This is a genomic window from Cellulomonas pakistanensis (assembly GCF_016862755.1).
GTDB classification, from domain to species: Bacteria; Actinomycetota; Actinomycetes; order Actinomycetales; family Cellulomonadaceae; genus Cellulomonas; species Cellulomonas pakistanensis.
In genome coordinates, this window is sequence record NZ_BONO01000005.1 from 1 (window position 1) to 113742 (window position 113742).

Here is a 113742-nt window from a genome sequence, read left to right on the forward strand (position 1 = left end):
GCTAGACCACCGGCGCGCCGGTCTCAGCCGAACAGCGTATCGGCCGCGGTCGGGGCCGACAGCCCCAGGTGGGTCCACGCCTCCGCGGTCGCGACCCGGCCGCGCGGGGTCCGGCCGATCAGCCCCTCCCGCACCAGGAACGGCTCGGCGACCGTCTCCACGGTCTCCGGCTCCTCGCCGACGGCGACCGCCAGCGTCGTCAGCCCGACGGGCCCGCCGCCGAACCGGGTGCACAGCGCCGTCAGCACCGAGCGGTCCAGCCGGTCCAGGCCGCGGCGGTCGACCTCGTACACCTCGAGCGCCGCGCGGGCCGCCTCGAGCGACAGCGTGCCGTCGCCCCGCACCTGCGCCCAGTCGCGCACCCGGCGCAGCAGCCGGTTGGCGATGCGCGGGGTGCCGCGGGACCGGGACGCGATCTCGGCCGCGGCCTCGTGGGCGAGCGGCACGCCCAGCAGGCCGGCGGACCGGAGCAGCACGCGCTCCAGCTCGTCGTCGGCGTAGAAGTCGAGGTGGCCGGTGAACCCGAACCGGTCGCGCAGCGGCGCCGGCAGCAGGCCCGCGCGGGTGGTGGCGCCGACGACCGTGAACGGCGGCAGGGCGAGCGGGATCGCGCTCGCGCCCGCGCCCTTGCCGACGACCACGTCGACCCGGAAGTCCTCCATCGCGACGTACAGCAGCTCCTCGGCGGGCCGGGCCAGCCGGTGGATCTCGTCGATGAACAGCACCTCGTTCTCCTCCAGGGAGGAGAGGATCGCCGCCAGGTCGCCGGCGTGCTGGATCGCGGGGCCGCTGGTGACGCGCAGCGAGGTGCCGAGCTCCGCGGCGATGATCATGGCCAGCGTCGTCTTGCCCAGCCCGGGCGGGCCGGACAGCAGCACGTGGTCCGGGGCGCGGCCGCGGCCGATCGCGGCCTGCAGCACAAGGGACAGCTGCTCGCGCACGACCTTCTGGCCGACGAACTCGTCGAGGTGCCGCGGGCGCAGCGCCGCCTCGGCCGCCCGCTCCAGGTCGTCGGCGCCGGGTCGGACGACGGAGTCCGCCGGGTCGAGCTCCACGCCCAGGTCGGCCTCGTCAGCCACGGCCGCCGCCCAGCGTCCGTAGCGCCGCGCGCAGCACGCCCGCGACCTCCGCCTCCCCCACCGGCTCGTCGCTGCCGTCGAGCACGGTGGCGACCGCGTCGGTCGCCGCCTTCTGGTTCCAGCCCAGGCCCACGAGGGCGTCGACGACCTGGTCGCGGCGGTCGGCCGGTCCCGCCGGGGCCGCGGTGCCACCGGCGAGCGCGACCGGCGCCGGGGCGCCCAGGCGGTCGGCGAGCTCCAGCACGATCCGCTGCGCGCCCTTCTGCCCGATGCCCGGCACCCGCTTGAGGGCCGCCAGGTCCTCGGTGGCGACCGCGCGGCGCAGGCCGTCCGGGGTGTGCACGGCCAGCATCGCGAGCGCGAGCCGCGGCCCGACCCCGCTGACCTGCTGGAGGACCTCGAACACCTCGCGCTCGTCGTCGTCGGCGAAGCCGAACAGCGTGAGCGACTCCTCGCGCACGACCAGCGACGTGTGCAGCGTGGCGGTCTGGCCGACCCGCAGGCCCGCCAGCGTCGCCGGGGTCGCCTGCACCAGCATGCCGACGCCACCGACCTCCACGACGGCGGCGTCCAGCCGCACGGCCTGCACGGTCCCGTGCACCGAGGCGATCACTCCGGCTCCTCCCAGTCCGCGGCGCGCACGCGGCCGGGCGGCCGGGCGTCCGCCGTGCAGTCTGCCACGCGTGCGAACACGTGTACGAACGACACGCGGCCGGGTGCGGTCAGCGGGACGGGACGCGGCGGGCGGCCTGCTCGGCAGCGGCCCACGCGCGCTGCGCCGCGGTCATCGACCCCGGGGCGCGCTGCGGGGCGCCGACCGCCCCCGCCGGGCGCCACAGGTGGCAGATCGCCAGGGCGAGCGCGTCGGCGGCGTCGGCGGGCCGGGGCAGCTCGTCCAGGGAGAGCAGGCGCTGCACCATCGACTGCACCTGCGGCTTGTCCGCGCGGCCGCTGCCGGTGACGGCGGCCTTCACCTCGGACGGCGTGTGCATCGCGACCGGGATCCGCCGGCGCGCGGCCGCGAGCATCGCGATGCCCGCGACCTGGGCGGTGCCCATCACGGTGCTGACGTTGTGCTGGGCGAACACCCGCTCGACCGCCAGGGCGTCGGGCGCGTGCTCCTCGAGCCACTCGTCGATCGTCGCGGCGATCACCAGCAGGCGCTGGTCGATGTCGGCGGCGGGCGGGCTCTGCGCGACCCCGACAGCCACCATCCGCACCCTGCGGCCGGGCAGCCCGTCGACCACGCCCAACCCGCAGCGGGTCAGGCCGGGGTCCACACCGAGTACGCGCACGCCCCCATCCTCCCAGCCCCCACGAGTGGAAGATCCGGCCCGACACGCCGGGGTGTGTCGGGCCGGATCGTCCACTCGTCGCGCCTCCGGGGGCCGGACGCGACGACGCCCCGCGCCGGAGGACCGGGCGGGGCGTCGTCGGGTGCGGAGGGGTCAGTCGTCCTCGAGCTCCGCCATGACCTCGTCGGAGGCGTCGAAGTTCGCGTAGACGTTCTGCACGTCGTCCGAGTCCTCGAGCGCGTCGACCAGGCGCAGGACCTTGCGCGCGCCCTCGGCGTCCACCTCGATCTGCGTGGCCGGGTAGAACACCACGTCGGCGGAGTCGTACTCGATGCCGGCGTCCTGCAGCGCGGTGCGCACGGCGACCAGGTCGGTCGCCTCGGACAGCACCTCGAACTGGTCCCCGGCGTCGTTGACCTCCTCGGCGCCCGCCTCGAGCACGGTCAGCATGACGTCGTCCTCGGTGGTGCCCTCCTTCGGGACCATCACGACGCCCTTGCGCGAGAACAGGTACGCGACCGAGCCCGGGTCGGCCATCTGGCCGCCGCTGCGGGTGAACGCGACGCGCACGTCGGCCGCCGCGCGGTTCCGGTTGTCGGTGAGGCACTCGACCAGGAACGCGACGCCGCCGGGGCCGTAGCCCTCGTAGAGGATCGTCTGGTAGTCCGCGCCGCCGGCCTCGGCACCGGAGCCGCGCTTGACGGCGCGGTCGATGTTGTCGTTCGGGACCGAGGTCTTCTTGGCCTTCTGGATGGCGTCGAACAGCGTCGGGTTGCCCGCGGGGTCACCACCGCCGGTGCGCGCGGCGACCTCGATGTTCTTGATCAGCTTCGCGAAGAGCTTGCCGCGCTTCGCGTCGATCACGGCCTTCTTGTGCTTGGTGGTGGCCCACTTGGAGTGACCCGACATCGCTTCCCTCTCGTTTCCCGCGCCGCCCCGGCGCTGCCCGGGCCGGCGGTGCGGCGCGCCCCGGCAGCGGAGCGCGCCCCCGCTCTCACAGGGCGTCGCGGACGATCTCGACGAACAGCCGGTGCACCCGCGTGTCGCCCGTCACCTCCGGGTGGAAGGACGTGGCGAGCAACGAGCCCTGGCGCACCGCGACGATCCTACCGGCGGCGGGCCCGGACTCCACGCGGGCGAGCGCCGTGGCCGCGGGGCCGACCTCGTCCACCCACGGCGCGCGGATGAACACGGCGTGCACCGGGTCGTCCGCGCTGTCCGGGACGCCGTCGATGGTGAGGTCGGTCTCGAACGAGTCGACCTGCCGCCCGAATGCGTTCCGGCGCACCGTGACGTCGAGGCCGCCGAGCGTGCGCTGCCCGTCGATGCCCCCCTCGATCCGGTCGGCGAGCAGGATCATCCCGGCGCAGGACCCGTAGGCGGGCATCCCGGCCCGGAGCCGGTCGCGCACGGGGCCGTCCAGCTCGAACGCGCGCAGGAGCTTGTCGATCGTCGTCGACTCACCGCCCGGCAGGACGAGGCCGTCGACGGCGTCGAGCTCGGACGCGCGGCGCACCGGGACGGCCTCCGCGCCGGCCGCGCGCAGGGCGGCCAGGTGCTCGCGGACGTCGCCCTGCAGGGCCAGGACACCGATGGTGGGGGAAGCGGTCACCCGCTCATCCTACGAATCGGCGACCGCCGCGAGCACGCCGCCGCCCGACGCCCCCGCCCGCGCACCCGCGCCGCCCCACGCGTGCACCAGGTCCGCCAGCCGCGCCAGCCCCTCGAGCAGCCGGCCGCGCTCGCCCGCCAGCGACACCCGCACCATGCCCTCGCCGCCCGGCCCGAAGGCGCTGCCCGGCGACACCGCGACGTGCCGGTCCGCGAGCAGCCGCAGCGCGAACGCCTCCGAGTCCGTCGTCGCCGCCGACACGTCCACCATGAGGTAGAACGCGCCCTGCGGCCGGACCGACGGGATGCCGCGCCCGTCGAGCAGCGCGACGGCCGCGTCCCGCCGCTCCCGGTACGAGTCCACGGCCGCGGCCACGTCGTCCTGCGGGCCGGTCAGCGCGGCGAGCGCGGCCCGCTGGCTGACCGACGACGGGCAGGCGACCGTCGCCTCGGCGACCTGCCCGAGCAGGTCGACCACGCCCGGGTCGCGGGACACGACGTAGCCGAGCCGCCAGCCGGTCATCGCGTACGTCTTGGAGAAGCTGAAGAACGTGAGCACGCGGCCGTCGGTGTCGAACGCGGCGGGGCTCGCGTGCGGGCGGTCGAAGGTGATCGCCTCGTAGCACTCGTCGGAGAACACCCACAGGTCGCGCTCCCGGGCCAGCTCGACGACGCCCGCGAGCAGCTCGGGCGGGTACATCGCGCCCGTGGGGTTGTTGGGCGAGCACACCACGAGGACCCGCGTCGCGGGCGTGATCGCCGCCGCGATGTCCTCCAGGGTCGGGACGAAGCCGTGCGCCGCGTGCGCGGGGTAGGTCGCGACGTCCGCGCCCGCCGCGACGGCGGCCATCCGCCAGTTCGGGAACTCGGGGTCCGGCAGCAGCACCTCCTCCCCCGGGCCGACCAGCGCGCTGATCGCCATCGCGAGGCCGTGCATCGCGCCGTGGGTCACCACGACGTCGGCGGCGGTGACGTCCAGGCCGTTGACCCGGCGCACCTTCTCGGCCAGCGCGGCGCGCAGCTCGGGCGTGCCGGTGCTCGACGTGTACCCGGTGTGCCCCGCGGCGGCGTCCCGGCCGGCCGCGGCGACGACGTGCGCGGGGGTCGGCACGTCGGGCTCGCCGATCTCGAGGCGGATCGCCTCCGGGTCGCGCATGGCGAGCTCCATGAGGGTGCGGATGCCGCTGCGGTGCATGCGGGTCACGGGCGAGGTCGAGGTCGGCACCGGCCGACCGTACCCGAGAACCGGCCCCGGACGTTACTGCCCGGTAACGTCAGTCGTCGCGCTGCAGCCCGAGATGCCGCACCGTGCCGTCCCAGCCCGCCAGCAGCGGCCGCACCAGGTCGGCCAGCCCCTCCGGGAACACCTCGCGCGTCTCCGCGGCCAGGTCGTCCAGGTGCCACCAGCGCAGCTCGTCCAGCACGTCGAGCTCGACCTCGGTCCAGCCGTCCCGGGCGATCGCCGCGGCGTCCAGGGCGGTCTGGACCCGGGCGAGGAAGAACTCCTCGTCCTGCCGGCAGTGCTCGGCGTAGAAGTCGAACAGCGCCGACCGGGTCAGCACCGGCCCGACGAGCGCGGCGTCGTCCAGCACCAGCCCGGTCTCCTCGCGCAGCTCGCGCAGGGCGGCGTCGCGCGCGGACTCCCCCGGGTCGATCCCGCCGCCGACCGTGAACCACCAGGACCGCTCGGGCTGGTCGACGTCGTGCCCGCGGACCAGCAGCAGCCGGTCCTCGGCGTCGACCAGCAGCACCCGCGCCGCGCGGCGGTACCGCAGGCCGTCGTCGCCGAGGACCCAGTCGGTGCCCAGCACCGTGCTCGACGTGACCACCGGAGCGCCGTCCCCCGACGGCGACGGCCCGCCGGCCCCCGAGGGGGTCGACGGGCCGTCGGTCGGCGCGGGGCCGGTCACCAGCCGCGCTCGGCCAGGCGGTGCGGCACCGGGACGTCGTCCACGTTGATGCCGACCATCGCCTCGCCGAGGCCGCGGGAGACCTTCGCGATGACGTCCGGGTCGTCGTAGAAGGTGGTGGCCTTCACGATCGCCGCGGCGCGCTGCGCCGGGTTGCCCGACTTGAAGATGCCGGAGCCGACGAACACGCCCTCCGCGCCGAGCTGGCGCATCATCGCCGCGTCGGCCGGGGTCGCGATGCCGCCCGCGGTGAACAGCACGACCGGGAGCTTGCCGGCGCGGGCCACCTCGACCACCAGGTCGTACGGCGCCTGCAGCTCCTTGGCCGCGAGGAACAGCTCGTCCTCGGGCAGCGAGGACAGGCGGCGGATCTCGTCGCGGATGGTGCGCATGTGCGTGGTCGCGTTCGACACGTCGCCGGTGCCGGCCTCGCCCTTGGAGCGGATCATCGCCGCGCCCTCGGTGATGCGGCGCAGCGCCTCGCCCAGGTTGGTCGCGCCGCAGACGAACGGCACGGTGAACTGCCACTTGTCGATGTGGTGCGCGTAGTCCGCCGGGGTCAGCACCTCGGACTCGTCCACGTAGTCCACGCCGAGGCTCTGCAGCACCTGCGCCTCGACGAAGTGGCCGATGCGGGCCTTCGCCATGACCGGGATCGACACGGTGTTGACGATGCCGTCGATGAGGTCCGGGTCGCTCATCCGCGCGACGCCGCCCTGGGCGCGGATGTCCGCGGGCACCCGCTCGAGCGCCATGACGGCGACCGCGCCGGCGTCCTCGGCGATCTTGGCCTGCTCGGCCGTGACGACGTCCATGATCACGCCGCCCTTGAGCATCTCCGCCATGCCGCGCTTCACGCGGGCGGTGCCCACCGCGGGGACGTCGGAGCCGGTGGCGGGCTGGGTGGTGTCGGTGGTCACTGAGGTCCTCGCAGTTCGGACGGGAGGGGGTTTCCGGGGTCCATCGTAGTCGCGTGCGGCCGGCAGGACGGCGGGCGTCCACGGGGCGCACCCGGGGCGCGCGCGGGCGCGCGCCCCGGCCGTCAGGCGGTGGCCGGCGGCTGCCCGGGCCGGCCGAGCGCGGCGGGCCACGCGTCGTCCAGCTCGAGCGTCTGCGGCATGGGCGCGCGCCCGGCGAGCCGCAGCGTGCGGACGGCCCAGCCGCGGCGCATCCGCTGCGCCTGGGCGACCGCCTCGTTGTGGAACCGGCGGGCGAGCTGCACGCGGTACCAGGCGTCGCCGAGCGCGTCGAGCAGCTCGGCGGCGCCGGGCTCCTCCCGCAGGGCGGCGACCTCGTCGGGGTCGTCGAGCGCCTCGCGCAAGGTGGACGACAGCTCCGACTCGACCAGGCCGCGGTCCGCGGCGGCCGGGTCGACGCACTGCGGGCCGCGCAGCTCGTCCGGCAGCCGCGCCATGCCCTGCGTCTGCGGGCTGCCGGCCGCGATCGACGCCCAGGACGCCTCGCCGACGAGCACCGAGCTCACCGGGTCCAGCACCCCGGACGCCGCCAGGGTCGACGCCGCGGACGCCCGGCGGAGCAGCTGGGTGTCGACGACGGCGCGCGACGCCGCGACCTTGCGGTGCAGGCGGTCGATGCGGGACGCGGCGAGCCAGGACCACCACAGGACGACCAGCAGCACGCCGACGACGAGCACCGCGATCTCGGACCAGGTCACGAGTCGTCACCCCGCAGGCGGCGGAGCGCCGTCCGGGCGCCGCGCAGCGACGTCGGGTCCTCGCCCACCGGCGCCGCGCTGCCCTCGACGGCCATCTCGTACACCGTGAGCACCTGGTGCGTCACCGTCGACCAGTCGTACCGCGCGACGGCCGCCTCCCCCGCGGCCGCCACCCGCGCGCGCCCGCGGGCGTCGCCGAGCAGGCCGACCAGCACGCGTGCGAGGTCCGCGGGGTCGCCGGTGCGGAACAGGGCGCCGGCCTGCCCGTCGTCCAGCACCCGCCGGAACGCGCCGAGGTCGGACGCCAGCACCGCGGTGCCCGCGCTCATCGCCTCGACCAGCACGATGCCGAACGACTCGCCGCCGGTCTGCGGGGCGCAGTAGACGTCGGCCGACGCGAGCAGTTGCGCCTTCTCCTCGTCGCTGATCCCGCCGAGGAACTCGACCGCGTCCGCGTCGTCGCCGAGCAGCTCGCGGACCTCGGCCGGGCCGGTGTCCCCGCGCCCGGCGACCAGGACCCGCACGCCCGGGAACGCCCGGCGCACCTCCGGCACGGCCTCGAGCAGCACGGGCAGGCCCTTGCGCGGCTCGTCCAGCCGCCCGAGGAACACGACGGTGGGCGCCTCGGGGGTGCCGACCCAGCGCGGGTCCGGGCGGGCGCCGGCGAACGCGTCGACGTACACGCCGTTCGGGATGACGACCGCGTCGCCGCCGAGGTGCTCGACCAGCGTGCGCCGGGCGTCCTCGGACACCGCGATGCGGGCGCCGATCTTCTCCAGCGACTGCCGGACCAGCGGGTACGCGAGCTGCAGCGAGCGGGAGCGCACGAGCGACGAGTGGAACGTCGCCACGACGGGCCCGTCGGCGATCCACAGCGCCAGCATGCTGAGCGACGGCGTCGCGGGCTCGTGCAGGTGCAGCACGTCGAACTGCCCGGCCTCGAGCCAGCGGCGCACACGAGCGGCGGTCATCGGCCCGAACGCCAGGCGCGCGACCGACCCGTTGTACCGGACGGGCACGGCGCGGCCGACCGACGTCATGTACTCCGGGATCGGGGTGTCCTCGTCGGCCGGCGCCAGCACGGACACGCTGTGCCCGCGGTCGATCAGCGCCTCGGCGAGGTCCCGGACGTGGAACTGCACGCCGCCCGGCACGTCGAACGAGTACGGGCAGACGATGCCGACCCGCAGCGGCCGCGACCCGGCGGGGGCGAGGCCGGCGATCACGAGGTCGCCGCCGGCGCGCCCTCGGCCTCCGCGACCGTCCGGGCGTACCGCTCGGGGTCGAGGTCGGCGACGAACACCTTCTGCAGCATGTGCCAGTCCTGCGGCGCGCGGGCGATCCCGCGGCCCAGGTCGTCGACCCAGGCCTGCGTGAGCACCGCGACCCGGTCGGCGCGCGGCACGTCGTCGGGCACGGTCAGCAGCCGGCCGAACTCGATGACGATGCCCCACGCCGTCCCGGCGGCGCGGCGGCGCGCGCCGGTCAGCCGCTCGTAGGTGATCGACGTGGCGCACAGCGGCGCGCCCGTGGAGACGGCCAGCGCGGCCGGGCCGGCGGCGACGCGCGCGCGCTCGCCGAACAGGTCGACCTCGACGCCGCGGGCCGTGAGGTCCCGGTCGGCGAGCAGCGGGATGAGGCCGGGGGTCGGCTGCCGCGCCGCGCGCACGAGCTCGCGGAACACGCCGCCGCCCGCGCCACCGCCCGACAGCGGGATGATCTCCAGCCCGATGCCCTCGCGGAACGCCAGGAACTCCTGGAACAGCGCCTCGGGCTTGAGCCGCTCGGCGACCGTGACGGTCCGGCCGAGGTTGCGGGTGGCCCAGGCGCCGGCGAGGTCCCAGTTGCCCAGGTGGCCCAGCGCCATGACGACCATCCGGCCCTCGTTCATCGTCGCGACGACCTCGCCCGGGTCGACGAGCCGCACCCGCGCGTCGATCTGCTCCGGCCGCGCGCCGACCAGCGCGAACGACTCGCCGTAGTAGCGCATGTACGACCGCATGCCGAGCAGGCTCAGCCGGCGGATCTCCTCCGGGCGGGCCTGCGGGCGCACCCGGCGGAGGTTCGCCTCGAGCTGGCGGACCCCGGCCCCGCGCAGCAGCCAGATCACGTCTGCCACCAGCCGGAACGCCCCGCGCACCACCGGGTCGGGGACCTTGCCGACGACCCGCCACGCGAGCGCGAACAGCGCCGCGACGTCCACCTGCGGGCGCCTCACCGGGCCGCCAGCGCCTGGCGGCGGACCGTGAGCATCCGCTGCACGACCGTGACGAACGACGCGACCGCGAGCAGGCCGAGCACGACGACGAGCACCGGCTCCGGCACGCCGACCCCGACCAGGGCCGTCGCGACCAGCACCGCGGCCAGCCGGTCGGCGCGCTCCGCGATCCCGACCGCCGCCGTCATGCCGAGCCCCTCGGCGCGGGCCCGGGCGTACGGCACGATCGAGCCGAGCACCAGGCAGGCCAGCGCGAGGCCGGCGCCCCAGTCCGCCCAGGACGAGCCGCTGCCGTGCACGAACCACAGCACGATCCCCGAGAAGATCGCCGCGTCGCCGAACCGGTCGAGGGTCGAGTCGAGGAACGCGCCCCACGGCCCGGACCGGCCGGCGCGCCGCGCCATGACCCCGTCCAGGCTGTCGGTGAGCGCGAAGAACGCGATGACCAGGCTCGCGGCCAGGAAATGGCCCGCCGGGAACAGCCACAGGGCCGCCACGACGACGGCCACGGTGCCGGTGATGGTCACGGCGTCCGGGGAGACGCCGCGCTTGAGCAGCGCGTCCGCCACCGGCGTGAAGAGCCGCGTCATGGCCCCTCGCAGTCCGTTCAGCACGTCCCGGTCATCCCTTCTGGTCGCCGGCGGCGGGGTCGCCGTCCGCCGGCCAGGCCGCCGCGAGGCGCGCCCGGGTGTCGTGCAGCAGCTCGGGCAGCGCCCGGGTCCGCCCGACGATCGGCAGGAAGTTGCTGTCGCCCGACCAGCGGGGCACGACGTGCTGGTGCAGGTGCGCGGCGATGCCCGCGCCGGCGACGGCGCCCTGGTTCATGCCCAGGTTGAAGCCGTGCGGGCCGCTGACCTCGCGCAGCACGCGCATCGCGGTGCGGGTCAGCTCCGCGACCTCCGCCACCTCGGCGCCCGTCAGGTCGGTGTAGTCGGCGACGTGCCGGTACGGGACCACCAGGACGTGCCCGCCGTTGTACGGGTACAGGTTGAGCACCACGTAGGCCACGGCGCCGCGCGCGACGACCAGGCCGTCCTCGTCGGGCAGGCCGGGGATGCGGCAGAACGGGCACCCGTCACCCTCCGCGCCGTCGGCCGGCTTGTTCTCGCCGCCGATGTACGCCATCCGGTGCGGGGTCCACAGGCGGCCGAAGCCGTCGGGCACGCCCGGGAGGCCGGCGGCGTCCTCCACCGCCGGCCCGCCCGGGCCGGTGCCCTCGTGCTCGGTCACCGCGTCAGACCTGCGCGTGCTCGCGGACCGCGGTCACGACCCGCTGCACGGCCTCCGCGACCGGCACGCCGTTCTCCTGGCGGCCGTCCCGGTACCGGAACGACACCGCGCCGGCCTCGGCGTCCTCGCCGCCCGCGATCAGCACGAACGGGATCTTCTGCGTGCTGGCGTTGCGGATCTTCTTGCCGAACCGGTCGCTGGACCGGTCGAGCTCGGCGCGGATGCCCTGGGCGCGCAGCTGGGCCACGACGTCCTCGAGGTACGGCTCGAACGGCTCGGCCACCGGCACCGCGAGCACCTGCACCGGCGCGAGCCAGGCCGGGAACGCCCCCGCGTAGTGCTCGGTCAGCACCGCGAAGAACCGCTCGATCGACCCGAACAGCGCGCGGTGGATCATCACCGGGCGCTGGCGGGTGCCGTCCGCGGCGGTGTACTCGAGGTCGAACCGCTCCGGCAGGTTGAAGTCGAGCTGGATCGTCGACATCTGCCAGGTGCGGCCGATCGCGTCCTTGGCCTGGACGGAGATCTTCGGGCCGTAGAACGCGGCGCCGCCCGGGTCCGGGACCAGCTCGAGGCCGGACTCGGTGGCGACCTGGCGCAGCGTCTCGGTCGCCTCCTCCCAGGCCGCGTCCTCGCCGACCGACTTCTCCGGGTTCCGGGTGGACAGCTCCAGGTAGAAGTCGTCCAGGCCGTAGTCCTTGAGCAGGTCGAGGACGAACGTGAGCAGGCTGGTGAGCTCGCCCTTCATCTGCTCGCGGGTGCAGTAGATGTGCGCGTCGTCCTGCGTGAAGCCGCGGGCGCGGGTCAGGCCGTGCACCACGCCGGACTTCTCGTACCGGTACACCGTGCCGAACTCGAACAGCCGCAGCGGCAGCTCGCGGTACGAGCGGCCCCGGGAGTCGAAGATCAGGTTGTGCATCGGGCAGTTCATCGGCTTGAGGTAGTAGTTCTGCCCCGCGCGCTTGATGTTGCCCTCGGCGTCCCGCTCCTCGTCCAGCTGCATCGGGGGGTACATCCCGTCCGCGTACCAGTCGAGGTGGCCCGAGATCTCGAACAGCTGCTGCTTGGTGATGTGCGGCGAGTTGACGAACGAGTAGCCGGCCTCGACGTGCTTGCGCCGGCTGTACTCCTCCATCTCCATGCGGATGATGCCGCCCTTGGGGTGGAACACCGCCAGGCCCGAGCCGATCTCGTCCGGGAACGAGAACAGGTCGAGCTCGGTGCCGAGCCGGCGGTGGTCGCGGCGCTCGGCCTCGGCGACCCGCTCCAGGTACGCCTTGAGCTCGTCCTTGGTCGGCCATGCCGTGCCGTACACGCGCTGCAGCTGCGGGTTCTTCTCGCTCCCCCGCCAGTAGGCCGCGGCCGAGCGGGTCAGCTGGAAGCCGTTGCCGAGCACCTTGGTGCTGGGCACGTGCGGGCCGCGGCACAGGTCCTGCCAGACGACCGTCTCGGTCTCCCGGCCCGCGCCGCGCACGTTCTGGTAGTACGTCAGGCCGCCGGCGCCGACCTCGACGGAGGCGCCCTCGCCCGCTGTGTCCGCGGTGGACTTCAGGCCGATCAGCTCGAGCTTGTAGGGCTCGTCCGCGGCCAGCGCGCGCGCCTCGTCGTCCGTCACCTCGACCCGGCGGAACGTCTGGCCCTCGCGCACGATCCGCGACATCGCCTTCTCGAGGGCCTTGAGGTCCTCGGGCGTGAACGGGTCCTCGACGTCGAAGTCGTAATAGAAGCCGTCGGTCACCGGCGGGCCGATGCCGAGCTTCGCCTTCGGGTTGACCTCCTGCACCGCCTGCGCGAGCACGTGCGCGGCCGAGTGCCGCAGCACGGCGAGCCCGTCCGGCGAGTCGATCGTGACGGCCTCGACGGTGGCGCCGTCCGCCAGCGGGCGGGACAGGTCCTGGAGGTCCCCGTCGACGCGCATGACGACCACGTCGCGGCGAGCGGAGAACAGGTCCGTGCCCGTCGTCCCCGCCTCGGCCGTGGTGCTGGTGCCGTCGACGGTGAGGGTGATGAGCTCGGACACGACAGGGGTCTCCTCGGGTCGGCCCGCACCTCGCGCGCGGGGTCCGGGTCGATGCTACCGACCGGTCACCCGGTCGAGGGCCCGCGGCGCTCCGCCGGGGCCCGGGTCGCCGCACGGCGGCCGTCGCACGACGAAGGCCCCGGTCCGCTGCGGGACCGGGGCCTTCGAGCCGGTGGGCGATACTGGGTTCGAACCAGTGACCTCTTCGGTGTGAACGAAGCGCGCTACCACTGCGCCAATCGCCCGGCAGACGAGAACATTACCCGACCCGGGGCGCGGAACCGAAATCGGCGCCGCCGTCCCGGTCGTGGAGCGGGCCGGCGGCCGCGGGGTCGCGCGCCGTCGGCCGGCGCGGGGTGCCGGTGAGGCGTCCGGGTGGGTGAAGTTCCGCCCTGGACTGACGCACCTGGCGCCCCGTGCGTCATGATGGTCGTCTCGCGAGACGTGTGTGAAGGAGGTTGCGGTGGCCCAGCGCTCGTACGACGTCGTCGAGACCGTCGCCATGCAGCTCATCAGCTCCGATGCCAGCGTCCTGCCGGTCACCGCCGAGCTGTCCTACCGCGTGAGCGACCCGTACACGGTGCGCGCCGTGTTCACGTCGCCCCAATCCACCTCGGTCTGGCTGCTCGGCCGGGAGCTCCTGCTCCAGGGCATGCTCGCCGACGCCGAGGACCCCGCCGGCTGCGGCGACGTCCAGGTGTGGCGCGACGAGGACCCGATGTTCACCCTCGTCTCGCTCACGGGCATCGAGGGCAGCGCGCTCCTCGCGTCCCCGTCCGAGCCCCTGGAGCGGTTCCTCACCGCGACCGAGCAGCTCGTCGCGCTCGGCACGGAGAGCGACCGCATGGAGGGCGAGATCGCCGCCCTCATCGCCGCGCTGCTCACCGCCTGACGGGTCGGCCGCGCGGGTCCGGGCCTACGGGTCCAGGTCGTCGTCCGAGCGCGCCCGGAACAGCCGCGCGACCTCGGCGGTGAGCGGGCCGACCCGCGTCGGCTCACCCTCGACGGCCTCGACGCCCACGACGCCGCGCAGCGACCCGGTGAGCGCGAGCCCCGCGGAGCCCTCGCGCGCGTCCTCGACGACGGACCACGGCAGCTCCTCGGCGCCGGCCTCGCGGACCGGCAGCCCGGCGTCGGCCGCCCAGTCGAGCACCAGCGCGCGCGTCACTCCCGGCAGGCACCCCGACGACAGCGCCGGCGTCAGCAGCGCGCCGCCGCGCTCGACCAGCACGTTGGAGGTCGTGCCCTCGCACAGCGCACCGCGGGTGTTCGCCAGCAGGGCCTCGTTCCCGCCGGCGCGGGTCGCCGCCGCCAGCGCGAGGACGTCCGCGGCGTAGGAGGTCGACTTGTGGCCGGCGAGCGGCGAGCGCTCGTTGCGCACCCACGGGGACCGGACGACGTGGGCCGGGCCGCGCACCGGGGCGGGGGCGGCGGAGACGACCAGGACGGGGCGGGCGTCGGCCCCGGGCGCGCCGGGGGTCACCGTGATCCGCAGCCGGCCCACCTCGGGGCCGCTCGCCCCGAGCACCTCGGCGACGGCCGCGCGGACCTCCGCGCCGTCGACCGCGGGCAGGCCCAGCGCGTCCAGCGACGCGGCGAGCCGGGCCAGGTGCCGGGTGAGCGCGAACGCCCGGCCCCGCACGACCGCGCACGTCTCGAACAGGCCGAGCCCGGTCGCGACGCCGGGGTCGGTGCCGGCGACGACGGGCTCGCGCGGGTCGCGCAGCCGGCCGCCGGCCCACAGGACGCTCGCCACGGCGGTCAGTCTGCCACCGGGGCCGCCGGGGCCTCCGGGGCCGCCGGGGGCGCCGGGGCCGCCGGGGGCGCCGGAGCCTCCGGGGGCTTCGGGGCCTCCGGGGGCGCCGAGGCCAACCCGACGAGCCGGCGGGCTTTCAGCTCCGTCTCGGCCCACTCCGCGTCGGGGTCGCTCCCCCACGTGATGCCGGCGCCGGTGCCGAACCGCAGCACCCCGTCGCGCCAGACGAACGTGCGGATCCCGACGGCCAGCTCCGCGCGGACGGCTCCCCGGTCGTCGACCTCGACCCAGCCGACCGCGCCGCAGTACGGCCCGCGCGGGACGGGCTCGAGCCGCCGGATCAGGTCGAGTGCCGACGACTTCGGCGCCCCGGACACCGACCCCGGCGGGAACGTCGCGCCGAGCAGCCGCGCCCACGCGTCCGCGCCGTCCCGCACGTCGGCGCGCAGCCGCCCGCGGACCGTCGACACCAGGTGCACGAGCCCGGGGTGCTCCTCGACGCCGAGCAGCGTCGTCACCTCGACCGTCCCCGGCTCGCACACCCGCTGCAGGTCGTTGCGCACCAGGTCGGTGATCATCACGTTCTCGGCGCGGTCCTTCGCGGTGAGACCGGCCGCCGTCGGCGCGGTGCCCTTGATCGGCGCCGAGGTGACCCAGCCGTCCTCCACCCGCAGGTACAGCTCCGGCGAGGCCGTGACCACCCACACCGGCGGCACCGCTCCCCCGGCCGGCACGTGCACGCCGCCGGCGTACGGCGCGGGGTTGCCCGCGGCGAGGCGGGCGCCGAGGGCGCGGGCGTCGGGCTCGCGGCCGCCGTCGGCCGGCAGCGGGGCGGAGAGCACGCGGCAGAGGTTGGCCTGGTAGACGTCCCCCTCGCGCACGGCGTCCCGGACGGCCGCGACGGCGGCGACGTAGGCGGGCTCGTCGAGGGACGAGGTCCACGCCCCGGGGTCGGGGCCGCGCCAGCGGCGGCCCTGGCCGGGATCGGGCGCGGCGCCGGTGCCGGTGCCCAGGTCCGGCGCGGCGCCGGGCTCCGCGGTGCGGAACCGCCAGGCCGCCACCGGGCCCTCGAAGTCGCCGACCAGCACCCAGTGGCCCGGCGCCCGCAGCCGCCCCGGCTCCCGAGCGACGTCCGGGACGTGCTCGACCGGGTCGCGCAGCACCCGGCCGCCGAACCAGGCGACGCCGTCGGCGGCGGTCGGGTGCGCCGCGGGGGCGGCGGGCTGAGTCGGCACGGGGCCACGCTAGCCAGCCCGGGCACGGGCGCGTGACCTGCGGGTGTGGCGCAGGTCGCACCACCCGTCGCAGGCCCGCGGGCGCCTCCGGAGCGCCTCCCGGGGCCCGGATCCGCGTCATCACGCGGGACTCCGGGCCCCTGGTCAGCCAATTGGACTCCCACCTCGGAAGTCGGCTAATGTTCTCGACGCACCAGGAACGCCGGTGAGAACCGGCAGGACAGGCGCGCGGACGTGGCTCAGTGGTAGAGCATCACCTTGCCAAGGTGAGGGTCGCGGGTTCGAATCCCGTCGTCCGCTCGGAGGCAGACACTCCCGGCCGACCTTTCGGTCGCTGAGGACTGAGGTCTCAGGGTGGAGTGGCCGAGAGGCGAGGCAGCGGCCTGCAAAGCCGTATACGTGGGTTCGAATCCCATCTCCACCTCGTAGTAGCACCCGGGCGATTGGCGCAGCGGTAGCGCGCTTCCCTGACACGGAAGAGGTCACTGGTTCGATCCCAGTATCGCCCACCAGCACGAAGGCCCCAGGTCACCGACCCGGGGCCTTCGTCGTTCCCCGGGGACGGCGGAGGCCACCGAGGCCGACGCCCGTGCCGACGCGTCCTTCGCCGACGCCCTGCGGAACAACCAGCGCGGTGACGGCTCCACGCTCCTGACCGTCCTGTTCGCGCTGGTGCTGCTCTTCACGGCCATGTCGGACCGCGCGCGGCGCCCGGTGGCGGGCTACGCCCTGCTCAGCCTCGCGGGGGTGCTGTTCGTGCTGGGCGTCGTCCTGCTGGCGACGTCCCCGACGATCGTCCGACCGGTTCCGGGTCGCGCCGGGGCGGGAGCATCGCTCAGGGCCAGTCGGCGCCGGATCGCGCCGCGAGCATCACCTCGTCGTTCCCCGGCAGCCCGTCGGCGGCGCCCGCCGCGGCCTCGCCGTCGCCGGTGACCTCGATCCCCCGGAACGCCATCGGCAGCCCCTGCGCCTCCCACAGCGATGCGCGGTCCATGAGCTGCGCGTGCACGTGCGGCTCGCTGCTGTTGCCCGAGTTGCCGCACTCCGCGATCTGCTGCCCGGCGACGACGGCGTCGCCCGGTGCGACGCGCAGCGAGCCGCGGCGCAGGTGCGCCACCAGCGCGTGCGCGCCCTCCGGGGTCCGGACGACGACGTGGTTGCCGACGACGAACCGCGGCCCGCCGAGCTCCCGCACCGCGCCCTCGACCACCAGGTAGGCGAACCCGAGCCACGACGACCGCGCGCGGTGGTCGCGCTGCCGGTCCGAGGCGGCGACCACCACGCCGGCCACCATCGCGAGAACCGGCTCGCCGAACGCCGGGTAGTCGCCGGCGGGGCGGAACCCGGCCCCGAACGCCGGCCGCGCCCCCTCGTCCGGCTCGTGCACCAGGTCGATGGCGTACGCCTGGCCGTAGGCGCGGGTGCCGTGGCTCGGCACGCGCGTCGCCGGGCTGTTCAGCGCGCGCCACCTCCCTCGCACCGGCGACGCGACCGCCCGAGCGCCGCCCGGGTCGACCGGGCGGCCCCTGCGCGACACGACGAGCGCGACGCCCATCAGCACGACCCCGAGCAGCGGGCCCAGCCCCAGCGCCGAGCGGAGCCCGCCGTCGGGCAGCACCAGCCGGAGCACCGTCGAGAGCAGGATCAGCAGGACGCCCGCGGCCATGATGCGCAGCCGCGCGCGGTACAGCAGGCGCGCCACGGCGGTCACCGCTCCACCGCCGCGAGGCACGCCAGCAGCGGGACGACGCGCGCGGCGGGCACCTCGTAGGCACCCCGCCCGCTCTGCCGGAGCCAGCCCGCGGCGAGCAGCTGCCGGAGGTGGTGGTGCAGCTGCCCGGTGGTGCCCAGCTGCTCCAGCGCCGCCAGCTCCGCGGTGCTCCGGGTGCCCGCCAGCACGTGCCGCAGGAGCTCGATCCGCACGGGGCTGCCCAGCGCGGCGAAGGCCGGCGCCCGGTCCGACCAGTCGATCTCGAGCAGCCCGGCGGTGCCGGCGCCCTGCTGCCAGGACACCGGCTCGCCCGTCGGGAGGCGGAGGGAGCCGACGAGCACCACCGCGCCGTCGCTCGTGGACTCGTGGTCGGCCAGCCGGGCGCGCAGCGCGGACAGCGCCCAGAAGTCGTCCCCGTCACGCGGGCCGGCAGCCGGCGCCGGTGGCGCGCCCAGTCGGCGCTCCAGGGCGGCGACCCGGTCGCGGAGGTCGTCGAGGTCGGCCCGCGCGTCGGTCGGCTCGGTCATAGATCGATAGTACGCACATCCGTACCACCGTCAGAGCGTGACGACGAGCCGCCGCCCGACCTCGCGCACGCGGTGGCGGAACGGTCAGCGGCGGGCCACCGCCTCGCGAAACGCGGCCAGGGACGCCTGCGAGCTCGCGATGCGCCAGTCCGTCTCCTTGTTCTCGTCGAACCAGATCAACCCCCTGACGTCGCGCTGCGCCGCCATCCACCGGAACAGCTCCGCGATCCAGCGCGCCTTGTCGCCGCCCCGCTCGGTCGAGGCCGTCTCGGCCAGCAGCAGGGGCTTGCCCGGGGCGATGCGCCGCAGCTCGGCCGCCGTCGCGTCGAAGACCCGGGACGGGCTCTGCCAGGTGGAGTCCCGCCGCACGGTGCCCCAGTTGTACCCGTCGATCCCCACGACGTCGACGTGCTCGGCACCGGGGAACACGGACGCGAGCGGGGCGGAACCCGGGAAGGAGACGTTGGGCGACCACACCCGGACCACCCGGGTCGCCCCGCGGCTCCGGAGCAGCCCGTGCACGCGGCGCCAGGTGGCCACGTACTGGGCGGCGGTGTTGCCCTGGACGCCCACGGCCCACGGGTACCCGCCGGCGTTCATCTCGTGGGCGAAGCGCAGGTGCACCGGGCCGCCGTAGCGGGCCAGCGCGTCGCCCCAGCGGCGGATCGTCGCGTCGTGGTCCCCGTCGAGGAACCGCGCGAGGGCGAACGCCTTCTGGTTCTTCCGTGCCGGGTCCCACGGCTCCCAGCTCAGGACCGGCACGACGCCCGCCGCGGACACCGCCGCCAGCTTCGCCGGGTCCGGCGCCTCGACGAACGACGCGTACCAGAGCGCGTACCGGGGCGCGGCTCCGAGGGTCGCCACCCGGCGGGACCAGGCGGCGGCGTCGAACGGGCCCCACGGCACCGTGACGCCGAACGGCGGCGGACCACCGGCGGCGGACGCACCCGACGGGAGGGCGAGGGCGCCGGTGCTCGCCACCGCGGCGGCGGCGAGGAACGAACGTCGTGACATCGGCATGCCGCGCCCATCGGCCGGCGCGGTGGGTCGTTGACAGAACCTGAGGTCGGGCGTCCGGTCGCAGGACGGCGGAGCGCACCCCCGGCCGCGCGTCAGAGCGTGGCGCCGATCCGCCGCCCCACCTCGCGCAGCAGCCGCGGCGCCCCCGCCATCGACCGCGCCGGGTCGGGCTCGAGGTCGGCCAGCGCGTACGCCGCCCGGAACCCCAGCGCCCGGAGCCGGTCGGGGCCGAGCGCCACCCGGCCGGCGACGGCGACGACCGGGACGCCCGCCGCGACCGCCGCCCGTGCCACACCGACCGGGGCCTTGCCGCCCGCCGACTGCTCGTCGAGCGACCCCTCGCCGGTGACGACCAGGCGCGCGCCTGTCAGGGCGTCCGCGAGCCCGACCAGCTCCAGCACGACGTCGACGCCCGGCCGGACGCGCGCGCCCAGCGCCGCGAGGGCGGCGAACCCGACGCCTCCGGCGGCGCCCGCGCCAGGGGTCGCGTTCGCGCCCGGCACCACGCCCGCGCCCGGCACCGCGCCCGCGGCGGCCCCGAGCAGGTCCGCCCACCGGCCCAGCGCCTCCGCCAGCACGCCCACCTGGCCGGGGTCCGCGCCCTTCTGCGGCGCGAACACCGGGGCGGCGCCGCGGGGGCCGAGCAGCGGGTTGTCCACGTCGGTCGCGACGACCACGTCGACCGCCCGCAACCGCGGGTCCAGCCCCGCCAGGTCGAGGCCGTGCACCACCAGGGGGTGCCCCTCGCCCGCGGGGACCGGCGCTCCCCCGGCGTCGAGCAGGGTCGCGCCGAGCGCCTGCAGCAACCCCGCCCCGCCGTCGGTGCTGGCGCTCCCGCCCAGCCCGAGCACGACCGTGCGGCAGCCCGCGTCGAGCGCGGCGGCGACGAGCTGCCCCGTGCCGTAGGTCGTGGCGGCGAGCGGGTCGGGCGCGCCCTCGACCAGCGCGAGCCCGGACGCCTGCGCGAGCTCGACCACCGCGGTCCCTTCGCGCACGGCGACCACCGCGTCCACGGGGGCGCCGAGCGGCCCCCGGACCCGGACCGGCACGGCCCGGAAGCCCTGCCGCAGCGCGGCGTCGACCGTGCCCTCGCCGCCGTCCGCGACGGGCACCTCGACGACCTCCGTCCCGGGTGCCGCCGCCCGGATCCCCGCGGCGAGGTGCCGGGCGACCTCGTCGGCGGTGGCGGAGCCCTTGAACTTGTCCGGGGCGACGACGACCGTCACGGCCGCGCCGCGGTCGGGGCCGCCGCCTCCGCGGCGCCGGCGACCGCCCGCCGCGCCCGGTCGCGGAGCGCACCGAGGTCCCCGCCGGGCAGCAGCGCGTCCCCGAGGAGCGGGCCGCTCAGCCCGACGGCGGCGGCGCCCCGCGCGAGGTACGCGCCGACCTCGTCGACCGCCACGCCGCCGGTCGGCATGAGCGGGATGTCGGGCAGCGGCGCGCGCAGCTGGTCCAGGTACTCCAGCCCGCCGACCGGCCCGATCGGCGAGACCTTGACGGCCGGGACGCCGGTCTCCCAGGCGGCCACGACCTCGGTCGGGGTGAGCGCACCGGGCACGAACGGCACGCCCGACGACCGCGCGAGCTCGACGAGCGGCGCCCGGAGCACCTGGCTCACGAGCAGGTCCGCACCGGCGTCGACGGCCTCGCGCACGTGCCGCTCGGTCCGGACGGTGCCGACCGCGAGCAGGAGCTCCGCGGGCAGCTCGGCCCGCGCGCGGCGCGCGGCCTCCAGCGCGCCCCGCGTGGTCAGGGTGAACTCCAGGCAGCGGAAGCCGGCCTCCCACAGCACCTCGGAGGCGGCCAGGAACCGGTCGGCGTCGGGGGCCCGCAGGATGGCGACGACGGGGCGCGCGGCCAGGCGGTCGAACGCGGCGGCCCCCGCCCCGCCGCCGGCCCTCGCCCCGCTGCCGGCCTCTGCCCCGCCCGCGGTCACCGCTCCGCCCCGATCCGCGTGCCGGCCCGGTCCTCGTAGTGCTGCACGAGACCGCTGTGGTCGTCGCCGCCGTGCCCGTCCTGCTCCAGCTGCTCCATCATCGCGAGCACCGCGGTGGTGAGCGGCAGCGGGGCGGAGAGCACCTCGCCGGTCTCCCGGGCGTTGCGCAGGTCCTTGGCGTGCAGCTCGATCCGGAAGCCCGGCGCGAAGTCGCGGCGCAGCATCATCGGGCCCTTGGACTCGAGCACCGCGCTGCCGGCGAGGCCGCCGCGGATCGCCGCGACCACCGCCTCGGGGTCGACGCCCGCGAGCTCGGCCAGCACGAGCGCCTCGGACACCGCCGCGATGTTCGCCGCGACCACGACCTGGTTGGCGAGCTTGGCGGTGCTGCCCGCGCCGATCGGCCCGACCCGCACCACCGACGCGCCGAGGACGCCGAGCACGTCGCGGACCCGGTCGAACACGGCCTCGTCGCCGCCGACCATGATCGACAGGGTGCCGTCGACGGCCTTGGGCTCGCCGCCGCTGACCGGCGCGTCCAGCATCGGGACGCCGACCGCGGCGAGACCGTCGTGCACGGCGCGGGCGGCGGTCGGGGCGATCGAGCTCATGTCGACCAGCACCAGGCCGTCGTGCGCGCCGGCGGCGACGCCGTCGTCCCCGAGCGCGACCTGCTGCACCTCCGGGCCGTTCGGCAGCATGGTGATCACGAGCTCGACCTGCTCCGCGATCGCGCGCGGCCCGTCGGCGAGCGTCGCGCCGGCCCCGGCGAGCTCGTCGGCGGCGTGGCTGCCGCTGCTCACCACCAGGTCGTGGCCGGCCCGCAGGAGGTTGAGCGCCATGGGCCTGCCCATGATGCCGAGGCCGATGAATCCGATCCGCATGGCTGCCGGTCCTTCCCGGGGGCGTCACTGCCGTCCTCAGCACCGTAGGAGCGCCGGGTGATGCGCGTCCAAGCCCAAGATCGCATGGGGTGATGCCTCGCAGGCATCGGGAATCCGTCGACCGGCGCGGCACTCGTCACATAACGTCGCGGCTCGTCCTACACGTGAGTCGAGGGAGACCACCATGTCCGACGCGATCCGCCGCCTGACCCTGTCGCACGTCGTGCTGCCGCTCGCGCAGCCGGTCAGCGACGCGAAGGTCCTCACCGGCCGGCAGCGACCCCTGACCGAGACGGTGCTGCTGTTCGTCGAGGTGGAGACCGAGGACGGGCACCGCGGCACCGGGTTCAGCTACTCCAAGCGCGCCGGCGGGCGGGCGCAGTACCGGCACCTGGCCGACGTCGCGGAGGTCGCGATCGGGCAGGACCCGTCCGACATCGCGCGGATCTACGACTCGCTGCTGTGGGCCGGCGCGTCGGTGGGCCGCTCGGGCGTGGCCACCCAGGCGATCGCCGCGCTCGACGTGGCGCTGTGGGACCTCAAGGCGCGCCGCGCCGACCTGCCGCTGGCCAAGCTGCTGGGCGCGCACCGCGACTCCTGCCGGGTCTACAACACCTCGGGCGGGTTCCTGCAGGCGTCCGTCGACGAGGTGAAGGAGCGGGCGAGCGCCTCGCTCGCGGCCGGCATCGGCGGGATCAAGATCAAGGTCGGACAGCCCGACTGGGCGGAGGACCTGCGCCGGGTCGCGGCCCTGCGCGAGCACCTGGGCGACGCCCCGCTCATGGTGGACGCCAACCAGCAGTGGGACCGGGCGCGCGCCCGCCGGATGTGCCGGGCGCTGGAGGAGTTCGACCTGGTGTGGATTGAGGAGCCGCTCGACGCGTGGGACGCGGTCGGGCACGCCGACCTGTCGCGCACCGTGGACACCCCGATCGCGACCGGCGAGATGCTCACCTCCGTCCCCGAGCACGTGGCGCTGCTCGACGCGGGGTACCGCGGCATCGTGCAGCCGGACGCGCCCCGGATCGGCGGCATCACGCCGTTCCTGCGGTTCGCGACCCTGGCGTCGCACGCGGGGCTGGCGCTCGCCCCGCACTACGCGATGGAGATCCACCTGCACCTCGCCGCGGCCTACCCGACCGAGCCGTGGGTCGAGCACTTCGAGTGGCTCGACCCGCTGTTCGAGGAGCGCGTCGAGATCGCCGACGGCCGGATCCGCGTGCCCGACCGGCCCGGCCTCGGCATCACGCTCAGCGACCGGATGCGGGCGCTGACCCGGGAGACGGCGACGTTCGGCCGATGAGCGGCGCCCGGACCCGGTCGGTCGTCGACGCGGTGAGGGCGCGCATCCTCGACGGCTCGCTGCCGCCGGGGGCGCGGCTGCCGTCCGAGGCGGAGCTGGTCGCCGCGCACGGCGTGTCCCGGACCGTGGTGCGCGAGGCGGTGACCCGGCTGCGCGCGGAGGGGCTGGTCGAGACGGCGCAGGGCCGGGGGTCGTTCGTGCTCGCGGTGCCGGAGCCGACCCCGTTCGGCGTCGAGGCCGCCACCGTGCGCAGCCACGCCGACGTGCTCGCGATGCTCGACTTCCGGATCGGCGTGGAGAGCGAGGCGGCGTACCTGGCGGCGGCGCACCGCACCGGCCCCGACGCGAGCGCCGTCGAGGCCGCGCTGGCGGCGTTCGCCGCGGCGCGCCCGAACCGGGCGGTGGAGGCCGACTTCGCGTTCCACCGGGCGGTGGCCGCCGCCACCGGGAACCGGTTCTACCGGGACCTGGTCGACGCCCTGGGCCCGATGATGATCCTGCTCCCCCGGACCCGGCTGCAGGACCGGTACTCCCTGGTCGACGAGGCGCACGTGCACCGGGTGCACGACGAGCACGCGGCCGTCGCGGAGGCGGTCGTCGCCGGGGACCCGGAGACGGCGCGCGCCGCCATGCGCGTGCACCTGGGCGGGACGCGCCGCCGGCTGCGGGCCTGACCGGGGCGGGCGGGGCGCACGGCGCCCCTCACCACCGCGCGGTGTTCGCGACGAAGTCCGGCTGCACGGTGCGCATGTACACGGTGTCCTCCCGCCGGCGCACCCCGCACGTCAGGTACTGCTCGTGCAGCACGCCCAGCAGGTCGCGGTCGAGCTCGACGCCGAGCCCCGGTCCGGTCGGCACCGCGACGGCGCCGCCCTCGAACGCCAGCACGCCCGGCGCGACGACGTCCTGGGTCTTCCACGGGTAGTGCGTGTCGCACGCGTAGGTGAGCCCCGGCGTCGCGGCGGCGAGGTGCACCATCGCGGCCAGCGAGACGCCCAGGTGCGAGTTGCTGTGCATCGACAGCCCGAGCCCGAACGTCTGCGCGATCCCGCCCAGGAGCGCCGAGGCGCGCAGCCCGCCCCACAGGTGGTGGTCGGACAGCACGATCTGCACGGCGTCGGCGGCGATCGCCGGCGGCAGGTGCTCGAACGCGATCACGCACATGTTGGTGGCGAGCGGCACCTCGGTCCGGGCGGCGACGTACGCCATGCCGTCGATGCCGGGCGTCGGGTCCTCCAGGTACTCCACGACCCCGGTGAGCCGGCGCGCCACCGCGACGGACGTCTCGGGCGTCCACGCGCCGTTGGGGTCGAGCCGCAGCGGCACGCCGGGGAACGCGTCCCGCAGGGCCTCGATCGCGGCGCACTCCTGCTCCGGCGGCAGCACCCCGCCCTTGAGCTTGAGGGAGCCGAACCCCCACCCGTCGACCATCCGGCGCGCCTGCGCCACCACCGCGTCCGGGTCGAGCGCCGCGCCCCAGGGGTCCTCCGCCCCGCCGGGGTGCGCCGCCCACCGGTAGAACAGGTAGCCGCTGAACGGCACCCGGTCGCGGACCGCGCCGCCGAGCAGGTCGCTCACCGGCCGCCCCGTCGCGCGCCCGATCACGTCCAGGCAGGCGACCTCGAAGGGCGACTCGACGGTGGGCACCGCCGAGGCGACGTCGAGCATGCCGCCGAACGACGCGCCCGCGCCGCCGGTCTCCCGGCCCAGCACCTCGGCGACCAGCCGGTGCAGCTCGTGCAGGTCGAACGGGTCGTGGCCGGGCAGCGCCGCGGCGACCGCGCCGAGCCGGGCCAGGTGCGCCTCGTCCGCGTAGGTCTCCCCCAGCCCCACGAGCCCGTCGTCGGTGCGGACCTCCACGATCGCGCGCAGCGCCCACGGCTGGTGGACGCCGACCACGTTCAGCAGCGGCGGGTCCGCGAACGCCACCGGCGTGACGTCGACGCGGCTGATCCGCGACGTCACGCGGGCGCCTTGACCGCCAGGACGGGGACGCTCGCCTCGAGCAGGATGCGCTGCGCGTCGCTGCCGAGCACGAGCTTGCCGACCGGCGAGCGCCGGCGCAGGCCGATCACGATCGCGCGCGCGCCCGTCGCCGCCACCAGGTCCTCGAACACGTCGAGCATGTCCCGCCCGTGGGTCGGCTGCTCGAGCCGCGCCGGCACGCCCGCCGCGGCGGCGCGCGCCACGAGCGCGGCCCCGGCCTGCTCGTCGACCAGGTCCGCGTCGACCGTGGCGCCGCGGCGCGAGCTGTTGACGATCACCACGTTCTCGCCGTGCACCACGGCCTCGGCCAGCCCGGCCTCGAGCGCGGCCTCGCCGACGGGGGTGGGGATGTAGCCGATCAGGAGCGTCATCGGTGGTCCGCCTTTCCGCGGGTGGGGGTGGGGGCTGCGGGCTCCGCGGCCGCCGACCGGGCGGCCCGCCGGCCGCGCAGCAGCCTCACCGCGGGCCAGAGCGCGACCACGACGAACACCGCCAGGAGCGTCCCGGAGATGGGCCGCGTGATGAACCCGGTGGGGTCCCCGTCGAAGATCAGCAGCGACCGGCGGACGCTGGACTCGACGATCGAGCCGAGCACGAACGCCAGCACCATCGGCCCCGGCTCGAACCCGAGCTTCTTCATCAGGTAGCCGACCACCCCGAACGCGATCATCACGAAGATGTCGAAGGTCGAGTTGTTGATCGTGTAGACGCCCAGGATCGTGATGAGCGCCGTGATCGGGGCGAGGATCGCCGGCCGCACCCGCAGCACCCGGACGAAGATGCCGACCAGCGGGATGCTGAGCACCAGCAGGATCAGGTTGCCGATGTACATCGAGTTGATGACGCCCCAGAACAGGTCGGGGTTCTCGTCCACGAGCTGCGGGCCGGGGCTGATCCCGAGGATCAGCAGCGCGCCGAACAGCATCGCCATCGACGCGTTGGCCGGGATGCCGATGGTCAGCAGCGGGATGAACGACGACGTCGCCGCCGCGTTGTTCGCGGTCTCCGGGGCCGCGACGCCCTGCAGCGCGCCCCGGCCGAACCGCTCGGGGTGCTTGCTGATCCGCTTCTCCGTGGCGTAGGCGGCGAGCGACGCCATCACCGCGCCGCCGCCGGGCAGCACCCCCAGCACGAAGCCGATGAGCGAGCCGCGGCCGATCGAGCCGGAGGACTCCTTGAGCTCCTTGCGGGACGGCCAGACGTTCGCCACCGCCGCGGGGACGTGCGGCTTCCCGTGCCGCTCCTCCAGGTTGTAGAGGATCTCCCCCACCCCGAACAGGCCCATGGCCACGATGACGAAGTCGATGCCGTCCGAGAGCTGCAGCGAGTCGAACGTGAACCGCTCCGCGCCGCTGAACGAGTCCCGGCCGATCGTCGCGAGCAGCAGGCCGATCGCCGCCGAGATCATCGCCTTGACCATGCCGCCGTTGCCGATCGAGGCGACGAGCAGCACGCCGAGCAGCGCGAGCGCCGCGTACTCGGGCGGTCCGAAGTCCAGCGCCCACTCGGCGACCAGCGGCGCGAGCAGCGTCAGCCCGACGATCGAGACGGTCGCCCCGACGAAGGACCCGACGGCGGAGATGCCCAGCGCGGTGCCGGCCCGGCCCTGCTTGGCGAGGGCGAACCCGTCGAACACGGTCACGACCGACGACGCCTCGCCCGGCAGCCGCAGCAGCACCGAGGTGATCGTGCCGCCGTACTGGGCGCCGTAGTAGATGCCGGCCAGCATGATGATCGCCGACACCGGGTCGATCGTGTACGTGATCGGCAGCAGGATCGCGATCGTCGCGGCGGGGCCGAGGCCCGGCAGGACGCCGATGAGCATGCCGATCAGGACGCCGACCAGGCAGTAGAGCAGGTTGGCCGGCTCGGTGACGAGCGCGAAGCCGTCGAGGAAGGCGGTGAGGTCCACGTCCGTCTCCTCTACAGCAGGTGGGGCAGCGGCACGCGCAACCCGTAGATGAACAGGGCGTAGAAGGCGGCGACCGTGCCGACCGACACCAGCACCGTGCTGCGCCACGACTCCCCGCCCAGCAGGCGGAGCCAGATCGCGCACAGCAGCAGCGACGGGATCTCGAACCCGATGAGCGGCATCAGCGCCCCGAGGCCGACGAACGTCACGACCCCCGCGGCGGGGATCAGGCTCGACCGGGAGAACCGCTCGGTGTCCGTCGCCCGCCGGCCGCCGACCAGCAGCGCGAGCCCCAGGACCGCGACGACCACGCTGATCGCGAACGGCCACAGTCCGGGGCCGGGCCGGTCCAGCGACCCGAGGCCGTAGCCCAGGGCCAGGACGGCGCCGAGCACGCCGATCGCGATCGTCACCGCCGCCCCGGCGACCTGGTAGGCCGGCCCGCCGGCGGGCGGCCGCTCCTCGGCCAGGTCGCGGGCGACCTCCTCCTGTATCTCGGCGAGGACGTCCGTGCCCTCGTCCACCGGACCCGGGGTGCGCGGGTCGGCCATGTCAGCTGTCGCCGCCCAGGTCGATCCCGTACTCCTCGACCAGCTCGGCGTACCGCTGCTTGTCCTCCTCGAGCTGCGTCACGACCTCGTCGCCGGGGATCTCCATCGGCGTCAGGCTGTTCTGCTCGTTGAACGCCTGGTACTCCTCGGTCTCGAACGTCGCCTGCAGCCCCTCGACGAGCCGGTCGACGACGTCGTCCGGCGTGCCCTTCGGCACCGTGAGGAACCGGTACTGCGCGACCTCGACGTCGAGGCCCTGCTCCTGCGCCGTCGGCACGTCCGGCAGGTACTCGATGCGCTCGGGCGAGAACACCGTCAGCGGGACGAGCTTCCCGGACTCGATGTTCTCGACCGCCTCGCCGACCTGGAGGCACGCGGTGTCGACCTGGCCGCCGAGCACGGCGGTCAGCGCGGGTGCGCCGCCGTCGAACGGCACCGCCTCCCCCTCGACGCCCGCGCTGCCGAGCAGCAGGGCGCAGGACACCTGCGCGCCGGTGCCGACGCCGGTCGTGCCGTAGGTGACCGTCCCGGTCGCGGCCTTCACGGCGTCCAGGTCGGCGTACGGGCCGCCCGCCGTCGTCACCATCACGTAGTCGTCCCGCGAGACGCCGTGCACCACGTCGAAGTCGTCGATGCTCGTGACCTCGTCCTCGCTCACCGCGAGCGGGGTGATGGCGAACAGCGAGGCGTTCTGGATCGCGATCGTGGAGCCGTCGGGCTCGGCGGCGGCGACCTCCGCGGCGGCGATCGCGCCGTTCGCGCCCTCGCGGTTGATCACCGGGAACGACGCGCCGAGCGCGTCCGACAGCCCCTGCGACACCGCGCGGCTGATGAGGTCGGAGGACCCGCCGGCCGAGGCGCCGACGAGCATCTCGACGGACCCCGACGGGTACTCGGCGGTCTCGTCGGAGCCGCCCGTCGAGGTGGAGACGCCGTCGCAGGCCGCGAGGGCGAGGGCCGAGCCGCCGAGCAGGGCGGCCAGGCGCGTGGTGTGGTGCCGCATCGTCGCACTCCCTTGTCCGAACGCTGTGATCCACGACACTAGGCGTGTGCGACGATGCCCGTCCAAGCCCCGTTCGGCATGGGGTGTTCCACTTCACGCATCGAGGACGACGCCGTGATCACTTTCGAGCAGGTCCGCTCGTTCGTCGCCGTGGCGGAGGAGCTGCACTTCGGGCGCGCGGCCGAGCGGCTGCGCATGACCCAGCCTCCGCTGTCCCGCCAGATCCAGAAGCTCGAGCGGTCCGTGGGCGCCCGGCTGCTGGAGCGGGACAACCGCCGCGTCGCCCTGACCACCGCGGGGACCGCGTTCCTCGAGGAGGCGTACCGGATGCTCGCGCTCGTCGAGGCGGCGGGCGACCGGACCCGGCGGATCGACGCGGGCGCCGCGGGCGTGGTCCGGCTCGGGTTCACCGCCGTGTCCGCGATCGCGGTCCTCGGCCCGCTGCTGCGCCGGCTGCGCACCGAGCTGCCCGACGTCGACGTGCTGCTGTCCGAGCGCGTGACGATGGCCCAGGTCGAGGGCATCCAGCGGCACGAGCTCGACCTGGGGCTGGCCCGGCCGCCGTTCGACACCGCCGCGCTGCAGTCGCGCGTCGTGCGACGCGAGGCGCTCATGGCGGTGGTGCCGGAGGGCCACCCGCTCGCGGCGGGCGACGCGCCGCTGACGCCGGACGACTTCGACGGGCAGCCCGTGATCGGGTACCACCCGCAGCAGTCCCGGTACTTCCACGAGCTGCTGGTGCGGTTCCTCGCCAACGCCCACCCCCGGATCGAGCAGTCCGTGCACCAGGTGCTCACCGCGATGCTGCTCGCGGCCGCGGGGCAGGGCCTGGCGCTGGTCCCGGAGTCGGCGGCGTCGCTGCACGTCGAGGGCGTCGTGCTCCGCCCGCTGGTGCAGCACGGCGGCGACACCCGGCTGGACGCCGACCCGGAGCGGCCCGTCGAGCTGCACGCGATCTGGGCGCGCCGGCCCGCGACGCCCGTGCTGCGCCGGGTGCTGGACGTGGTGACGTCCCTGTGATGCCGGGCGCGCATCGCCGGATGCCGTTCCGGGCTTGGACAGGCATCGGTCACGCTCCCTACGGTCGAGACCCCGCCACCGACGACGACGAGGTGCCCCTGCCATGAGCACGATCGCCCGGGTCGACGTGGTCCCGGTCGCCGGCCACGACTCGATGCTGCTGAACCTGAGCGGCGCCCACGCCCCGTTCTTCACGCGGAACCTCGCCGTCGTCACGGACGCCGACGGCCGCGAGGGCGTCGGCGAGGTGCCGGGCGGCGAGGCCATCCGCGCCACGATCACCGAGGCCGCCGACCTGCTCCTCGGGCAGCCCGTCGCGCGGTACCGGTCGCTGCTGCGCGCCGTCGGCGAGCGGTTCGCCGGCCGCGACGTCGCGGGCCGCGGGCTGCAGACCTTCGACCTGCGCACCACCGTGCACGCGGTCACCGCGCTGGAGTCCGCCCTGCTGGACCTGCACGGGCAGGAGCTCGGCGTCCCCGTGGCGGAGCTGCTCGGCGGCGGCCAGCACCGGGACAGCGTGCCGATGCTCGGGTACCTGTTCTACGTGGGCGACCCGGACCGCACGGACCTGCCGTACCTCCGGGAGGCCGACGGCGCCGACGACTGGGAGCGGGTGCGCCGCGAGGAGGCGCTGACCCCGGAGGCGGTCGTGCGGCTGGCCGAGGCCGCGCGCGACCGCTACGGCTTCCGGGACTTCAAGCTCAAGGGCGGCGTGCTCGCCGGCGAGGAGGAGCTCGCGGCGGTCACCGCCCTGCACGAGCGGTTCCCCGACGCGCGCGTCACCCTCGACCCGAACGGCGGCTGGCTGCTCGCGGACGCGATCCGGCTGCTGCGCGGCCAGGGCCACGTCCTCGCCTACGCCGAGGACCCGTGCGGCGCCGAGGGCGGGTACTCGGGCCGGGAGACGATGGCCGAGTTCCGCCGGGCCACGGGCCTGCCGACCGCGACCAACATGATCGCCACGGACTGGCGCCAGCTCGCGCACGCCGTCCGCACCGACGCCGTCGACATCCCGCTCGCGGACCCGCACTTCTGGACGATGGCGGGGTCCGTCCGGGTCGCGCAGCTGTGCGCGGAGTTCGGGCTGACCTGGGGCTCGCACTCCAACAACCACTTCGACGTCTCGCTGGCGATGTTCACGCACGTCGGCGCCGCCGCACCGGGCCCGATCACCGCGCTCGACACGCACTGGATCTGGCAGGACGGGCAGGCCCTCACGGTCGACCCGCCGCGGATCCGGGACGGGGCGGTCGCGGTGCCGGCGGCCCCGGGCCTCGGCGTCCGGCTCGACCGGGACCGGGTGGCGGAGGCGCACGAGGTGTACCTGCGGCACGGGCTCGGGGCCCGGGACGACGCGGTCGCGATGCAGCACCTGGTGCCGGGCTGGACGTTCGACCCGAAGCGGCCGAGCCTGGTGCGGTAGCCCGGGGACGGTGCGGCAGCCCGGGGCGGTGCGGCGACCCGAGGAGGTGCGGGAGCCGCGGGCGGTGCGGGAGGCCGGGCACGCCGCGGCGCCGTCACCCCGCGCAGGTGATGCCCGCGCCCGGCGCGGCGGCGACCGTGGAGCCAGCCGCCACCTCCGCGCGGCCCCTCGGACGCGGGAGCCCGCCATGATCGTCTTCCTGATCCGGCTGCTGATCTTCCTCGGGTCGTCGGCGCTGGGGCTCTGGGTCGCCTCCTTGGTGCTCGACGGGTTCCACGTCACCACGAGCGGGTTCCTGGCCGCGGTCGTGGTGTTCACGGTCGCGCAGGCGGTGCTGTCGCCGTTCATCGCGACGATGGCGCACCGGTACGCCACCGCGTTCCTCGGCGGCATCGGCCTGGTGTCCACGTTCGTCGCGCTGCTCATCGCCTCGGCGTTCACCGGCGGGCTGGACATCACCGGCGGCGTCGCGACGTGGATCGCCGCGGTCGTCATCGTGTGGCTGGTCACCGCGGTGGCGACGTGGCTGCTGCCGTTCCTGCTCCTGCGCAAGCGGCTCGAGGAGCGCCGGGCGCGCGCCGGCCGGTCCGAGACCGCCTGACGCGGGACCGCCGGGGCCGCCGCGCCGACGTCAGAGCGCCGCGGCCTTGCCCACCAGCACCGCCCGCTCGCGCGCGTTCCCGCACAGCCGCGCCGCCGCCTCGAGCTCCGCCCGCGCCTCCTCGGTCCGGCCGAGCCGGGCGAGCAGCTCGCCGCGCGCGCTCGGCACCAGGTACGTGCCGCGCAGCGCGCCGCCGGCCGCGACGGCGTCCACGATCGGCAGCGCCGCCGCCGGACCCGACGCCATGCAGACCGCGACGGCCCGGTTCAGCTCCACCACGGGCGACGGCGCGACGCTCCCGAGCGCCTCGTACAGCGCGACGATCGCGTCCCAGTCCGTCTCCCCGAACGCGCGCGCCACGGCGTGCTGCTCGGCGATCGCCGCCTGCAGCCCGTACGGCCCGAGCCCGCGTCCCACGGCCCGCGCCCGACCCAGCGCCGCGCGCCCCCGCCGGATCGCGGAGGCGTCCCACCGCCGCCTGTCCTGGTCGGCGAGCAGCACGGGCTCGCCGTCCGGGCCGGTACGCGCCGGGAACCGCGCCGCGGTGAGCTCCAGCAGCGCGAGCAGGCCCTGGGCCTCGGGCTCGTCCGGGACGAGCCGCACGAGGACGCGCGCCAGCCGCACCGCCTCGTGCGCGAGGTCGAGCCGTAGCCACGAGTCGCCGGTCGACGCCGACGAGCCCTCCGTGAACAGCACGTACACGACGTTCAGCACGGACCCGAGCCGCTCCGCCCGCTCGGCGGCCGGCGGGACCGCGAACGGCACGCCCGCCGCGGCCAGGGTCTTCTTCGCCCGGGTGATCCGCGCCTGCACCGTCGGCACCGGCACCAGCAGCGACGCGGCCACCTGCTCGCTGGTGAGGCCGCCGACCACCCGGAGGGTGAGCGCGAGCCGCGCCTCCTTGGGCAGCACGGGGTGGCAGGCGACGAACAGCAGCGCGAGCCGGTCGTCCTCGATCCGGTCGGGGTCCCACAGCACGTCGGGGTCGTCCGGCAGGTCGGGTGCCGCCCCGGCGTGCGCGCCGCCCTCGCGCAGGCCCTGGCCGAGGGCGGCGTACCGCTCGTCCCGGGCGGAGCGCCGCCGGAACGCGTCGATCGCGCGGCGCCGGCCGACGGAGAGCAGCCAGGCGACCGGGTCGCGCGGGACGCCGTCGCGGGGCCAGGCGATCAGCGCCTCCGCGAGCGCCTCGGACGCCACGTCCTCCGCGAGCGGGAAGTCGCCGGTGTACCGGGCCAGCGCGCCGACGATGCGGGCGGCGTCGATCCGCCACACCGCCTCGACGGCGCGCCGCCCGGCGTCGGCCGCGTCCGGGGCGCTCAGTTGGTCCCGAGCTGCTCCCGCCACACCGCCTCCTTCTCGATCCACTCGTTGTCCTGCGGGAAGTCCTCGGGCCCGTTGACCCGCCGGACCTCGATCTTGTTGCCCGGGCCGTGCAGCGGGGCGCGCCGCGCCCACTCGACGGCCTCGTCCTTCGTCGCGACGTCGACGATCCAGAAGCCGTTGAACAGCTCCTTCATCTCGCCGTAGGGGCCGTCGGTCACCACCGGGGTGTCGGCGGAGAAGTCGACGACCGCGCCCTCGCTCGCGTCGCTCAGGCCCTCGCCGGCGACGAGCACGCCGGCCTCCATCATCGACTCGTTGTACCGGCCCATCGCGGCGATGACCTCGGTGAAGTCCATCTCGCCGTACGCCGCGGCGCCCTCGTCGGTGCCCCGCATGATCAGCATGTACTTGGCCATCGTCGTGCTCCTGTCGTGTCGGCGGTCCGCCTGCTGGGGACCTTCTCACCTCCCAGGTCGAACGGGAAGGACCCGGATCGACACCGTGCCGGGACGAGTTCGCGCCAGCGGCGCCGGACCTCAGGACGCCTCCCGGCGGACGGCCGCGGCCGCGAGGCCGGCGTCCTCCAGCACGAGGTCGACGTTGATCGCGGCGGCCGCCGCCACGCCGTGCGCGGCCGCGGCCATCACCTGCAGCGTCACGTCGGCGAGATTCCCCGCGACCCACAGCCCCGGGACGTCGGTCCGCCCGGTCGGGTCCGCCGGGACCCGGGTGCCGCGGACCGCGCCGTGCACCACCTGGTCGACGGGCTCGACGCCCAGGGGTGCCAGCAGCCCGGCGTTCGCGCGGAACCGCGGCGCGACGACCATGGCGTGCCGCGGCAGCACGGTCCCGTCGGCGAGCCGGACGCCCGCGAGCGCCCCGCCCGCCACGTCCAGCCCGGCGACCCGTTCCCCGACGACCCGGACGCCGCGGGCGTCGAGCAGGGCGCGCTGGTCCGGGTCGGGCGCCGGGCCGCCGTCCGTGAGCAGGACCACGTCGTCGGTCAGCTGCCGCCAGATCAGGGCCTGGACCGCGGCCTGCGGGCCGGCGGCGAGCACGGCGACCGGCCGGTCGCGCACCTCCCAGCCGTGGCAGTACGGGCAGAACACGACGCCCCGCCCCCACTGCTCCGCGACGCCCGGGACGTCGGGCAGCTCGTCGGTGAGGCCGGTCGCGACCAGCAGCCGGCGCGCGTGCGCCGCCCGCCCGTCGCCGAGGTCGACCCGGAACCCGCCGTCCGCGCGCGCCAGCGCCGCCACCCGCCCGTCGACCACGGTGCCGCCGTAGCCGGCGACCTCCCGGCGCCCGGTCGCCAGCAGCTCGCCCGGCGGCGTCCCCTCCCGGCCGAGCACGTTGTGCACGTGCCCGGCCGGGGCGTTGCGGGGCTCGCCGGCGTCGACGACGAGCACGCGGCGGCGCGCCCGGGACAGCGCCAGCGCGCCGGCCAGGCCGGCGGAGCCGCCACCCACCACGACCACGTCGTACCGCTCGTGCCGCTCGCGGGTCGTCATGCGAGGCGCCCCTCCCCCCGGTCGCCGGAGGTCGCGCGGGCGGCCTCGACGATCAGGTCCGCGACGGCGTCCGGGCGGGACACGGTCACCGCGTGCGAGGCGTCGACCTCGACGGCGTGCGACGAGGCGCGCTCGGCCATGTACCGCTGCGCCTCGGCCGGGACGGCGAGGTCCTGGCGGGTGATCAGCGTCCAGGAGGGGATCCGCTTCCAGGCGGCCCGGGTCGCCGCGGCCGCGAGCGCCCCGGCCAGGATCGGCCGCTGGGTGACGGCCATCAGCGCCGCGGTGCCGGCGGGCAGGTCGGCCGCGAACACCGGGCCGAACCTCTCCTGCTGGATGTACAGGTCGTCGACGGTGCCGTCGGCTCCCTGCACCGGCACGGGGCGCAGGGCGCCGCCGAGCTCGTTGCCGGGGAACTTCCCGGCGAGGTCGCCGGTGCTCTCGCCCTCCTCGAGCAGGAAGCTCGCGACGAACACGAGCGCCCGCACGCGGGGGTGGCCGTCGGCGGCCTCGCTCAGGACGCTGCCGCCGTAGGAGTGGCCGGCGACGACGACGGGCCCGTCGATGTCGTCCAGGACGTCACGCAGGAGCCGGGCGTCCCCGGCGAGCGACCGGAGCGGGTTCGCCACGGCGACGACCGGGTAGCCGTCCCGCAGGAGCCGGGCGACCACGCCGTTCCAGCTCGAGGAGTCGGCGAACGCGCCGTGCACGAGCACGACGGTGGGGGTGCTGCTGGTCATGGGTCTGTCCTCTCGGTGGAGGGCGGGCGGCGCGGTGCCGCCCGCCCGGTGCGGCGGGTCGCTCCCGGCGGGTGCCGGGAGCGGCGGTCACGGGGCGATGACGAGCTCCGCGATCAGGTCGTCGGCGAGCGTGAAGCGGTAGCGCAGATCCACCACGCCGCCGGGGAAGTCGCCCTCCAGGTGGTGGGTGGCGACCCAGTGCGCGTCGTCGACGCGCTCCGCGCCGACGAGCGTCGTCGTGAACGTGAACTCGGAGCCGGCCCGGGTGAGGAACCGGCGGACCTCCTGGTGCCCCCGGTACGTGACGCCGTCGTCGACCACGACGGCGGTCGGCGTGAAGGTGCGGAGCGCCGCGTCCGCCTCACGCGCCGCGTGGGCGGCGAGGTAGGCGCGGATCGTGACGGGCAGGTCGTCGGGCCGGATGCTGGTCGGTGCGGTCATGGCACGACCGTCCGCGCTCCCGCCGCGGGAGGGTCAACCGCTGGACTCTCCCCCAGGGGGAGGGTGCAGGATGGCGCCGTGCTGGCCATCGGCGAGTTCTCCCGGCTGACCCACCTGAGCGTGCGGACCCTGCGGCGCTACCACGACGCGGGGCTGCTCGAGCCCGCCGCGGTGGACCCGGCGACGGGGTACCGGTCGTACAGCCCCGACCAGATCCCGACCGCGCAGGTCGTGCACCGGCTGCGCGAGCTCGGCGTCCCGCTCGCCGACGTGCGGCGCATCCTGCGCGCCACCGCCCCGGCCGACCGCGCGGCGCTGGTCGGCGACCACCTGGAGCGGCTCGAGGCCGAGCTGGAGGCGACCCGCCGCGCCGTGACCTCGCTGCGCCGGCTGCTGCAGCCCGAGGCGCCCACGCGGGACGTCGAGATCCGGGCGGTGCCGGCGACGACCGTGGCCGCGGTCGAGGCCGACGTGGCCCACGAGGACGTCGTCGCCTGGTACGCCGGGGCGATGGCCGAGCTCGACGCGGCTGTCGGCGACACCACGGGGACCCCGGGCGGGCTGTACGACAACGCGCTGTTCGAGCAGGGGCGCGGGCACGTGGTCGTGTACCGGCCCACCGAGCGGCCGCCGAGCACCGGGCGGGTCCGGCCGCTGACCCTGCCGGCCGTCGAGCTCGCCGTGACGACGCACGTCGGCCCGCACGACGACATCGACGTCACCTACGGCGAGCTGGGCGCGTGGGTGGTGGGCAACTCCCTGGCGGTCGCCGGGCCGGTGCGCGAGATCTACCGGGTCGCGCCGCGGGACACCCCGGAGCCGTCCGCCTGGCGGACCGAGGTCGGCTGGCCGGTGTTCCACGTCGCCGGGGACTGCCGGGAGTCCTGAGCCGCCCGGGCCGCGAGGGCGCACGCGCGGGCAGGCGTGTCCCCGGGTCCCCGTAGCCTCCCGGTGTGCAGATCCTCGACGACGGCGCCCTCGTCCTCAGCGCCGGTGACCTCGCCGCCGAGGCGGCCTGCCCGTACGCCGTGGTCCGGACCCTCGACGCGGCCCTCGGGCGCGGGCCCGCGGTCCCGCGCGACGTCGACGCCACCGCGGCGCGCGCCGGCCGGCTCGGCGCGGAGCACGAGCGGCGCCTGCTCGACGCGCACCTGGCCGCGCTCGGCCGGTACGACCCCGCCACCCGCCGCGGTGTGCTGGCGGTCGCCCGCCCGGCGGACCGCACCCGGGCCGGCCTCGCGGACGCGCACGCCCGGACGCTGGCCGCCCTGCGCGGGGGCGTCGACGTGCTCCACCAGGCGGCGTTCTTCGACGGCGCGTTCGCGGGCTTCGCCGACTTCCTGGTCCGGGACCCGGCGCACCCGACCCCGCGGTACGCCGTCGTCGACGCGAAGCTCGCCCGGCACGAGCGCCCGACCGCGCTGCTGCAGGTCGCCGCGTACGCCGACCAGCTGCTGGCCGCCGGGGTGGACGTCGCCGAGCACGCCGAGCTGGTCCTCGGCGACGGCCGCACGACCCGGCACCGGCTCCGCGAGCTGCTGCCGGTGTACCGGGAGCGCCGGGCGCGGCTGCAGGCGCTCCTCGACGCGCACCGCGCCGGCGGGGACCCCGCGGGCTGGGGCGACCCGCGGTACCGGGCGTGCGGCCGGTGCGCCGTGTGCGCGCCGGAGGTCGAGGAGCACCGCGACGTGCTGCTGGTCGCCGGCGTCCGCGCGTCGCAGGCCGCGCGGCTGCGTGCCGCGGGCGTCCGGACCGTCGAGGACCTCGCCGCGCGCGACGCCCCGCTCCCCGGGGTCGGCACCGCGACCCTGGCCGGGCTGCGCGCCCAGGCGGCTCTGCAGTCCCGGCAGGACCACGGCGACGGGACCGTGCTCGTCGAGCTCGTCGACCCGGTGCCGATCGGCGCGCTGCCCGCGCCGGACCCCGGCGACGTGTTCTTCGACTTCGAGGGCGACCCGCTCTACTCCGCGGGCGAGGTGGGCGCCGACGGGCAGCCGGCGGTCTGGGGGCTCGAGTACCTGTTCGGGGTGGTGGAGGCGCCGCCATCCCCGGGCGCCGCGGCGCCGTTCCAAGCGTTCTGGGCGCACGACCGGGCGCAGGAGAAGCGGGCGCTGCTCGACTTCCTCGCGTACGTCCGCGAGCGCCGCGCCGCGCACCCGGGCATGCACGTCTACCACTACGCCCCGTACGAGAAGACGGCCCTGCTGCGGCTGGCCGCACGGCACGGCGTCGGGGAGGCGGCCGTCGACGAGCTGCTCCGCGCGGGCGTGCTGGTCGACCTGTACGCCACCGTGCGGGGGTCGCTGCGCACGGGGCAGCGGTCCTCGTCGCTCAAGCAGCTCGAGCCGCTCTACATGCCCGGGCACCGCACGGGCGACGTGACGACCGCCGGCGACTCGATCGACCAGTACGCGCAGGCGTGCGCGCTGCGGGACGCCGGCGACGACGCCGGGTGGCGCGCGGCCCTGGCGGCGATCGCGGAGTACAACGCGTACGACTGCGCCTCGACGCGGGCGCTGCGGGACTGGCTGCTGGAGCGCGCCGCCGAGCGGGGGGTCGCGCCGCGGCCGGTCGCCGGGGACGCGGTGGACGCCGGGGAGGACGACGTGCCCACCGCGGACGACGCCGCGCCGGAGCACGACGCGCTGGCGGCGCGGCTCGCCGGCTACGCGAACGACCCCGAGCACCACGTCGACGGCCGCCGCAGCGCGGACCAGCAGGCCGTCGCCCTGCTCGGTGCCGCGCTCGGGTACCACTGGCGCGAGCGCAAGCCGTTCTGGTGGGCGCACTTCGACCGGCTGTCCGCCGACCCCGCCGACTGGACGGACCCGCGGTCGACGTTCGTGGCCGAGCGCGTCGAGGTCGTCTCGGACTGGGCCGTCCCGCCGCGCGCCCGCACGCGGCAGCGCGAGCTCCGCATGACCGGGCGGCTGGAGCCCGGCAGCGAGCTCCGCGCCGGCGCGACCTGCTTCGGCCTGTTCGACTCCCCCACCCCCGACCACGCGACCCCGCCCCCGCACGCCACCCGGGGCTGCGCGCCGGGCTTCACGGTCGTGGCGGTGACGTCCACCGGCGACGGCGCCGACGCCCGGGACGAGCTGCTCGTCACCGAGCGGCTGCAGGCGGCGTGGGCCCCGCACGACCGGCTGCCGATGGGCCTGGGCCCGGCCGCGCCGCCGCCGACGGACGGCATCGCGGCGGCCGTGCGCGGGCTCGCGGAGGACGTCGCCGCGGACCTGCCCACGCTGCCGCCCCGCGCCGCCCTGGACCTCGCGCGCCGCCGCCCGCCGCGCACCCGGTCGGGCCGGCCGCTGCCGGCGCCCGCGGACGGGCCGGACGGCACCGTGCGGGCGATCACCGCCGCGCTGCGCGACCTCGACTCGTCGTACCTCGCCGTGCAGGGCCCGCCCGGCACCGGCAAGACGTACACCGGGTCGCACGTGATCGCGGCGCTGGTGGCCGAGGGCTGGTCGGTCGGCGTCGTCGCGCAGTCGCACGCCGTCGTCGAGCACCTGCTCGCCCGAGTGGTGGACGCGGGCGTGGACCCGGCCGCGGTCGGCAAGAAGCCCGCGGCGCCCGGCGGCCGGTCCGGGCCGGGCGCGTCCGCCGCGACGCCGTGGACGTCCCTGCAGGGGACCGGCGCGTTCGGGCGGTTCTACGCCGGGCGCTCGGGCGGGTACGTCGTCGGCGGCACCCTGTGGGACCTGACCCACCCCGACCGGCTGCCGGCGGGCGGGTTCGACCTCCTCGTCGTCGACGAGGCCGGGCAGTTCTCCCTGGCCAACACGTTCGCCGTCGCCCCGGCGGCCCGGAACCTGCTGCTGCTGGGCGACCCGCAGCAGCTGCCGCAGGTGTCCCAGGGCCACCACCCGGAGCCGGTGGACGCCTCCGCGCTCGGCTGGCTGACCGACGGGCACGACACGCTGCCGCCGGGCCTCGGCTACTTCCTCGACGCCACCTGGCGTATGCACCCGGCGCTGTGCGCGACGGTGTCGGACCTCGCGTACGACGGCCGGCTGCACGCCGTGCCCGCCGCGGCCGCGCGGCACCTCGACGGCGTCGCCCCGGGCGTGCGGACGGTGCTGGTCGAGCACGACGGGAACGCCGTGTCGAGCCGGGAGGAGGCGGACCGGGTGGTCGCCGAGGTCCGGGGCCTGCTGGGGCGGGCCTGGACGGACGCCGGCGGCCCGCGCCCGCTGGCCGCCGCGGACGTCCTGGTCGTCGCCGCCTACAACGCGCAGGTGTGGACGGTCGGCCGGGCGCTCGCCGCGGCGGGGCTCGACGGCGTGCGGGTCGGCACGGTGGACCGGTTCCAGGGCCAGGAGGCGCCCGTCGTGCTGGTGTCGATGGCGGCGTCGACGCCCGAGGACGTCCCGCGCGGCATGGAGTTCCTGCTGTCCCGGAACCGGCTGAACGTCGCGCTGTCCCGCGGGCAGTGGGCGGCGGTGGTCGTCCGGTCCCCGGGGCTGACCGACCACCTGCCGGCGCAGCCCGCGCAGCTGGCCGAGCTGGGGGCGTTCCTCCGGGCGGGCGGGCCTGCGGCCTGACCCGTGCGGGCGGCCGGTCCGCCCGGGGCCGTGTGGAAGCGTCGGCGTGGGGTGGCGGGCGCGTCACGTCCGGCGACGTGGCGCGAGGCCCGGCCCGAGCCCGTCGAGCGTGGCGTCGAGGGTGATCGCCGCGTCGATCAGCGCCAGGTGCGTGAAGGCCTGCGGGAAGTTCCCGAGCTGCTCCCCCGTGAGCCCGATCTCCTCCGAGTACAGGCCGACGTGGTTCGCGTAGGTGAGCATCTTGTCGAACACGATCCGCGCCTCGTCCGCCATGCCCGCACGGGCGAGCGCGTCCACGTAGTTGAAGGTGCACAGGGAGAACGTGCCCTCCTCTCCGGCGAGCCCGTCCGGCGACGCCGCCGGGTCGTAGCGGTAGACGAGGCTGTCCGTCACGAGCTCGGCGGCCATCGCCGCCAGGGTCGACCGCCACGCCGGGTCACGCGGGTCGACGAACCCGACCGTCGCCATCCGCAGCAGGGACGAGTCGAGCACGTCGGTGCGGTAGTGCTGCACGAACGCGCCCCGCCGCGCGTTCCAGCCCCGCGCCCAGACCTGCTCGTAGATCGCGTCGCGACCGGCGGCCCACCGGGCCAGGTCCGCCGGTCGTCCGTGCCCCGTCGCCAGCCGGATCCCGCGGTCCAGCGCCGTCCAGCTCATCACCCGCCCGTACACGAAGTCCTGGCGCCCGCCGCGCGTCTCCCAGATGCCCTCGTCCGGCTGGTCCCAGTGGTCGCAGAGCCAGTCGAGCATGTCCCGCAGCGCGACCCAGCCGCGGTGCCCCATCGCGAGGCCGTTGCGGTCCGCGACGTAGACGCTGCCGAGCGCCTCGCCGTAGATGTCGAGCTGCAGCTGGTTCTCGGCGGCGTTGCCGATCCGCACGGGGCTCGAGCCGCGGTACCCCTCCCAGTGCGGGAGCGTCTCCTCGGTGAGGTCCGAGGTCCCGTCCACGCGGTACATGATCTTCAGCGGGCCGCTCTCCCCGGCGCCGCTCTCCTCGATCCGGTCCCGCAGCCAGGCACCGAACTCCGCGGCCTCCTCGACGAAGCCCAGGCCCAGCAGCGAGTAGATCGAGAACGACGCGTCCCGGACCCAGGTGTACCGGTAGTCCCAGTTGCGCTCGCCCCCCACCTGCTCCGGGAGCCCGGCGGTCGGCGCCGCGACGAGGGCGCCCGACGGCGCGTACGTCATCAGCTTCAGGGTGATCGCCGAGCGCTGGAGCGCCTCCCGCCACCGCCCGACGTAGGTGGACCTCGCCAGCCACGTGCGCCAGAAGGCGGCGGTGTCGTCCAGCAGCGCGCGCAGGTCGCCGGCGGCGATCGCGCGCGGCGGCCCGTCGGCCGACGACTCGAGCACCAGCCCCGCGCGCTCCCCCGCGACCAGGTCGTACGCCGTCCGCACGTCCCCGTCCGCGTCGACCCGCATCGGCTCGCGCTCCCGGTCGTCCTCGGTCCGCACCGTGTGCAGCGTGAGGGTGAGCCCCGGGCTCGCGAACACCGCGCCGCGCTCCGTCACGCTCGTCTCGTGCGACGCCCGGCCGTAGTCGAACCGGGGCGCGACGTGCACGTCGAACCGCACGCGGCCGCGGACGCAGCGCATGACCCGGACGAGCCGGTGCCGCGCGGTCCGCGGTCCGGCCGGTGGGCGGCATGAAGTCGATCACCTCACCGACCCCGGCGTCGGTGAGGAACCGGGTCACCAGGACCGCGGTGTCCGGCAGGTACAGCTGCTTCACGACGTGGTCGCCGCCCGCCGGGGCGATGCGGAACCGGCCGCCGCGCCCCGCGTCGAGCAGCGACCCGAAGACGCTCGGCGAGTCGAACCGCGGGCAGCAGAACCAGTCCACGTCGCCGTCGGTGGACACGAGCGCGGCCGTCTGCAGGTCGCCGACGAGCGCGTGCTCGGCGATCAGGGGGTACGTGGGCATCTCGGCTCCTCCTCGTGGCGGGCCCTCCGGCGTCGCCCCATGGTCCGCCCCCGCCGCGCCGGCGGCGTCGCCCGCCCCGGGTGGTCGCGCCGCCCCGACACGTCCGCCGCGCAGGTCTCACCCCGGGCGGGTGAGCCGGTCACCGCGGCGGCGGCGGCACAGTGACGTGCGGGCACGCCGTGCCCGGACCCGGCCCGGTGCCGCAGCGGCCCGCCGCACGAGGAGGACATCGATGACGACGTTCACCGCCTGGAAGTTCGACACCCCCGAGGGCGCCGAGCGCGCCCGCGGCACCCTGCTCGACGCCCAGAGCGAGGGGATCGTGAAGGTCGTGGACTCCGCGGTCGTCTCCTGGCCCCCGGGCGAGAAGCGCCCCGAGCTGCACCACCACCACGAGAGCGGCAAGCACGCCGCGGGCTGGGGCGCGCTCTGGGGCCTGCTGGTCGGCGGGCTGTTCTTCGTGCCGCTGCTCGGCGCCGCGGCCGGCGCCGGGATCGGCGCGCTCGCGAAGTCGGTCGAGGGGGTCGGCATCGACGAGAAGGACCTCGTCACGCTCCGGGACGAGACGACGGAGGGCACCTCGGTGCTGCTCGCCGTCACGCAGGAGGGCGACCTGGACCGGCTCGGCGAGCGGTTCCACGGGCTGGGCTCGCGGCTCGTCGCCACGAACCTGACCGACGCCGAGAAGAGCCTCCTGCTCGAGACCTTCGGCTGAGCGGCGGCCCGACGTGGCCGGCGCCGAGCAGCTGGAGCGGCCGCGGCTGGTCCGGCGGCGCGCCGGCCACCTGTACGGGCTGGTCGTGACCGGCTCGGTGCTGGCGGCCGCGCCCGAGACGATCGGGCTGGTGCGGCTCGCGCTCGTCCTGGTGGGCACGCTGCTCGTGTACTGGGCGGCGGAGAGCTACGCGCACTGGACCGCCACCCGCACGCTGCTGGGGCGCGCGCTGCACGCCGAGGAGCGGCGGGAGGTCGTCACGGACGGGCTGCCGCTCGTCGCCGCGTGCCTGGTCCCGGTCGCGGTGCTCGTCGCGGAGGCCGTGCTCCGTGTGCCGACGGGCGCGGGGGTCCGGGTGGCGCTCCTGACGAACACGGCGCTGCTCGTGGCGGTCGGCTGGCGGATGAGCACCGCCGGCGGGGTGCGCGGCGTGGCGCGGGTGGCGAACGCCGCGGGCATCGGGCTGCTCGGGGCCGCGCTGGTGGTGCTGAAGTACACGCTGCTGCACTGAGGCCCGTGCCGGCCCCGCACCGGGTGGAGCGGTCCTGGGAGGCTCAGTCCAGCAGCCCGAGCGCCCGCCCCCGCGCCACGGCGGCGCGCCGGGTCTGCACGTCCAGCTTGCGGTACAGCGACTTCAGGTGCGCCTTGACCGTGTTCACTGACACGAACAGCTCCTCGGCGATCTCGGTGTTGCTGGCCATGCTCGGCAGCGCGGCCAGCACGCTGAGCTCGCGCTCGGTGAGCGGGACCGGCAGCGGCTCGGGCTCGGGCGCCGGCTCCGGCGCGCCGACGTGCTCGGCCAGCGCGGCCGCGAACGCGTCGGACCGGTCCGGCAGCACCCGGGCGACCGCGTCGAGCCCGAGGGCGCCCGGCACGACGAACGGCCGCAGCACGCGCTCCGGTCCCGCGACGGCGAGCGCCCGCCCGGCGAGGTCGTCGGCGAGCCGCGGCGCACCGCGGTCCTCGAAGAGGGCGGCCAGCAGCAGGCACGCCTCGGTCTGCGTGAGCACGTCGCCCACGTCCGTCGACCAGCCGGCGGCGACGCGGGCGTGCCGGAGCGCGGCGGGCGCGTCCCCGCGGGCCCGCGCGCGCCGCGCCGCGACCAGGGAGTCCAGCGGCGACGCGATCCGCGCCTCCGCCGGCCCGGCTCCCGGCTCGGCGCCGGTCAGCTCGGCCAGCTCCGACGCCGCCCGCAGGCGCAGGGCGGCGACGAGCGGCGGCACCGCCCCCGTCGGGCGCTCCGCCGCCAGGGCGTGCGCGGCGGCGCGCACCCGGCCACGCGCCAGGGCCGCCAGCGCCTGCACCGCGTGCAGGACGGCCAGCGACCACGGGTCCTCCCCCGCCTCGGTGGCGGCCAGACCGTACGCGACCTCCCGGTCGGCGTCCGCCCACCGCCCCCGGAGGAGCGCCACCCACGCCAGCGCGGCGTACGCCGGGCGCGCGTGGGCGTACGACGCCCAGCCCGAGCTCGCCGCGACGTCCACCGCAGCGCGCGCCACGCGCTGGGCGGCGTCGAGGTCGCCCAGGACGCCGTGCGCGAACGCCAGCTCCGAGCGGGCGCCCAGCGACGTCAGGTCGACCGCGTCGGGGTCCTCCGCGATGGAGGCGGCGAGCTCGCGGCGCGCGCCGACCGCGTCGCCCTGCCAGAGCAGCGCTCCCCCGCGCAGCTCGTGGGCGCTGCGCAGGTACGCCAGGTAGGCGGGGAACGGCCACGGGACCCGCTCGAGCAGCTCGCCGACGGCGTCGGCCTCCCGGAGCTGGCCCGGGGCGTCGCCGGACCCGCGGGCCGCGGTGGCGTCGAGCAGGCCGGCGAGCACCTGGGACGCGACGGGCAGGGGGCCGGACCCCCGGGGTCGGGCGAGCGCCCGCACCCGCGCGACGTGCGCGCGGGTGGCCGGGTACGCACGGTCGAGCGCCGCGAGCGCGGCCGCGCACAGCTCCGACCACGCCGCCGGCGGCGCCTCGTCGTACGGGAGCCGGAGCAGCGCCTGGCGCACCGCCTCCCGCGCGGGGGTGACCAGGAGCGGGGCGGCGGCCTCGGCCAGCACGCGCCCGACCAGCTCGCCGTCCTCGGCCTCGGTCGCGTGGTCGAGCGCCGCCACGGGGTCGCCGTGCCGCAGCAGCCACCGCGCGGCGCACGCGTGCGCGTCCTGGTGTCCCTCGGGATCCCGCACCCGCAGCGTCGTGTGCAGGATCTCGCGGAGCAGCGGGTGGTACCGCAGGGCGGCGCCGGCGGGGGCGACCGGGCCGACGAAGTCGTGGGCCGCCGCGAGGGCGTCGTGCAGCCGGCCGGGCGGGGCGCCCGGGCTGAGCGCGCGGGCGAGCTCCGGGGTGAAGGTGGGCACCACGCCGGAGCGCAGCAGGAACATCCGCACCCCGCCCGGCTGCCGGTCGACGACCTCGTCCACCAGGTAGTCCGCGACCGCCCGGTCGTCGGCCAGGGCCTCGTCGACGTCGGCCTCCGTCGGCGGCTCGTCCACCCCCTGGAGCCGCGCCAGCCGGCTGAGGGCGATGCGCACGCCGGTCGGCCAGCCCTGGGTGCGCTCGAGCACCTGGCGCGCCCGCTCCGCGGTCACGTCGACGCCCTCGACCGCGCCGAGCGCCCGCACGTCCGCGACGGTGAACGCCAGGTCCTCCGCGGCCAGGCGGGTCGCGTCGCGGCGGCCCACGGGCGGGTCGGACCGGCTCAGCAGCAGCAGCCGCAGCGGGACGTCCGCGGCGACCAGGTCCCGCACGGTGTGCACCACGGTGTGGTGCCGCACCACGTCCAGGTCGTCGACGACGAGCGTGGCGTCCGCCGGCAGCTCCGCCAGCCCGCGCATCCAGCGGGCGACGAACGCGGGGGTGCTGGTCGGCGGCACGCGCAGCCGCGCGAGCTCGTGGTCCGGCGGCACCGCGCCGCTCGCGCGCAGCGCGTCCAGCACCCGGCTCGCGAGCGCCTGCGGCACCGTGTCCCGCGGCTCGAGCGACAGCCACGCGACCGGACCGGGCTGCGCGGCCGCCCAGCTCGCCACGGCCGTCGTCTTCCCCCAGCCGGCGCCCGCCGCGACCACCGTCAGCCGGCCGTCGCCGTCCGCGTCCAGGAGCCGGTCCACGGCCGGCCGGCGCACCGTGCGCGCAGCGGACGGCCGCAGGGTGCGCTGCTCCGGCGTCCGGACGGCGAGCGAGGTCCCGGTACCCCTGCCCGGTGGCTCGCGCAGTTCCCGTCCGGCGCCCCTCCCCGGGGAGCCCATGGCGGCAACGTATACCCGCCCGTCGCCGCCGCGGGACCCCTCCGCGGCTGCTCCACCCGTGGCGGGTGATGCCCGGCCGACCCGCTCCGACGACCGTAGGAGCCGGGCTCGCGGGGGCGGCCCCGCCCGGAACGACCGGGCGCCGCGGAGCGCAGGAGGGCAGTCGTGGAGACCGCGATCGAGGACATGGGACCGGTGGACTACCTGGTCGTCGAGTTCCCGGAGAACCGCCTGGACGGCGAGGCGTTCCCCCTCCTGATGGACCTGGTCGACCGGGGGGTGGTGCGGGTGCTCGACCTGGCGTTCGTCGCTAAGGCCGAGGACGGCACCGTCACCGGGATCGACCTGCGCGAGCTGGACGCCACGGGCGACTTCGACGTCACCGTGCTCGAGGGCGCCTCGTCGGGGCTGCTCGGCGACGACGACCTCGCCGAGGCGGCGGCGGCGCTCGCGCCCGGCGCGGCGGCCGGCGTGCTGGTGTACGAGAACGCGTGGGCCGCGCCGTTCGCGTCCGCGCTGCGCCGCGGCGGCGGCCAGCTGGTCGCCAGCGGCCGGGTGCCGGTGCAGGCGCTGCTCGCGGCGCTCGACGCCACGGAGGCGGTCGGCGCCTGACGGTGCGCGGCCCCGCGCGGGAGCGGGGCCGCGGGACGCGCCGGCGCGGGTGGCACGCCCGCCGGGGCGCCCGGGACGGACGACGAGGGACGAGCGACGAGGAGGGGACCCATGCCCGGACTGCTGCGAGGAGTGGCCAGGACGGCCGTGATCGCCGGGACCGCGAGCGCGGTGTCGGGACGCGTGCAGCGGCGTCAGCAGGGACGGTGGGCCGAGCAGGACGCGCGCGCCGCGCAGGCGCAGTACGCGCCCGTGGCGGCACCCGCCGGGTACGGCCCGCCCGGGTACAGCCAGGAGCCGCCGTACCCGGCGGTCCCGGTCGGCTCACCTGCGCAGGACGCCGCGGACGCGCGGATCGCGCAGCTCAAGGACCTCGCGCGGCTGCGCGACGAGGGCGTGCTGACGGCGGAGGAGTTCGCGGCCCAGAAGGCCCGCATCCTGGCGACCTGACCCGCGCCGCGCGCGCGAGGGCGCCTCCGCACGGCGCCAGCACCGCCGAGGTTGCAGAAGATGCGGGGTTCGAGGAGCTCGAACCCCGCATCTTCTGCACGTTCGACGTCGCCTCCGTCCCAGCGGACGACGGGCGCGGGCGGCGCGCGGGGGACGACGCGGGCGCCGGGGGGGGTCACGCCGGCGCGGGCGCGGCCGCGCGGCGCATGCGCAGCGCGTTCGCGGCGCCCAGGACGCCGGCCGCCAGCGGCACCAGGAGCGCCACCTGCAGGGCGCGCGGGCGGACCTCCTCGTTGATCCGCACCACCTCGGCGGCGGCAGCGGGCGACTCGTCGGCGAGCAGCTCCTCGAGCTGGGTCGTGCTCATCAGCTCGGCGTCGTCCTCGAGCGCCCGCGCCACCCGCTCCTGGTCCGCCGGCGACAGGACGTCGCTCGCGCGGGCCTGGGCGGTGAACCCCGCGGACAGCGAGGCGAGCAGCACCGCGCCCCCGAGCGCGAGCCCGAAGGACAGGCCGAACGACCCGCCCGCGGAGTTCACGCCGGCCGCCTCGCTGACCCGCTCCTCCGACACCGGGGACAGCGTGTAGTCGTTGAGCTGCGACACCAGGAGCCCGAGCCCGCAGCCGGCGACGACCAGCGGCGCCGCGAGCGCCCACCCCGACCCGGCGCGCGGCACGACCGGCAGCAGCGCCGCGACGCCGGCGACCAGCAGCAGGAACCCGGTCAGCACCACGCGGTGCGCGGGCCACCGCCCCGCGCGTCGGCTCATGCCCAGCGCGACGGCGAACATGCTGAGCGACAGCGGCGCCAGCGACAGCCCGGCGGCCATCGCGTCGTACTCCAGGACCAGCTGCAGGAAGATCGGCAGCGCGATCATCGCCCCGCCGAGCGCCACCTGCTGCAGCAGCTGCTGCGAGACGCCGATCCGGAACCGCGGCGCCCGGAACAGCCCCGGGTCGATCAGCACGGCGCGGCCGGCCCGCGAGCGCCGCGCCAGCCACCACGCCAGGCCCGCGAGCGCCAGCGCCCCGACGGCCAGCAGCAGCCCGACGGACTCACCGCCCTCCTGCCACGCGAGCACACCGAGCACCAGGCCACCCATCCCGGCCGCGGACAGCAGCGCACCGACGACGTCGACCTCGCGGGACCCGGTGTACGGCACGTCGCGGACCAGCCGGACGCCGGACAGCACGACGACGATCACCACGAGCTCCAGCCCGAACGCCACCCGCCAGGACAGGTACGTCGTGATGAACCCGCCGAGCAGCGGCCCGACCGCCGCGGCGATCGAGGCGGCCGCGCCGACCAGCGCGTACACCTGCTTCTGCGCCGTGCCGGTGAAGTTGCCGTGCACGAGGGACTGCATCGCGGGCAGCAGCAGCGACGCGCCCAGCCCGCCGACGACCGCCCACAGGACGACCACCGCGGTGAGGCTCTGCGCGAAGGTCATCGCCGCCGCGCCCACGGCGTAGCCGAGCAGCCCGAGCACGTACGCCCGCCGCCGGCCGACGAGGTCCCCGACCTTGCTGCCGACCAGGATGAACGCCGCCGACACCAGCGCCTCGAGCGCGATCGCCGACTGCACGCCGCTGACCGTGGTACCCAGGTCACGCACCACGGCCGAGATCGAGACGTTCATCAGCGACGTGTCGACGACCAGGACGAACATCGCGAGCGCGAGCAGGACCGCGAGCCGGCGCCCGGTGCGGTCGAGCGCGGCCGCCGGCGCGGTCACCGGACCGGGGCGGTCGCGCTCCGGCGGTGCGCGACCCGCGCGGCGGCGCGCAGGACCTCCGCCACGACGAGGTAGCCGAGCACCGCGAGCAGGCACGCGCCCCACTGGTCGGGCGTCAGGTCCGTGGTGCCGAACAGCCGCTGCAGCAGGTCGATCGACGTGACCAGGACCGTGAGCCCCAGGACGACGAGCACCAGCGTGACGAACCGGCCGTTGGCGACGGTCTCGGCGTCCAGCACGCTGCGGTACCGGTCCCGCCACTGCGCCGCGACGACGACGTGCAGCAGCGACGTGGCGGTCAGGCCCATGGTGGTCGCCACGAGCAGCCCGTACCGGTCCTCCGCCCAGGCGACGACGAGCAGCGCGGCCGTCGCGACCAGCACGCCGTCGACCGCCAGCCGCGCGCCGAGCCCGCGGCCCAGCACCGGCGCGTCGGCGGCCCGCGGGGTGCGGCGCATCAGGTCGGACGCGGCCGCGTCGAACCCGAGCCCGATCGCGAGCACCACGTCGATCGCGAAGTTGACCCAGAGGATCTGCAGCGGCGACAGCGGCACGCCCTCGGCGACGGCGAACACCCCGGCCCCGACGAACGTGAGGATGAACCCGATCAGCACGACCATCTGGAACCGGATGTACCGCATGAGGTTGTCGTACAGCCCCCGCCCGCGCTGCACCGCCGTGACGATCGTGGCGAAGTTGTCGTCGGTCAGGATCATCTCGGCGGCGTCCTTGGTGACCTCCGTGCCGGTGATGCCCATCGCCACGCCGATGTCCGCGCGGGTCAGCGCGGGCGCGTCGTTGACGCCGTCGCCGGTCATCGCCACCACCTGGCCGCGCCGCTTGAGCACGTCGACCAGCCGCACCTTGTCCTGCGGCGCCACGCGCGCGACCACCCCGATCTCGTCGACCTCGGCCTCCAGCCGCTCGTCCGGGAGGGCGGCGAACTCGGCGCCGGTCAGCGCGCGGCCCTCGATGCCGAGCTGGCCGGCGATCGCCGCCGCGGTCGTGACGTGGTCGCCGGTGATCATCCGGACCCGGATCCCGGCGTCCTTGCAGGCGGCGATCGCGTCCCGCGCCTCCGTGCGGGGCGGGTCGACGATCCCGACGAGGGCCAGGAGCTCGAGCCCGTCGACGAGGTCCAGCAGCTCGCCGGCCAGGTCCGCCTGCCCGACGTCCCTCTGCGCGAGCGCCAGCACCCGCATGCCCTCGGCGGCCAGCGCGTCGTTCTCGGCGGCGACCCGGTCCCGCAGGTCACCGATCGGCCGCGTGGTCCCGTCCGCGTCCCGGTAGTGCGTCGACCGGGCGAGCAGCACGTCCGGCGCGCCCTTCACGTAGCAGCGCACGGCGGCGGTGCCGTCCACCTCGACGTCGTGGAACGTCGCCATCAGCTTGTACGCCGCGTCGAACGGCACCTCCGCGACGCGCGGGTGCGTGCGCCGGGTCTCCTCGACGTCGAGCCCGCCCTTCGCCGCCAGCACGACCAGCGCGCCCTCGGTGGGGTCGCCCACCAGGTCGCCGTCGCGGACGGTCGCGTCGCTCGCCAGCGCCATCGGCAGCAGGAACGGCTCCAGCCGGATCTCGGGGCCGCCGCCGGTGGCGAGGATGCGACCGGTGGTCGCGTACCCCTCGCCGTCGACCCCGAACCGCCGCCCCGCCAGCACGAGCCGCCGCGCCGTCATCTGGTTCAGCGTCAGCGTCCCGGTCTTGTCCGAGCAGATCGCCGACGTGGCGCCCAGCGTCTCGACCGAGCGCAGCCGCTTGACGATCGCGCCGGCGTCGGCGAGCTCCCGGGTGCCCAGGGACAGCAGCATGGTGACGACCGCGGGCAGGCCGGTCGGGATCGCCGCGATCGCCAGGCTGATCCCGACGAGGAACAGGGTGTCGAAGTCCTCGCCGCGGGCCAGGCCGAGGACGACGACGAGCACGAGCGCGACCGCCGCCATCAGCGTGATGATCACCGTGAGGCGGTTGAGCTGCCGGGTCAGCGGGGTCTCGTCCGTCTCGACGGTGCCGAGCATCCCCGAGATCCGGCCCACCTCCGTGGCCATCCCCGTCGCGGTGACCACCATCTCGCCGCGCCCCCGGGTGACCTGGGCGTTCATGTAGGCCATGTCGACGCGGTCGCCGAGGGGGACGTCGGCACCCCGCACGGGGTCCACCGACTTCGGCACCGGCGTGCTCTCGCCCGTGAGGCCGGCCTCCTCGATCTCGAGCGACGCGGCGACGACGAGCCGGCCGTCCGCGGGCACCTTGTCCCCCGCCTCGAACCGCACCACGTCGCCGGGCACGAGCTGCTCGGCCGGGACCTGGACGACCTGCCCGTCCCGGACGACCCGGGCCGTCATCACCAGCATGGTGCGCAGCGCGGCGACGCTCTGCGCGGCCTTGCCCTCCTGGTGCAGGCCCATCAGCGCGTTCACGACGGTCAGCCCGAGGACGACGAGCCCGGTGCCGAGGTCCTGCAGCGCGACGACGCTCACGACCGCGGCGCCGACCAGCACGAGCTGCATGAGATCGGCGTACTGCCGGGCGAACGCGCGCCACTTCGGTTCCGGCTTCTCCTCCGCCAGGGCGTTCGGCCCGTGCTCCTCGAGCCGGCGGGCGGCCTCGGCCGCGTCCAGCCCGCGCCCCGGGTCCACCCCGAAGGCCGCGCACACCTCCGCCACGGTCGCGGCGTGCCACTCCCGTGCCGGCACCTGCGTCGTCGTCATGTCGCCACCCGTCGCCGCGGGCGCCCGGCGGCGCCCTGCGACCACCGTCGCCGCGCCGCGGACGGCCGGGCCTCACCCGGGCCGGGTGAACGGGCCCCGGCTCACCCCCGCCGGGTGTGACGGCGCAGGTCCGGGCTCGGCAGCGTGGGTCCCGGGCCGGTCACGGACGGGTCGGCCGCGGCGCGACGAGAGGTGGGACCGTGGACAGCTTCATGGACTGGTTCTGGCTGATGATCTGGTGGTTCCTCTTCGTCGCCTACCTGGTGCTGCTGTGGCAGATCTGCGGCGACCTGTTCCGCGACCGGGACCTCAGCGGGTGGTGGAAGGCGCTCTGGATCGTCGCGCTGATCGTGGTGCCGTGGCTCTCGATGCTCGTGTACGTCATCGCACGCGGGCGAGGCATGGCGGAGCGGCACGCGGCGGCCGTCGCGACGGCGCGGCGCGAGACGGACGCGTACATCCGGCAGACCGCCGGCAGGTCGCCGGCCGACGAGATCGCCGACGCCAAGGCGCTGCTCGACCAGGGCGTCATCGACCCCGACGAGTTCGGCCGCCTCAAGGCACGCGCCCTCGCGGCGTGACGCCGGCCCGCGACGGGCCCCGGGTCAGCGCCCGGGCTCGTCGCGGGTGGGCGCCTCGCCCTCGTGGTCGTCGGGCACCGGGTCCGGGTCGACGTCGAGCGTCGGCAGGTCGGGCTGCTGCGGGTCGAAGCTGTCGGGCACGTTCTCGCTCATGCGACCACGCTGCCACCGCGCGGCGGGCGTCGCACGGCGGGGCGCCGCGGGGCAGCGCGGCGCGGCACCGCGGGGCAGCGCGGCGTGGCACGGCGGGGCGTGGCACGGCCGCGGCGCACCGGGGAGCCGCCGACTCCGAACGCGCCGCCGGCGGGTCGGGCCTCAGCCCAGCAGCCCGGTCAGCACGCGCGCGGCGTCGGAGTCCGCCGGCACGGGCAGGTCCAGCGCCGCGTCGCCGGCCCGCAGCGTCACGACCGTGACGTCGCGGTAGCCGGGGTGCGGCCGCGCGCCCACCCCCGTCAGCCGCTCCAGCGGCAGCACCAGCCGCGACTCGGAGTGCACCGGGGTGCGGCCCCGCGCGAGCCAGTCCCGACGGCCGAACACCTGGAGCTCGCGCCCGTCGGACGCGACCACCGCCGCCTGCACGGTCATCGGGTGCAGCAGGTGGATGGCCCGGGACAGCCCGCCACCCACCGGCTGCACGACCCGTCGGCGGTGGGCGGCGAGCGCCTTCAGGCCGCGCTCCCGGTCCGCGACCTCGCGGTACGCCGAGACGAGGCCGATCTCCTTCTCCCCCAGCGCCCGGCGGTCCAGCCGCCCGAGGCCGGGCAGGCCCGCCGTGGGGTCCCGCGGCGCCGGGTCCCCCGTCGTCGGCACCGGCCAGGCGAGCGAGCGCAGCGCGTCGACGAACCCCTCGACCACGTCGGCGGACGAGCCGCTGAACCGCACCCGGACCGACGCGCCCGCCAGGGCGTGCACGTCGAGCCGGCCGTCCAGGAGGTCGATGCTCGTGCCGACGGCCGCGACCTGGTCGTACGGCACCTCCCGCACGTCGTAGCCCCGCCCCTCGGCCCGGCGCGCGGCCCGCGCGCCCCGCCGCGCGGCGTCCCCGGCGGTCCGCCGGCTCAGCGCCGTGAACCGGTCGGGCCCGAGCACGAGCAGGTGGTCGTACAGGTCCATGTCGGGGGTGGCGTCGCGGCGCGCGATGTCCCGCGGGACCTTGAGCACCAGCCGGCTCGCCGCGAGGTCGAGGGGGTGGTCCCGGTACAGCGGCGGCACCTCCTCGGCGGTGCGCACCGGGTCGACCCACGGCCCGAACGCGTCGTACTCCGGGGTGCTCGGGGCCGCCCCGCCGTCGTCCCGCCGCCGCGTCGCCGCGTCCATGCCGCCCGCCTCCTCGCGCACCGGGCCCGCGCCCGCTCCCCCCAGCATGCCCCCGCGGGCGGCACCGGGCCAGGCGCGGGGGCGCGCGGCTCGGCGCGGCGTCGCCCCGGGGCCGGCAGCCGCGAGGCCCGCCGCGCCGCCGCAGGTCAGGCGCCCTCGTCCGCCGGGAGTCGCCGGGCGGTCAGCACCGTCACGTCGTCGTCCCCGTCACCGGGGCAGCACCGCACGAGCAGCTCGTCGAGGTCGAGCGTCCCGTCCGCCCGCCGGATGTCGGGCAGCGTCGCGACGAGCCGCTCGAGGCCGCGCGCCACCGACTCGCCCCGGCGCTCCACCAGCCCGTCCGTGAACGCCAGCAGCGTCTCGCCGGGGCCCAGCGCGGCGGACCGGTCGGAGCGCGCCGCCCCCGGGTCCACGCCCAGGAGCAGCTCCGGCGCGCCGCGCAGCGGCACCGCGGACCCGTCGGCACGGACCAGGACGGGCGGCAGGTGCCCGGCGGACGCCCACCGCAGCTCCCGGCCGCCCGGCGCGACGGCCACCACCAGGACGGTGGCGGTGACGGCGCAGCCGAGGCCCGCCAGCGTGCGCTCGGTCCGGCGCAGGGTCTCCGCGGGGCCGGCGTCCTCCGCGTACCCGAGGGTGCGCAGCGTCCCCCGCAGCTGGCGCATCCGCGCCGCCGCGGCGACGTCGTGCCCGGTGACGTCCCCCACGACGAGCACGGCCTGCCCCGACGGCTGCACGAACGCGTCGTACCAGTCGCCGCCCACCGGGCTGCGCGCGTGCGCGGGCCGGTACCGGACGTCCAGCGCCAGCCCCGGCACGGCGGGCAGCTCGGTGAGCAGCGAGTCGTGCAGGACCTCCGCCTCGGCGCGCTCGATGCCGACCGCCTCGACCAGGGCGTCGACGACCGCCCGCGCGCCCGCCCCCGGCCGACCCGTCGGCCCGTCCGGCCCCGGCATCACCTCGGTGACCTCGGCCGCACGCAGCACCAGGGCCGTCACCCGGCGGCCCGGCCCCGTCGTCGGCGTCGTGGTGAGCAGCCACCACCGCGGACCGCCCGCCGCGGGCGACGGCACCGGGCCCACCGTCTGCGGCCGGCCGGTGCGGGCCGCGGCGCGGACCGACGCGAGCACCTCCCGCCGGCCGGGCTCCGGCAGCACGTCGGCCAGCGGACGGCCGAGCACGGCGGGCTCCCCGAACGCGGCGCGGAACGCGGCGTTCACGTCGAGCACGGTCCCGTCCGGTCCCAGCACCAGCTTCGGCGCGGGCAGGGCGGCGAACACGGCGTGGTAGTCGACCCCGGTGGTCGGGGTGGTGGGCGTGGTGGGCGTGGCGGGCGTGGTCCCGGTGCTCAGGGTGGCGGGGGTGGTGGGGGTCGGTCGGGCAGGGGGTGGGGTCACGGCGCCTCCTCGTCGTGCGTTCCCAGCACGGCGCGGCGCGATACCTCGTCGGCCTCCGCGGCGCCCCGGGGGACGCCGTCGCCGGCTGTGCCGGTGCGGGACCGGCCATGGCGAGAACTTTACCGACTTGACCGTGACGTTACTGTGCGCGTTCCGCGAGCGGACCGGGGACGAGCGGGAGACGACCGGCGGGCGACCCGGCGCCGGCGGTGCTCAGCGCTCGAGCACCCACCCAGGACGCCGGGGGTCGTCCACCCGCACCACGACGTCGGCCGCCTCCTCGGGGGCCGCCTCGTCCCGGTACCGCTCCTCGGCGGCGAGCCGCCACGCCTCCGCGGGCGGGGTCAGCCGCGCCAGCGTCGCGGGGCGCACGGCGAGGTGCACGGTCAGGTCCGCGGGCAGCCACCGCCCGAGCAGCAGGTGGCCGTCGAGCAGCAGGACGGCGCCCGGCGGCGCGGCGACGCGGGTGGCCCGGGCCGAGCGCTCCCGGGCCGCATCCCACAGGGCCGGCAGGTACGTGCCGTCGCCGCCGGGGCCGAGCGGGTCGAGCACCTCGCGGATCAGGGCGCCGGCGTCCAGCGCGTCGTCGAGCAGCGCGTCCGGGTCCTGCCGGCCGTGCTCGAACCGCACGCCGGCGGGACGCAGGAAGTCACCCGCGGACACCCGGAGCGCGGCGTGCCCGCGGGCGCGCAGCGGCTCGGCCAGCGCGTCCGCCAGGACGCCCGGCGCGGTCGGCGGCGCGCCGTCCAGCAGCACGCGCCACCGGCGGTCGGCGCCCTCCGCCGCGGGTGCCGCGGCCAGCCCGTCGAGCACCCGGTCCACGAGGCGCTCGACCACGACCTCGGGGCTGACGGGCTCGACGCGCACCGGGACAGTCTGCCGTGCGGCGCGGTCGGGCGGGTCGTGCCGACCGCGCGCCGTGGTGACCGCGTCAGCCGCGGGAGGTGACGACGCCCTTGATGAACGCCGCCTGCCCGGCGTGCTCCAGCACGTCCCCGAGCACGCTCACCAGCCGCACCCCGACGGTGACCGGCGGGTCCCACGAGTCGTCGACCACGCGGCCCAGGTCCTCGTCGGAGAGCCGCCCGAGGTAGGCGTCGGTCGCCGCGCGGGTGGCGTCGGCGTACGCGCGGAGCAGGTCCGCGCCCACCCGCACCTGCGCCACCTCGTCCGGGCCCTGGCCGTAGCCGGTGGCCCCGCGGTCGAACGGCAGGGCGAACCGCTCCGCGAAGCCCTGGGCCTCCCAGACCTGCTCGGCGCCCGCCACGTCGGCGACCTGCGCGTCCTCGACGCGCGCCAGGTGCCACACCAGCCAGGCGATCGTGTTGGCCTCCGGGCCGAGCCGGGCGGTGAGCTCGTCCTCGCCCACTCCGTCGAGCACCCCGTGCACCAGGTCGCCGATCCGCCCGAACCCGTCCTGCAGCACCGCCACGCCGTCCACGCGCTCTCCCCTCGCCGGCCGCCGCGCGGGCGGCCCTCGTCCCGGTCCCGTCGACCGTATGCCGAGGTGACGACACGTGCGCGCGGGGCGGGCGCGCGGGTGTCAGTCCCCCGCGGCCTCGGCCCGGTCCCGCACGCCGCGGAGCATCCGCTCGGTCATGAGCAGGCTCACCCAGGACACGCCCTCCACCATCCACCGGGCCCAGGGCTCCGTGTACGCGTACCGCTCCCGCACCACGAGCCGGCAGCTGCCCGGCATCGGGCCCGGCCGCAGCACGAACGCCCAGGCGAAGTCGAACGGCGGGGTGTCCTCGTCCGGCAGCGCGGGGCCGGCGCCCTGCAGCACGAGGGCGCGCGGCGGCTCGAGCACCTCGACCCGCAGCCCGACCTGCGGGGCCGGCCGCACCTCGTCGCCGACGGCGAGCTCCTGCCAGCGCGGCTCGATCCGGTCGGCGCTGGTGATCCCGAGCCCGAACAGGCCCTCGAGCGCGTCGTAGCTGTAGAAGCCGCCGCGCCCCTGGCCGAGCTGCAGCAGCCAGGGCCACACCCGCTCGGCGGGGGCGTGCACGGTGATCGCCCGGGTCGCCACGAGGTCGGCGTCGGGGACGAGGTCGTCGCCGGGCAGCCCGACCGAGCGCTCCACCTGGGACGCGCCCCAGTGCAGCGCCCGCCCGCGGGCGAGGTGGTAGCCGACGGCCGCCGTGGCCGCGATCGCGAGCGCGCGCACCGCGTGGTGGGAGGTCATGCGCTCCACGCAACACCGCCGCGGGCGCCCGCACCAGGGCCGTCGGTCCCACGCGCGAGGGGCCCCGCAGCGCGCGTGCGCTGCGGGGCCCCTCGACGTGCGGGACGCGGGTGCGTCAGGCCACGCGGCCCGAGGCGTCGTCGCCGATCTTGTGCACGATGATCGAGTTGGTCGACCCGACGACGCCGACCGGCGTGCCGGCCACGACGACGACGTAGTCGCCCACCTCGGCGAGGCCCTGGGCACGCAGGGTGGACTCGACCTGCTGGACCATGGCGTCGGTGTGCTCGACCTGTGGCACCTCGTACGTCTGCGTGCCCCAGCTCAGCGAGAGCGTGTTGCGGACCGAGGTCTGCGGGGTGAACGCGAGCAGCGGGATCGCCGAGCGCAGGCGGGACATGCGGCGCGCGGAGTCACCCGACTGCGTGAAGGTCACGAGGTACTTCACGCCGAGGGTCTCGCCGATCTCGGCCGCGGCGCGGGTGATGGCGCCACCGCGGGTGTGCGGGGTCGAGCCGAGCGGGGCGATGCGCTCCCGGCCGAGCTCCTCGGTCGCCTCGATGATCCGGGCCATGGTGCGGACCGTCTCGATCGGGTACTCGCCCACGGAGGTCTCGCCGGACAGCATGACCGCGTCGGCGCCGTCGAGCACCGCGTTGGCGCAGTCGGAGGTCTCGGCGCGGGTCGGGCGCGGGTTGTTCGTCATCGACTCGAGCACCTGGGTGGCGACGATGACCGGCTTCGCGTTGCGGCGGGCCAGCTCGACGGCGCGCTTCTGCACGAGCGGGACCTGCTCGAGCGGCAGCTCGACGCCGAGGTCGCCGCGGGCGACCATGATGCCGTCGAACGCGTCCACGATCTCGGCCAGGGCCTCGACGGCCTGCGGCTTCTCGACCTTGGCGATGACCGGGACGACCCGACCCTCCTCCTCCATGATCCGGCGGACGTCGTCGTAGTCGGCGGCGTTGCGGACGAAGGACAGCGCGATGATGTCGGCGCCGACGCGGAGGGCCCAGCGCAGGTCCTCCTCGTCCTTCTCGCTCATGGCGGGGACGGACACGGCCACGCCGGGCAGGTTGATGCCCTTGTTGTTGGAGACCGGGCCGGCCACCTCGACGCGGGTGACGACGCGCGGGCCCTCGACGGCGGTGACGCGCACGAGGACGCGGCCGTCGTCGATCAGCAGCGGGTCGCCCACGCGGGCGTCGCCGGCCAGGCCCTTGTGCGTGGTGGAGACGAGCTCCTTGGTGCCCGGCACGTCCTCGGTGGTGATGGTGAAGGTGTCACCCTCGTTGAGGTAGTGCTTGCCCTCGACGAACCGGCCGAGGCGGATCTTCGGGCCCTGGAGGTCGACCAGGACGGCCACGGAGCGGCCGGAGGCCTTCGCGGCGGCGCGCACGTTGTTGTACACGCGCTCGTGCACCTCGGTGTCGCCGTGGCTGCGGTTCAGCCGCGCCACGTCCATCCCGGCGTCGACAAGGGCCTGGATCTGCTCGGCGGACTCCGTGGCGGGGCCGATGGTGCAGACGATCTTCGCTCTACGCATGGGGGAAAGCCTAGGCCTTTCGTGACAGACGGTTCGGACCGAACGTCCTGGTGGGCCGGGCCTGCCGGGACGTGCGCGGTTGATGGTCTACGGACGCATCGCCACGGTGCTCGCGGTGACCGGAGCAGGCAGGGCGGTGCTGCCAGACAGGTCAGAGTCTACGGCCGCCGCGGCGGCCCGACCCTCCGCCACGGCCCACACGACGAGCGACTGCCCGCGACCGGCGTCTCCCGCCACGTACACGCCCGGGACGTTCGTCCTGAAGTTCTCGTGACGTTCGACGGTTCGTCGCTCCCCGATCACCAGCCCGACCTGCTGGAGCAGCGGCGACGCCTCCGCCCCGGCGAACCCGAGCGCCAGGAGCACCAGCTGCGCGGGCAGCTCGCGGGCCGGTCCGGTCGGCTCCGGCCGGCCGTCCACCAGGCGGACGTCGCGCACCCGCAGCGCCCGGACCCGGCCGGCGTCGTCGCCGAGCAGCTCCTCGGTGGCGACCGCCCAGGCCCGCTCGCCGCCCTCCTCGTGGGCCGAGGACACCCGGAGCAGCAGCGGCCAGGTCGGCCACGGGTCGGACGCCCGGCGGGCCGCCGGCGGCTCCGGCAGGATCTCCAGCTGGGTCACGGAGCGGGCGCCCTGCCGCAGCGCGGTGCCGAGGCAGTCCGCCCCGGTGTCGCCTCCCCCGACGACGACCACGTCCAGCCCGGTCGCGAGCGGCTGGCCCTCGACGGGGGCGTCGTCCGCCGCCGCGGCGCGGTTCGCCGGCACGAGGTAGTCCATCGCCGGCAGCACGCCGGCCAGGTCCCGCCCGGGCACCGGGAGGTCGCGCGGCACGGTCGCGCCCGTGCACACCAGCACGGCGTCGAACCGCGCGCGCAGCTCCTCCCCCGTGACGTCCACGCCGACCTCGACGCCGCACCGGAACCGGGTGCCCTCGGACACCATCTGCGCCAGCCGGCGGTCCAGGACGCGCTTCTCGAGCTTGTACTCCGGGATGCCGTACCGCAGCAGCCCGCCGGGCGCGTCCGCGCGCTCGTGCACGACGACCGTGTGGCCCGCCCGGGTCAGCTGCTGCGCGGCCGCCAGCCCGGCCGGCCCGGACCCGACGACCGCGACCCGGTGGCCGGTGAGCCGCTGCGGCACCCGCGGCGCGAGCAGCCCGCGCGCGAACGCCTCCTCCGCGACCGCGAGCTCGACCTCGCGGATCGTCACCGCCTCGTCGTGCAGACCGAGGACGCACGCGGCCTCGCACAGCGCCGGGCACACCCGGCCGGTGATCTCCGGGAACGGGTGCGTCGCGTGGAGCCGGTCCGCGGCGTCGGCCCACTGCCCGCGCCACGCGAGGTCGTTCCACTCGGGCGCGAGGCCGCCGAGCGGGCACGCGTGGTGGCAGAACGGCACGCCGCAGTCCATGCACCGGGACGCCTGCCGCTGCACCCTGGCCAGGTCGTCCGGGTCCCCCGCGCGGTGCCCGTGCACCTCGCGCCAGTCCCGGAGCCGGACCGCCACGGGCCGGCTGGGCGGTGTCTCGCGGACGCGGTGGGTGAGGAAGCCCCGGGGATCGGCCATGCCGAGCGACGCTAGGCGCCGGCGACGCCGGCCGGGTGGGCCGGACGTCCCGCACGCACCCGCGCCCCGACGCCTCTCCGCCTGCCCGCCTGCCCGCCTGCCCGCCTGCCCGCTCGCCCGCTCGCCCGCTCGCCCGCTCGCCGAGCTTGCACAAGCTGCGGGGTTCAGGCCGGCCGAACCCCGCAACTAGTGCAGGCTCGGCGACCGGCGCGACACGACGCGCGCGGCGAGCGCGCGCAGCGGCGCCGCGACGGCGGGACGCGCGCGAGCGGGCGCGCACGGGGTCGCCCCCGCGCGCGCCCGCTCGTCCGGCGCCCTCAGGCGCGCAGGGCCACCGTGCCGGCCGTCACCGGGGCCGGGAGCTCCGTGCTGCCGCCCAGGTAGGTGTCGACCGCGGCGGCCGCGGCGCGGCCCTCGGCGATCGCCCACACGATGAGCGACTGCCCGCGCCCGGCGTCGCCGGCCACGAACACGCCCGGCACGTTCGTCGCGAAGTCGTCCGACCGCGCGACGGTGCCGCGGCCGGTCAGGTCGACGCCGGCCTGCGCGACCAGGTCCTCGGTCTCCGGGCCGGTGAAGCCCATCGCGATGAGCACCAGGTCGGCCGGGATGTCCCGCTCCGTGCCCGGGGTCGGCACGCGCCGGCCGTCGGGCAGGTACTCGGTGGTCGCGAGGCGCAGGTGGGTGACCTGTCCGTCCTCGCCGCCGACGAACGCGACGGTCGACGCCAGGTAGGCGCGGTCGCCGCCCTCCTCGTGCGAGGACGACACCTCGAACAGCACCGGGTCGGTCGGCCACGGCGCGTTGGCCGGCCGCTCGGTCGGCGGCTGCTTGCCGATGGCCAGCGTCGTGACGGACGCGGCGCCCTGGCGCAGCGCGGTGCCGACGCAGTCCGAGCCGGTGTCGCCGCCGCCGATCACGACGACGTGCTTGCCCGCCGCGTCGATGGCGTCCGGCACGTCCTGGCCGGCGACCAGCTTGTTCGACCGGGACAGGTACTCCATCGCGGGGTGGATGCCGTCGAGCTCGCGGCCGGGCAGCGGCAGCTCGCGCGGCACGGTCGACCCGGTGGCGACGACCACCGCGTCGTACCGGGCCCGCAGCTGCGCCCAGGTGATGTCCTTGCCGATCTCGACGTTCGCCCGGAACCGGGTGCCCTCGGCGGCCATCTGCTCGAGGCGGCGGTCGATGTGCCGCTTCTCGAGCTTGAAGTCCGGCACGCCGTACCGGAGCAGGCCGCCGATCGCGTCGTCCCGCTCGTAGACCGCGACCGTGTGCCCGGCGCGGGTGAGCTGCTGCGCGGCCGCGAGCCCGGCGGGGCCCGAGCCGACGACCGCCACGGTGTGCCCGGTGAGGCGCTGCGGCACCTGCGGGTGCACCAGGCCCCGGTCGAAGGCCTCGTCGATGATCGAGACCTCGATGTTCTTGATCGTCACCGCGGGCTGGTTGATGCCGAGCACGCAGGCCGACTCGCACGGGGCCGGGCAGATCCGGCCCGTGAACTCCGGGAAGTTGTTCGTGGCGTGCAGGCGCTCGATCGCGTCGCCCCACTGCCCGCGCCACACCAGGTCGTTCCACTCGGGGATGAGGTTCCCGAGCGGGCAGCCGTTGTGGCAGAACGGGACGCCGCAGTCCATGCAGCGCCCGGCCTGCCGGTGCAGCAGGGTCGCCGACTGCGGGTCGTCCTGCGCGCTGCGGTGCTCGTGCACCTCGCGCCAGTCCATGAGCCGCAGCGCGACCGGGCGGTTGGCGGGCAGCTCGCGCTCCCGCACCTTCATGAAGCCGCGGGGGTCAGCCACGAGCCACCTCCAGGATGCCCTCCCACACGCCGGGCGTGCTCGGGTCGAGGCCGTCGGCCTCCGCCTTCGCGAGCGCCGCGCGGACGCGGGAGTACTCGGTCGGCCGCACCCGGGTGAACCGGGCGCGGGTCGCCGCGGGGTCGGCGAGGAGCTCGGCCGCGACGCGCGACCCGGTCTCCTCCGCCTGCCGCCGCAGCAGGTCGGTCACCAGCGCCGCGTCCTCGTCGTCGAGCGGGTCCAGGCCCAGCTCGCCGGCCGCGACGGCCTGGACGTTGACGCGCTCGGGCTTGAGGTCGAGCACGTAGGCGGTGCCGCCGGACATGCCCGCCGCGAAGTTGCGGCCGGTCCGGCCGAGCACCAGCACGGTGCCGCCGGTCATGTACTCGCAGCCGTGGTCGCCCACGCCCTCGACGACGAGCGTGGCGCCGGAGTTCCGGACGCCGAACCGCTCGCCGACGACGCCGCGCAGGAACATCTCGCCGGACGTGGCGCCGTAGCCGATGACGTTGCCCGCGATGACGTTGTGCTCGCCGGTCAGCACCGCGTTGCGGTCGGGCCGCACGACGATCCGACCGCCGGACAGGCCCTTGCCGACGTAGTCGTTCGCGTCGCCCTCGAGGCGCAGCGTGATGCCGCGCGGGACGAACGCGCCGAACGACTGGCCGGCCGACCCGGTCAGCGCGACCTCGATCGTGCCGTCGGGCAGGCCCTCGCCGCCGTACCGGCGGGTGACCTCGTGGCCGAGCATCGTGCCGACCGTGCGGTTCACGTTGCGCACCGGCAGCTCGATCCGCACCGGCCGCGCGTCCTCCAGCGCGTCCGACGCCATCGCGATGAACTGGTTGTCCAGCGCGCGGTCCAGGCCGTGGTCCTGGTCGCGGACGTGGTGCAGGGCCGAGCCCTCGAGCGGCTCGGGTACGGCGAGCACCGGCGCGAGGTCGAGGCCCTGCGCCTTCCAGTGGTCGACGGCCTTGCGGGTGTCCAGCAGCTCGACGTGGCCGACGGCCTCCTCGATGCTGCGGAAGCCCAGCTCGGCGAGCAGCTCGCGCACCTCCTGCGCGATGAACTCGAAGAACGTCACGACGAACTCCGGCTTCCCGGTGAACCGGGACCGCAGGTCGGGGTTCTGCGTCGCGACGCCCACCGGGCAGGTGTCGAGGTGGCAGACGCGCATCATGATGCAGCCCGACACGACCAGCGGCGCGGTCGCGAAGCCGAACTCCTCGGCGCCGAGCAGCGCGCCGATGATGACGTCGCGCCCGGTCTTGAGCTGGCCGTCGACCTGGACCACGACGCGGTCGCGCAGGTCGTTGAGCACGAGGGTCTGCTGGGTCTCGGCCAGGCCGATCTCCCACGGGGTGCCCGCGTGCTTGAGCGAGGTCAGCGGCGAGGCGCCGGTGCCGCCGTCGTGGCCCGAGATGAGCACGACGTCGGAGTGCGCCTTGGCCACGCCGGCCGCGACCGTGCCCACGCCGAACTCGCTCACGAGCTTGGTGTGGATCCGGGCGCGGGGGTTCGCGTTCTTGGCGTCGTGGATCAGCTGCGCCAGGTCCTCGATCGAGTAGATGTCGTGGTGCGGCGGCGGCGAGATCAGGCCGACGCCCGGTGTCGAGTGCCGGGTCTTCGCGACCCACGGGTACACCTTGGGGCCGGGCAGCTGGCCGCCCTCGCCCGGCTTGGCGCCCTGGGCCAGCTTGATCTGGATGTCGTCCGCGAACGTCAGGTACTCGGACGTCACGCCGAACCGGCCGGACGCGATCTGCTTGATCGCCGAGCGACGCTCGGGGTCGTGCAGGCGGTCCGGGTCCTCGCCGCCCTCGCCGGTGTTCGACTTGGCGCCGAGCCGGTTCATGGCGATCGCGAGCGTCTCGTGCGCCTCGGCGGAGATCGACCCGTAGGACATCGCGCCGGTGCTGAACCGCTTGACGATCTCGCTGACCGGCTCGACCTCGTCGACCGGGACCGGGGTCCGCTCGCCGGTCCTGAGCTCGAGCAGGCCGCGCAGCGTCATCAGCCGGGACGACTGCTCGTTGACCCGGTGCGTGTAGTCGCGGAACACGTCCATCTGCCGCGTGCGGGTGGAGTGCTGCAGCCGGAACACCGTCTCGGGGTCGAACAGGTGCTCCTCGCCGTCGCGGCGCCACTGGTACTCGCCGCCGGTCGCGAGGCGGCGGTGCGCCAGGCGGTTGCCGTTCGACGGGTACGCGTCGGCGTGCCGCGCGGCGACCTCGGCCGCGATCACGTCCAGGCCGATGCCGCCGAGCCGGCTGGTGGTGCCGGTGAAGTACCGGTCCACGAGCGGCTGGGACAGGCCGATGGCCTCGAACACCTGGGCGCCGCGGTACGAGGCGATGGTCGAGATGCCCATCTTGGACATGACCTTGAGGACGCCCTTGCCGAGCGCCTTGATGAGGTTCTTCACGGCCAGCTCGGGGCTCACGCCGGTCAGGTAGCCGTTGCGGGCCAGGTCCTCGACGGTCTCCATCGCGAGGTACGGGTTGACGGCCGCCGCCCCGTAGCCGATCAGGAGCGCGACGTGGTGCACCTCGCGCACGTCGCCGGCCTCGACGACCAGCGACACCTGGGTGCGGGTGTGCCGGCGCAGCAGGTGGTGGTGCACGGCCGACAGCAGCAGCAGCGACGGGATCGGCGCGCGGTCGGCGTCGGAGTCGCGGTCGGACAGCACGAGGAAGCTCACGCCGTCGGCGATCGCCCGGTCGCACTCCGCGAAGATCTCCTCGAGGCGCTGCTCGAGCGCCTCGCCGCCGCCCGCGGCGCGATACAGGCCGCGGACGGTCGTCGACCGGAACACGCCCGCCATCGCGGGGTCCTTGTGGATCTTGACGATCTTGGCGAGGCCGTCGTTGTCCAGCACCGGGAACGGCAGCACGAGCTTGCGCGCGTGCAGCGGGGTGTCCTCGAGCAGGTTCGGCTCGGGGCCGATCGCGCCGCCGATGGACGTGACCAGCTCCTCGCGGATCGCGTCGAGCGGCGGGTTCGTCACCTGGGCGAACATCTGCGTGAAGTAGTCGAACAGCATGCGGGGGCGCTGGGACAGCACCGCGACCGGGGTGTCCGAGCCCATGGCGCCGAGCGGCTCCGCGCCGGCCGCGCCCATGGGCGTGAGGAGGATCTTGAGCTCCTCCTCGGTGTAGCCGAACGTCCGCTGACGGCGGCGCACGGAGGCCGACGAGTGCGCGACGTGCTCGCGCTCCGGCAGCTGCTCCAGGTAGACCGAGTTCTCCCGGACCCACTCCGCGTACGGGCGCTGGGCCGCGAGCTGGGCCTTGACCTCGTCGTCCTCGACGATCCGCCCCTGGTTGGTGTCGACCAGGAACATCTTGCCGGGCTCGAGGCGGCCCTTGCGGACGATCGTCGCCGGGTCGAGGTCGAGCACGCCCGCCTCGGAGCCCATGACGACCAGGCCGTCCTCGGTCACCCAGAACCGGCCGGGGCGCAGGCCGTTGCGGTCCTGCACCGAGCCGATGAGCGTGCCGTCGGTGAACGTCATCGCCGCCGGGCCGTCCCACGGCTCCATCAGCGACGCGTGGTACTCGTAGAACGCCCGCCGCGCGGGGTCCATCTGCGCGTGGTTCTCCCAGGCCTCCGGGATCATCATCATGATCGCGTGCGGCAGGGAGCGGCCGCCCAGGTGCAGCAGCTCGAGCACCTCGTCGAACGAGCCCGAGTCCGAGCCGCCCGGCGTGCACACCGGCAGCAGCGGGGCGAGGTCGCCCAGCAGGTCCGACTGCAGCGTGCCCTCGCGGGCCGCCACCCAGTTCCGGTTGCCGCGGACCGTGTTGATCTCGCCGTTGTGCGCGATCATCCGGAACGGCTGCGCGAGCGGCCAGGACGGGAAGGTGTTGGTGGAGAACCGCGAGTGCACGAGCGCGAGCTCGGACGCGTACCGCGGGTCGGACAGGTCGGCGAAGAACGGCTCGAGCTGGCCGGTCGTGAGCATGCCCTTGTAGGACAGCGTGCGGGCCGACAGCGACGCGAAGTACACGGCGAGCTCGCGCTCGGCGCGCTTGCGCAGCCGGTACGCCCGGCGGTCGAGGTCGATGCCGGCGAGCTCGCGCGACGGGTCCGCCACGACGAGCTGGCGGAACACCGGCATGGACGAGCGCGCGGTCGGGCCGACGAGGTCGGCCGTCACCTGCACGTCGCGCCACGCGAGCACGTCGAGCTTCTCCTCCGCGGCGATCGCCTCGACGGCGCGCACCGCGACGGCGCGCTCCTCGTCGTCCTGCGGCAGGAACGCCATGCCGATGGCGTAGTGGCCGGCCGGGGGCAGCTCGGCGTCGACGACGTCCCGCAGGAACGCGTCGGGGATCTGGGTCAGGATGCCGGCCCCGTCGCCGCTGTTCTCCTCCGCACCGACCGCGCCGCGGTGGTCGAGGTTGAGCAGGGCGGTCAGGCCGGCGTCGACGATGTCGCGGCCGGGGGTGCCGCGCAGCGTCGCGACGAACGCGAAACCGCAGGCGTCGTGCTCGGCAGCCGGGTCGTACAGACTCTGCTGCTGCACGGGAGAAGCACCGGGACGCACAGGCGACGCGGGCATCAGCACCGTCCTCACGGACCCGGGGAGCGGGCCAGGTAGAGCGTTGGGGGGAGGCTGGGACGTCTTCGGCCCGGGCTTAAGTGTGGCGACGATACCTGCCGGAAACACAGGCGCTCACATCGCGAGAAAGTGAGGTGGGTCACATGAGCGTGTGCCGCGGTCAGCGGGTGCTCTCGTGCTCCGCCACCTCGTCGTCCTGCGCTGCGGATTCGCGCAGGAGGGGCGTGGTCTCGCGTCCAGGATGACGACGTCCGACGACCACGAACGCTACCAGCGCCCCGAGGAGCACGATGATCGACGTCCAGACGTTGAGCCGGAACGGGCCGATCATCTCCGCGGGGTCGATCCGGACGAGCTCGATCCAGAGCCGGCCGGTCGTGTAGACGATCACGTACAGCCAGAACACCCGGCCGTGGCCGAGCCGGAACCGGCGGTCGAGCCAGATGATCAGCGCGGCGCCGGCCAGGTTCCACAGCAGCTCGTACAGGAACGTCGGGTGGAACAGCGTGCCCGACTCGTAGCCGGCGGGCAGGTGCGCGTCGTCGATCCGCAGGCCCCAGGGCAGCGTCGTGGCGCCGCCGAACAGCTCCTGGTTGAACCAGTTGCCGAGCCGGCCGATCGCCTGCGCGACGAGCAGGCCGGGCGCGAGCGCGTCGGCGAACACCGGGAACGACACCCCGGCGCGGCGGCAGCCGATGTAGGCGCCGACGGCGCCGAGCGCGACGGCGCCCCAGATGCCCAGGCCGCCCTCCCAGATGTACAGCGCGCGCACGGGGTCGCCGCCCGCACCGAAGTACGCGTCCGGGGAGGAGATCACGTGGTAGAGCCGGCCGCCGACGATGCCGAACGGCACGGCCCAGAACGCGATGTCCAGCACCTGCTCGGGGTCGCCCCCGCGGTCCTTCCACCGGCGCTGGGTCATGATGACCGCGACCACGATGCCCGCGAGGATCGCGAGGGCGTAGGCGCGCAGCGGCACGGGGCCGAGGTACCAGACGGCCTGCGGCGGGCTCGGGATCGCGGCGGGGATCATCACACGGGCACTGTATGCGACACCGGCGCGCGCCCGGGACGAGGGTCCCGGGCGCGGACACCGGGCGCGCGACCCGGCGGGCTGCGCCCCCCGGCGCCGAGGTCGTCAGAAGCGCCCGAGGTCGTCACTCGTGGGTGACGACCTCGGCGCGACGTGACGACCTCGCGGCCGCCGAGCGGCTCAGCGGGCGGTGCGGATGCCCTCGGCCAGGCCGGCCGCGACCGCGGACACCGCGTCGAGGCCCGCGGCCGTGGTCTCCGCGCCGGCCAGGGCCCGCACGAACGCCGAGCCGACGATGACCCCGTCCGCGTACCGGCCGATGTCCCGCGCCTGCTCCGGCTTCGACACGCCGAGCCCGACGCACACGTGCTCGGCGCCGGCGGCGCGGGTGTCGGCCACGAGCTGCTCGGCGCGGGCGCCGACCGTGGTCCGCTCCCCCGTCACGCCCATCGTCGACGCCGCGTACACGAACCCGCGGGAGGCGGCGGCGGTCATGGCCAGCCGCTCCGGGGTCGACGACGGCGCGACCAGGAACACGCGGTCCAGGTCGTGCGCCGCGGACGCGTCGAGCCAGTCCTGGCCCTCGTCCGGGATGAGGTCCGGCGTGATGAGCCCCGCGCCGCCCGCCGCGGCCAGGTCGCGCGCGAACGCGTCGACGCCGTACCGCAGCACGGGGTTCCAGTACGTCATCACCAGCACGGGCGCGCCGGTGGCGGCGATCTGCTCCACCGCGCCGAACGCGTCCCGCACCCGGGTGCCGCCGGCCAGCGCGACGTCGACCGCGTGCTGGATGACGGGGCCGTCCATGACCGGGTCCGAGTACGGCAGGCCGAGCTCGATCACGTCGACGCCGGCCTCGACCATCGCGACCGCCGCGCGGACGGAGCCCGCCACGTCGGGGAAGCCGAGCGGCAGGTAGCCGACCAGCGCGGCGCGGCCCTCGCCCTTCAGGCGGTCGAGCGCGGCGCCGGTGCGGGAGGCGGTCCGGGTGTCGCTCACAGCTGCTCCCCCTCGTCGGCCTGGACGACCGGCTTGTCCTCGATCAGGTCGAACCACGCCGCCGCGGTCGCCACGTCCTTGTCCCCGCGCCCCGACAGGTTCACCAGGATCACCGGCTCCCGGCCGTCCGGGGTGTCCCAGGTCGCGACCTCGCGGCCGAGCTGGATCGCGCCGGCCAGGGCGTGCGCGGACTCGATGGCCGGGATGATGCCCTCGGTCTGGCAGAGGACGCGGAACGCCTCCATCGCCTCGGCGTCGGTCACCGGGCGGTACTCTGCGCGGCCGATGTCGTGCAGCCAGGCGTGCTCCGGGCCGACGCTCGGGTAGTCGAGGCCGGCGGACACGGAGTGGCTGGGCAGCGTCTGGCCGTCCTCGTCCTGCAGCAGGTACGACTTCGTGCCCTGCAGCACGCCCGGCGTGCCGCCGCTGAACCGCGACGCGTGCCGCCCGGACGCGATGCCCTCGCCGCCCGCCTCGAACCCGAACAGCCGCACCGACGGGTCGTCGAGGAACGCGTTGAAGATGCCCATCGCGTTCGAGCCGCCGCCCACGCACGCCACGACGGCGTCCGGCAGCGCGCCGGTCTCCTCCGCGAGCTGGGCCTTCGCCTCCTCGCCGATGATCTTGTGGAAGTCGCGCACCATCTCGGGGAACGGGTGCGGGCCCGTCACGGTGCCGAGCAGGTAGTGCGTCGTGTCGACGTTCGCGACCCAGTCGCGCAGCGCCTCGTTGATCGCGTCCTTGAGCGTGCGCGAGCCGATGGTCACGGGGACGACCGTCGCGCCGAGCAGCCGCATCCGGGCGACGTTGAGCGCCTGGCGCTGCGTGTCCTCCTCGCCCATGTAGACGACGCACTCGAGGTCGAGGAGCGCGGCGGCCGTCGCGGTCGCCACGCCGTGCTGGCCGGCGCCGGTCTCGGCGATGACGCGGGTCTTGCCCATCCGCTTCACCAGCAGGGCCTGGCCCAGCACGTTGTTGATCTTGTGCGAGCCGGTGTGGTTGAGGTCCTCGCGCTTGAGGAACACGCGCACGCCCGGCGCGACGTGCTCCGCGAACCGCTTCACCTCGGTCAGCGGGCTCGGGCGGCCCGTGTACGTGCGGTGCAGGCGCGCGAGCTCGGCCGCGAAGGTCGGGTCGGCCGCGGCCTTGTGGAACTCGGTGTCGAGCTCGTCCAGGGCGGCGATGAGCGCCTCCGGGACGAACCGGCCGCCGAAGTCGCCGAAGTACGGCCCGGCGTGCGTGGCCAGCGGCCCGCCCGGGCTGCTCGTCACCTGCGGACCCGTGCGTCCCGTCGTCACCTGGTGCTCCTCGTCGGTCGTGCTGCGGCGCCGCGCTGCCTGCGGCCCTCGTGCGCCCCGGTGCGGGGCGGGCCCGGCCGCGCGGCCGGGCCGGTGGTCACTGCCGGACGGCGCGCAGCGAGGGGTGGGCCCCCGCGGCCACCAGGTCCGCGACGGACTGCCGCGGCGCGTCGTCGGTCACGAGCGCCTCGCCGACCAGCACGGCGTCCGCGCCGGCCCGGGCGTAGTCCATGACGTCGTGCGGCCCGCGCACGCCGGACTCCGCGATCTTCACGACGTCGGCCGGGATGGCCGGGGCGACGCGCGCGAACGTCCCGCGGTCGACCTCGAGCGTCTTGAGGTCCCGCGCGTTCACGCCGATCACGCGGGCGCCGGCGTCGACCGCCCGCACGACCTCCTCGGTGTCGTGCACCTCGACCAGGGCCGTCATGCCCAGGGAGTGCACGCGCTCGACGAGCGAGGTCAGCACCGTCTGCTCCAGCGCCGCGACGATCAGCAGGACCAGGTCCGCGCCGTGCGCCCGCGCCTCCCACACCTGGTACGGCGTGACGACGAAGTCCTTGCGCAGCACCGGGATGTCCACCGCGGCGCGCACGCTGTCGAGGTCGGCGAGGCTGCCGTTGAACTTCCGCTGCTCGGTGAGCACCGAGATGACGGTCGCGCCGCCCTTCTCGTACTCCGCGGCGAGGGCGGCCGGGTCGGTGATGGTGGCGAGCGCGCCCTTGCTCGGGCTGGACCGCTTGACCTCGGCGATCACGGTCACCGCGTCCTCGACCCGCAGCCGGGACACGCAGTCGATCGCGCCGGGCACGCGGGCCGCGCGCTCCTTGAGCTCCGCCAGGGGCGTGGCCGCCTCGCGCACCGCGAGGTCCTCGCGCACGCCCGCCACGATGTCGTCCAGCACGGTGCCCATCGGCGTCTCTTCTCCCCCGAGATCGGCGGCGGCGCGCCGCACGGCGCGGGAGCCGGGGGCTCCTCGGCGGGACCTGTCGCGGCTGCGCGCCGTGACCCGGGTCTCCTCCGACCACCTCGGCCATCGTACGGGCGCCCGGCACCACTCCCGACCACGGGGCCGACGGGTGGGACGGGGCGCGCAGGGAGGCCGCGCGGTCGGTGACCGCGGCCGACCGCGGACGGGCGACCCGGCGGGCGCGCCGCACGCACCCGCCCGGGCCGCCGCCGGGTCAGTAGGTGGAGCTGAACCCGTCCTGGAAGCCCTGGATCGCGTCGGGGAGGCCGGTGAAGAAGCCGACGACGCTCCACACGCACGCCAGCGAGCCGAGGATGATGCCGGTCAGCGCGAGGCCCGCGTTGTTCGCCTCGCCACGCTGCGCCGCCTTCCGGGCGAGCACGCCCGTGATGATCGCCGGGACGCCGGCGAGCAGCCCGCAGCAGAGGAAGCCGGCGATGCCGAGGGACAACGACCAGACGCCGAGGCCGTTCTTGGGGTAGCCGTAGACCGGGACGTAGGGCGCCGCGCCGTAGCCGCCGCCGTAGGGGGCCGCCGGGTACGGGGAGGACGGTGCCGCACCGTAGGGGTCCTGGCCGTAGCCGGGCTGCTGGCCGTACGGCTGCTGCTGCCCGTACTGCGGCTGCTGCCCGAAGGGCTGCGGGGTGCCGGACGGGTCCTGGCCGTAGGGCGGCTGCTGCGCGCCGTACGGGTCCTGGCCGGGCGCGGGCTGCTGGCCGTAGGGCTGCGCGCCGTACAGGTCCTGGCCCGGCTGCTGGCCGTACGAGGGCTGCTGGCCGTACGACGGCTGCCCGCCGGCCGCGGCGCCCGGCTGCCCCCAGCTCGGCTGGTCGACCTCGCCGCCGGTGGACGGGTCCGGCTGCTGTCGGTACGGGTCCGTCGGCTGGTCGGGCGTGCTCACGGTGGGCCTCCTGGTGCGGGTCGTCGGCGCAGCGGCGCCGGACGGCATCCTAGGGACGCCGGGCCCCACCCAGGAGCGGCGCGCGGCGATTCACCCGACCGCCACCGGATGGCGTCAGGGGGCGAGCGCGCCCGCCCACGCGGGGACGTTGCGGGCGACGCTGTACAGCAGGACCACCGCGACCGCCGCGACCGCGACCCAGGCCGGCGGCGCGGCGGCACGGCGCCCCGTGCGCAGCGCGCGCACGAGCCACCGCACCCACAGGGCGGCGAGCACCGGCACGAGCAGCACCCACAGCGGGTTCATGGCCCAGGCGCCGGCGAGGTCCCCGACCAGCAGGTCGTGCGTGGCCCGCAGGCCGCCGCACCCGGCGCAGAAGGCACCGGTCAGCGCGTACATCGGGCACACGCCCCACGAGCCGCTGCCGTGCGGGTCGCGCAGCACCAACCCGAGCGCGGCGACGGCCGCCCCGCCCGCGACCGCCAGCGGCGCCGCGGCGGCACGCAGCCGCGCGCGGGGCGCGAGGGTCTCAGGCGGGGCGGCCGTGGCCACGTCGATCAGTACGTCGAGTTGTTGATGGTGTCGAGGTACGCGGCGAAGCCGCCGGTCGCGACGAGCACGATGAAGAAGATGATCCCGACCACGCCGAGAGCCGTCACGACCCAGGACACGATGTAGCCCGCGTTCGCCAGCGAGCCGTTGTTCGCCTCGCCGCGCGCGACGGCCTGCTTGGCCTTCGACCCGACGATGATGCCCGGGATGCTGGTGAAGATCGAGCACACGAAGAAGCCGACGATGCCGAGCACCAGCGACCACACGCCGAGGTTGTTCTTCTCCATCGAGCCGCCGTAGCCCTGGCCGCCGTACGCGGGCTGGCCGTAGCCGCCCTGGCCGTAGCCGCCCGCCTGGCCCTGGTCGCCCCCGGTGTAGGAGCCGTACTGCGGGACGCCACCCGGCGTGCCCTGGCCGCCGTCGGCAGGCGTGCCGCCCGGGTACGGGGGGACGCCGCCGGACTGGTCGCCGGAGCCCCGCCCCTCGGCGGAGTACGGGTCCTGCGGCTGGTTCGGGGTCGACATGATCGGCTCCTCGTTCGACGGGGTTCGTGGCGCGGCATCCGCCCTGGTCGGGAGGCTGTCCGGCGACCCCCAGGTCTACCGGAGCCGGGCGACCGCGTCCACCGTTCGTCCGGCCGCGCGTGTCGTCCGGGTGGCTCAGTGACCGCCGGTGCGGCGCGCCTTCTCGATCGTGTGCTTGCCGCCCTGGCCGTAGCCGAGCACCTGCAGCACCTTGCCGACGACGACGCCGAGCAGAGCCACGCCGAGGCCGACCCAGAACAGCCACATGAGGCCGAGGATCAGGCCGAGCGCGCCGGCCGTGGAGCCCACGAGCACGACGACCGTGGTGGTCCAGGCGGCGGTGGTGTGCCCGTGGTTGGTCGGCGGGGCCTTCGGGGGCAGCCGCAGCGTCTCCGTACCCGGGACCTGCTGCGCACGCCCCTTCACGACGCCGGAAGAACTGAGCGACTGCTCGACCATCGAGGAACACCTTTCATGACTGTGTGCCGCAACCCTAGCGGACCACGGGGACGGGCTCAGGTCGGGCGCGCGGCACCGCGCGCGCCCGACCTGGCTCACGTGGGGTCGTCGCCCCGGGACAGCGCGTCCCAGGTGCTGCGTTCGTCCGGCTCGGCGTCGGCCGCGGCGCCCCCGGCGCCCGCGGCACCGGCCGCACCGCCGCCCGCCGCGCCGGCACCCGGTACCGCGCCCGGCGCCGCGCCGGCGCGCTCGTACCGGTCCGTCGGCGCGACCCAGCTCGCCGACGCCCGGGCGAGGCCGACGGCCGCCGCGACGACGGCCACCCCGAGCACGGCGGCCACCCAGGGCCAGGGCGCCACCTGCACGGCGCCGGTCAGGTTCGGCACGCCCGTGGCGTCGGCGGCGGCGCGCTCGGCGGTGGCGGCGGCGCCGGAGCGCACCCCCAGCGCGGACGCGACGACCAGCGCGCCGGACGCGGCGACCACGACGACCACCACCCAGCGCCCGATCCGGCCGACCAGGCCCAGCGCGGCCGCCGCGGCGAGCAGCACCAGGGCGGCGGCGACCAGCCCCGGCGCGGCCGCGGTGCCGCGGACGGTGATCGCGACGGCCTCGCCGAGCGCGTTCGCCCCGGTCGCGGTCACCCACGCCGGGAGCGCCGTCAGCGCGACCAGGCCGGACAGCAGCAGCAGGACGAGCACCCAGCGGCCGCGCCGCCCGCGCGAGCCCCGCGCCGCCTCGTCGCCGCCGGCCGCGTCGCGCGCCGCCCCGGCCCCGGCCGACCGCACGCCGTCCGGGCGGCCCGCGCCGGGACCCACTCCCCCGCTCACGCCGGCCCGACCGCCCGGAGCCGGGACGCGACCTGCACGGCCCGCACGGCCGCGGCGGCCTTGTCCCGGGACTCCTGGTACTCGGCCGCCGGCACGGAGTCGGCGACGATCCCCGCACCCGCCTGGACGCTGGCGCGGCCGTCCCGGATCAGCGCGGTGCGGATCGCGATGGCCATGTCCATGTCGCCGGCCAGGTCGAAGTAGCCGACCGTGCCGCCGTAGATGCCCCGGCGCGCGGGCTCGATCTCGTCGATCAGCGCGATCGCGCGCGGCTTCGGCGCGCCCGACAGCGTGCCCGCCGGGAACGTCGCGGTGAACGCCCCGAGCGCGGTGGCCCCGGCGCGCAGCCGCCCGACGACCGTCGAGCAGATGTGCATGATGTGGCTGAACCGGCGCACGGCCATGAACTCGACGACCTCGACGGTCGCCGGCTCGCAGACCTTGACGAGGTCGTTGCGGCTGAGGTCCACCAGCATGAGGTGCTCGGCGCGCTCCTTGGGGTCGGCGAGCAGCTCGTCGTGCAGCGCGCGGTCCTCCTCGGGCGTCGCGCCACGCGGGCGGGACCCGGCGATCGGGAACGTCGTGACGTGCCCCTCGGTCACCTTGACCAGCGTCTCCGGGCTCGACCCGACGACGGCGAAGTCGCGGCCGTCCGCGTCCTGCAGCTGCAGGTAGTACATGTACGGGCTCGGGTTGATGGTGCGGAGCACGCGGTAGACGTCGAGCGGCGCGGCCGGGCAGTCGAGGTCGAGGCGCTGCGACAGCACCACCTGGAACACCTCGCCGTCGACGATCGCCTCCTGCCCCCGGGCGACGGCGGCCTCGAACTCGGCGGCGGTGGACCGGAACTCCAGCTCGGGCACCGGCGCGTCCACGAGGTGTGCCGCGGCGGGGGCGGCGGGCCGGAGCAGCGCCTCCTGCATGGCGTCGAGCCGGGCGACCGCGTCGGCGTGCGCCTCGTCCACCCGCGCGTCCGTGCCGTCGAAGTTGATCGCGTTCGCCACGAGCCACACCGAGCCGTCGCGGTGGTCGGTGACCGCGAGGTCGGTGGCCAGGAGCAGCGTCATCTCGGGCACGCCGAGCTCGTCCGGCGCCACGGCGGGCAGCGTCGGCTCCCAGTGCCGGACGACGTCCCAGCCGAGCGCCCCGACCAGGCCGCCGGTCAGCGGGGGCAGGCCGGGCACCGCGGGGGTGCGCAGCACCTCGAGCGTCTCGCCGAGCACCGCCAGCGGGTCGCCCTCGGTCGGCACGCCGGCGGGGACGTCCCCGGTCCACGCGGCGCGGCCGTCGCGCACGGTCAGCGTCGCGCGGGACCGCACGCCCACGAACGACCAGCGCGACCACGACCCGTCCTGCTCCGCGGACTCGAGGATGAACGTCCCCGGGCGCCCGGCGGCGAGCGTGCGGTACAGGCCGACCGGCGTGGTGTCGTCGGCGAGCAGCCGGCGGACGACCGGGATCACGCGCCGGGTCGCGGCGAGGTCGCGGAACTCCGCCAGCGCGGGCCAGGTGGCACCCCAGGGCACGTCCACCGGGGCGGCCGTGGGCGCGGCGGCGTCGGGAGCGGCGCTCATCCGTGCTGCTCCGTCGCGGCCGGGCGCTCGCCGACGACCGCGCCCAGCGAGCCGCCGGCCTCGAAGCACGTGCGGGTGCCGGTGTGGCAGGCGGCGCCCACCTGGTCGACGCGGACCAGGAGCGCGTCGCCGTCGCAGTCGAGCGCCACGGACTTCACGTACTGCGCGTGCCCGGAGGTGTCGCCCTTGCGCCAGTACTCCTGCCGGGACCGGCTCCAGAAGACGACGCGTCCGCCGGTGAGCGTGCGGTGCAGCGCCTCGTCGTCCATCCAGCCGAGCATGAGCACCTCGCCGGTGTCGTGCTGCTGCACCACGGCCGCGACCAGGCCGGACGCGTCGCGGCTCAGGCGCTCCGCGATCTCCGGGTCGAGGGGGCTCGGGGTGCCCTGGGGGGCGGGGGTCTGCGTCTCGCTCACGCCCCCGATCCTCCCACGACGCGGGCGGGGTCAGCGGGTCTGGGACACCCAGGCCCGGTGCATCGCGGCGTAGACGCCGTCCCGCGCGACGAGCTCCTCGTGCGGGCCGTACTCCACGACGTGCCCCGCGTCGACCACCACGACGAGGTCCGCCGCCTCGGCCGTCGACAGCCGGTGGGCGATCGTCACCGTGCTGCGCCCGGTGGTCAGCGAGTCGAGCGCCCGCGCGATCCGCACCTCGGTGGCGGGGTCGACGGCGGAGGTCGCCTCGTCCAGCACCAGCAGGTCGGCGTCCGCGAGGTAGGCGCGGGTCAGGGCGACGAGCTGCCGCTCCCCCGCCGACAGCGCCTCGCCGCGCTGGCCGACCGGCGTGTCCAGCCCGGACGGCAGCTCGGCGACCCAGTCCGTCAGCCCGAGCTCGGCCAGCGCGGCACGCAGCCGGGGCTCGACCTGGGCGGGCGTCGGCGCCGCGTGGTCGTCGCCGTCGCGCAGGCCGTAGACCAGGTTCTCCGCGAGGGTGGCGTCGAACAGGAAGCCCTCCTGCGGCACCATGACGACCCGGCGGCGCAGGTCCTCCGTGCGCACGGTGCGCAGGTCGGTGCCGTCCAGCAGCACGGCGCCCCGCGTCGGGTCCATGAGCCGGGTGACCAGCTTGGCGATCGTCGTCTTGCCCGAGCCCGTCGCGCCCACGACCGCGACCGAGCGGCCGGCGGGCAGGTGCAGGTCGACCTCGTGCAGCACCGGCGGGCCGTCCGGGTAGGCGAACCCGACGCCGCGCAGCTCGACCGCGGCGGGGCCGCGCGGGGACGGCACGCCGCGCGGGCCGGGGTCGGCCACCTGCACGGGCGTGTCGATGATGCCGAGCACGCGCCGCCAGCCGGCGACGGCGTTCTGCAGCTCGTTGAGCACCTCGGTGGCCTGCTGCACCGGGCCGGTGAACAGCTGGACGAGGAACAGGAACGCGAGCAGCCTGCCCACGCTGAGGTCGCCCGCGACGCCGAGCGCCGTGCCGGCGACGACCACCACGGCCAGCACCAGGTTCGCGACCAGCACGCCGGAGGAGAAGACCAGCGACACCGTGTTCTGCGCCCGGACCATCGCGTTGCGCGTGGCGCCGATCCGCTCGTCGACGTTCCGCTGCACCCGGCGCTGCACGCCGTACGCGCGGATCGTCTCGGCGCCGACGACGGCCTCGGACACGGCGCCGAGCATCGCGCCGACCCGCTCGCGCACCGCCGTGTACGCGACGTTGACGCGGCGCTGCAACGGCCGGAGCGCGATGACGAGCGGCCCGAAGCACAGCCACACGAGGATGGTCAGCTGCCAGGAGTAGACGGCCATGAGCACCGTCGCGACCAGGACCTGCAGCGTCGAGACGAGCAGCATGATGCCGCCCCACTGCACGAACATCGAGATGGTGTCGACGTCCGAGGTCACGCGGGACACCAGCGACCCGCGGCGCTCGGTGTTCTGCGTGAGCACCGACAGGTCGTGCACGTGCCGGAACGCGCGCACCCGGAGCTGGGCCAGGCCCGCCTCGCTCGCCCGGAACAGCCGGACGTTGACCAGCGCCGAGCACAGGCCGCCCGCGACCAGCGCCAGCGTCGCCGCGAGCACGAGGGTCACGACCCGTCGCACGTCCGGCCCGCCGTCGGCGAGGATCCCGGTGTCCATGACCTGCTGCACGGCGATCGGCACCACGACCTTGCCGGCCGCGGCCAGCGTCGCCAGCAGGAACGTGACCCAGATCCCCTGCACGAGCTGCGGCGACACCTCGACGCCGCGGCGCAGCGTCGCCCGGACCCCGCGGTGCTCGCCGCCGAACCCCTGCTGCCGGGCCTGCTGCTGCTCGGCGCTCATCGGGCCCCCTCCGCGTCCAGCTCGTCCTCGTCCAGGTCCGCGGCGTCGTCGGCCGCCTGGGCCTCCGCGTCCAGCGCCTCGGCGCGGCGGGCCGCGCGGCGCTCGGACTCCTGCTCGTACGCCGTCGCGAGCGCCCGGTAGCCGGGGTCCCGCGCCAGCAGCTCGGGGTGCGTGCCGTGGTCGACGACGCGGCCACCCGCCAGGTGCACCACCTCGTCGGCGAGCAGCACCGACGACATCCGGTACGCGACCAGCAGCACCGTCGGCCCGCTCGCGTCGCCGCCGGCGTGCGCGCGCAGCCCGGTCAGGATGTCCTGCTCGACGCGCGGGTCGACCGCCGAGGTCGCGTCGTCCAGCACGAGCAGCCGCGGGCGGCGGACGAGCGCGCGGGCGATCGCGAGCCGCTGGCGCTGGCCGCCGGACAGGTTCGAGCCGCGCTCGCCGAGCCGGGCGTCCAGGCCGCCGGGCAGGTCGCGGACCACGCCGTCGACGCGCGCGAGCCGCAGCGCGGCCCACACCTCGTCGTCGGACGGCGCGGCGGGGTCGTCGGGCTCGCGCAGCGTCACGTTGCCGCGGACGGTGTCCTCGAACACGAAGGTCTGCTGGCCGACCAGCACCACCTGGTCCGTGAGATCGCCGGGCACCAGGTCGCGCACGTCCGTGCCGTCGACCTCGACGGTCCCCGTGCTGGGGTCGGTGAGGCGCGGCACGAGCGAGACGAGCGTGGTCTTGCCCGCGCCGGTCGGGCCGACGACGGCGACGACCCGGCCGGGCGCCACGTCGAGGTCCACCCCGCCGAGCAGCTCGACCGGGCCCGTGGGGCCGGGCACCTGCACGCCGACGCCGGACAGCCGCAGCGCGGCGCCGCCCGCGGCCCGGGTCAGCGGCCGCGCGCCGGGGGCCAGCTCGCCCTCGGCGTCGACCACCCGGGCGACGCGCTCGTGCCCGACCAGACCGCGCGGGAGCTCGCCGAGCACCCAGCCGAACGCGCGCACCGGCACCGCCATGAGCGTGAGCAGGTACGCCGCCGACACGATGTCGCCGGTGCCGACCGCGCCTGCCTGCACGCGCCACACGCCGACCAGCAGCACGAGCAGCGTGCCGAGGTTCGGCAGCATGTCGATGACCGGGTCGAAGTACGCCCGGACCACGCCGACCCGCACGTTCGCGTCCCGGAGCTGGCCGGCCCGCTCGGCGAACCGGCGCTCCTCGCGCTCCTCGGTACCGAGCGACTTGACCAGCAGCGCCGCCTCGAAGCTCTCGTGCGCGATGTCGGCGACCTCGGCGCGCAGCTGCTGGGCGCGCGTGGCGGCGGGCGACATCCGGCGCTGGAAGACCAGGTTGGCCACGACGGCGGCGGGTAGCACCGCCAGGGCGGCGACCGCCAGCCACACGTCGGTGCTGAACAGCGCCACCGCGGCGACGCCGATCATCACGACGACGCCGAGGGCGAACGGCAGCGGGTTGAACACGCCGGTGGCGGCCTCGACGTCGGCCGACGCGTTGGAGAGCAGCTGGCCCGTGGGGTGCGCGCGGTGCCAGGTCATCGGCAGGCGCAGGTACTGGCGCGTCACCGCGCGGCGGTGCATCGCCTGCTGGTCGGCGACGCCCATGCCGGCGAAGATCCGGCGGCCGGCGACCGCGGCGGCGAGCGACACCGCGACCAGCGCGAGCACGCCGCCCGCGAGCCAGATCCGGCCGCGGGCGTCGGGGTCGCCGCCGAGCGCGGGGACGACCACGCTGTCCGTCGCCCAGCCGAGCACCCGGCTGATCGCGACCGTGAGCGCGCCGTACGCCGCCGACGTGCCGATGGCCAGCACGTACGTCCGCGGCTGGGAGGCGATGCCCCGGCCCAGCAGCAGCAGGGAGCGCCGCAGCACCGACCCGGTGAGCATCGCCGGACGGGGCGTGGTGGAGCGCGCGGGCACAGCACGGCCTTTCGCGAGGAAGGGTGGGAGGCGCCGTCGATCCTCTCACGGGCCACCCGCAGGTGGGCCGCGCCGTCCGGGGTGCGTGGGTGTCCACCCACCCCCGGGAACGCCGACGGGCCGGCCACCCGCAGGTGGCCGGCCCGTCGGACCGGTGGCCGGGCTCGCGCCCGGCCGGTCGGCTCAGTTGCCGGTGAGCTTCTCGCGGAGCGCGGCCAGGGCCTCGTCCGACGCGAGCGTGCCGGTCGCCTCCTGGGCCGGGGCCGAGGAGTACGAGGAGGACGAGCTCGAGGAGGACGACGAGGACGAGGTGCCGGCGTCGCCGCCACCCGCCGCGGCCTCCGCGTCGGCCTGGACGGCGTCCAGGACCTGCTTGCGGTGCGCCTCCCAGCGCTCGTGGGCCTTGGCGTACTGCGCCTCCCACGTCTCGCGCTGGGACTCGTAGCCCTCGAGCCACTCGTTCGTGGTCGGGTCGAAGCCCTCGGGGTACTTGTAGTTCCCCTCCTCGTCGTACTCGGCCGCCATGCCGTACAGCGCGGGGTCGAAGTCCTCGGAGGTCGGGTCGAAGCCCTCGTTCGCCTGCTTGAGCGACAGCGAGATGCGGCGGCGCTCCAGGTCGATGTCGATGACCTTGACGAACACGTCGTCGCCGACCTGGACGACCTGCTCCGGGATCTCGACGTGGCGCACGGCCAGCTCCGAGATGTGCACCAGGCCCTCGATGCCGTCCTCGACGCGCACGAACGCACCGAACGGGACGAGCTTGGTGACCTTGCCGGGGACGACCTGGCCGATGGCGTGCGTCCGGGCGAAGGCCTGCCACGGGTCCTCCTGCGTCGCCTTCAGCGACAGGGAGACACGCTCGCGGTCGAAGTCGACGTCGAGGACCTCGACGGTGACCTCCTGGCCGACCTCGACGACCTCGGACGGGTGGTCGATGTGCTTCCAGGACAGCTCGGAGACGTGCACGAGCCCGTCCACGCCGCCCAGGTCGACGAACGCACCGAAGTTGACGATCGAGGACACGACACCGGGGCGCACCTGGCCCTTCTGCAGGGTCTGCAGGAAGGTGGAGCGGACCTCGGACTGCGTCTGCTCGAGCCACGCGCGGCGCGACAGGACCACGTTGTTGCGGTTCTTGTCGAGCTCGATGATCTTCGCCTCGATCTCCTTGCCGACGTACGGCTGGAGGTCGCGGACACGGCGCATCTCGACGAGGGAGGCCGGGAGGAAGCCACGGAGGCCGATGTCGAGGATGAGGCCACCCTTGACCACCTCGATGACGGTGCCGGTGACGACGCCGTCCTCCTCCTTGATCTTCTCGATCGTGCCCCAGGCGCGCTCGTACTGGGCGCGCTTCTTGGACAGGATCAGACGACCCTCCTTGTCCTCCTTCTGGAGGACGAGGGCCTCGACCTCGTCACCGACCTTGACGACCTCGCCCGGGTCCACGTCGTGCTTGATGGAGAGCTCGCGGGACGGGATGACGCCCTCGGTCTTGTAACCGATGTCGAGCAGGACCTCGTCGCGGTCGACCTTGACGATGGTGCCCTCGACGATGTCGCCGTCGTTGAAGTACTTGATCGTGGCGTCGACGGCGGCGAGGAAGTCCTCGGCCGAGCCGATGTCGTTGACCGCGACCTGCGGGGTGCCGGGCTTGGCGGGGGTGGAGATGCTCATGTAGGGATGGGCTCCGATGCGGACATGAAGTAGTGGGAACGGGTTCGGCGGGGCGTCAGACGGCACGCCACACCGGCGAACACCTTACCGGTCCCGACGACAGCGGGTCAAAGCCACCCGGGCGCCGCGGTGACGGCTCCCGGGCGGCTCGGCGACCGGCTCGGCGACCGGCTGGCGACCGGCCGGTCACGCCAGGGCGCGGACCACCTGGAGCAGCTCGCTGGGGACCCGCTTGACCTTGCCCGCGATCTCCTGCAGCGGCACCAGCACGACCTCGTCGCCGCGCAGCGCGGTCATCACGTCGGTCTCGCCGCGGCTGATCGCGTCGATGGCGGCCACCCCGAACCGGCTGCCGAGGATCCGGTCCGCCGGCACCGGGCTGCCGCCGCGCTGCACGTGGCCGAGCACGGTGACGCGGGTGTCGAACCCGGTGCGCTGCTCGATCTCCGCCTTGACCCGCGCGGTGATCGCGCCGGCGACGATCTCGCCGAACTGACCGACCGGCGTCTCGTACGACATCGAGGTGCCCTCGGCGGGCACGGCGCCCTCGGCCACCACGACGATCGAGAAGTTCGCGTGCGCGCGGTGCCGGTGCTTGAGGAACTTGATGACCTTGTCGATGTCGAACGGCTCCTCGGGGGCCAGCACGACCTCGGCGCCGCCGGCGATGCCGGCGGTCACGGCGATCCAGCCGGCGCTGCGGCCCATCACCTCGACGATCATCACGCGGTTGTGCGACTCGGCGGTCGTGTGCACGCGGTCGATCGCCTCGGTCGCGATCCCGACCGCGGTGTCGAACCCGATGGACCGGTCGGTGCCCCAGACGTCGTTGTCGATCGTCTTGGGGATCGCGACGATCTTCACGCCCGCCTCGGCGACCTTCGACGCGGCGTGCAGCGTGCCGTCGCCGCCGATGCAGATGAGCGCCTCGATCCGCTCCGCCTCGAGCGTCGCGAGCACGGCGTCCAGCCCGCCGTCCGACGCGTGCGGGTGGAACCGCGCGGTGCCGAGCAGCGTGCCGCCGACGGGCAGCACGTTGCGGATGTGGTTGCGGCTCAGCGGGACGATGTCGCCGTCCACGACGCCGCGCCACCCGTTGCGGAAGCCGATGATCGAGTGCCCGTACTCCCCCTCCCCGCGCTTGACGACGGCGCGGATGGCCGCGTTCAGACCGGGGACGTCGCCCCCGCCGGTGAGCAGTCCGACACGCACGCTGGAGTCTCCTTCTCGAAGGTGGGGTGGCCGCGGCGCCCTCGCGCGGCGTGACCAGGCTATCCGTGCGCCGCGCGGGGGTCCGTGAGCCGGAGGTCCCGGGCGATTCGCCGGGCTACCGTCGTGCGGGTGACCGACGACAGCACGCCCGCGCTCGCCGCCGCGGGCTACCTCGATGTCCCCGCCGCCGCGACCGAGGGCGCCGGCCGGCGCTGGTGGGACGCGAACGCCGGCGACTACCTGGACGAGCACGGCGACTTCCTCGGCGCCGACGACTTCCTGTGGTGCCCGGAGGGCCTGCGGGAGTCCGAGGCACGGCTGCTCGGCGACGTCGCGGGCCGGCGGGTGCTCGAGGTGGGCGCGGGCGCGGCGCAGTGCTCGCGGTGGCTGGCCGCGCGCGGCGCGCAGGCCGTCGCGACGGACGTGTCCGGCGGGATGCTCGCGGCGGCGCGGGAGCTCGACCGCCGGCTGGCCGGCGACCCCGCGCGCGAGGCCGGGCCCGTCGCCGGGCGGGCCGCGACCGTGCCGCTGGTGCAGGCCGACGCGCGGGCGCTGCCGTTCCCGGACGCGTCGTTCGACGTCGTGTTCACGGCGTACGGCGCGATCCCGTTCGTGCCGGACGCGGGGCGGGTGCACGCCGAGGCGGCGCGGGTGCTGCGGCCGGGCGGCCTGTGGGTGTGCTCGGTGACGCACCCGGTGCGCTGGGCGTTCCCGGACGACCCCGGCGAGCGCGGGCTCACCGCCGACCGGTCCTACTTCGACCGGCGGCCGTACGTGGAGCGGGACGACCGCGGGCGGGTGCTGTACGCCGAGTACCACCGGACGATCGGCGACCACGTGGCGGACCTGGTCGGCGCGGGGCTGGTGCTGGACCGGGTCGTGGAGCCGGCGTGGCCGGACGACAACGACCGGACGTGGGGCGGCTGGAGCCCGCTGCGCGGACGGCACCTGCCGGGCACCGCGATCTTCGTGGCGCACCGCCCGGCGTAGCGCGCCCGGCGCCGCCGCGCGCCGAGGTCGTCGGTTCCGTCCCCGGACGGGGGTGCGGAACCGACGACCTCGGGCGGAACCGACGACCTCGCGCGGGACCGACGACCTCGCGGCGGTCAGTGGCCGGCGGCGTGCCAGCTCTCGCCGACGCCGACCGAGACGTCCAGCGGCACCGACAGGTCGTACGCCGACCCCATCTGCGCCCGCACCAGCGCCTCGACGGCCTCGCGCTCGCCCTCGGCCACCTCGAGCACGAGCTCGTCGTGCACCTGGAGCAGCAACCGGCTGCCGAGGCCCTGGGCGTCCAGCTCGCGCTGCACGCCGAGCATCGCCAGCTTGATGATGTCCGCCGCCGACCCCTGGATCGGGGCGTTGAGCGCCATCCGCTCGGCCGCCTCGCGGCGGACGCGGTTGTCGCTGGTGAGGTCGGGCAGGTAGCGACGGCGGCCCAGGATGGTCGCGGTGTACCCTGTCGCCCGCGCCTCGTCGGCCACGCCGGTGAGGTAGTCGCGCACCCCGCCGAACCGGTGGAAGTAGTCCTGCATGAGCGCCGCGGCCTCGGACACCTCGATCTTCAGCTGCTGCGACAGGCCGTACGACGACAGCCCGTACGCCAGGCCGTAGGACATCGCCTTGATCTTGGACCGCTGGGCGCTGGTCACCTCGTCGGTGGGGACGCCGAACACCCGCGAGCCGACGTAGGAGTGCAGGTCCTCCCCCGCCGTGAACGCCTCGATGAGGCCCTCGTCGCCGGACAGGTGCGCCATGATCCGCATCTCGATCTGCGAGTAGTCGGCGGTCAGCAGGGTCTCGTAGCCCTGCCCGACGACGAACGCCCGGCGGATCTGCCGGCCCGCCTCGGTGCGGATCGGGATGTTCTGCAGGTTCGGGTCGGTGGACGACAGCCGCCCGGTCGCCGCGATCGTCTGCTGGAACGTCGTGTGGATGCGGCCGTCGGGCGCCACCGAGCGCAGCAGGCCCTCGACGGTCTGCCGCAGCCGGATCGCGTCGCGGTGGGCGAGCAGGTGCTCGAGGAACGGGTGCTGCGTGCGGGCGAACAGGTCGGCCAGCGCGTTCGCGTCCGTGGTGTAGCCGGTCTTGGTGCGCTTGGTCTTCGGCATGTCGAGCTGGTCGAACAGCACCTCCTGGAGCTGCTTCGGCGAGCCGAGGTTCACCTCGCGCCCGATCGCGTCGTACGCCTCGCCCGCGGCGCGCTGCACCGCGGTGTCGTACTCCTTCTCCAGCGCCGACAGGTAGCCGGCGTCCGCCGCGATGCCGACGTGCTCCATCCGCTCGAGCACGCCCTCCAGCGGCAGCTCGACGTCCCGGAGCAGGTGGTCGGCGCCCCGGTCGACGAGCTGCTCGCCCAGCACGTCGACGAGGTCGAGCACGGCGGCCGCGCGCACCGCGCCGCGCGCGCCCTCCTGCGGCCCCTCCAGGTCGAGGTCGAGCGCGCCCTGGCCGGACTCGTCCGCCACCGCGCCCAGCTCCCGGCGCAGGTAGCCGATCGCGAGGTCGGACAGGTCGTAGCCGCGCCGGTCGGGCTGCAGCAGGTACGCGCCGAGCTCGGTGTCGAACTCCACGCCCGCGAGGGTCAGCCCGCGGCCGGCGAGCGCGTGCCAGCCCTCCTTCGCGGCGTGCAACGCCTTCGGCTGCGCGGGGTCGGCGAGCCAGGCGGCCAGCGTCGCCTCGTCGGCCGGGGCGATCTGCGCCAGGTCGTAGGCCACGGCCTCGCCGCCGGCCACCAGCGCGATGCCCCAGGCGTCCCCGCCGGCCGGGGACGCCGAGCCCTGCACGTCCACCGCGGTGCGCACGCCGGCGTGCCGCTCGAGCCACGCGGCCAGGCCGCCGTCGACGGGCGTCACGATGACCGGGCCCTCCGCGGGGCCGGCCACCTCGCCGACGCCGTCGTCCTCGCCCGAGAGCATCGCGAACAGCCGGTCGCGCAGGGTGCGGAACTCGAGCTCGTCGAGGATGGTGTGCAGCGCCTCGCGGTCCCAGGTGCGGGCGGCCAGGTCCTCCGGGCCGAGGGGCAGCTCCAGGTCGTCGAGCAGGCGGTTCAGCTGCCGGTTGAGCAGCACCTGGTCGAGGTTCGCGCGCAGCGACTCCCCCGCCTTGCCGGTGATCTTCTCGACGTTCGCGACGACGCCCTGCAGGCCGTCGTAGGTCGCGATCCACTTCGCCGCCGTCTTCGGCCCGACGCCCGGGACGCCGGGCAGGTTGTCGGACGACTCGCCCACGAGCGCGGCGATGTCGGGGTACCGCTCCGGGGGGACGCCGTACTTGGCCTCGACCGCCTCGGGCGTCATCCGCGCGAGCTCCGACACCCCCTTGACGGGGTACAGCACGGTCACCCGCTCGGTCACCAGCTGCAGGGAGTCGCGGTCGCCGGAGCAGATGAGCACGTCCATGCCCTCCGCCGCGCCCTGTCGGGCCAACGTCGCGAGGATGTCGTCGGCCTCGAACCCCGGCTTGTCCATGGTCGGGATGTGCATGGTCGCGAGGACCTGCTTGATGACCTCGACCTGGCCGCGGAACGCGTCCGGCGACGCGGAGCGGTTGGCCTTGTACTCCTCGTACTGCTCGGTGCGGAACGTGGTCCGCCCGGCGTCGAACGCGACCGCGACGTGGGTCGGCGCCTCGTCCCGCAGCAGGTTGGCGAGCATCGACACGAACCCGAACACCGCGTTGGTCGGCTGGCCGGTCGAGGTGGCGAACTTGTCGACCGGGAGGGCGAAGAACGCCCGGTAGGCCATCGAGTGGCCGTCGACAAGGAGGAGTCGCGTCGCGTCAGTCACGGGTGCCAACCTATCGGGCATGGCTGACACCGACCTGCCGCCCGCCGCCGCCGACGCGCCCCGCGCCGCCGAGGCGCCGCTGGGCTCCCACGTCCCGCCCGGCACGCTCATGGAGCGCATGGGCATCGAGATCCAGGAGGTGTCCGCCGAGCGCGCGGTCGGCACCATGCCGGTGGCCGGCAACGTGCAGCCGTACGGCCTGCTGCACGGGGGCGCGTCCGCGGTGCTCGCGGAGACGCTGGGGTCCTACGCCGCGAACGCGCACGCCGGGCCCGACCGGCGGGCGGTCGGCATCGAGCTGAGCTGCACGCACCACCGGTCGGCGACCGAGGGCGTGGTGACGGGGGTCGCGACCGCGGTGCACCGCGGACGGAGCGTCGCGACCTACGACGTGGTGGTCTCGGACCCGCGCGGCCGGCGGGTCTGCTCGGCGCGCCTGACCTGCATGCTGGTCGACGCCCGCGCCGACTGAGCGGCCTCGGTCGCCGTCACGGCGCGGCCCGCGCGGGCGCGCCGGCGGCGGGCGATCAGGTCGTCGAGCCCGGCGCGGGCCGGCCGGCGGCCGGGCTGCGGGGCGTCCGCGGACAGCTTGCGCTGCAGCACCTCGGTGCTGACCACGCGGTGCGCGGCGGCCGGGGCGAAGCCGAGCCGCGCCAGGAACCGGTGCATGCCCCGCGCGCCCGGCAGCGGGACCGCGAGCACGTCGGTCGCGCCGACGCGCTGCGCCTCCTCGACGACGCCGCCGAGCAGCGCGTGCCCGACGCCGCGGCGCCGCGCGCCCTCGGCGACGTAGACCGCCTCGATCGAGACCGCCACCTCGTCGGTGAACAGGCTGGGTCCGACGATCCGCGCGAGCACGAGGCCGCACACCTCGTCGTCCAGCATCCCGACCAGGCCGAGGGCGCCGGACTCGACGACGAGCGCGCCGATCTGGTGCCGGAGGCGCTCCGCGTCGTCGGTGCAGAGCTGGGAGCCGACCAGCGACTCCGAGCGGGCCGCGAGGCTCAGGGCGACGAGGGCGTCCAGGTCCTCCGGACGGGCGGGACGGACGGCGACGGGCGAACGCACGGTACGACGACCTCCTCGAGCTGATCGGGCGCGGCGACCTCGACGTCGCCGCGATCCTGCTGCGCCCCCCGCGGCATCGCCCGATCATGGCGCACGACCAGGGCGTCTGCCTAGTCGCGGCCGGTCCGCGACCCGCGTCCCGGGTGCGGAGGCGCAGGTCACCGCGCGGCACCGTGGCGAGCCTCACTCCCCCGGGTGAACGCTGCTCCGTCCGGGCGGCGGGCGGGAGGCGGACGGGACGGACGGCGGGAGCCCGACGGCCGGCGCTCCCGCGGCCGCACTTCGGGCACGGCGCGCAGGCCGTGAGCACGCCCCGCGCACGCCGACGTGACGAATCGGACACGTCGTACGGCGCGCCGACGTGACGTGCGTCTCAAACATGCTTGTAATCGGCCCGAAACGCAGCATCCCTACTGTCACGCCAACCACTCGCGGCCATGCCTGACCCTCCGCGAGCCCGCTGCCGACAGGTCGGCACGACGCCGACCACGACCGGACGGAGGACCAGGTGCGCCGAGTCGCGACCAGGGACCGTTCCACCGCCGGGGCGCCCGCCGCCCTCGGCGTGCTCCTCCTCGCAGTTCTCTTCCTCCTCGCCGTGCCGGGCACCGCCCGCGCGGCGGTGGCCGGCTGCGTCGCCGACGCCGCGACCGGCTGCATCAACGGCACGATCCGCACGGCGGACCAGCAACCCGCGGTCGGCGTCGTCCTCGACGTCGAGGGGCCGGGCGGGACGACGCAGGCCACCACGGACGCGGAGGGCCGCTGGACGGCGGCCGTCACCGAGGCCGGTGAGTACACCGTCACCCTCGACGAGGCCACGCTGCCCGCCGGCGAGAGCCTGCGGAACCCCGACCAGAACCCGCGCACCGTCACGGTCGCGCTCGGGTCCTCCACTGGGGCGCTGTTCCCGCTGGGCGCCGCGGCCGCGGCCGGTGGCGGAGGCTCCGACGAGGACCCCGACGCCGCCCCCGACCCGGAGAGCACCGCGCCCGCGGAGGACGCCGGCGAGGTCGGCGCCCCGGTCGGCGCCTCCGAGTCGGGGTCGTTCTCCTGGGGCCGGCTCGCGCAGCAGGCCACCAGCGGTCTCGTGTTCGGCGTGCTGCTCGCCCTCGCCGCGGTCGGCCTGTCGCTGATCTACGGCACCACCGGCCTGTCGAACTTCGCCCACGGCGAGCAGGTCACGCTCGGCGCGATCGTCGCGTACCTCGCGGTGCAGTCGTTCGGGCTGCCGCTGCTGGTCGCCGGCGTCGTCGCGGTGCTGGTCGGCGCGGCCTCCGGCTGGCTGCAGGACGCGGGCATCTGGCACCAGCTGCGCAAGCGGCGGGTGGGCACGACCCAGCAGATGATCGTGACCATCGGCCTGTCGATGGCGCTGCAGTACACGTACCAGTTCTTCTTCGGCGGCGGCGCGCTGCGCATCGTCACCACGACGCCGACCATGCTGACGCTCGGGCCGGTCCGGATCAGCGCCACCTCGCTGTGGTCCCTGCTGATCGCCGTCGTGGTGCTGGCGGGGGTCGCGTACTTCCTGCTCGGCACCCGCATCGGCCGCGCCACCCGCGCGGTGTCCGACAACCCGGCCCTCGCGGCGGCCTCGGGCATCACCGTCGAGCGCGTCGTCCGGCTCGTGTGGGTGCTCGGCGCGGCGCTGGCCGCGCTCGGCGGCGTGCTCATGGGCCTCTACCTCAACGCGACCTCGTGGAACATGGGCGGCGCGCTCCTGCTGCTGATGTTCGCCGCGGTCACGCTCGGCGGCCTCGGGCAGGCGTTCGGCGCGCTGGCCGGGTCGATCGTCATCGGCCTGGTCGTCGAGATGTCGAACCTCGTCATCCCGAGCGACATGCGCTACGCCGGCGCCCTGCTCATCCTCATCCTCGTCCTGCTGCTGCGGCCCCAGGGCATCCTCGGCCGCGCCGAGCGGATCGGTTAAGGAGCCGACATGGACTGGTCCCGCATCCTCGTCAACGTCGCGGGTGAGATCTTCGCCCCGACGACCGCCGCCTACGCGCTCGCCGCCATCGGCCTCAACGTGCACTTCGGCCTCACGGGCCTGCTGAACTTCGGCCAGGCCGGGTTCATGCTGCTCGGCGCGTACGGCTTCGCGATCTCCACCATCGCCGGCTGGCCCCTGTGGGCCGCCGTCCTGGTCGCGATCGCCTGCGCCGCCGTGTTCGGCCTGCTGCTCGGCATCCCGACCCTCAAGCTCCGCGGCGACTACCTGGCGATCGTCACGATCGCCGCCGCGGAGATCGTCCGGCTCGTCGGCCGGTCGACCGCCCTCACCGACCTGACCGGCGCCTCGTCCGGCCTGCGCGGCAACTCGTACAAGGACACGTTCCAGGACGCCTCACCGCTCCCCGACGGGACGTTCGCCCTCGGGCCGTTCGAGTACGCGATGAACGCGTCGAACTCCTGGTGGATCCGCATCGTCGGCTGGGCGGTCGTGGCGCTGGCGTGCCTGCTCGTCTGGCTGCTGATCCGCAGCCCGTGGGGCCGGGTGCTCAAGGGCATCCGCGAGGACGAGGACGCCGTGCGCTCGCTCGGCAAGAACGTCTACTCCTACAAGATGCAGGCGCTGGTGCTCGGCGGCGTGATCGGCGCCGTCGCGGGCATCATCTACGTCCTGCCACGCGCCGTGCAGCCCGACTCCATGGGACGCCCGATGACCTTCTTCATCTGGACGATCCTGCTGCTCGGCGGTGCCGCGACCGTGTTCGGGCCCGTGCTCGGGTCGATCATCTTCTGGGTGTCGCTCATGCTCATCAAGTCGGTCATGCGCGCCGGGGTGCCGGAGTCGATCATGCGCACCGAGCAGATCGAGCAGTTCGGCTGGATCATCGTGGGCGTCACGCTGATGCTCCTGGTGATCTTCCGGCCACAAGGCATCCTCGGCGACAAGAAGGAGCTGGCGATCGATGTCCGCTGACCTCCCCCGGGGCCACGTCCCCGCCGCCACGCCGCACGCCACCACCTCGTCCGGCCGGGACCGCGTCACCGCCGACCTGGCGCACGTGGCCCACACGCCCGGCGTGGCCAAGCCCGACGCGATCGTCGTCGCCGACAAGGTCACCCGGCACTTCGGCGGCATGACCGCCGTCGACGTCGGCCACCTCGAGGTGCAGCGCGGCGCCATCACCGCGCTCATCGGGCCGAACGGCGCCGGCAAGACGACGCTGTTCAACCTGCTCACCGGGTTCGACAAGCCGTCGACCGGCACCTGGTCGTTCGAGGGCCGCTCGCTGTCCGGGGTGTCCGCCGCGCGCGTCGCCCGGTCCGGCATGGTGCGCACCTTCCAGCTCACCAAGGCGCTGTCCCGGATGACCGTCATGGAGAACATGAAGCTGGGGGCCACCGCGCAGCCCGGCGAGAACCTGTTCACCGCGCTCGTCCCGCCGCTGTGGAAGGCGCGCGAGAAGGAGATCACCGAGCAGGCCGAGGAGCTGCTGGTCCGGTTCAAGCTCGACGCCAAGCGCGACGACTACGCCGGGTCGCTGTCCGGCGGCCAGCGCAAGCTGCTCGAGATGGCGCGCGCGCTCATGTCGAAGCCCACGATGGTGATGCTCGACGAGCCCATGGCCGGCGTGAACCCCGCGCTCACCCAGTCGCTGCTCGGGCACATCCAGGCGCTGCGCGAGGACGGCACCACGGTGCTGTTCGTCGAGCACGACATGCACATGGTCCGGCACATCTCCGACTGGGTCGTGGTCATGGCCGAGGGCAAGATCGTCGCCGAGGGCCCGCCCGAGGACGTCATGGCCGACCAGGCCGTCATCGACGCCTACCTCGGCGCGCACCACGACACCGACCTGGGCGACGACGCGCTGCTGGACGACGGCAGCATCGAGCAGCTCGAGGCCGAGGAGCAGGCGAACCAGGCGGCGGCCGCGGCCGCCGCGACCACCGAGGAGGGCTCGCGATGAGCACCACCGCCGTGCAGGGGTCCGACCCCTCGACCGTCCACCGCGGCGCGCCCGCCGGGGAGCCGCTGCTCGCGGCGACCGACCTGGTCGCCGGCTACGTGCCGGGCGTCAACATCCTCAACGACTGCAACCTGGTCGTGCACCCGGGCGAGCTCGTCGGCATCATCGGCCCGAACGGCGCCGGCAAGTCGACGCTGCTCAAGGCGCTGTTCGGGCTCGTGACCATCCGGTCCGGCTCGGTCGTGCTCAAGGGCGAGGAGATCACCAACCACCGCGCCGACTCGCTCGTGCGGCGCGGCGTCGGGTTCGTCCCGCAGACGAACAACGTGTTCCCGTCCCTGTCCATCCAGGAGAACCTCGAGATGGGGCTGTTCCAGGCCCCGAAGCGGTTCAACGAGCGGTTCGACTTCATCGTCGACCTGTTCCCGGTGCTGGGTGAGCGGCGCAAGCAGCGCGCCGGGTCGCTGTCCGGCGGCGAGCGGCAGATGGTCGCGATGGCCCGGGCGCTCATGATGGACCCGTCCGTGCTGCTGCTCGACGAGCCGTCCGCCGGCCTGTCCCCCGTCCGCCAGGACGAGACGTTCCTGCGCACGCGCAAGATCAACAAGGCCGGGGTGTCGATCGTCATCGTCGAGCAGAACGCGCGGCGCTGCCTGCAGATCTGCGACCGGGCGTACGTGCTGGACCAGGGGTCGAACGCGTACTCCGGCCCGGGGCGGGAGCTGATGAACGACCCGAAGGTCATCGAGCTGTACCTGGGCACGCTGGCGACGGACGTGGAGGCCGCCGCGGCGGCCGACCGGCCGGCGCCGGCCGGCCCGGCGGCGGGCGGCCCGGCGGCAGGCGGCCCGGCGGCGGCAGGCGGCCCGGCGGCAGGCGGCCCGGCGGCTCCGCCGGCTCCGCCCGCGGCGGGCTGACCGCCACGGCCTGAGCGCCCCGCGCGGCGCGCCCGCGCACGCCGAGTGGGCACCGGACACGTCGAGTGGGCATCCCCTGGATGCCCACTCGACGTGTTGCGTGCCCACTCGGCGTGGCCGCGGCGGGCGCGGCCCGGCTCGGGCCCCAGCCGCCGAGTGTGCAACCGACACGTCGAGCGAGCGTCCCGCGGACCCTCTCTCGACGTGTCGCGCGCACACTCGGCGCGAGCCGACCCGCCCGGCAGCCCTGCCGGCGCCGGCGCCGGCCACGCGCGTGCGCGCGACCGGCGGACGCGCCACGGCCGCGAGAGAGCACGAAACACGTCGAGAGAGCATCCAGTGGATGCTCTCTCGACGTGTTTCGTACTCGTTCGGCGAGGGTTGCCGGGCGCGCCGGGACGGTGCGATGGCCAGCGCCGGGCGCGCCCCGGGGTTCTCAGCGCGCGGTCAGGCGGGCACGCGCTCGTGCGGGTGGCCGTGCTCGTCCGCGCGCGCCCTCGCGGTCGTGGCCGTCGGCGTGCTCGCCGTCGTGGCGCGAGCACGTGATCGTGGCCGTCGGCGTGGTCGTGCTCGGCGTGCACCTGCGCTGCTCGCGCTCGTGGCCGTCAGCGTGCTCGCGGCTGGAGCCCTAGGCGTGCACGTGGTCGTGGCCGTCAGCGTGCTCGCGGTGGGAGCCCCAAGCGTGCGCGTGGTCGTGGTCGTGCGCGTGGTCGTGGTCGTGCGCGTGGTCGTGGTCGTGCGCGCGGTCGTCATCGTGCGCGTGGTCGTGCGCGTGGTCGTCATCGTGCACGTGGTCGTGCGCGTGGTCGTGGTCGTCGGCGTCGAACGGGGGCATGCCGAGGCGCGCCCGGACCTCCGGGCGTCGCAGCGGCGGGACCGTCGCGGGTGGGCGCCGGCGCTCGGGCAGCTCGTCGAGCAGCCGCGTGACGATCGCGGCGATCTCGTCGACGGCGCGGTCCAGCGGCTCGGCGGTGGCGGCGCTCACCGACTGCACGCCGGTGACCTTGCGGACGAACTGACGGGCCGCGGCCACGATCTCCTCGTCGGTCGCGGCGGGCTCGAGGCCCCGCAGCGTGGTGATGTTCCGGCACATGCCGCCCACGGTAGGACGGCGCCCGCGCCCCGGGAAGACCCCCGCCCGGTCCGGTCAGCCCGCGGCCTGCGGGACGCCCTGCTGCACCTGCCACCGGTTCCCGTCGGGGTCGGCGAAGAACAGGAACCGCCCCCAGGGGAAGTCCTGCACCTCCCCCGGGTCGACCCCGCGGCCGATGAGGTCCGCCCGGGCGGCCTCGATGTCCGTGACGACGAGCAGGAGCCCCTCGAGCGACCCGGGGGCCATCTCGGTCAGCCCGGTCCCGATGGCGATGGACGCCGCCGAGCCGGGCGGCGTCAGCTGCACGAACCGGATGCCGCCGCCGACCTCGTGGTCGTGGTCGAGCACGAAGCCGGCGCGCTGGGTGTAGAAGTCGATGGCCCGGTCCACGTCGGAGACGGGCACCTGCACGAGCTCCAGTCGGTAGTCCATGCCCGGACGCTACGCCCGACCCCCGACACGACCCCTCGCCCGCCGCGCATGATCCTCCCGGGCACGACCGAGGGCCCGGGACGCCGCACGCGTCCCGGGCCCTCGTCGCCCGGTGGCCGGTCCCCTGCCCCGGCCGGAGGCTCAGGCTCTCGTCACTCGCCGACGGAGCCCTCGACCGCCTTCACCCAGACGTTCTTGTTGTCGGCGCCGTACTTGTACACGCCGATGAACGCGGACGACGGGTCGTTGTCCTCGTTGAACGGACCCACGCCGGCCTGGCCGACGTACTGGATGTCCTCGCCGGCGTCGATCATCTCGACGCAGTCCGCGTACGAGGTGCACTCCTCGCCGCCGTCGGCGCCCGACACCGCGGCCATGTTGGCCTGGATCGTGGCGCCGTCGGTGCCGCCGCCCTTGACCGCGGCGAGGGCGGCCAGCACGGTCGCGTCGTAGGACTCGGGCCCGTAGGCGAAGTCCGTCAGCGCCGGGTCGACCTCCTTGAGGCGGGCCTGGAAGTCGTCGCTGGGGAACGCGCCCGGGATCGTGCCCTGCGCGCCCTCGAGGGTGCCCGGGTCGAAGTCGGCGGAGTAGTCGGCCGTGTTGCCGTCGACCATGTAGATCGTGGCCGGGTCGACGCCGGCGGCGACGAGCTCGGGGATGATCTGCTTGGTCTGCTCGAACGCGAGCACGACGACCGCGTCGGGGCTGGTGGCCATGAGCGCGGTGACGTCGGTCGCGAAGCTGCTCGCGGCCGGGTCGAACTCCTCGCCCTCGTTGCCGTAGACGACCGTGGCACCGGCGTCCTCGACCGTGGTCTTGACGACGTCGCGCAGCGAGGTGCCGTAGTCGTCGTTGAACACGAGGATGCCGACGTTCGCGTGGCCGTCGCCGGTGATGAGGTTGCCGAGCGCGGCGCCCTGCACGGTGTCCGGCGGCGCGGTGCGGAAGTAGAAGTCGGAGTAGCCCGACAGCGACGTCGCGGTGTTCGCCGGGGAGATCTGCACGATCTCGGCGCCGGTGATGTCGTCGACGACGTTGAGCGTCACGGAGGACGACGCGGCTCCGACGATGACCTGGACGTCCTGCGAGATGAGGTCCGTCACCGACTGGGTCGCGACCTCCGCGTGGTCGGCGTCCGAGGAGTCCGCGTGGATGACCTCGACGTCCGAGCCGAGCACGCCGCCGGCCTCGTTGATCTCCTGCACGGCCAGGTCGACGCCGGCGATCTCCGGCGGGCCGAGGTACGCCAGCGTGCCGGTCTGGGGCAGCAGGGTGCCGATGATCAGCGGGCCGGCCTCGCCACCCGCCGTCTCGTCGCCGCCCGACCCGCTGTCGTCGTCGCTCCCGCACGCGGTGAGCACGAGCGCGACGGCGCCGGCGAGGGCCGCCGCCTTGACGGCGTGTGTCGTACGAATCATGCGTGGTACTCCTGTCGGTGAGTACTGCCTGCCGGGAGCCCCGGCCGGATGCCGGGGGTCGTGCCACCGGCGGTGTGTGGCCGTGAAGGTATGCGCCCCGTGTGTCCGCCGTGTGTCGTGCGTGTCACACCGGATGACCGGTGCCGAACCGTGACCTTCCCTCGGGAAGACGCGGATCGTGGCACGACACGCCGATGTCGTGTGGCGTGGATCACATCGTGGACGCGACGGGCGCGCGGCCGCACCGACAGCACGGGGCCCGGCCCACCGTGCGGTGGACCGGGCCCCGTGTGAGTCAGGACGTGGCGGGGGTCAGGAGGCGCCGCCGCCCACCTGGTCGATGACGGCGTCCGCGACCTCGCGCATGGTGAGGCGGCGGTCCATCGACGTCTTCTGGATCCAGCGGAACGACTCCGGCTCCGTCAGGCCCATCTTGGTCATGAGCAGGCCCTTGGCGCGGTCGACGCGCTTACGGGTCTCGAACCGCTCGGCCAGGTCGGCGACCTCGGACTCGAGGGCCGTGATCTGCGCGTAGCGGGAGATCGCGATCTCGACCGCCGGCAGCAGGTCCGCCGGGCTGAACGGCTTGACGACGTAGGCCATCGCACCGGCGTCGCGGGCGCGCTCGACCAGCTCGGTCTGCGAGAACGCGGTGAGCAGCACGACGGGCGCGAGGTGCGCCTTCGCGATCCGCTCGGCCGCGGAGATGCCGTCGAGCACCGGCATCTTGACGTCCATGACGACGACGTCCGGCTTGAGCTCGGTCGCCAGGGCCACCGCCTGCTCGCCGTCGCCGGCCTCGCCGACCACGTCGAAGCCCGCCTCGCGGAGCGTCTCGACGACGTCCATGCGGATCAGGGCCTCGTCCTCGGCCACCACGGCGCGGCGGGCCGGCTTGGCCGACGCCTCGGGCGCCTGCTCGGCCGTCCGGGCCTGGGGGATCTCGAGGTCGAGGGTGGGGTCGGCGGCGTTCTCGTCGCCGCTCGGCGTCGCGTCCTGGGTGCTCACGAGGAGAGATTCTAGGACCTCGGGCGCTTCCGGCGCGTCCTCGGACCTGTGAACCTGCGCACGCCGACCACTCGGTAGCGAATGACGCGCGGACCCGGCGCGCCCCCGGCTCGCCTCAGGCCGTGCCCCCGGCTCGCCTCAGGCCACGCCCTCCACCGCGAGCGGGGCGTGCGGCCGGCCCGCCGTGGACCGGTCCCGCAGCCAGCGCGCGAACGCCTCCGCCGGCATCGGCCGTGCGTGCAGGTACCCCTGCACCCGGTCGCAGCCGAGCTCGCGGAGCAGCTCCTCGGTCTCCCGGTCCTCGACGCCCTCCGCGACCAGCCGCAGGCCCAGGTGGTGCGCGAGCTCCACCGTCCCCGCCACGATCGCGCGCGTGCGCGGGTCCGCGAGCGCCCGGGCGGTGAACGAGCGGTCGAGCTTGAGCTCCTCGGCGGGCAGGTCGTTGAGGTACGCCAGCGACGAGTACCCGGTGCCGTAGTCGTCGATGCTCAGGCCGATGCCCAGGTTCGCCAGGCGGTGGGTCATCTCGACCGCGCGGTCCGGGTCGTGCATGAGCGACGTCTCGGTGATCTCCAGGACGAGCCGGTCCGCCGGCAGGCCGGAGCGCGCCAGCGCCCCCTCCACGACGCCCACCAGCCCGGGCTCCTCCAGGCACGAGGTCGAGAGGTTCACCGCGACCCGTACGGGCTGCCCCTCGGTGTCCCACGCGGCCGCGGCGCGGGCGGCCTGCTCGAGCACCTCGGCGGTCAGCCGGCCCATGAGCCCGTGCTCCTCGGCGAGCCCGAGGAAGACCGCCGGCGGGAGGACGCCGCGCTCGGGGTGCTCCCAGCGCACCAGCGCCTCCGCCGCCACGACCCGTCCGTCGTCGAGGTCGACCTGCGGCTGCAGGTGCACCGCGATCCGGCCGTGCCCGGCCCGCCGGTCCCCGCCCGCGGCCCGCCGGTCCCCGCCCGCGGCGTGCCGGTCGGCGCCGGGGGCGCGCCGGTCGTCGCCGAGGGCGTGCCGCAGCGCGTCGACCAGCCGGCGCTCCTCGTGCGCCCGCGCGTCCGACTCGCGGTCGTAGAGCCGGACGCCCCCGCCGGCCTGCTTGGCGTCGTACATCGCCGCGTCCGCGCGGCGCAGCAGGCCGGCGGCGTCGCGAGCCCCGACGGCCGTCGTGGCGACGCCGATGCTGGCCTCCAGCCGCACGACGCGGCCCTCGACCCCGATCGGCCGCGTGAGCTCGCGCAGCAGGTCGCGCGCGATCGCGACCGCCGTCTCGGCGTCCGCGTCGTCCAGCGCCACCGCGAACTCGTCGCCGCCGAGCCGGGCCACGACGCCGCGCCCGCCCACCGCGCCCTGCAGCCGCGCGGCGGCGGACCGGATCACCCCGTCGCCGACCGCGTGGCCGAACCGGTCGTTGACCTCCTTGAACCGGTCCAGGTCGACGACGAGGAGCGCGCCACGCGGCCGGGAGGCGAGGGCGCCCGCCTGCTCCACGAGCGCCCGCCGGTTGGCCACGCCGGTCAGCGGGTCGGTGCGGGCCTCCTGCCGCACGGCCGCGAGCTGGGCGAGGTCGGTGACGAGCCGCAGCACCCGCGCGCCGCCGCCCACCGCGGCGACCGCCGCGAGCACCGACGACACGGGCTGGTCGCCGGGCACGAGCGCGTCGACGACCAGGATCCCGACCCCGGCGCCCATCACGACGACGGCGCCCGACGTGGTGTCCTCCGACGCGGCCTCCCGGGGCGGCAGGGCGCGCGCCCGCCCGACCCGGAGCACCGCGAGCAGCAGCACGAGCGCGGCCCAGCCGGCGACCACGACCGACCGCGGCGCGGTGGTGGGGCCGACGAGCAGCGCCGCGGCCTCGACCGACGCCACCGCCGCCAGCCCGGCCGCGAACGCCCAGGCACGCAGGTCGCGCCGCAGCCCGGCGATCGTGACGATCGTGCCCGCGGTGCCGAGCGCGACGAGCAGGGCCGCGAGGCGCACCAGCCCGAGCTGCGCCGCCCACCACGCCTCGCTGCCCGGGTCGGCGCGCACCAGCAGGTTGCCGAGCGCCAGCAGGGCCGCCGCGGCGCTCACCCCGTTGAGCCAGTCCCCCGGGTCGGACAGCTCGGTGCGGATCCGGTTCCAGTGCACCAGGCCGTGGTAGAGCGCGGCGGCCGTGAGCGCGGCGCCCGCGGTGAACGCGACCCCGCGCGGGCCACCCGTGGCGGCGACGACCGCCTCGCCGCCGAGCCCGGCCGCGAGGCCCCACGCCGCCACGCCGATCCACCGCCAGGTGACGTGGTCGCCGTCGCGGTGCCGCGCGGCGCCGCCGAGCAGCCCGCCGGCGAGCGCCGCGCCGGCCGAGGCCGCGGCGGTGAGGGTGACCGACGCGGTGCCGCGGAGCACGAGCGCGGCGGCGGCGAGCGCGGCCGAGACGCCGAGCAGGACCGCGGTGCGCGTCCGCCGGCGGGTCACGCGCGGGGGTGAGGTGGTCGTCATCGGCCTTCCAGGGCAGGGGGCCGTCGCGACCACCGCGCTACGCCGGGCCGTGATCTTCGCCGGGGCGCGGTCGTCGGTCGCCCAGGGGGGCACCGTCGTCCGGATGCACCGCTGATCCTGCGCCCGGTCGGCTCGGGAGCGCTCCTCGGGACCGGGTGAATCGCCTGGTGAGGGTCGTCGCGCGCGCGTCAGGACGGGGCGGGCACCCGTTCGGCCCAGTCGGCCAGCAGCGCCGCGAGCACGTCCGGCCGCTCGTGCGGCAGCGCGTGCCCCGCCCCGTCCACGACCGCGAGCGTCGCCCGGGGGTACCGGTCGAGCAGCCCGACCGCCCCGGCGTACCCGACCGTCGAGTCCCGCCGCCCGGCGACGACGAGCACCGGGCCCTCGTACGGCGGCGCATCCCGGTCGTCGAGCCCGGCGATCTCCCAGCGCTCCCCGATCCGCGCGTTCGCCTCCGCGTCCGCGAGCGCCGCCCCGGGCTCGACGAACCGGCGGTGGCGGTCCAGCATCGCCGGCGTCTGCACGACGAAGTAGCCGCGGAACTCGTCGTCGCCGAGGGCATCGTCCCGGACGACCGGCGCGTGCGCGGGCAGGGGGTGGCCGCCGGCGACCAGCGGGCAGACGAGCGCGAGCCCGGCGACGAGGTCGGGCCGCCGCGCCGCGACCCCCCGCGCGTCGTGCGCGCCCGCCGAGTGGCCGACCAGGAGCACCGGCTCCCCGCCCCCGACCGCCTCGACGAATCCGGTCAGCACGGCGACGACGTCGTCCTCGGAGCGGAGCGCGGGCGGCGCCGGGGTGCGCCCGTGGCCGGGCACGTCCGGGTACACCCGCCGCAGGCCGCCCACCGCGGCGAGCCCGGCGTCGAGGCAGGCCTCCGGCTCCCGGTGGTCGACGCCCGCGCCGTGCAGGACGACCACCGGCCGGCCGGTCCCGTGCGCGACGTGGTGGACGGCGACGCCGTCGACGGTGAGCTGCACGGGTCCCCCTCAGCGGAGCAGGACCACCGCGTCGTCGTCCTGCCCGTACAGCGTGCCACTGGAGGTCCAGACCGACTCGACGCCGTCCGGCAGGGGCGTGCGCCAGGCGGGCCGCCCGGAGCCGAGGTCGTACGCCGCCAGCCGCGGGTCGCCCGAGGCGGGGTCCCGCTCGACCCGCAGCAGCTGCCGCCCGTCGGTCATGAGCCGGAAGCCGTCCAGCGGGTCGCCCTCCGCGGTCCAGAGCTCGTCGCCCGTGCGCACGTCGACCGCCCACAGCGACGTGCTGCTGCTGCCGTAGAGGACGCCGTCCAGCAGGAGCCGGTTGGTGCGGCTCATCCCGTCCGAGGGGCGCTCCCAGAGCGGCTCGCCGGAGGTCGCGTCCACGCCCCGGGTCAGGCCGACGAGCGAGCCGTCGGCCACGTCGACCACCAGCACGTCGGGCGCGGAGCCGTCGTCCGGTCCCGCGAGGGCCGGCTGCCCGTCGGCGACGCCCGACCCGGTCCCGTCCTCGCCCAGCAGCAGGGTCCGGCTCGAGCCCTGGACGTCGACCAGCCGGCCCCCGCGGACGACCGCGACGCCCGCGCCCCCGGCGCGCACCTCCCCCGTGCCCGGGTCGACCGCCCACGTCGCGCTCTCCGCGGTGACGAGCAGGTGCCCGCCCTCGCGGCGGAGCCACCCGGTGCCGTACGCGAGGGCGGCGCGCCCGGGCACCTGGGCCGTCCAGCGCTCCTCCCCGGTGCGCGCGTCCTGCCCGACGACGCGCACCCCGGCGTCGCCCGACGTGGCGACCGCGAGGACGTCTTCCACCGCCGCGGCGGTCGCGCCGGGGGTCAGCGCGCGCTCGCCCCGGATCGTGCCGTCGACGACGTCCACCTCGACGAGCCGGGTCGCCGCGGGGGTGCCGTCGAGCGCGCGGCTGTCCGTGACCACGCACCACAGGGTGCGCGCCGGGCCGTCGACGGCGGTGCCGCACGACCCGTCCCGGGTCGTCAGGCCGCGGGCCTCGGGCGCGACCTCCACGCGCCACTGCTCCACGCCCCGCTGCGGGTCCACGCCGACGACGCTCGCGGCCGGCCCGGGGCCCTCGAGCAGCAGCCCGGCCACGAACCCGGTCTCCGTGCGGTAGCCGTTCGACAGCACGGCGGACAGCTCGACCGACTCGACCGGGACGACGTCGAGGTCCGCGTCCACCGTCGACCCGATCACGCCGGGCGTCGCCCGCAGCCGCTCCGCCACGTCCTCGGCCCGGGCGTCGGCGGCGAGCTGCCACGCGACCACCGCGACGCCCGCCGCGGCGAGCGCGGCCGGGACCGGCCACCACCGCCGGAGCAGCGCCCGGGCCCGCGCACGCCGCGCCCGCTCGGGTTCCGCGGCCCGGGCCGGTGCCGCAGGCCCCGCGGCGTCGTCGAGCTGCACCTCGGTCATGCGTCCCGCCCCCATGCGCGCAGCCTAGGGTCCGGGCCGCCGGCCCCGGGGCGGTTCCGCGGCGCGCGGGCCGGGGCGCCCGCGGGGAGCGGCCGGGCCGGCGGGCCGGTCAGCCGCCCCGGCCGGCCACCACGTCGACGTTGAAGGCGCGCAACCGCACCCCGCCCGGCTCGACCTCGAGGACGGTGAGGCTCGGGGCCGCGGCGGGCACGAGCATGCTGCTCGGCAGCCCGAGGCCGGTGCCGAGGACGGCGCGGATGACGCCGCCGTGCGTGACCACCAGCACCGGACCGGAGCACGCCGCGGCGTCCGCCACCGCCGCCCGGACCCGGGTGCGCGTCTCCGCCGCCGGCTCCCCGCCCGGCGGCGTCAGCTCGCCGGCGCGCCAGCGGGCGTAGTCCGGGCCGAGCTGGTCGGCGGTGCGGCCCTCCCACTCCCCCAGCGAGTGCTCCGTCCACCGCTCGTCGACGCGCGTCTCCGGGGCGTCGGGCAGCGCCGCGGCCAGCAGGCGGGCGGTGGACCGGGCGCGCAGCAGCGGGGAGGCGATCACGGTGCGCGGGGCCCAGTCGGCGACGACCGGCGCGAGCGCCGCCACGTCGGCGCGGCCCGCCTGCGACAGGTCGATGTCGGTGCGCCCCTGCAGCCGGCGCTCGTGCGTCCACGCGGTGGCCCCGTGCCGCACCAGGAGCAGCGTCGTCACAGCAGCGCCCCGTCCGTGCCGTACAGCGCCGCCGGCGCGGCGGGGACGCGCAGCCGCGTCGTGCGGCCGGGCGCCTCCCGCCGGTCCGCGATCACCGTCACGCGGTCCCCGCCGCGCGCGTCGTCGGCGCCGCCGAGCAGCCCGGTGACGAGGTGCGCGCCGCCGGCCGGGGTGCTCTCGAGCACCTCGAACGCGAGCTGCCCCCCGGGGTCGATCACCAGGTCCTGGGGCCGGTACATCGCGTGCGCCGCGTCCGCGCCGCTCGGCACCGGGGCGAGGTCGACGGCGTCCCGCACGAGCCGGCCGCCGACCGTCCGGCCGCCGACGAGCACGGCGGGCGGGCTGCCGAGGAACCCCGCGACGAACGCGGTCGCCGGGCGCTCCAGCAGCTCTTCCGGCGGGCCGAGCTGCTCCAGCCGGCCGTCGCGCAGCACCGCGATGTGGGTCGCGAGCGCCAGCGCCTCCACCTGGTCGTGCGTGACGTACACGGTCGTCGCGCCCGTCTCCCGGTGCACCCGGCCGAGCAGCGCGCGCGTCTCGGTGCGCAGCCGCGCGTCCAGGTTCGACAGCGGCTCGTCGAACAGCACGACGTCCGGCCGGGGCGCGATGGTCCGGGCGATCGCCACCCGCTGCTGCTGCCCGCCGGACAGCTGCGCGGGGCTGCGGTCCGCGAGCGCCGCGATCTCCAGGTCGGCCAGCACCTCCGCGACCCGGTCCCGGCGCGCGTCGCGGGACCAGCCGGCGACGGCGAGCGGCCACCCGACGTTCTGCCGGACCGTCATGTGCGGCCACAGCGCGTAGCTCTGGAACACCATGCCGAGGCCCCGGCGCTCGGCGGGCACGTCGACGCCGACCGCCGGGTCGACGACGACGCGGTCGCCGACCCGGATCCGCCCGGCGGTCACGTCCTCGAGCCCGGCGAGCATGCGGAGCGTGGTGCTCTTGCCGCACCCGGACGGCCCGAGCAGGACGAGGAACGAGCCGGCCGGCACCGCCAGCGAGAGGTCGTCCACGACGGTCGTCGCGCCGAATCGCTTGGTGAGCCGGTCGAGCGTGAGCGCGGTCATCGGGTGGTCTCCAGGTCAGGGCGCCGCTCGAGGCGGCGGGCGAGCAGGGTCGCCACGACCGCGACCGCGGCGATGACGAGCGTGATGGCGTTGGCGTGCTGGGTGAAGCCCTCGGAGGCGTACCGGAACGTCAGCATCGACAGCAGCGGGGTGGCCGGGGTGACGAGCAGGACCACGACGGACAGGTCGCGCACCATCGTCACGAACACGAGGACGCCGCCGTTCGCCAGCCCCCGGGACACCAGCGGCAGCGTGATCCGGCCGAACCGCCGCGCGCCGCCCGCCCCGGTCAGGACGGCGGCCTCGTCCAGCTCGGTCGACACCTGCCCGAACGCGGCGCGCGCGGTCTGCAGGGCGAACGGCAGGCTGGCCGCGATCCCGGCGAGCACCAGGATGGCGAACGTCCCGTAGAGCGACGGCAGCGGGCCCGACCCGGTGCCGAACTGGGCGATGAACGCGGCGCCGAGCGCGACGCCGGGGACGAGGAACGGGACGTACCCGAGGGTCGAGACGGTCGCGTGCAGCGCCCGGGCCCGCGGCAGCGCCCGCAGCGCGAGGCTCGCCAGCGTGGCCAGGACGACGGCGCCGACCGCCACGGCGAGGCCGAGCGCGATCGTGCCGCCCAGCGCGTCGAGGACGACGGGGTCGCGCAGCACCCCGCGGGTGCCCTGGGCGACCGAGGGGTCGGACGCGCCGACCCAGTAGTGCCAGGTCAGGCCGCCGTCCAGGCTGCCGGTCCGGCGCAGCACGGTGCTGACCGCGAGGACGACCCCCGGGACCACGGCCGTGGCGACGACGATCCCCCACGCCAGCGCCGCGAGCGGCCAGCGCGCGGGCCCGAGCCGCAGCCGCTGCGCGCGCGTCGCCTTGCCCGTGATCGTCGAGTAGGAGCGGCCGCGCGTCATCCGCTGGCCGGCCAGCAGCACCAGGCCGGCGACGGCGACGAGCACCAGGGACAGCACGTACCCCCGCGCGGCGTCGCCGGTGGAGATGGCCCCGTAGAGGCGGGTGCTCAGGGTCTGGAACCGCACGGGCAGCCCGAGCAGCGCCGGCACCGCGAAGTTCGACACCCCTTCGGCGAACGCGAGCAGGAAGCCGGACAGCAGCGCCGGGCCGACCGACGGCAGCACCACGCGGGTCGCCACCTGCCAGCGCGACGCCCCGGTCAGCCGGGCCGCCGCCACGACGTCGCCGCCGACGTTGGTCAGCGCGGCGGCGACCACGACGAAGCTCAGCGAGTAGTAGTGCGCGACCAGCGTCAGCACCACGGAGACCGGTCCCCAGGCCAGCCAGTCCGGCACCGCGACGCCCAGGGCCGCGAGCAGCCCGGGCTCGCCGCCGATCCGGTCGTTCCGGAACACCGTCTCCCACGCGAGCGCGATCGCGAAGCTCGGCAGGGCGAACGGGATCGCCGCGAGCGCACCGACCGCCCGGCGCCCCGGCGCGTCCGTCATCACGACGACCCACGCCAGGTACGCGCCGACGAGCGTCGCGAGCAGCCCCGTGCCGAGCCCGACCAGCAGCGACCCGCCGAGCGGCTGCCAGAGCAGCGCGCCCGACAGCGGGCTGGCCACCACGTCGGCCCAGGCGCCGTCCGCGTCCGGCCCGACGGTCGCGCCGGCCAGGCCCGCGAGCGGGAGCAGGACGAGCACGACGAGGACCGCGACAACGGCGGCGGCCAGCCACGAGACGGGCCGGCGCGCCACCGCGGTCGCTCGCTGCGGAAGGGTCACTGGACGGTCAGCAGGAAGTCGGCGACGTCCCCGCGCCGCTCGGCGGACGCCTCGGGGTCGATCGGCCACGCCCCGAGCTCGTCCAGGCCGACCGCGCCCTCGGGCGCGACCACGTCGGTCCGCGTCGGGTAGTCGCCCGCCACGTAGAACGGTTCGTAGGCCGCGCCGCCCGTCTCGGAGTCGTCGCCCATCATGAAGTCGACGAGCAGCCGCGCGGCGGCCGGGTTCTCCGCGCCGGCGGTCACGCCGAGGTACGCCGGGAACACGATGCCCGGGGACGGCGCGACGCCGTGCGCCACCTGCAGCGCCCAGCCCTCGTCCTCGTTGTCGCGGCGGTCCGAGTACGACGTGAAGCCCACGGGCGGCTCGGCCTGGCCGGTCGCGCCGACGGCGGCGTTCACCGTGTCGGTGTCGTCGACCAGCACGGCGTCGTTGGCGTACAGGTCGGCGAGGAACTGCAGCCCCGCGTCCTGGACGCCCTCGTCGAGCACCAGCTCCTCGCCGGCGTGCTCCTCGTACGCCGCGGCCATCTCGTCGGCGCGCAGCGACATCTCGGTCGCCAGGTCCAGGTAGTCGCCCCGGACGTTCGGGTCGACCAGGACCACCTTGCCGGCCCACGCCGGCTCGGTGAGCTCCCACAGGTTCGCGACCGGCGAGCCGTCCGGGTACGCCTCCTCGTTGTACATCAGCACCTTCGTCGACAGCCGGTTGGCGACCAGCGGGGACCGGTGCTCCTCGGGGAGCGCGTCCGCGACGCGCGGCGGGACGTACGGCGTCAGCACGCCGTCGGCCAGCAGCTCGGTGACGACGACCGGCGCGTCCGACACGTACGCGACGTCGGCGGTCGCGCTGCCGGCGGCGTGCTCGCTCGCGAGCCGGGTGATCAGCTCGGTCGACGAGATGTCGCTGGCGACGACGTCGATGCCCGGGTACTCGGCCTCGAACGCCTCCTCCACCGTGGCGATGCGGCTGGTGAACGCGTACACGGCCACCTCGCCCTCGGCCTCGGCGCGCTCGACGAGCTCCTCGTGGGTCAGCGCGTCCCAGTCGACCTGCTCGTCGGCGCCGGCCGCCGCGTCGCCGGACCCGCAGGCCGTCAGCGCGAGCAGGAGGGGCACGGCGGCGAGCGCGGCGGGGCGGGCGCGGCGGGTGCCGCGGGCGCGACGGGCGCGGTGCGGGGGCACAGCAGGCATGGCGGGGTCCTGTTCTGTCGGGTGGCGCCGGGTGGTGGGGGTCGTGCGGGGTGGTGAAGGGGTGGTGCGGGGGTGGCGTGCGGGACGCGCCGCGGCGTCAGGAGTCGAACCGCTCCAGGAGCCGTCCGAGCCGGTCGAGGGAGCCCAGGGCGCGCTCGGGCGCGCGGCGGGCGAGGGTGAGCACGAGGGCGTTCGCGATCGCCATCGGCACGGTCAGCGAGAGGAAGGCGTCGTCCCGCCCGCGCGGCGCGGCGAGCACCGTGTCCGGCTGCGGGGACAGCGACAGCAGGGTGTCGGTGAGCAGGGCCGAGTGGGCGCCGCGCTCGGCCGCCGCCTCGAGCAGGGTCGGCAGCGGGCGAGGGACGCGCCGGAACGCGCAGGCGAGCAGCACGTCGCCCGCGCCGAGCGACGCCAGGTGCTCCGCGAGGTCGCGGTCGGAGCCGACCAGGGCCACCGCGTGCACACCGGAGCGCCGCAGGCGTCGCACGAGCAGCTCGACCAGGACCGTCGCGTTGCCGTGCCCGAACACGTGCACCCGCCCGGCGTCCGCGATCCGGTCGGCGAGGTCGTCGAGCTCGCTCTGCGTGACGTGCCGCGTCACCTCGCCGAGCGCGGCCACCTCGTCCTCGACCAGGCCCCGCAGGACGTCGTCGGGGTGCCGCTCGAGCCGGCCGCGGACGCGCTGCGACGGGCCGTCGCCGGCGAGGTAGTCCCCGCGCAGCGCGTCGCGCAGCCGGGGGTAGCCGTCGTAGCCGAGGCGCTGCGCCATGCGCGTCGCCGCCGACTGGTGCAGCCCGAGAGGCTCCGTCAGGTCGGCGGCGGACCAGAACGCGGCCTCGGCCGGCCGGGCCTGGAGCACGGCGACGAGGCGGCGGTCGGTCGCGGTGAGCCGGTCGCCGTGGTTCTTCGCCAGGTCGGTGATGAGCACGACCGGGACGCTAGGTGCAACCGCACTTGCATCGAGCGCAAGTGGCGCACGTTCACGTGCCGTTCACCGACCCGCCGTGCCGGGGTCAGCCGAGGTGCGCCGGAGGGTCGCCCGGAGGCGCCGAGGGCCGTCCCGGAACGACGCAGCGCCCCGGCACGGGGTGCCGGGGCGCTGCGATCCGGAGCGGACGACGGGATTCGAACCCGCGACCCTCACCTTGGCAAGGTGATGCTCTACCACTGAGCCACGTCCGCACGGCCTCGTCCTCGACCCGTTCCCGGGCCGCGAGGCGAGATAGGACAGTACAGGGCGCGCAGCCGGATCGCGAAACCGCGCCGCGCCGCGCGGCCGCGCGTCAGGCGGTGGCGCCGCGGTCGGCGAGCACGGACAGCCGCTCGACGAGCCGGTCGGCCGACGCGGGCTCGACCGCCACCTCGACCGTGCCGCGGGAGCCGGCGAGCTCGACGACCTCCAGGCCCGGCAGGACGCGCAGGCCCGACCGCGGCGTGCGGCGTCCGGCCCGGCGCACCCCGGTGAGCGCGAGCCGGACCGCGGGCCGCGGCGGCGGGCGCATGCCGAGCGCGAACCGCACCAGCATGACGCGGTCCTCGTCGAGGTCGAGCCGCCCCGCGACCCAGCGCGGGCCCACACCCGGGTCGCCACCGGTCGACCGCACCGACACCTCGAACCGGCCCCGACGCGCGCCGGCGGCGGTCCGGCGCGTGTCGAGGGCACGCGCGAGCGGGGTGCCGACGCCGACGCCGATCGCCGTCCCGGCACCGATCAGCCAGGCGGACGTGAGGTCCTCCTCGTGCAGCACCCACCGGCCGACCGCGGCGGCGGCCAGGGCCCCGAGCACGCCGGCGAGCAGGGCCACCAGGACGGTCGTGCGCAGAGGGGTCACCCGATCATAATGGCGGCCCGGGCCCGTCGCCGGGGCCGGAACGGGCAGGCGGTCCTGCCGCTCGCCACGTCGCACGAGCGGGTGGCGCGGTGCCCCGAGTGGGATTCGAACCCACACTGGATCGGGTTTGAGCCGATTGCCTCTGCCGTTGGGCTACCGGGGCGCCGCACCAGGCTACCGGCGCGGACGCCGCGCCCGGACCGACCACCCAACGGGCCCCACGCCGCCGCCACTCAACCGCGCCCGGGTGCTGCACTGGGCCGGTCCGGCGGTCGGAGGGGTCCGCGGGACGCGGCGGCGGGGCTCCGGGGCAGCACACCCGCGCCCCGCCGCCGGACCGGTGCCGCACCGACGGTGCGCACCGACGGTGCGCGCCGTCGGCCGAGGACGGCGACCCGGTCGCCCCGCTCCCGATGTCCCGCCGCGGCGTGCTCAGCCCCGCTGCACCAGCGCGCCGTACCAGCCGAGGCCCTCGTACGTCTCGTACCCGGGGGTCGCCGCGAACCCCACGGTGCGGTCGTCCTCGTCGTAGGCGCCGGTCGTCCGGTCGCCGGTGCGCAGGTGGACGCGCTCCGTGAGCACGCCCGCGCGGTCGGACGCCGCGAGCACCAGCCCGGAGCGGTCGAGGATCAGCACCCGGGTGCTCTCGCGCTCGTCGGGCGCGAGCCGGACCCCGTCGACGATCGCCTGCGCCTGCCGCTCCCAGTCGAAGAACACCCCGAGCGCGCCCACGGGCCGGCCGTTCGCGCGTCCGCCCTCGCGGACCGCCGTCGCGTACGTCGCGGTGAGCGCCCCGAGCTCCCGGTGCGGCGCGACGTCCAGCGCGGCGTAGTCGTCGCCCGTGCGGGTGACCATCGCGGCGCGGAACCAGGGCTCGTCGCCGACGTCCGTGCCCAGCGCCCGGCCGCCGCGGTCGCCGCCGGCGCGGGCGACCACGCGACCGTCGGCGTCGGCGAGCCAGAGGTCGAGGTACACGGTGTAGCTGCGCAGGATGGTGCCGAGCCGCTCCGCCGCGTGCTGCGCCGCGGCGCCCTCGCCGGTGGTCAGCGCCTCGACCAGCGCGGCGTCGGTCGCCCACCACCGGACGTCGCACGACCGCTCGTACAGGTTGCGGTCCATCAGCTCGATGACGTTGAGCGCGAGGTCCGCGAGCCGCTGGCCGCGCACCCGGCCGACGAGCTCGTGCCCCAGCACGGTCAGCTCGTCGATCCGCGGCCGCAGCTCGGACGACAGCTCCTCGGACAGCGCCCGGGCGCGGTCGGCGATCTCCCCGACCTCGCGCGCGACGACGGCGAACCCGGCGCCGGCCTCGCCGACGCGCGCGGACTCGATCAGCGCGTTCAGCGCGAGCATCTTGGTGCTGCGGGCGACCTGCTCGATCCCCTGCAGCTTCTCACCGGTGACCCGGCCGACCTCGTCGGCCAGGCGCACGACCCGTTGCGGCACGACACGTCCCCTTCGATGGGCAATCGCTTCCCCCCGCCGCCGGACCTATCGGCCGGACGACCGCGCTGCTGAGCGGGTCGGTGGGGCGAATTGCGCGGGTGGTCGGCGGGCGCCGGCGGCGTAAGGTGCCCGCCGTGCCCGTCACCCTGGAACCCGCCGCGCTGGCCACCCTCGTCGGCCGGCTGCGCGCCGCGGGCTGCGTGTTCGCCGAGGACGAGGCGGCGCTGCTCGCCGCCGAGGCCGGCGATCCCGCCGCGCTCGACCGGATGACCGAGCGGCGGGTCGGCGGCGAGCCGCTCGAGCAGGTCGTCGGGTGGGCGGAGTTCCGCGGGCTGCGGGTCGGCGTGGCGCCCGGGGTGTTCGTGCCGCGCGCGCGGACGGGGCTGCTGGTCCGCGAGGCGGTGCGGGCGCTGGGCGGTGCCGGTGCCGGTGCCGGTGCGGGTGCCGGTGCCGGTGCCGGTGCCGGTGCGGGTGCCGGTGCCGGTGCGACCGTCGTCGACCTGTGCTGCGGCACCGGCGCCGTCGGGCTGGCGATCGCCGCGGAGCGCCCGGGCGTCGCCCTGTGGGCCGTCGACCTCGACCCGGCGGCGGTGGCGTGCGCGCGCCGGAACGCCGCGGCCCTCGGCCCCGCCGGCGCGACCGTGTTGCTCGGCGACCTCGACGCGCCCCTGCCCGACGACCTGGCGGGCCGGGTCGACGTGCTCGTGGCCAACGCCCCCTACGTGCCGACCGCCGAGATCGCGCACATGCCGCCCGAGGCCCGCGACCACGAGCCGCGCGCGGCGCTGGACGGCGGCGCGGACGGCGTGGACCTGCACCGACGGGTGGCCGCGGCCGCGCCTCGCTGGCTCGCGCCCGGCGGGCACCTCCTGATCGAGACGAGCGTGCGGCAGGCCGGCGCGACCGCCGCGGCGTGCGAGGGCCAGGGGCTCGCGGTGCGGGTGGTGCACGACGACGACCTGGACGGCACGGTCGTCGTCGCGTCCCGCCGTGCCGCGTAGCGCGGGCCGCCGGCGCGCCTAGGGTGGACGGCACGGGCGCAAGGGGCGCCCCTGACGCGAGGAGGTCGCGGTGGGCCGGGCGCTGATCGTGGTGGACGTGCAGAACGACTTCTGCGAGGGCGGTGCCCTGGCGGTGGCGGGCGGCGCGGCCGTCGCCGAGCAGGTGAGCGACCTCCTGTCCCGCGCCGGCGACGCCTACGACGTGGTGGTCGCCACCGCCGACTGGCACGAGCCGCTCCCCCACGACAACGCCGGGCACTTCGCCGTCGGCGCCGACCCGGACTACGTCGCCACCTGGCCCGAGCACTGCGTGCGGGACACCGCCGGCGCGGCGTACCACCCGGCGCTGCGGCTGCCCGAGGGCACCGTGCACGTGCGCAAGGGCCAGGGGCGGCAGGACTACTCGGGGTTCGAGGGCGTGGTGACGCCGGCCGAGTCCGCGGCGGGGGCCGGCGCGCTCGCCGACGCCGCGCCCGCGGGCCTGGCGGACACGCTCCGGGCGCAGGCGGTCGACGGCGTGGACGTCGTCGGGCTCGCGACCGACCACTGCGTGACGGCGACGGCGCTCGACGCGCTGGACGCCGGGTTCGACGTGCGGGTGCTCACGGACCTGACCGCGGGCGTCGGCGTGCGGACGACCATCGACGCGCTGACCCGGCTCGCCGCGCGCGGGGTCACGCTGACGACGTCCGACGCGCGCTGACCGTGCGCGGCGCCCGTCCCTGGCCGCCACGTTCGCCGAGATAGGACATCCACGCCGAGATAGGGCTCTCGACCGTCCTACGTCGCCGCGAAGGACCTATCTCGGCGCGCGCGGACGTCGCCCCTCCGCCCGGCGGGCGCGGCGACGCCCGCCGCACCTCGCGGGTGCGACGGGCGTCGCCGGGGGCGGCCGCGCGCCGGCGTCAGCGGGCGCGGCGTGCGGTCACGGCGCGGGCGGCGCCACGGGGCCCGCGCCGGGGGCCGGCGGCTCCGGATCCACCGGCGGCACGGGCGGCACCCCGCCGCCCCCGCCCTGGTCCGGCCCCGTCCGCTGCTCGCGCCGCGTCCCGCCGGGCTGCGGCCGCTGCCCGGCCTCGGCGACCGGGTCGAACGGCCGGCCGCTGAACGTGCCGGCGCTGGTGGCGTCGGCGGTGGCGGCCTCGGACTCGCGCCGGGCCTCGGCCAGCGCCTCCTTCGGGTCGGTCAGCGCGACCGGCGGCAGGTCGTCGGGGCCGAGCGGGGACTCGCCCCGGGCCCTGCCGCCCGTGCCGGCGCCGTCGCCCTCGGCCGCGCCGCCACCCGCGCCGCCGAACGCGCCCGCGAAGCCCTGCGTGAACTGGCCCAGCATCCCGGTCAGCTCGGACGGCACGATCCACACCTTGTTCGCGGGGGTGGCGGCGAGCTTCGGCAGCGCCTGCAGGTACTGGTAGGCCAGCAGCTTGGGGTCGGCGTCGCCGCGGTGGACGGCGTCGAACACCTGGAGGATCGCGCGGGACTCGCCCTCGGCGGTGAGGATCGCGGACTGCGCGGCACCCTCGGCGCGGAGGATCGCGGCCTGCTTCTCGCCCTCGGCGGTGAGGATCTGCGACTGCTTCACGCCCTCGGCGGTGAGGATCGCGGCGCGGCGGTCGCGCTCGGCGCGCATCTGCTGCTCCATCGCGCCCTGCACGGACGCGGGCGGGTCGATGCTCTTGAGCTCGACGCGGTTGACGCGGATGCCCCACTTGCCCGTCGCCTCGTCGAGCACGCCGCGGAGCTGGCCGTTGATCTGGTCGCGGCTGGTCAGCGTCTGCTCGAGGTCCATCGAGCCGATGACGTTGCGGAGCGTGGTCACCGTGAGCTGCTCGATGCCGGTGATGTAGTTCGCGATCTCGTACACCGCGGACTTGGGCTCGGTCACCTGGAAGTAGATGACGGTGTCGATGCTCACGACGAGGTTGTCGGAGGTGATCACGGGCTGCGGCGGGAAGGACACCACCTGCTCGCGCAGGTCGACGCCGGCCCGGACGCGGTCGATGAACGGGATGATGAGGTGCAGGCCGGCGTCCATGGTCCGGTGGTACCGGCCCAGCCGCTCGACGAGCAGCGCGACGGTCTGCGGGACGACCCGCACCGCCCGCGCCAGGGTCACGACGACGAAGATGACGAGGATGCCGAGGAGCACCCACCCCACGATCGTGCCGATGCTCGGGTCGTCCACTGCGTCTCCTCCCAGCCGCGGCCCGGTGGGGCCGTCACGTGCGCGGCGGCGACCGGTCGGCCGCCGCCGTCCGTCAGATGCCCGCGGGGGCTCCGGGCGCGCCCGGGTCCTCGACGACCGGGCGGTCACCGGCGGACTCGACCACCGCGGTCGCGCCGTCGATCCGCGCCACGCGGACCACCGCGCCGGTGTCGAACGAGGCGCCGACCACCAGGGCCCGCGCCGACCACACCTCGCCCGCGAGCTTCACGCGACCGCCGGTCGCGTCGGTCGGGGCGACGACGGTCGCCGCGCGGCCGACGAGCGCCGCCGAGTTGGTCTCGACCAGCTGGGTCCGCAGCCGCAGGCTGTGCAGCAGGAACGGCCGCAGCGCGAACAGCAGCAGCAGCGCGGCGAACGCGGCCACGATGATCTGCACCGCCAGCGGGGCCCCGAGGGCCGCGGCGCCGGCTCCGGCCAGCGCGCCGCCGGCCAGCATGAGGAAGATCAGGTCGAGCGAGAACATCTCGGCGACGCCCAGCAGGAGCGCCCCGCCCAGCCACCACAGCCAGTCCATCGTCGGCCCCTCCCAGCTGCGCCCGTCACCGGGCGCCGTCGTCCGTCGCGGCGGCCGGCGAGCGGCCGCTCACCACCGATCCTAGACGATCCCTTGACCGATCCGTGAGGGAATCCGGGCACCTCTCGGCCACGGGGACGAACCGGACACGCACCTCCGGCCCGCCGCCGGTGACGCTACGCGTGCCGCGTCAGCGCCGCCCGCGCGCCGTCCACCGGTCGCCGGACCGCTCGACCTCGAGCGGGGTGCCGAACGCGCCGGACAGGTTCTCCGACGTGAGCACCTCGGCCACCGGACCGGCCGCGTGCACCGTGCCGTCGGCGAGCAGCAGCAGGTGCGTGAAGCCCGGCGGGATCTCCTCGACGTGGTGCGTGACCAGCACCAGCGCCGGCGACCGGCGGTCGGCGGCGAGCTCGGCCAGCGCCGCGACCAGCTCCTCGCGCCCACCCAGGTCCAGGCCGGCGGCCGGCTCGTCGAGCAG

General features: G+C 75.9%; 101 protein-coding genes, 6 tRNA genes and 1 pseudogene (1 of these 108 only partly in view). 24 read left to right on the plus strand and 84 right to left on the minus strand.

Translation table 11 applies throughout. The annotated features are described in order from the left end of the window. Window positions 1-23: 23 nt before the first annotated feature. From ruvB to Cpa01nite_RS04610, 15 genes are all read right to left on the minus strand, one after another. Window positions 24-1079, minus strand: coding sequence for a Holliday junction branch migration DNA helicase RuvB (gene ruvB, locus Cpa01nite_RS04540; RefSeq protein ID WP_373307322.1), 1056 nt, complete (start codon window positions 1077-1079; stop codon window positions 24-26). Beyond that, window positions 1072-1692, minus strand: coding sequence for a Holliday junction branch migration protein RuvA (gene ruvA, locus Cpa01nite_RS04545; RefSeq protein ID WP_203667576.1), 621 nt, complete (start codon window positions 1690-1692; stop codon window positions 1072-1074). The genes ruvB and ruvA overlap by 8 nt, the downstream gene beginning before the upstream one ends. Before the next feature lie 109 nt (window positions 1693-1801). Further along, window positions 1802-2374: a crossover junction endodeoxyribonuclease RuvC gene (gene ruvC / locus Cpa01nite_RS04550; protein ID WP_203667577.1), complete on the minus strand. Its 573-nt coding sequence runs from the start codon at window positions 2372-2374 to the stop codon at window positions 1802-1804. A 153-nt stretch (window positions 2375-2527) separates the two neighbouring features. After that, entirely contained in the window at window positions 2528-3283 is a 756-nt protein-coding gene (locus tag Cpa01nite_RS04555; RefSeq protein WP_203667578.1) for a YebC/PmpR family DNA-binding transcriptional regulator, read from the minus strand. A gap of 85 nt (window positions 3284-3368) precedes the next feature. Further along, complete coding sequence (gene pdxT, locus Cpa01nite_RS04560; protein ID WP_203667579.1) at window positions 3369-3986, minus strand: pyridoxal 5'-phosphate synthase glutaminase subunit PdxT; 618 nt, start codon at window positions 3984-3986, stop codon at window positions 3369-3371. A gap of 9 nt (window positions 3987-3995) precedes the next feature. Then, complete coding sequence (locus Cpa01nite_RS04565) at window positions 3996-5210, minus strand: pyridoxal phosphate-dependent aminotransferase (protein WP_239068528.1); 1215 nt, start codon at window positions 5208-5210, stop codon at window positions 3996-3998. A 49-nt stretch (window positions 5211-5259) separates the two neighbouring features. Then, window positions 5260-5814 (minus strand): NUDIX hydrolase, encoded by a 555-nt coding sequence (locus Cpa01nite_RS04570; protein ID WP_203667580.1) that lies wholly within the window; start codon window positions 5812-5814, stop codon window positions 5260-5262. A 77-nt stretch (window positions 5815-5891) separates the two neighbouring features. Continuing rightward, on the minus strand, window positions 5892-6815 hold the full coding sequence (gene pdxS / locus Cpa01nite_RS04575; RefSeq protein ID WP_203667581.1) for a pyridoxal 5'-phosphate synthase lyase subunit PdxS: 924 nt from the start codon (window positions 6813-6815) through the stop codon (window positions 5892-5894). 122 nt (window positions 6816-6937) lie between these two features. Continuing rightward, window positions 6938-7570 carry a hypothetical protein gene (locus tag Cpa01nite_RS04580; protein WP_203667582.1) on the minus strand — a complete coding sequence of 211 codons (633 nt, stop codon included), beginning with the start codon at window positions 7568-7570 and terminating at the stop codon, window positions 6938-6940. Continuing rightward, entirely contained in the window at window positions 7567-8760 is a 1194-nt protein-coding gene (locus tag Cpa01nite_RS04585) for a glycosyltransferase family 4 protein (RefSeq protein ID WP_203667702.1), read from the minus strand. Before Cpa01nite_RS04585 ends, Cpa01nite_RS04580 begins: the two co-directional genes overlap by 4 nt. A 32-nt stretch (window positions 8761-8792) precedes the next feature. Then, a complete protein-coding gene (locus tag Cpa01nite_RS04590) occupies window positions 8793-9788 on the minus strand; it encodes a phosphatidylinositol mannoside acyltransferase (RefSeq protein ID WP_203667583.1) in 996 nt (331 codons plus the stop codon). After that, window positions 9785-10402 carry a phosphatidylinositol phosphate synthase gene (gene pgsA / locus Cpa01nite_RS04595; protein WP_203667584.1) on the minus strand — a complete coding sequence of 206 codons (618 nt, stop codon included), beginning with the start codon at window positions 10400-10402 and terminating at the stop codon, window positions 9785-9787. The genes Cpa01nite_RS04590 and pgsA overlap by 4 nt, the downstream gene beginning before the upstream one ends. A 7-nt stretch (window positions 10403-10409) precedes the next feature. After that, the gene (locus Cpa01nite_RS04600) at window positions 10410-11018 is read right to left on the minus strand and encodes an HIT family protein (protein ID WP_373307323.1); all 609 of its coding nucleotides are present in this window, start codon (window positions 11016-11018) and stop codon (window positions 10410-10412) included. A gap of 4 nt (window positions 11019-11022) precedes the next feature. Continuing rightward, the gene (thrS, locus tag Cpa01nite_RS04605) at window positions 11023-13038 is read right to left on the minus strand and encodes a threonine--tRNA ligase (RefSeq protein WP_203667585.1); all 2016 of its coding nucleotides are present in this window, start codon (window positions 13036-13038) and stop codon (window positions 11023-11025) included. 173 nt (window positions 13039-13211) lie between these two features. Further along, window positions 13212-13283, minus strand: a tRNA-Val gene (locus tag Cpa01nite_RS04610). A gap of 218 nt (window positions 13284-13501) precedes the next feature. Here Cpa01nite_RS04610 and Cpa01nite_RS04615 point away from each other — a divergent pair. Beyond that, the gene (locus Cpa01nite_RS04615) at window positions 13502-13930 is read left to right on the plus strand and encodes an SsgA family sporulation/cell division regulator (protein WP_154728987.1); all 429 of its coding nucleotides are present in this window, start codon (window positions 13502-13504) and stop codon (window positions 13928-13930) included. A gap of 24 nt (window positions 13931-13954) precedes the next feature. Here Cpa01nite_RS04615 and Cpa01nite_RS04620 read toward each other — a convergent pair whose 3' ends face one another. Both Cpa01nite_RS04620 and Cpa01nite_RS04625 read right to left on the minus strand, forming a co-directional pair. After that, on the minus strand, window positions 13955-14794 hold the full coding sequence (locus Cpa01nite_RS04620; RefSeq protein ID WP_203667586.1) for an aminotransferase class IV: 840 nt from the start codon (window positions 14792-14794) through the stop codon (window positions 13955-13957). A gap of 5 nt (window positions 14795-14799) precedes the next feature. Continuing rightward, entirely contained in the window at window positions 14800-16029 is a 1230-nt protein-coding gene (locus tag Cpa01nite_RS04625; protein WP_203667587.1) for a chorismate-binding protein, read from the minus strand. A 228-nt stretch (window positions 16030-16257) separates the two neighbouring features. Here Cpa01nite_RS04625 and Cpa01nite_RS04630 point away from each other — a divergent pair. The 3 genes from Cpa01nite_RS04630 (at window position 16258) to Cpa01nite_RS04640 (ending at window position 16541) form a co-directional block, all read left to right on the plus strand. After that, window positions 16258-16329: transfer RNA gene (locus Cpa01nite_RS04630), tRNA-Gly, on the plus strand. Window positions 16330-16382: 53 nt separating this feature from the next. Beyond that, window positions 16383-16453, plus strand: a tRNA-Cys gene (locus Cpa01nite_RS04635). 13 nt (window positions 16454-16466) lie between these two features. Beyond that, window positions 16467-16541, plus strand: a tRNA-Val gene (locus tag Cpa01nite_RS04640). Window positions 16542-16864: 323 nt separating this feature from the next. Here Cpa01nite_RS04640 and Cpa01nite_RS04645 read toward each other — a convergent pair. From Cpa01nite_RS04645 to garR, 6 genes are all read right to left on the minus strand, one after another. Further along, window positions 16865-17740: a M23 family metallopeptidase gene (locus tag Cpa01nite_RS04645; RefSeq protein ID WP_239068529.1), complete on the minus strand. Its 876-nt coding sequence runs from the start codon at window positions 17738-17740 to the stop codon at window positions 16865-16867. Then, window positions 17737-18267 carry a winged helix-turn-helix domain-containing protein gene (locus Cpa01nite_RS04650; RefSeq protein ID WP_203667588.1) on the minus strand — a complete coding sequence of 177 codons (531 nt, stop codon included), beginning with the start codon at window positions 18265-18267 and terminating at the stop codon, window positions 17737-17739. Before Cpa01nite_RS04650 ends, Cpa01nite_RS04645 begins: the two co-directional genes overlap by 4 nt. 84 nt (window positions 18268-18351) lie before the next feature. Continuing rightward, entirely contained in the window at window positions 18352-19287 is a 936-nt protein-coding gene (locus Cpa01nite_RS04655) for a glycoside hydrolase family 26 protein (RefSeq protein ID WP_203667589.1), read from the minus strand. A 92-nt stretch (window positions 19288-19379) separates the two neighbouring features. Further along, on the minus strand, window positions 19380-20513 hold the full coding sequence (locus tag Cpa01nite_RS04660; RefSeq protein WP_203667590.1) for a glycerate kinase: 1134 nt from the start codon (window positions 20511-20513) through the stop codon (window positions 19380-19382). After that, on the minus strand, window positions 20510-21223 hold the full coding sequence (locus Cpa01nite_RS04665; protein ID WP_203667591.1) for a bifunctional 4-hydroxy-2-oxoglutarate aldolase/2-dehydro-3-deoxy-phosphogluconate aldolase: 714 nt from the start codon (window positions 21221-21223) through the stop codon (window positions 20510-20512). Before Cpa01nite_RS04665 ends, Cpa01nite_RS04660 begins: the two co-directional genes overlap by 4 nt. Further along, a complete protein-coding gene (gene garR / locus Cpa01nite_RS04670) occupies window positions 21220-22107 on the minus strand; it encodes a 2-hydroxy-3-oxopropionate reductase (RefSeq protein WP_203667592.1) in 888 nt (295 codons plus the stop codon). Before garR ends, Cpa01nite_RS04665 begins: the two co-directional genes overlap by 4 nt. A gap of 184 nt (window positions 22108-22291) precedes the next feature. Here garR and Cpa01nite_RS04675 point away from each other — a divergent pair, with 184 nt between their 5' ends. Together Cpa01nite_RS04675 and Cpa01nite_RS04680 are read left to right on the plus strand one after the other, a co-directional pair. Next, entirely contained in the window at window positions 22292-23410 is a 1119-nt protein-coding gene (locus Cpa01nite_RS04675) for an L-talarate/galactarate dehydratase (RefSeq protein ID WP_203667593.1), read from the plus strand. After that, on the plus strand, window positions 23407-24084 hold the full coding sequence (locus Cpa01nite_RS04680; protein WP_203667594.1) for a FadR/GntR family transcriptional regulator: 678 nt from the start codon (window positions 23407-23409) through the stop codon (window positions 24082-24084). Before Cpa01nite_RS04675 ends, Cpa01nite_RS04680 begins: the two co-directional genes overlap by 4 nt. Window positions 24085-24112: 28 nt before the next feature. On the opposite strand, the gene Cpa01nite_RS04685 is transcribed toward Cpa01nite_RS04680, so the two are convergent. The 5 genes from Cpa01nite_RS04685 to Cpa01nite_RS04705 are packed head-to-tail and all read right to left on the minus strand — an operon-like array spanning window position 24113 to window position 28862. Beyond that, entirely contained in the window at window positions 24113-25375 is a 1263-nt protein-coding gene (locus tag Cpa01nite_RS04685) for a glucarate dehydratase family protein (protein WP_203667595.1), read from the minus strand. Further along, window positions 25372-25767 carry a universal stress protein gene (locus tag Cpa01nite_RS04690; RefSeq protein ID WP_203667596.1) on the minus strand — a complete coding sequence of 132 codons (396 nt, stop codon included), beginning with the start codon at window positions 25765-25767 and terminating at the stop codon, window positions 25372-25374. The genes Cpa01nite_RS04685 and Cpa01nite_RS04690 overlap by 4 nt, the downstream gene beginning before the upstream one ends. After that, complete coding sequence (locus Cpa01nite_RS04695; protein ID WP_239068530.1) at window positions 25764-27308, minus strand: tripartite tricarboxylate transporter permease; 1545 nt, start codon at window positions 27306-27308, stop codon at window positions 25764-25766. Before Cpa01nite_RS04695 ends, Cpa01nite_RS04690 begins: the two co-directional genes overlap by 4 nt. Window positions 27309-27319: 11 nt before the next feature. Continuing rightward, window positions 27320-27859, minus strand: coding sequence for a tripartite tricarboxylate transporter TctB family protein (locus Cpa01nite_RS04700; RefSeq protein WP_203667597.1), 540 nt, complete (start codon window positions 27857-27859; stop codon window positions 27320-27322). A 1-nt stretch (window position 27860) separates the two neighbouring features. After that, window positions 27861-28862 carry a Bug family tripartite tricarboxylate transporter substrate binding protein gene (locus Cpa01nite_RS04705; RefSeq protein WP_203667598.1) on the minus strand — a complete coding sequence of 334 codons (1002 nt, stop codon included), beginning with the start codon at window positions 28860-28862 and terminating at the stop codon, window positions 27861-27863. Between the two features lie 114 nt (window positions 28863-28976). Here Cpa01nite_RS04705 and Cpa01nite_RS04710 point away from each other — a divergent pair, with 114 nt between their 5' ends. The 3 genes from Cpa01nite_RS04710 to Cpa01nite_RS04720 all read left to right on the plus strand — a co-directional run bounded on the left by Cpa01nite_RS04710 (window position 28977) and on the right by Cpa01nite_RS04720 (window position 31906). Next, window positions 28977-29882 carry a LysR family transcriptional regulator gene (locus Cpa01nite_RS04710; RefSeq protein WP_203667599.1) on the plus strand — a complete coding sequence of 302 codons (906 nt, stop codon included), beginning with the start codon at window positions 28977-28979 and terminating at the stop codon, window positions 29880-29882. Window positions 29883-29985: 103 nt separating this feature from the next. After that, window positions 29986-31305: an enolase C-terminal domain-like protein gene (locus Cpa01nite_RS04715; protein ID WP_203667600.1), complete on the plus strand. Its 1320-nt coding sequence runs from the start codon at window positions 29986-29988 to the stop codon at window positions 31303-31305. Window positions 31306-31492: 187 nt separating this feature from the next. Beyond that, window positions 31493-31906, plus strand: coding sequence for a phage holin family protein (locus Cpa01nite_RS04720; protein ID WP_203667601.1), 414 nt, complete (start codon window positions 31493-31495; stop codon window positions 31904-31906). A gap of 30 nt (window positions 31907-31936) precedes the next feature. Here the strand turns inward: Cpa01nite_RS04720 and Cpa01nite_RS04725 are convergent, their stop codons facing one another. The 5 genes from Cpa01nite_RS04725 to Cpa01nite_RS04745 all read right to left on the minus strand — a co-directional run bounded on the left by Cpa01nite_RS04725 (window position 31937) and on the right by Cpa01nite_RS04745 (window position 35921). Then, entirely contained in the window at window positions 31937-33250 is a 1314-nt protein-coding gene (locus tag Cpa01nite_RS04725) for an RNA polymerase sigma factor (protein ID WP_239068531.1), read from the minus strand. Next, complete coding sequence (locus Cpa01nite_RS04730) at window positions 33223-33645, minus strand: YciI family protein (protein WP_203667602.1); 423 nt, start codon at window positions 33643-33645, stop codon at window positions 33223-33225. The genes Cpa01nite_RS04725 and Cpa01nite_RS04730 overlap by 28 nt, the downstream gene beginning before the upstream one ends. Window positions 33646-33765: 120 nt before the next feature. Further along, complete coding sequence (locus Cpa01nite_RS04735; protein WP_203667603.1) at window positions 33766-34740, minus strand: NAD(P)/FAD-dependent oxidoreductase; 975 nt, start codon at window positions 34738-34740, stop codon at window positions 33766-33768. Next, complete coding sequence (locus Cpa01nite_RS04740; RefSeq protein WP_203667604.1) at window positions 34737-35480, minus strand: alpha/beta fold hydrolase; 744 nt, start codon at window positions 35478-35480, stop codon at window positions 34737-34739. Before Cpa01nite_RS04740 ends, Cpa01nite_RS04735 begins: the two co-directional genes overlap by 4 nt. An 87-nt stretch (window positions 35481-35567) precedes the next feature. Continuing rightward, on the minus strand, window positions 35568-35921 hold the full coding sequence (locus Cpa01nite_RS04745; RefSeq protein WP_203667605.1) for a nuclear transport factor 2 family protein: 354 nt from the start codon (window positions 35919-35921) through the stop codon (window positions 35568-35570). A gap of 78 nt (window positions 35922-35999) precedes the next feature. Here Cpa01nite_RS04745 and Cpa01nite_RS04750 point away from each other — a divergent pair, with 78 nt between their 5' ends. Further along, entirely contained in the window at window positions 36000-36809 is an 810-nt protein-coding gene (locus tag Cpa01nite_RS04750) for a MerR family transcriptional regulator (protein ID WP_203667606.1), read from the plus strand. Window positions 36810-36874: 65 nt separating this feature from the next. Then, on the plus strand, window positions 36875-40468 hold the full coding sequence (locus Cpa01nite_RS04755) for a TM0106 family RecB-like putative nuclease (protein ID WP_203667607.1): 3594 nt from the start codon (window positions 36875-36877) through the stop codon (window positions 40466-40468). 63 nt (window positions 40469-40531) lie between these two features. On the opposite strand, the gene Cpa01nite_RS04760 is transcribed toward Cpa01nite_RS04755, so the two are convergent. Both Cpa01nite_RS04760 and Cpa01nite_RS18510 read right to left on the minus strand, forming a co-directional pair. Beyond that, a complete protein-coding gene (locus Cpa01nite_RS04760) occupies window positions 40532-42064 on the minus strand; it encodes a glycoside hydrolase family 15 protein (protein ID WP_203667608.1) in 1533 nt (510 codons plus the stop codon). A 106-nt stretch (window positions 42065-42170) separates the two neighbouring features. Further along, a pseudogene (locus Cpa01nite_RS18510) lies at window positions 42171-42392 on the minus strand (trehalase-like domain-containing protein); the annotation flags it as partial. 232 nt (window positions 42393-42624) lie between these two features. Here Cpa01nite_RS18510 and Cpa01nite_RS04765 point away from each other — a divergent pair. Both Cpa01nite_RS04765 and Cpa01nite_RS04770 read left to right on the plus strand, forming a co-directional pair. After that, window positions 42625-43107 (plus strand): DUF1269 domain-containing protein, encoded by a 483-nt coding sequence (locus Cpa01nite_RS04765; RefSeq protein WP_203667609.1) that lies wholly within the window; start codon window positions 42625-42627, stop codon window positions 43105-43107. Between the two features lie 13 nt (window positions 43108-43120). Continuing rightward, window positions 43121-43618, plus strand: a complete 498-nt coding sequence (locus tag Cpa01nite_RS04770) for a hypothetical protein (protein ID WP_203667610.1) — start codon at window positions 43121-43123, stop codon at window positions 43616-43618. A gap of 43 nt (window positions 43619-43661) precedes the next feature. Here Cpa01nite_RS04770 and Cpa01nite_RS04775 read toward each other — a convergent pair whose 3' ends face one another. Continuing rightward, window positions 43662-46202: a helix-turn-helix transcriptional regulator gene (locus Cpa01nite_RS04775; RefSeq protein ID WP_203667611.1), complete on the minus strand. Its 2541-nt coding sequence runs from the start codon at window positions 46200-46202 to the stop codon at window positions 43662-43664. 303 nt (window positions 46203-46505) lie between these two features. On the opposite strand from Cpa01nite_RS04775, the gene Cpa01nite_RS04780 reads away from it, so the two are divergent. Together Cpa01nite_RS04780 and Cpa01nite_RS04785 are read left to right on the plus strand one after the other, a co-directional pair. Then, a complete protein-coding gene (locus Cpa01nite_RS04780; RefSeq protein WP_239068532.1) occupies window positions 46506-46952 on the plus strand; it encodes a DUF6325 family protein in 447 nt (148 codons plus the stop codon). Window positions 46953-47063: 111 nt separating this feature from the next. Further along, window positions 47064-47402 (plus strand): SHOCT domain-containing protein, encoded by a 339-nt coding sequence (locus Cpa01nite_RS04785; protein ID WP_203667612.1) that lies wholly within the window; start codon window positions 47064-47066, stop codon window positions 47400-47402. Between the two features lie 175 nt (window positions 47403-47577). On the opposite strand, the gene Cpa01nite_RS04790 is transcribed toward Cpa01nite_RS04785, so the two are convergent. Together Cpa01nite_RS04790 and Cpa01nite_RS04795 are read right to left on the minus strand one after the other, a co-directional pair. Beyond that, complete coding sequence (locus Cpa01nite_RS04790) at window positions 47578-49071, minus strand: MFS transporter (protein WP_203667708.1); 1494 nt, start codon at window positions 49069-49071, stop codon at window positions 47578-47580. A gap of 62 nt (window positions 49072-49133) precedes the next feature. After that, window positions 49134-51848 carry a cation-translocating P-type ATPase gene (locus Cpa01nite_RS04795; RefSeq protein ID WP_203667613.1) on the minus strand — a complete coding sequence of 905 codons (2715 nt, stop codon included), beginning with the start codon at window positions 51846-51848 and terminating at the stop codon, window positions 49134-49136. A 200-nt stretch (window positions 51849-52048) separates the two neighbouring features. On the opposite strand from Cpa01nite_RS04795, the gene Cpa01nite_RS04800 reads away from it, so the two are divergent. Continuing rightward, window positions 52049-52429, plus strand: coding sequence for an SHOCT domain-containing protein (locus Cpa01nite_RS04800; RefSeq protein WP_373307325.1), 381 nt, complete (start codon window positions 52049-52051; stop codon window positions 52427-52429). Between the two features lie 24 nt (window positions 52430-52453). Here the strand turns inward: Cpa01nite_RS04800 and Cpa01nite_RS04805 are convergent, their stop codons facing one another. The 25 genes from Cpa01nite_RS04805 to Cpa01nite_RS04925 all read right to left on the minus strand — a co-directional run bounded on the left by Cpa01nite_RS04805 (window position 52454) and on the right by Cpa01nite_RS04925 (window position 83033). Next, a complete protein-coding gene (locus Cpa01nite_RS04805; RefSeq protein WP_203667614.1) occupies window positions 52454-52582 on the minus strand; it encodes a chromosome partitioning protein in 129 nt (42 codons plus the stop codon). 162 nt (window positions 52583-52744) lie between these two features. Further along, on the minus strand, window positions 52745-53746 hold the full coding sequence (locus Cpa01nite_RS04810) for a hypothetical protein (RefSeq protein ID WP_203667615.1): 1002 nt from the start codon (window positions 53744-53746) through the stop codon (window positions 52745-52747). A 146-nt stretch (window positions 53747-53892) separates the two neighbouring features. Beyond that, window positions 53893-55143: a PP2C family protein-serine/threonine phosphatase gene (locus tag Cpa01nite_RS04815; protein WP_203667616.1), complete on the minus strand. Its 1251-nt coding sequence runs from the start codon at window positions 55141-55143 to the stop codon at window positions 53893-53895. A gap of 213 nt (window positions 55144-55356) precedes the next feature. Next, a complete protein-coding gene (locus Cpa01nite_RS04820) occupies window positions 55357-56010 on the minus strand; it encodes a nucleoside/nucleotide kinase family protein (RefSeq protein WP_203667617.1) in 654 nt (217 codons plus the stop codon). Between the two features lie 64 nt (window positions 56011-56074). Beyond that, window positions 56075-56584, minus strand: a complete 510-nt coding sequence (locus tag Cpa01nite_RS04825) for a mycothiol transferase (RefSeq protein WP_203667618.1) — start codon at window positions 56582-56584, stop codon at window positions 56075-56077. Between the two features lie 102 nt (window positions 56585-56686). Further along, on the minus strand, window positions 56687-57328 hold the full coding sequence (locus Cpa01nite_RS04830; protein WP_203667619.1) for an SRPBCC family protein: 642 nt from the start codon (window positions 57326-57328) through the stop codon (window positions 56687-56689). 115 nt (window positions 57329-57443) lie between these two features. Continuing rightward, window positions 57444-58874: a pyruvate kinase gene (pyk, locus tag Cpa01nite_RS04835; protein WP_203667620.1), complete on the minus strand. Its 1431-nt coding sequence runs from the start codon at window positions 58872-58874 to the stop codon at window positions 57444-57446. Between the two features lie 87 nt (window positions 58875-58961). Further along, window positions 58962-60437 carry a glutamate synthase subunit beta gene (locus tag Cpa01nite_RS04840; protein ID WP_203667621.1) on the minus strand — a complete coding sequence of 492 codons (1476 nt, stop codon included), beginning with the start codon at window positions 60435-60437 and terminating at the stop codon, window positions 58962-58964. 317 nt (window positions 60438-60754) lie between these two features. Beyond that, window positions 60755-62236 carry a glutamate synthase subunit beta gene (locus tag Cpa01nite_RS04845; RefSeq protein WP_203667622.1) on the minus strand — a complete coding sequence of 494 codons (1482 nt, stop codon included), beginning with the start codon at window positions 62234-62236 and terminating at the stop codon, window positions 60755-60757. Further along, window positions 62229-66797, minus strand: coding sequence for a glutamate synthase large subunit (gltB, locus tag Cpa01nite_RS04850; protein WP_203667623.1), 4569 nt, complete (start codon window positions 66795-66797; stop codon window positions 62229-62231). The genes Cpa01nite_RS04845 and gltB overlap by 8 nt, the downstream gene beginning before the upstream one ends. Before the next feature lie 160 nt (window positions 66798-66957). Next, window positions 66958-67830 (minus strand): prolipoprotein diacylglyceryl transferase, encoded by an 873-nt coding sequence (gene lgt / locus Cpa01nite_RS04855; RefSeq protein ID WP_203667710.1) that lies wholly within the window; start codon window positions 67828-67830, stop codon window positions 66958-66960. A 180-nt stretch (window positions 67831-68010) separates the two neighbouring features. Further along, window positions 68011-68829, minus strand: a complete 819-nt coding sequence (gene trpA, locus Cpa01nite_RS04860; protein ID WP_203667624.1) for a tryptophan synthase subunit alpha — start codon at window positions 68827-68829, stop codon at window positions 68011-68013. Next, window positions 68826-70100, minus strand: coding sequence for a tryptophan synthase subunit beta (trpB, locus tag Cpa01nite_RS04865; RefSeq protein ID WP_203667711.1), 1275 nt, complete (start codon window positions 70098-70100; stop codon window positions 68826-68828). Before trpB ends, trpA begins: the two co-directional genes overlap by 4 nt. 124 nt (window positions 70101-70224) lie before the next feature. Then, window positions 70225-71040 (minus strand): indole-3-glycerol phosphate synthase TrpC, encoded by an 816-nt coding sequence (gene trpC / locus Cpa01nite_RS04870; RefSeq protein ID WP_203667625.1) that lies wholly within the window; start codon window positions 71038-71040, stop codon window positions 70225-70227. Window positions 71041-71311: 271 nt separating this feature from the next. Then, window positions 71312-71998: a DUF4190 domain-containing protein gene (locus Cpa01nite_RS04875; RefSeq protein WP_203667626.1), complete on the minus strand. Its 687-nt coding sequence runs from the start codon at window positions 71996-71998 to the stop codon at window positions 71312-71314. A gap of 114 nt (window positions 71999-72112) precedes the next feature. Continuing rightward, window positions 72113-72550 (minus strand): DUF2752 domain-containing protein, encoded by a 438-nt coding sequence (locus Cpa01nite_RS04880; protein WP_239068533.1) that lies wholly within the window; start codon window positions 72548-72550, stop codon window positions 72113-72115. A gap of 5 nt (window positions 72551-72555) precedes the next feature. Next, on the minus strand, window positions 72556-73074 hold the full coding sequence (locus Cpa01nite_RS04885) for a DUF4190 domain-containing protein (RefSeq protein ID WP_203667627.1): 519 nt from the start codon (window positions 73072-73074) through the stop codon (window positions 72556-72558). 135 nt (window positions 73075-73209) lie between these two features. Beyond that, a complete protein-coding gene (locus Cpa01nite_RS04890) occupies window positions 73210-73533 on the minus strand; it encodes an HGxxPAAW family protein (RefSeq protein ID WP_239068534.1) in 324 nt (107 codons plus the stop codon). Between the two features lie 95 nt (window positions 73534-73628). Next, window positions 73629-74363 (minus strand): Trp biosynthesis-associated membrane protein, encoded by a 735-nt coding sequence (locus tag Cpa01nite_RS04895; RefSeq protein WP_203667628.1) that lies wholly within the window; start codon window positions 74361-74363, stop codon window positions 73629-73631. Beyond that, on the minus strand, window positions 74360-75937 hold the full coding sequence (locus tag Cpa01nite_RS04900) for an anthranilate synthase component I (RefSeq protein ID WP_203667629.1): 1578 nt from the start codon (window positions 75935-75937) through the stop codon (window positions 74360-74362). Before Cpa01nite_RS04900 ends, Cpa01nite_RS04895 begins: the two co-directional genes overlap by 4 nt. Then, window positions 75934-76353: a phosphoribosyl-AMP cyclohydrolase gene (hisI, locus tag Cpa01nite_RS04905; RefSeq protein ID WP_203667630.1), complete on the minus strand. Its 420-nt coding sequence runs from the start codon at window positions 76351-76353 to the stop codon at window positions 75934-75936. Before hisI ends, Cpa01nite_RS04900 begins: the two co-directional genes overlap by 4 nt. Before the next feature lie 30 nt (window positions 76354-76383). Next, the gene (locus Cpa01nite_RS04910) at window positions 76384-78213 is read right to left on the minus strand and encodes an ABC transporter ATP-binding protein (protein WP_203667631.1); all 1830 of its coding nucleotides are present in this window, start codon (window positions 78211-78213) and stop codon (window positions 76384-76386) included. Then, the gene (locus Cpa01nite_RS04915) at window positions 78210-80108 is read right to left on the minus strand and encodes an ABC transporter ATP-binding protein (RefSeq protein ID WP_203667714.1); all 1899 of its coding nucleotides are present in this window, start codon (window positions 80106-80108) and stop codon (window positions 78210-78212) included. The genes Cpa01nite_RS04910 and Cpa01nite_RS04915 overlap by 4 nt, the downstream gene beginning before the upstream one ends. Window positions 80109-80324: 216 nt before the next feature. Beyond that, window positions 80325-81821 (minus strand): 30S ribosomal protein S1, encoded by a 1497-nt coding sequence (gene rpsA / locus Cpa01nite_RS04920; protein ID WP_203667632.1) that lies wholly within the window; start codon window positions 81819-81821, stop codon window positions 80325-80327. Window positions 81822-82007: 186 nt separating this feature from the next. After that, the gene (locus Cpa01nite_RS04925) at window positions 82008-83033 is read right to left on the minus strand and encodes a 6-phosphofructokinase (protein ID WP_203667633.1); all 1026 of its coding nucleotides are present in this window, start codon (window positions 83031-83033) and stop codon (window positions 82008-82010) included. Window positions 83034-83162: 129 nt separating this feature from the next. Here Cpa01nite_RS04925 and Cpa01nite_RS04930 point away from each other — a divergent pair, with 129 nt between their 5' ends. Further along, a complete protein-coding gene (locus Cpa01nite_RS04930; protein WP_203667634.1) occupies window positions 83163-84023 on the plus strand; it encodes a class I SAM-dependent methyltransferase in 861 nt (286 codons plus the stop codon). A gap of 116 nt (window positions 84024-84139) precedes the next feature. Here Cpa01nite_RS04930 and polA read toward each other — a convergent pair whose 3' ends face one another. Beyond that, entirely contained in the window at window positions 84140-86842 is a 2703-nt protein-coding gene (gene polA, locus Cpa01nite_RS04935) for a DNA polymerase I (protein ID WP_203667635.1), read from the minus strand. Here polA and Cpa01nite_RS04940 point away from each other — a divergent pair. Next, window positions 86841-87293, plus strand: coding sequence for a PaaI family thioesterase (locus Cpa01nite_RS04940; RefSeq protein ID WP_203667636.1), 453 nt, complete (start codon window positions 86841-86843; stop codon window positions 87291-87293). The two genes, polA and Cpa01nite_RS04940, sit on opposite strands and share 2 nt — an antisense overlap. Here the strand turns inward: Cpa01nite_RS04940 and Cpa01nite_RS04945 are convergent. Further along, a complete protein-coding gene (locus Cpa01nite_RS04945) occupies window positions 87206-87889 on the minus strand; it encodes a GNAT family N-acetyltransferase (protein ID WP_239068535.1) in 684 nt (227 codons plus the stop codon). The two genes, Cpa01nite_RS04940 and Cpa01nite_RS04945, sit on opposite strands and share 88 nt — an antisense overlap. Window positions 87890-88397: 508 nt before the next feature. On the opposite strand from Cpa01nite_RS04945, the gene Cpa01nite_RS04950 reads away from it, so the two are divergent. The 4 genes from Cpa01nite_RS04950 to Cpa01nite_RS04965 are packed head-to-tail and all read left to right on the plus strand — an operon-like array spanning window position 88398 to window position 92729. Next, window positions 88398-89822 carry a branched-chain amino acid ABC transporter permease gene (locus Cpa01nite_RS04950; protein WP_203667637.1) on the plus strand — a complete coding sequence of 475 codons (1425 nt, stop codon included), beginning with the start codon at window positions 88398-88400 and terminating at the stop codon, window positions 89820-89822. 9 nt (window positions 89823-89831) lie between these two features. Continuing rightward, window positions 89832-90818 carry a branched-chain amino acid ABC transporter permease gene (locus Cpa01nite_RS04955; protein ID WP_203667638.1) on the plus strand — a complete coding sequence of 329 codons (987 nt, stop codon included), beginning with the start codon at window positions 89832-89834 and terminating at the stop codon, window positions 90816-90818. Further along, window positions 90808-91812: an ABC transporter ATP-binding protein gene (locus Cpa01nite_RS04960; RefSeq protein ID WP_203667639.1), complete on the plus strand. Its 1005-nt coding sequence runs from the start codon at window positions 90808-90810 to the stop codon at window positions 91810-91812. Before Cpa01nite_RS04955 ends, Cpa01nite_RS04960 begins: the two co-directional genes overlap by 11 nt. Continuing rightward, a complete protein-coding gene (locus Cpa01nite_RS04965) occupies window positions 91809-92729 on the plus strand; it encodes an ABC transporter ATP-binding protein (RefSeq protein WP_203667640.1) in 921 nt (306 codons plus the stop codon). The genes Cpa01nite_RS04960 and Cpa01nite_RS04965 overlap by 4 nt, the downstream gene beginning before the upstream one ends. A gap of 628 nt (window positions 92730-93357) precedes the next feature. On the opposite strand, the gene Cpa01nite_RS18965 is transcribed toward Cpa01nite_RS04965, so the two are convergent. The 16 genes from Cpa01nite_RS18965 to Cpa01nite_RS18825 all read right to left on the minus strand — a co-directional run bounded on the left by Cpa01nite_RS18965 (window position 93358) and on the right by Cpa01nite_RS18825 (window position 109522). Continuing rightward, window positions 93358-93822, minus strand: coding sequence for a DUF2277 domain-containing protein (locus tag Cpa01nite_RS18965; protein WP_203667641.1), 465 nt, complete (start codon window positions 93820-93822; stop codon window positions 93358-93360). A gap of 54 nt (window positions 93823-93876) precedes the next feature. Beyond that, entirely contained in the window at window positions 93877-94254 is a 378-nt protein-coding gene (locus Cpa01nite_RS04975; protein WP_203667642.1) for a VOC family protein, read from the minus strand. 152 nt (window positions 94255-94406) lie between these two features. Further along, window positions 94407-95672, minus strand: coding sequence for an ABC transporter substrate-binding protein (locus tag Cpa01nite_RS04980; RefSeq protein WP_203667643.1), 1266 nt, complete (start codon window positions 95670-95672; stop codon window positions 94407-94409). A gap of 312 nt (window positions 95673-95984) precedes the next feature. Then, entirely contained in the window at window positions 95985-96614 is a 630-nt protein-coding gene (locus tag Cpa01nite_RS04985; RefSeq protein ID WP_239068543.1) for an ANTAR domain-containing response regulator, read from the minus strand. A 204-nt stretch (window positions 96615-96818) separates the two neighbouring features. Beyond that, window positions 96819-99149: a putative bifunctional diguanylate cyclase/phosphodiesterase gene (locus Cpa01nite_RS04990; protein WP_203667645.1), complete on the minus strand. Its 2331-nt coding sequence runs from the start codon at window positions 99147-99149 to the stop codon at window positions 96819-96821. Between the two features lie 188 nt (window positions 99150-99337). Next, on the minus strand, window positions 99338-100126 hold the full coding sequence (locus Cpa01nite_RS04995) for an alpha/beta fold hydrolase (protein WP_203667646.1): 789 nt from the start codon (window positions 100124-100126) through the stop codon (window positions 99338-99340). Window positions 100127-100135: 9 nt separating this feature from the next. Continuing rightward, window positions 100136-101566 carry a PQQ-binding-like beta-propeller repeat protein gene (locus Cpa01nite_RS05000; protein WP_203667647.1) on the minus strand — a complete coding sequence of 477 codons (1431 nt, stop codon included), beginning with the start codon at window positions 101564-101566 and terminating at the stop codon, window positions 100136-100138. Between the two features lie 94 nt (window positions 101567-101660). Next, on the minus strand, window positions 101661-102251 hold the full coding sequence (locus Cpa01nite_RS05005; RefSeq protein WP_203667648.1) for a histidine phosphatase family protein: 591 nt from the start codon (window positions 102249-102251) through the stop codon (window positions 101661-101663). Beyond that, window positions 102248-103318: an ABC transporter ATP-binding protein gene (locus Cpa01nite_RS05010; protein WP_203667649.1), complete on the minus strand. Its 1071-nt coding sequence runs from the start codon at window positions 103316-103318 to the stop codon at window positions 102248-102250. The genes Cpa01nite_RS05005 and Cpa01nite_RS05010 overlap by 4 nt, the downstream gene beginning before the upstream one ends. Further along, window positions 103315-105024, minus strand: a complete 1710-nt coding sequence (locus tag Cpa01nite_RS05015; RefSeq protein WP_203667650.1) for an ABC transporter permease — start codon at window positions 105022-105024, stop codon at window positions 103315-103317. The genes Cpa01nite_RS05010 and Cpa01nite_RS05015 overlap by 4 nt, the downstream gene beginning before the upstream one ends. A gap of 23 nt (window positions 105025-105047) precedes the next feature. Then, window positions 105048-106244 (minus strand): ABC transporter substrate-binding protein, encoded by a 1197-nt coding sequence (locus Cpa01nite_RS05020; protein ID WP_203667651.1) that lies wholly within the window; start codon window positions 106242-106244, stop codon window positions 105048-105050. A 97-nt stretch (window positions 106245-106341) separates the two neighbouring features. Then, complete coding sequence (locus Cpa01nite_RS05025; RefSeq protein ID WP_203667652.1) at window positions 106342-107172, minus strand: MurR/RpiR family transcriptional regulator; 831 nt, start codon at window positions 107170-107172, stop codon at window positions 106342-106344. A gap of 182 nt (window positions 107173-107354) precedes the next feature. After that, a tRNA-Gly gene (locus Cpa01nite_RS05030) sits at window positions 107355-107426 on the minus strand. 101 nt (window positions 107427-107527) lie between these two features. Beyond that, window positions 107528-108076: a DUF2550 family protein gene (locus Cpa01nite_RS05035; protein WP_203667653.1), complete on the minus strand. Its 549-nt coding sequence runs from the start codon at window positions 108074-108076 to the stop codon at window positions 107528-107530. Window positions 108077-108166: 90 nt separating this feature from the next. Further along, a tRNA-Leu gene (locus Cpa01nite_RS05040) sits at window positions 108167-108239 on the minus strand. 269 nt (window positions 108240-108508) lie between these two features. After that, window positions 108509-109522, minus strand: coding sequence for a methyl-accepting chemotaxis protein (locus Cpa01nite_RS18825; protein WP_275406203.1), 1014 nt, complete (start codon window positions 109520-109522; stop codon window positions 108509-108511). Between the two features lie 134 nt (window positions 109523-109656). Between Cpa01nite_RS18825 and Cpa01nite_RS05050 the strand changes: the two genes are divergently transcribed. Then, a complete protein-coding gene (locus Cpa01nite_RS05050) occupies window positions 109657-110523 on the plus strand; it encodes a putative protein N(5)-glutamine methyltransferase (RefSeq protein WP_239068536.1) in 867 nt (288 codons plus the stop codon). Window positions 110524-110593: 70 nt separating this feature from the next. Continuing rightward, on the plus strand, window positions 110594-111226 hold the full coding sequence (locus tag Cpa01nite_RS05055; RefSeq protein WP_203667654.1) for an isochorismatase family protein: 633 nt from the start codon (window positions 110594-110596) through the stop codon (window positions 111224-111226). Between the two features lie 222 nt (window positions 111227-111448). On the opposite strand, the gene Cpa01nite_RS05060 is transcribed toward Cpa01nite_RS05055, so the two are convergent. The 3 genes from Cpa01nite_RS05060 to Cpa01nite_RS05070 all read right to left on the minus strand — a co-directional run. Further along, window positions 111449-112705 carry an SPFH domain-containing protein gene (locus Cpa01nite_RS05060; protein ID WP_203667655.1) on the minus strand — a complete coding sequence of 419 codons (1257 nt, stop codon included), beginning with the start codon at window positions 112703-112705 and terminating at the stop codon, window positions 111449-111451. A 73-nt stretch (window positions 112706-112778) separates the two neighbouring features. Then, window positions 112779-113261 carry an NfeD family protein gene (locus Cpa01nite_RS05065; protein WP_203667656.1) on the minus strand — a complete coding sequence of 161 codons (483 nt, stop codon included), beginning with the start codon at window positions 113259-113261 and terminating at the stop codon, window positions 112779-112781. Between the two features lie 190 nt (window positions 113262-113451). Beyond that, window positions 113452-113742: the final stretch of an ABC transporter ATP-binding protein gene (locus Cpa01nite_RS05070; RefSeq protein WP_203667657.1), read on the minus strand. It continues 495 nt past the right edge of the window; the window shows 291 of its 786 coding nt (coding positions 496-786); its start codon lies off the right edge, out of view; the stop codon is at window positions 113452-113454.

Bases quoted from the DNA above. Each gene is read 5' to 3' on its own strand.
- Cpa01nite_RS18965 (WP_203667641.1), bottom strand. From the start codon at position 93,822: ATGTGCCGGAACATCACCACGCTGCGGGGCCTCGAGCCCGCCGCGACC.
- Cpa01nite_RS05000 (WP_203667647.1), bottom strand. From the start codon at position 101,566: ATGGGGGCGGGACGCATGACCGAGGTGCAGCTCGACGACGCCGCGGGG.
- Cpa01nite_RS04690 (WP_203667596.1), bottom strand. From the start codon at position 25,767: ATGACGCTCCTGATCGGCTACATCCCCACCCCCGTCGGCGAGGCCGCG.
- garR (WP_203667592.1), bottom strand. From the start codon at position 22,107: ATGCGGATCGGATTCATCGGCCTCGGCATCATGGGCAGGCCCATGGCG.
- Cpa01nite_RS04790 (WP_203667708.1), bottom strand. From the start codon at position 49,071: ATGTTCGTCCTGGTCGTCGACACGTCGCTGATGAACGTCTCGATCTCG.
- Cpa01nite_RS04910 (WP_203667631.1), bottom strand. From the start codon at position 78,213: ATGAGCGCCGAGCAGCAGCAGGCCCGGCAGCAGGGGTTCGGCGGCGAG.
- Cpa01nite_RS04740 (WP_203667604.1), bottom strand. From the start codon at position 35,480: ATGACCAGCAGCACCCCCACCGTCGTGCTCGTGCACGGCGCGTTCGCC.
- Cpa01nite_RS04990 (WP_203667645.1), bottom strand. From the start codon at position 99,149: ATGACGACCACCTCACCCCCGCGCGTGACCCGCCGGCGGACGCGCACC.
- lgt (WP_203667710.1), bottom strand. From the start codon at position 67,830: ATGATCCCCGCCGCGATCCCGAGCCCGCCGCAGGCCGTCTGGTACCTC.
- Cpa01nite_RS04890 (WP_239068534.1), bottom strand. From the start codon at position 73,533: ATGGTCGAGCAGTCGCTCAGTTCTTCCGGCGTCGTGAAGGGGCGTGCG.
- Cpa01nite_RS04765 (WP_203667609.1), top strand. From the start codon at position 42,625: ATGACGACGTTCACCGCCTGGAAGTTCGACACCCCCGAGGGCGCCGAG.
- Cpa01nite_RS04975 (WP_203667642.1), bottom strand. From the start codon at position 94,254: ATGGACTACCGACTGGAGCTCGTGCAGGTGCCCGTCTCCGACGTGGAC.
- Cpa01nite_RS04680 (WP_203667594.1), top strand. From the start codon at position 23,407: ATGAGCGGCGCCCGGACCCGGTCGGTCGTCGACGCGGTGAGGGCGCGC.
- Cpa01nite_RS04960 (WP_203667639.1), top strand. From the start codon at position 90,808: ATGTCCGCTGACCTCCCCCGGGGCCACGTCCCCGCCGCCACGCCGCAC.
- Cpa01nite_RS05020 (WP_203667651.1), bottom strand. From the start codon at position 106,244: ATGCCTGCTGTGCCCCCGCACCGCGCCCGTCGCGCCCGCGGCACCCGC.
- Cpa01nite_RS04795 (WP_203667613.1), bottom strand. From the start codon at position 51,848: ATGACGACGACGCAGGTGCCGGCACGGGAGTGGCACGCCGCGACCGTG.
- Cpa01nite_RS04915 (WP_203667714.1), bottom strand. From the start codon at position 80,108: ATGCTCACCGGGTCGGTGCTGCGGCGCTCCCTGCTGCTGCTGGGCCGG.
- Cpa01nite_RS04940 (WP_203667636.1), top strand. From the start codon at position 86,841: ATGGCTGACACCGACCTGCCGCCCGCCGCCGCCGACGCGCCCCGCGCC.
- gltB (WP_203667623.1), bottom strand. From the start codon at position 66,797: ATGCCCGCGTCGCCTGTGCGTCCCGGTGCTTCTCCCGTGCAGCAGCAG.
- Cpa01nite_RS04655 (WP_203667589.1), bottom strand. From the start codon at position 19,287: ATGCCGATGTCACGACGTTCGTTCCTCGCCGCCGCCGCGGTGGCGAGC.
- Cpa01nite_RS04840 (WP_203667621.1), bottom strand. From the start codon at position 60,437: ATGGCCGATCCCCGGGGCTTCCTCACCCACCGCGTCCGCGAGACACCG.
- Cpa01nite_RS04760 (WP_203667608.1), bottom strand. From the start codon at position 42,064: ATGCGCTGCGTCCGCGGCCGCGTGCGGTTCGACGTGCACGTCGCGCCC.
- Cpa01nite_RS04675 (WP_203667593.1), top strand. From the start codon at position 22,292: ATGTCCGACGCGATCCGCCGCCTGACCCTGTCGCACGTCGTGCTGCCG.
- Cpa01nite_RS04715 (WP_203667600.1), top strand. From the start codon at position 29,986: ATGAGCACGATCGCCCGGGTCGACGTGGTCCCGGTCGCCGGCCACGAC.
- Cpa01nite_RS04900 (WP_203667629.1), bottom strand. From the start codon at position 75,937: ATGAGCGCCGCTCCCGACGCCGCCGCGCCCACGGCCGCCCCGGTGGAC.
- Cpa01nite_RS04955 (WP_203667638.1), top strand. From the start codon at position 89,832: ATGGACTGGTCCCGCATCCTCGTCAACGTCGCGGGTGAGATCTTCGCC.
- Cpa01nite_RS04885 (WP_203667627.1), bottom strand. From the start codon at position 73,074: ATGTCGACCCCGAACCAGCCGCAGGACCCGTACTCCGCCGAGGGGCGG.
- Cpa01nite_RS04805 (WP_203667614.1), bottom strand. From the start codon at position 52,582: ATGAGCGAGAACGTGCCCGACAGCTTCGACCCGCAGCAGCCCGACCTG.
- Cpa01nite_RS04830 (WP_203667619.1), bottom strand. From the start codon at position 57,328: ATGACCTCCCACCACGCGGTGCGCGCGCTCGCGATCGCGGCCACGGCG.
- Cpa01nite_RS04730 (WP_203667602.1), bottom strand. From the start codon at position 33,645: ATGGCCAAGTACATGCTGATCATGCGGGGCACCGACGAGGGCGCCGCG.
- Cpa01nite_RS04720 (WP_203667601.1), top strand. From the start codon at position 31,493: ATGATCGTCTTCCTGATCCGGCTGCTGATCTTCCTCGGGTCGTCGGCG.
- Cpa01nite_RS04650 (WP_203667588.1), bottom strand. From the start codon at position 18,267: ATGACCGAGCCGACCGACGCGCGGGCCGACCTCGACGACCTCCGCGAC.
- Cpa01nite_RS04555 (WP_203667578.1), bottom strand. From the start codon at position 3,283: ATGTCGGGTCACTCCAAGTGGGCCACCACCAAGCACAAGAAGGCCGTG.
- Cpa01nite_RS04745 (WP_203667605.1), bottom strand. From the start codon at position 35,921: ATGACCGCACCGACCAGCATCCGGCCCGACGACCTGCCCGTCACGATC.
- Cpa01nite_RS04700 (WP_203667597.1), bottom strand. From the start codon at position 27,859: ATGGCCGACCCGCGCACCCCGGGTCCGGTGGACGAGGGCACGGACGTC.
- Cpa01nite_RS05010 (WP_203667649.1), bottom strand. From the start codon at position 103,318: ATGACCGCGCTCACGCTCGACCGGCTCACCAAGCGATTCGGCGCGACG.
- Cpa01nite_RS05065 (WP_203667656.1), bottom strand. From the start codon at position 113,261: ATGGACTGGCTGTGGTGGCTGGGCGGGGCGCTCCTGCTGGGCGTCGCC.
- rpsA (WP_203667632.1), bottom strand. From the start codon at position 81,821: ATGAGCATCTCCACCCCCGCCAAGCCCGGCACCCCGCAGGTCGCGGTC.
- Cpa01nite_RS04980 (WP_203667643.1), bottom strand. From the start codon at position 95,672: ATGATTCGTACGACACACGCCGTCAAGGCGGCGGCCCTCGCCGGCGCC.
- Cpa01nite_RS04785 (WP_203667612.1), top strand. From the start codon at position 47,064: ATGCCCGGACTGCTGCGAGGAGTGGCCAGGACGGCCGTGATCGCCGGG.
- polA (WP_203667635.1), bottom strand. From the start codon at position 86,842: ATGCCCGATAGGTTGGCACCCGTGACTGACGCGACGCGACTCCTCCTT.
- Cpa01nite_RS04965 (WP_203667640.1), top strand. From the start codon at position 91,809: ATGAGCACCACCGCCGTGCAGGGGTCCGACCCCTCGACCGTCCACCGC.
- Cpa01nite_RS04705 (WP_203667598.1), bottom strand. From the start codon at position 28,862: ATGCGGCACCACACCACGCGCCTGGCCGCCCTGCTCGGCGGCTCGGCC.
- trpC (WP_203667625.1), bottom strand. From the start codon at position 71,040: ATGGGCACCGTGCTGGACGACATCGTGGCGGGCGTGCGCGAGGACCTC.
- Cpa01nite_RS04810 (WP_203667615.1), bottom strand. From the start codon at position 53,746: ATGGACGCGGCGACGCGGCGGCGGGACGACGGCGGGGCGGCCCCGAGC.
- pyk (WP_203667620.1), bottom strand. From the start codon at position 58,874: ATGCGTAGAGCGAAGATCGTCTGCACCATCGGCCCCGCCACGGAGTCC.
- Cpa01nite_RS04735 (WP_203667603.1), bottom strand. From the start codon at position 34,740: ATGACGACCCGCGAGCGGCACGAGCGGTACGACGTGGTCGTGGTGGGT.